Annotated in this window: 81 protein-coding genes and 1 other annotated feature (2 of these 82 cut by a window edge); of the genes, 63 read left to right on the top strand and 18 right to left on the bottom strand. The window is 50.2% G+C overall.

The window, feature by feature from the left end; genetic code table 11:
• Together WFJ73_RS10355 and WFJ73_RS10350 are read left to right on the top strand one after the other, a co-directional pair.
• Positions 1-265: the 3' portion of an Ig-like domain-containing protein gene (locus WFJ73_RS10355; RefSeq protein WP_336772949.1), read on the top strand. Its footprint begins 4,295 nt before the window's first position; 265 of the gene's 4,560 nt are visible here — the last part of the coding sequence; the start codon falls outside the window, past its left edge; its stop codon occupies positions 263-265.
• A gap of 99 nt (positions 266-364) precedes the next feature.
• Positions 365-961 carry a hypothetical protein gene (locus WFJ73_RS10350; RefSeq protein WP_336772948.1) on the top strand — a complete coding sequence of 199 codons (597 nt, stop codon included), beginning with the start codon at positions 365-367 and terminating at the stop codon, positions 959-961.
• 59 nt (positions 962-1,020) lie between these two features.
• Here WFJ73_RS10350 and WFJ73_RS10345 read toward each other — a convergent pair whose 3' ends face one another.
• The 3 genes from WFJ73_RS10345 to WFJ73_RS10335 are packed head-to-tail and all read right to left on the bottom strand — an operon-like array spanning position 1,021 to position 6,665.
• Entirely contained in the window at positions 1,021-2,001 is a 981-nt protein-coding gene (locus tag WFJ73_RS10345) for an alginate lyase family protein (RefSeq protein ID WP_336772947.1), read from the bottom strand.
• 18 nt (positions 2,002-2,019) lie between these two features.
• Positions 2,020-5,997 carry a glycoside hydrolase family 2 protein gene (locus tag WFJ73_RS10340; protein ID WP_336772946.1) on the bottom strand — a complete coding sequence of 1,326 codons (3,978 nt, stop codon included), beginning with the start codon at positions 5,995-5,997 and terminating at the stop codon, positions 2,020-2,022.
• Positions 5,994-6,665: a hypothetical protein gene (locus tag WFJ73_RS10335; protein WP_336772945.1), complete on the bottom strand. Its 672-nt coding sequence runs from the start codon at positions 6,663-6,665 to the stop codon at positions 5,994-5,996. The genes WFJ73_RS10340 and WFJ73_RS10335 overlap by 4 nt, the downstream gene beginning before the upstream one ends.
• Positions 6,666-6,778: 113 nt before the next feature.
• On the opposite strand from WFJ73_RS10335, the gene WFJ73_RS10330 reads away from it, so the two are divergent.
• Entirely contained in the window at positions 6,779-7,651 is an 873-nt protein-coding gene (locus tag WFJ73_RS10330; protein ID WP_336772943.1) for an AraC family transcriptional regulator, read from the top strand.
• A 10-nt stretch (positions 7,652-7,661) separates the two neighbouring features.
• Here WFJ73_RS10330 and WFJ73_RS10325 read toward each other — a convergent pair whose 3' ends face one another.
• A complete protein-coding gene (locus WFJ73_RS10325) occupies positions 7,662-8,531 on the bottom strand; it encodes a helix-turn-helix transcriptional regulator (RefSeq protein ID WP_336772942.1) in 870 nt (289 codons plus the stop codon).
• Positions 8,532-8,688: 157 nt separating this feature from the next.
• Here WFJ73_RS10325 and WFJ73_RS10320 point away from each other — a divergent pair, with 157 nt between their 5' ends.
• From WFJ73_RS10320 to WFJ73_RS10305, 4 genes are all read left to right on the top strand, one after another.
• A complete protein-coding gene (locus WFJ73_RS10320; RefSeq protein WP_336772941.1) occupies positions 8,689-10,662 on the top strand; it encodes a beta-galactosidase trimerization domain-containing protein in 1,974 nt (657 codons plus the stop codon).
• Between the two features lie 30 nt (positions 10,663-10,692).
• Positions 10,693-11,820 (top strand): serine hydrolase domain-containing protein, encoded by a 1,128-nt coding sequence (locus WFJ73_RS10315; protein WP_336772940.1) that lies wholly within the window; start codon positions 10,693-10,695, stop codon positions 11,818-11,820.
• Between the two features lie 129 nt (positions 11,821-11,949).
• On the top strand, positions 11,950-12,990 hold the full coding sequence (locus WFJ73_RS10310; RefSeq protein ID WP_336772939.1) for an NAD(P)-dependent alcohol dehydrogenase: 1,041 nt from the start codon (positions 11,950-11,952) through the stop codon (positions 12,988-12,990).
• Between the two features lie 42 nt (positions 12,991-13,032).
• Positions 13,033-13,446 (top strand): MerR family transcriptional regulator, encoded by a 414-nt coding sequence (locus tag WFJ73_RS10305; protein ID WP_336772938.1) that lies wholly within the window; start codon positions 13,033-13,035, stop codon positions 13,444-13,446.
• Between the two features lie 39 nt (positions 13,447-13,485).
• On the opposite strand, the gene WFJ73_RS10300 is transcribed toward WFJ73_RS10305, so the two are convergent.
• On the bottom strand, positions 13,486-13,827 hold the full coding sequence (locus WFJ73_RS10300; RefSeq protein ID WP_336772937.1) for a hypothetical protein: 342 nt from the start codon (positions 13,825-13,827) through the stop codon (positions 13,486-13,488).
• Entirely contained in the window at positions 13,746-15,119 is a 1,374-nt protein-coding gene (locus tag WFJ73_RS10295; RefSeq protein ID WP_336772936.1) for a glycosyltransferase family 4 protein, read from the bottom strand. The genes WFJ73_RS10300 and WFJ73_RS10295 overlap by 82 nt, the downstream gene beginning before the upstream one ends.
• Positions 15,120-15,407: 288 nt before the next feature.
• Between WFJ73_RS10295 and WFJ73_RS10290 the strand changes: the two genes are divergently transcribed.
• Genes WFJ73_RS10290 through WFJ73_RS10270 form a run of 5 tightly spaced genes read left to right on the top strand, consistent with a single transcriptional unit; the run spans position 15,408 to position 21,536 of the window.
• Positions 15,408-16,682: a nucleotide sugar dehydrogenase gene (locus tag WFJ73_RS10290; protein WP_336772935.1), complete on the top strand. Its 1,275-nt coding sequence runs from the start codon at positions 15,408-15,410 to the stop codon at positions 16,680-16,682.
• 12 nt (positions 16,683-16,694) lie between these two features.
• On the top strand, positions 16,695-17,672 hold the full coding sequence (locus WFJ73_RS10285; RefSeq protein ID WP_336772934.1) for an NAD-dependent epimerase/dehydratase family protein: 978 nt from the start codon (positions 16,695-16,697) through the stop codon (positions 17,670-17,672).
• Positions 17,673-17,690: 18 nt separating this feature from the next.
• A complete protein-coding gene (locus tag WFJ73_RS10280) occupies positions 17,691-18,911 on the top strand; it encodes a glycosyltransferase family 4 protein (RefSeq protein ID WP_336772933.1) in 1,221 nt (406 codons plus the stop codon).
• Positions 18,908-20,272, top strand: a complete 1,365-nt coding sequence (locus WFJ73_RS10275) for a glycosyltransferase family 4 protein (RefSeq protein ID WP_336772932.1) — start codon at positions 18,908-18,910, stop codon at positions 20,270-20,272. Before WFJ73_RS10280 ends, WFJ73_RS10275 begins: the two co-directional genes overlap by 4 nt.
• A gap of 28 nt (positions 20,273-20,300) precedes the next feature.
• Positions 20,301-21,536, top strand: a complete 1,236-nt coding sequence (locus WFJ73_RS10270; protein WP_336772930.1) for a sialidase family protein — start codon at positions 20,301-20,303, stop codon at positions 21,534-21,536.
• 58 nt (positions 21,537-21,594) lie between these two features.
• Here WFJ73_RS10270 and WFJ73_RS10265 read toward each other — a convergent pair whose 3' ends face one another.
• From WFJ73_RS10265 to WFJ73_RS10255, 3 genes are read right to left on the bottom strand one after another with little or no spacing between them, the layout of a single operon-like run.
• A complete protein-coding gene (locus tag WFJ73_RS10265; protein ID WP_336772929.1) occupies positions 21,595-22,053 on the bottom strand; it encodes a hypothetical protein in 459 nt (152 codons plus the stop codon).
• A 30-nt stretch (positions 22,054-22,083) separates the two neighbouring features.
• Positions 22,084-22,530: a hypothetical protein gene (locus WFJ73_RS10260; protein WP_336772928.1), complete on the bottom strand. Its 447-nt coding sequence runs from the start codon at positions 22,528-22,530 to the stop codon at positions 22,084-22,086.
• A gap of 22 nt (positions 22,531-22,552) precedes the next feature.
• On the bottom strand, positions 22,553-23,005 hold the full coding sequence (locus WFJ73_RS10255) for a hypothetical protein (protein ID WP_336772927.1): 453 nt from the start codon (positions 23,003-23,005) through the stop codon (positions 22,553-22,555).
• 134 nt (positions 23,006-23,139) lie between these two features.
• Here WFJ73_RS10255 and WFJ73_RS10250 point away from each other — a divergent pair, with 134 nt between their 5' ends.
• Complete coding sequence (locus WFJ73_RS10250; RefSeq protein ID WP_164775332.1) at positions 23,140-23,778, top strand: class I SAM-dependent methyltransferase; 639 nt, start codon at positions 23,140-23,142, stop codon at positions 23,776-23,778.
• A gap of 57 nt (positions 23,779-23,835) precedes the next feature.
• Here the strand turns inward: WFJ73_RS10250 and WFJ73_RS10245 are convergent, their stop codons facing one another.
• Entirely contained in the window at positions 23,836-24,750 is a 915-nt protein-coding gene (locus WFJ73_RS10245) for an NAD-dependent epimerase/dehydratase family protein (protein WP_336772926.1), read from the bottom strand.
• Between the two features lie 362 nt (positions 24,751-25,112).
• On the opposite strand from WFJ73_RS10245, the gene WFJ73_RS10240 reads away from it, so the two are divergent.
• From WFJ73_RS10240 to mnmH, 3 genes are all read left to right on the top strand, one after another.
• Positions 25,113-28,784, top strand: a complete 3,672-nt coding sequence (locus tag WFJ73_RS10240; protein WP_336772925.1) for a glycoside hydrolase — start codon at positions 25,113-25,115, stop codon at positions 28,782-28,784.
• A 216-nt stretch (positions 28,785-29,000) separates the two neighbouring features.
• Positions 29,001-30,050: a selenide, water dikinase SelD gene (gene selD / locus WFJ73_RS10235; RefSeq protein WP_336772924.1), complete on the top strand. Its 1,050-nt coding sequence runs from the start codon at positions 29,001-29,003 to the stop codon at positions 30,048-30,050.
• A 25-nt stretch (positions 30,051-30,075) separates the two neighbouring features.
• Complete coding sequence (mnmH, locus tag WFJ73_RS10230; protein WP_336772923.1) at positions 30,076-31,110, top strand: tRNA 2-selenouridine(34) synthase MnmH; 1,035 nt, start codon at positions 30,076-30,078, stop codon at positions 31,108-31,110.
• Positions 31,111-31,198: 88 nt separating this feature from the next.
• Here the strand turns inward: mnmH and WFJ73_RS10225 are convergent, their stop codons facing one another.
• On the bottom strand, positions 31,199-31,603 hold the full coding sequence (locus WFJ73_RS10225) for a VOC family protein (protein WP_336772922.1): 405 nt from the start codon (positions 31,601-31,603) through the stop codon (positions 31,199-31,201).
• Positions 31,604-31,827: 224 nt separating this feature from the next.
• Between WFJ73_RS10225 and WFJ73_RS10220 the strand changes: the two genes are divergently transcribed.
• Complete coding sequence (locus WFJ73_RS10220) at positions 31,828-32,304, top strand: hypothetical protein (RefSeq protein ID WP_336772921.1); 477 nt, start codon at positions 31,828-31,830, stop codon at positions 32,302-32,304.
• A 67-nt stretch (positions 32,305-32,371) separates the two neighbouring features.
• On the opposite strand, the gene WFJ73_RS10215 is transcribed toward WFJ73_RS10220, so the two are convergent.
• Complete coding sequence (locus tag WFJ73_RS10215) at positions 32,372-32,866, bottom strand: pyridoxamine 5'-phosphate oxidase family protein (RefSeq protein WP_336772920.1); 495 nt, start codon at positions 32,864-32,866, stop codon at positions 32,372-32,374.
• 221 nt (positions 32,867-33,087) lie between these two features.
• Positions 33,088-33,340, top strand: a binding site (T-box leader).
• 61 nt (positions 33,341-33,401) lie between these two features.
• Here WFJ73_RS10215 and WFJ73_RS10210 point away from each other — a divergent pair.
• On the top strand, positions 33,402-35,078 hold the full coding sequence (locus tag WFJ73_RS10210) for a glutamine--tRNA ligase/YqeY domain fusion protein (protein ID WP_336772919.1): 1,677 nt from the start codon (positions 33,402-33,404) through the stop codon (positions 35,076-35,078).
• Between the two features lie 89 nt (positions 35,079-35,167).
• Here WFJ73_RS10210 and WFJ73_RS10205 read toward each other — a convergent pair whose 3' ends face one another.
• Positions 35,168-35,722 carry a hypothetical protein gene (locus WFJ73_RS10205; RefSeq protein WP_336772918.1) on the bottom strand — a complete coding sequence of 185 codons (555 nt, stop codon included), beginning with the start codon at positions 35,720-35,722 and terminating at the stop codon, positions 35,168-35,170.
• Positions 35,723-36,259: 537 nt separating this feature from the next.
• On the opposite strand from WFJ73_RS10205, the gene WFJ73_RS10200 reads away from it, so the two are divergent.
• Positions 36,260-36,613 carry a hypothetical protein gene (locus WFJ73_RS10200; protein WP_336772916.1) on the top strand — a complete coding sequence of 118 codons (354 nt, stop codon included), beginning with the start codon at positions 36,260-36,262 and terminating at the stop codon, positions 36,611-36,613.
• 65 nt (positions 36,614-36,678) lie between these two features.
• Here WFJ73_RS10200 and WFJ73_RS10195 read toward each other — a convergent pair whose 3' ends face one another.
• On the bottom strand, positions 36,679-37,395 hold the full coding sequence (locus WFJ73_RS10195) for a hypothetical protein (protein ID WP_336772915.1): 717 nt from the start codon (positions 37,393-37,395) through the stop codon (positions 36,679-36,681).
• 570 nt (positions 37,396-37,965) lie between these two features.
• Between WFJ73_RS10195 and WFJ73_RS10190 the strand changes: the two genes are divergently transcribed.
• From WFJ73_RS10190 to WFJ73_RS10100, 19 genes are all read left to right on the top strand, one after another.
• Positions 37,966-38,394 carry a hypothetical protein gene (locus tag WFJ73_RS10190; RefSeq protein WP_336772914.1) on the top strand — a complete coding sequence of 143 codons (429 nt, stop codon included), beginning with the start codon at positions 37,966-37,968 and terminating at the stop codon, positions 38,392-38,394.
• Between the two features lie 93 nt (positions 38,395-38,487).
• A complete protein-coding gene (locus WFJ73_RS10185; protein ID WP_336772913.1) occupies positions 38,488-39,924 on the top strand; it encodes a glycosyl hydrolase family 28 protein in 1,437 nt (478 codons plus the stop codon).
• 310 nt (positions 39,925-40,234) lie between these two features.
• Entirely contained in the window at positions 40,235-41,362 is a 1,128-nt protein-coding gene (locus WFJ73_RS10180; protein WP_336772912.1) for a glycoside hydrolase family 88 protein, read from the top strand.
• Positions 41,363-41,392: 30 nt separating this feature from the next.
• Positions 41,393-42,361 (top strand): ABC transporter permease, encoded by a 969-nt coding sequence (locus WFJ73_RS10175; protein ID WP_336772911.1) that lies wholly within the window; start codon positions 41,393-41,395, stop codon positions 42,359-42,361.
• An 18-nt stretch (positions 42,362-42,379) separates the two neighbouring features.
• Positions 42,380-43,252, top strand: a complete 873-nt coding sequence (locus WFJ73_RS10170; RefSeq protein ID WP_336772910.1) for a carbohydrate ABC transporter permease — start codon at positions 42,380-42,382, stop codon at positions 43,250-43,252.
• A gap of 74 nt (positions 43,253-43,326) precedes the next feature.
• On the top strand, positions 43,327-44,916 hold the full coding sequence (locus WFJ73_RS10165; RefSeq protein WP_336772909.1) for an extracellular solute-binding protein: 1,590 nt from the start codon (positions 43,327-43,329) through the stop codon (positions 44,914-44,916).
• Between the two features lie 94 nt (positions 44,917-45,010).
• On the top strand, positions 45,011-45,904 hold the full coding sequence (locus WFJ73_RS10160; RefSeq protein WP_336772908.1) for a glycoside hydrolase family 43 protein: 894 nt from the start codon (positions 45,011-45,013) through the stop codon (positions 45,902-45,904).
• A 102-nt stretch (positions 45,905-46,006) separates the two neighbouring features.
• Positions 46,007-47,515 (top strand): response regulator, encoded by a 1,509-nt coding sequence (locus WFJ73_RS10155; RefSeq protein WP_336772907.1) that lies wholly within the window; start codon positions 46,007-46,009, stop codon positions 47,513-47,515.
• A 5-nt stretch (positions 47,516-47,520) separates the two neighbouring features.
• A complete protein-coding gene (locus tag WFJ73_RS10150) occupies positions 47,521-49,257 on the top strand; it encodes a sensor histidine kinase (RefSeq protein ID WP_336772906.1) in 1,737 nt (578 codons plus the stop codon).
• Positions 49,258-49,287: 30 nt separating this feature from the next.
• Entirely contained in the window at positions 49,288-50,820 is a 1,533-nt protein-coding gene (locus tag WFJ73_RS10145; protein WP_336772904.1) for a DUF3502 domain-containing protein, read from the top strand.
• A gap of 133 nt (positions 50,821-50,953) precedes the next feature.
• Entirely contained in the window at positions 50,954-51,505 is a 552-nt protein-coding gene (locus WFJ73_RS10140; protein WP_336772903.1) for a VanZ family protein, read from the top strand.
• A gap of 196 nt (positions 51,506-51,701) precedes the next feature.
• Entirely contained in the window at positions 51,702-52,523 is an 822-nt protein-coding gene (locus WFJ73_RS10135) for a hypothetical protein (RefSeq protein WP_336772902.1), read from the top strand.
• Positions 52,520-53,185 (top strand): hypothetical protein, encoded by a 666-nt coding sequence (locus WFJ73_RS10130; RefSeq protein ID WP_336772901.1) that lies wholly within the window; start codon positions 52,520-52,522, stop codon positions 53,183-53,185. Before WFJ73_RS10135 ends, WFJ73_RS10130 begins: the two co-directional genes overlap by 4 nt.
• A gap of 187 nt (positions 53,186-53,372) precedes the next feature.
• Positions 53,373-54,488, top strand: coding sequence for a hypothetical protein (locus WFJ73_RS10125; protein WP_336772900.1), 1,116 nt, complete (start codon positions 53,373-53,375; stop codon positions 54,486-54,488).
• Between the two features lie 211 nt (positions 54,489-54,699).
• Entirely contained in the window at positions 54,700-60,267 is a 5,568-nt protein-coding gene (locus tag WFJ73_RS10120) for a discoidin domain-containing protein (protein WP_336772899.1), read from the top strand.
• A 237-nt stretch (positions 60,268-60,504) separates the two neighbouring features.
• A complete protein-coding gene (locus WFJ73_RS10115) occupies positions 60,505-61,899 on the top strand; it encodes a glycoside hydrolase family 30 protein (protein WP_336772898.1) in 1,395 nt (464 codons plus the stop codon).
• 26 nt (positions 61,900-61,925) lie between these two features.
• On the top strand, positions 61,926-64,685 hold the full coding sequence (locus WFJ73_RS10110) for a beta-galactosidase (protein WP_336772897.1): 2,760 nt from the start codon (positions 61,926-61,928) through the stop codon (positions 64,683-64,685).
• Positions 64,686-64,879: 194 nt separating this feature from the next.
• Positions 64,880-66,721 carry an RICIN domain-containing protein gene (locus tag WFJ73_RS10105; protein WP_336772896.1) on the top strand — a complete coding sequence of 614 codons (1,842 nt, stop codon included), beginning with the start codon at positions 64,880-64,882 and terminating at the stop codon, positions 66,719-66,721.
• Positions 66,722-66,828: 107 nt separating this feature from the next.
• On the top strand, positions 66,829-67,860 hold the full coding sequence (locus WFJ73_RS10100) for a LacI family DNA-binding transcriptional regulator (protein ID WP_336772895.1): 1,032 nt from the start codon (positions 66,829-66,831) through the stop codon (positions 67,858-67,860).
• Positions 67,861-67,920: 60 nt separating this feature from the next.
• On the opposite strand, the gene WFJ73_RS10095 is transcribed toward WFJ73_RS10100, so the two are convergent.
• Positions 67,921-68,517 (bottom strand): TetR/AcrR family transcriptional regulator, encoded by a 597-nt coding sequence (locus tag WFJ73_RS10095; RefSeq protein ID WP_336772894.1) that lies wholly within the window; start codon positions 68,515-68,517, stop codon positions 67,921-67,923.
• Between the two features lie 299 nt (positions 68,518-68,816).
• Between WFJ73_RS10095 and WFJ73_RS10090 the strand changes: the two genes are divergently transcribed.
• The 23 genes from WFJ73_RS10090 (at position 68,817) to WFJ73_RS09980 (ending at position 110,205) form a co-directional block, all read left to right on the top strand.
• Positions 68,817-70,247 (top strand): DHA2 family efflux MFS transporter permease subunit, encoded by a 1,431-nt coding sequence (locus WFJ73_RS10090; RefSeq protein WP_336773095.1) that lies wholly within the window; start codon positions 68,817-68,819, stop codon positions 70,245-70,247.
• 168 nt (positions 70,248-70,415) lie between these two features.
• The gene (locus tag WFJ73_RS10085; protein ID WP_336772893.1) at positions 70,416-72,695 is read left to right on the top strand and encodes an AraC family transcriptional regulator; all 2,280 of its coding nucleotides are present in this window, start codon (positions 70,416-70,418) and stop codon (positions 72,693-72,695) included.
• A gap of 347 nt (positions 72,696-73,042) precedes the next feature.
• Positions 73,043-74,680, top strand: coding sequence for an ABC transporter substrate-binding protein (locus WFJ73_RS10080; protein ID WP_336772892.1), 1,638 nt, complete (start codon positions 73,043-73,045; stop codon positions 74,678-74,680).
• A 73-nt stretch (positions 74,681-74,753) separates the two neighbouring features.
• On the top strand, positions 74,754-75,668 hold the full coding sequence (locus WFJ73_RS10075; RefSeq protein WP_336772891.1) for an ABC transporter permease: 915 nt from the start codon (positions 74,754-74,756) through the stop codon (positions 75,666-75,668).
• 26 nt (positions 75,669-75,694) lie between these two features.
• On the top strand, positions 75,695-76,594 hold the full coding sequence (locus WFJ73_RS10070; RefSeq protein ID WP_336772890.1) for a carbohydrate ABC transporter permease: 900 nt from the start codon (positions 75,695-75,697) through the stop codon (positions 76,592-76,594).
• Positions 76,595-76,614: 20 nt separating this feature from the next.
• The gene (locus tag WFJ73_RS10065; RefSeq protein ID WP_336772889.1) at positions 76,615-79,149 is read left to right on the top strand and encodes a LamG-like jellyroll fold domain-containing protein; all 2,535 of its coding nucleotides are present in this window, start codon (positions 76,615-76,617) and stop codon (positions 79,147-79,149) included.
• A gap of 290 nt (positions 79,150-79,439) precedes the next feature.
• The gene (locus WFJ73_RS10060) at positions 79,440-84,104 is read left to right on the top strand and encodes a X2-like carbohydrate binding domain-containing protein (RefSeq protein ID WP_336772888.1); all 4,665 of its coding nucleotides are present in this window, start codon (positions 79,440-79,442) and stop codon (positions 84,102-84,104) included.
• A gap of 449 nt (positions 84,105-84,553) precedes the next feature.
• Positions 84,554-85,525 (top strand): ABC transporter permease, encoded by a 972-nt coding sequence (locus WFJ73_RS10055; protein WP_442955934.1) that lies wholly within the window; start codon positions 84,554-84,556, stop codon positions 85,523-85,525.
• A gap of 17 nt (positions 85,526-85,542) precedes the next feature.
• A complete protein-coding gene (locus tag WFJ73_RS10050) occupies positions 85,543-86,427 on the top strand; it encodes a carbohydrate ABC transporter permease (RefSeq protein ID WP_336772887.1) in 885 nt (294 codons plus the stop codon).
• Positions 86,428-86,595: 168 nt separating this feature from the next.
• A complete protein-coding gene (locus WFJ73_RS10045; RefSeq protein ID WP_336772886.1) occupies positions 86,596-88,185 on the top strand; it encodes an extracellular solute-binding protein in 1,590 nt (529 codons plus the stop codon).
• Positions 88,186-88,355: 170 nt separating this feature from the next.
• Positions 88,356-90,692 carry an AraC family transcriptional regulator gene (locus tag WFJ73_RS10040; RefSeq protein WP_336772885.1) on the top strand — a complete coding sequence of 779 codons (2,337 nt, stop codon included), beginning with the start codon at positions 88,356-88,358 and terminating at the stop codon, positions 90,690-90,692.
• A gap of 124 nt (positions 90,693-90,816) precedes the next feature.
• The gene (locus tag WFJ73_RS10035) at positions 90,817-93,408 is read left to right on the top strand and encodes an exo-rhamnogalacturonan lyase family protein (protein ID WP_336772884.1); all 2,592 of its coding nucleotides are present in this window, start codon (positions 90,817-90,819) and stop codon (positions 93,406-93,408) included.
• A gap of 2 nt (positions 93,409-93,410) precedes the next feature.
• Positions 93,411-94,097, top strand: coding sequence for a YesU family protein (locus tag WFJ73_RS10030; RefSeq protein WP_336772883.1), 687 nt, complete (start codon positions 93,411-93,413; stop codon positions 94,095-94,097).
• Positions 94,098-94,131: 34 nt separating this feature from the next.
• Positions 94,132-94,938, top strand: a complete 807-nt coding sequence (locus tag WFJ73_RS10025; RefSeq protein ID WP_336772882.1) for a polysaccharide deacetylase family protein — start codon at positions 94,132-94,134, stop codon at positions 94,936-94,938.
• Between the two features lie 90 nt (positions 94,939-95,028).
• The gene (locus WFJ73_RS10020; RefSeq protein ID WP_336772881.1) at positions 95,029-96,297 is read left to right on the top strand and encodes an FG-GAP-like repeat-containing protein; all 1,269 of its coding nucleotides are present in this window, start codon (positions 95,029-95,031) and stop codon (positions 96,295-96,297) included.
• Between the two features lie 16 nt (positions 96,298-96,313).
• Positions 96,314-97,420 carry a rhamnogalacturonan acetylesterase gene (locus tag WFJ73_RS10015; protein WP_336772880.1) on the top strand — a complete coding sequence of 369 codons (1,107 nt, stop codon included), beginning with the start codon at positions 96,314-96,316 and terminating at the stop codon, positions 97,418-97,420.
• A 290-nt stretch (positions 97,421-97,710) separates the two neighbouring features.
• Positions 97,711-103,347 carry an S-layer homology domain-containing protein gene (locus WFJ73_RS10010; RefSeq protein ID WP_336772879.1) on the top strand — a complete coding sequence of 1,879 codons (5,637 nt, stop codon included), beginning with the start codon at positions 97,711-97,713 and terminating at the stop codon, positions 103,345-103,347.
• A 103-nt stretch (positions 103,348-103,450) separates the two neighbouring features.
• Positions 103,451-104,269 carry a helix-turn-helix transcriptional regulator gene (locus tag WFJ73_RS10005; RefSeq protein ID WP_336772878.1) on the top strand — a complete coding sequence of 273 codons (819 nt, stop codon included), beginning with the start codon at positions 103,451-103,453 and terminating at the stop codon, positions 104,267-104,269.
• A gap of 77 nt (positions 104,270-104,346) precedes the next feature.
• Positions 104,347-105,306 (top strand): proline dehydrogenase family protein, encoded by a 960-nt coding sequence (locus WFJ73_RS10000; RefSeq protein ID WP_336772877.1) that lies wholly within the window; start codon positions 104,347-104,349, stop codon positions 105,304-105,306.
• Positions 105,307-105,324: 18 nt separating this feature from the next.
• Positions 105,325-106,233 carry a sugar phosphate isomerase/epimerase family protein gene (locus WFJ73_RS09995; protein WP_336772876.1) on the top strand — a complete coding sequence of 303 codons (909 nt, stop codon included), beginning with the start codon at positions 105,325-105,327 and terminating at the stop codon, positions 106,231-106,233.
• Positions 106,234-106,361: 128 nt separating this feature from the next.
• A complete protein-coding gene (locus tag WFJ73_RS09990; protein ID WP_336772875.1) occupies positions 106,362-107,036 on the top strand; it encodes a DUF2238 domain-containing protein in 675 nt (224 codons plus the stop codon).
• Positions 107,037-107,715: 679 nt separating this feature from the next.
• Entirely contained in the window at positions 107,716-109,419 is a 1,704-nt protein-coding gene (gene ilvB / locus WFJ73_RS09985; protein ID WP_336772874.1) for a biosynthetic-type acetolactate synthase large subunit, read from the top strand.
• 423 nt (positions 109,420-109,842) lie between these two features.
• Positions 109,843-110,205 (top strand): IDEAL domain-containing protein, encoded by a 363-nt coding sequence (locus tag WFJ73_RS09980; RefSeq protein ID WP_201001748.1) that lies wholly within the window; start codon positions 109,843-109,845, stop codon positions 110,203-110,205.
• Positions 110,206-110,236: 31 nt separating this feature from the next.
• On the opposite strand, the gene WFJ73_RS09975 is transcribed toward WFJ73_RS09980, so the two are convergent.
• Positions 110,237-110,665: a hypothetical protein gene (locus WFJ73_RS09975; protein ID WP_336772873.1), complete on the bottom strand. Its 429-nt coding sequence runs from the start codon at positions 110,663-110,665 to the stop codon at positions 110,237-110,239.
• A 348-nt stretch (positions 110,666-111,013) separates the two neighbouring features.
• Positions 111,014-112,366: a uracil/xanthine transporter gene (locus tag WFJ73_RS09970; RefSeq protein ID WP_336772872.1), complete on the bottom strand. Its 1,353-nt coding sequence runs from the start codon at positions 112,364-112,366 to the stop codon at positions 111,014-111,016.
• 160 nt (positions 112,367-112,526) lie between these two features.
• Between WFJ73_RS09970 and WFJ73_RS09965 the strand changes: the two genes are divergently transcribed.
• On the top strand, positions 112,527-113,390 hold the full coding sequence (locus tag WFJ73_RS09965) for a LysR family transcriptional regulator (protein ID WP_336772871.1): 864 nt from the start codon (positions 112,527-112,529) through the stop codon (positions 113,388-113,390).
• Between the two features lie 3 nt (positions 113,391-113,393).
• Here the strand turns inward: WFJ73_RS09965 and WFJ73_RS09960 are convergent, their stop codons facing one another.
• A complete protein-coding gene (locus WFJ73_RS09960; RefSeq protein ID WP_336772870.1) occupies positions 113,394-114,635 on the bottom strand; it encodes a helix-turn-helix transcriptional regulator in 1,242 nt (413 codons plus the stop codon).
• 161 nt (positions 114,636-114,796) lie between these two features.
• Here WFJ73_RS09960 and WFJ73_RS09955 point away from each other — a divergent pair, with 161 nt between their 5' ends.
• Positions 114,797-115,343, top strand: the 5' end (the start) of a protein-coding gene (locus WFJ73_RS09955; RefSeq protein WP_336772869.1) for a glycoside hydrolase family 2 protein. 1,757 nt of this gene lie beyond the right edge of the window; only the first 547 of its 2,304 coding nucleotides appear in the window; its start codon is at positions 114,797-114,799; its stop codon lies off the right edge, out of view.

Raw genomic sequence — 115,343 nt, 5'->3', positions numbered from 1 at the left:
GCGGGAGAGCACGGTAACCTTCAGCACCTATGCCGACATCGGTTCGCTGAAAGAGTTAGTTGTGCAATTCTATGAGCTGAACTGGATTGATAAACAGGGCATCGCAAATAGCTTAACGATGAAGCTGGAAAACGGCAGCCTGGAAGCCTTTATCAATCATGTGGAGGCGCAAAGCGGCAAGCATATTCAGGCGGAAGCAGCTTCCTATTTGTTGCGGGATGCTAATTATGTTTTGCAAGGAATGGAAACGGCAAATGTGGATTGATAGCAGAGTAAATTAGGAAAGCGGTGCAGAGGGTTATCTCTGCACCGCTTAGTTCCGATAATGTAGGAGAGAAGTGTATGAGGGGGAGATACAAGTCTGATGTTTTTATTCTGCATAATTGCTTTTCTTGTTACTCTGGTTATTGGAATAGTAGGAGTTGTACGTAGGAGGAATAAACAATACATTCTTTGGTTTATTTTATCTGCCGTTCTTCTGACTCTTACTGTTCTATCATCTTTTACCTTCAAAAGTGGCTCCGAAATTTCTAATGATTCTCTATCCCAAACAATTACAATGACGACTTTTGATACGGACTGGGCTGAACAAGTAAACGGAATTGCAAACATCGATCTGTCGGAAACAGAAAAATCTGATCAAATATCTAATCTTGCGAAATCCTACAAGCTGGAAGATAGAAACGAACTCAGAGACTATGAGAAATATTTAGTAAATCAATTCAAATCGAAGGAATACTTAAGGGATACTAAAAATGACCATTATATGCTGGTGAACATTTTTATCGCTACAGTAGTGGATATTTATTATAACGATTCAGACAATCGACCAATCAAAGCATTTGCATTCGATTTCCTGCAAAATACAAAATACACCTATCGAGGAGTAAATGCAGTAGACAGTGATGTTGTAAAAGAAAATGAAGAGCAGATGACTAAAGCATTAGAGAAGATAAAATAAAAGAGAAAAACAAAACAGGGCTTCCCAAAATGATTCTGGGAAGCCCTGTTTGTTCATGTTCATAGCAACTCCGGGAAAACCAAGGCGTAGGACTGAAAATAGCCGCTGTTTTTGTTCCGGTTGCCGATGATCGGGCGATGCGGGGAGACGAATCGATCGTATTCGGGATCCTTGTAAATGTTGGACATGGCTTCATAGAGATCAAGAGGCCAAGTCTGGGGAGAGAGAGGATTCGGGACGTTCTGGCCTTTCTCGTATGGCCACTCCCCGGCATTGCCGTCGGCATAATAAAGCAGCGTATCAAGCGCCTTCTTGATGGTATTGCCGCTTGGGGAAGTCCAGCGGAACAAGTCCTCGCCGGTATAATCCAGTACCTGCTTGGCTGCTGCCGTAAGAGGAGCAAGAGCAAAATAGTGGTACCAGATCGAATGGGTTCCTCGTAACGTTTCTTCCGGGATAAAGCCGGCAAGCGATAGGGAGGAGTCGATATGCTCTTTCAGATGAGCGACCTCCTCCGCAAAACCGGCCTGATCATCCAGGAAGCGATAGAGCAGCAGCTGGGCATACAAGCTCCAGCTCCACCAATTGTTCCGAAGCGGGATATCATCCCACTTCGGCAATAGAACAGTTGTGATCCAATGGACAAATGAATCCCGATCCTTTGGACGCCATCCCGGGTAAGCTTTTATCCACTCCGCCGCTTGAAGAAAGCCTGATCCCAAATAGGCGGATACCAGCGGACCGTCTTTATCCGCGAGCTCCCGGTTAATAGAAGCCCAGCCCTGCAGCAGCTCCGCCGCTTTGTCCGCATAGTCCGGCCTGCCGGTAAGCCGGTAAGCCAGAGCTGTCGCGTAAGCAGCTTGCGCATCGGCTTCCATGAGTTTTTTCGCGGCCTGGTGTCCGGCGGTATCGAAATAAAAGCCGGGAATATGCCAGACGGGTATGGCATGACAGCTGACGGACAAGCTCTCCTCCGCTAAACGCAGAAGTTCATCCTTAGCTGCCGCGGCGGTTTTGGAAACGAGTTCCTTTTTGCTCATGAGAACGTTCCTCCTATTCTATTTGGGTTCTACTTCGTCGAGAGTCAGCTTGTATTGCAGATGCTTCATCGGAGTACCGTCCGTATCTTTAAATACCATACCGATCCGTATGTCCTCTTCCGTGCCGTCCACTATGGCAATGAGGCGGTTGATCCCGGCTTGGAGAGAGATCTCTTTCTCCGGATTCGGTACTTGAGCGCCGTTCATATAAATCTCGTAGGAGCTGTTGGTTGTGATTAGGAGCCGTCCGGTTTTTTCGCCAGACGAAGGGTCCAGCAAATAAACAAAGCAGCTGACAAACCAGCGGTCTCCGTTTGGATTAGGAATGCGGAACGTTCCGTCATAACGGCTCCGCTCTTTTTTTTGCATCCAGCCGTAAAGTCCTTCACCTAGATTGTTGAGCGAGAACTCGGGATCGATATAGTAAGCTTTCATGGCTTCGAAATCGACATAAGGCCGGCAAGGCATGGCCATGATATTCTCCACGGCCCATTGACCGCTGCCTTTGACTGCCGACAGGAGACCGTCATCAAACGACGCGCCGAGATTAGCAAGCAATCTCGTATACAAACGAATCGACTTGTCGCTTTCCGTTTCCAGAAGAAACTGAGAGAGCAGAAAGAGTCCTTGGCCAACCTGCATTTGAAGGAGGTAATGCCCGGCTGGTTGTTCTTTCTCCCGATTCAGTTCAACCAGAGCTAATCTGCTGTATTCATCCGTATGCTGGCCGATGAAATAATCGTGCCACGCGGTACCTTCCACGCTCTTGCACAGTACGTCAGCGCCATCCGCCGACAGGCAATGCGAAGCGAAAGGGCGGTTCACGACGTCCCGCGGAGACAAGAACACCTTGTCGTAACCAAACAAATCTACCGGACTGAAGCCTTGTACCGCTGGCTTCGAATAGTCCGCTTCAAGATGATACGTTGCTTTCTCCCGGACAATGACAGTCTGATCAAGCAATGCGGCCAGCACAGCTTCTTGCCCGTCTACAGCAGGAAGGATGACGACCTTACCGCCTTTTGCCGCATATTCCCGTATAACGGATGCCGAATTGGGATCTGCGAGCAGATGCGGCTCGATCAGAATTAGGTCATATTCATCAATCGGCTTGTTCGGAAGCTCCCGCAGCAGATCGAATGAAACGCAAAGCGTACGCAGGAAAGCTTCCGTTTTTCCACTTGGTTCTATGAACGCGCCTGTACGAAGGACGATCGTATCCTCGGCGTTCCCCGCATAAGCAAGCAAATTGCGCAGCAGGAGGCAGGCTTGCGGTACCCGGTGGAAGTGCGCCATCAGCTCCAGCTGATTGGCAACAAACAGACCTTCCTTGCTCCGGTATTCCAGAAGCGGCGACCATAAATCTCCGCCATCCCCGAAATCTCCCGCGCTGCATTCCAGAAGCATAGTGAAAGGGCCTTTAACCGGCTTCTCGAAGGCAGCATGGATAATCGGAAGAGGACCGTCTTCCCGAAGCTCTTCGTGCCAGAATATGAAATCGTCGTTACCTAGTCCTTGAAGAACGGGATGGCTATAATCGCCGGAATGAGCTCTCATAAAGTCTTGCCGCGATATCGCCAAATCTCCGAAGGACAAATGAAGCTGCTCGAGCAGCACAACCCTGCCGCCTTGACTGACGTACCGGTTAAGCGCCTCCTCAAGCCGTCCATCCGGATCTTCGAGTTTGCTTCCCGCCACGAGGAGATGCTCGGGTGACAGCTGCGGGATCTGCTCCGTAGGGATGGGCTTGCAGGCCGGAAGCAATGCACGAATAATAGCATAGTCCTGCTCGCCGCCTATATAAACGACGGGACGGTTGATGACGACGGGCTCCGTCTTATATCGGGATGGATATAGCTTGAAGCTCAAATCCAGCTCATGCATAGGTACGTTATCATGCAGCAATACGGCATGAAATTGAATAGGAGATCGTTCATTAACAAGCTCCGGCATCCATGTCGTTGTTACTGCGGTGCGATCAGCCGGGGCTTGCCGGAACTCGAAAGTCTCCCTATGAATCAGCCGGTCTTCCTGACGGACTTCGCAAATAACGGTCGTCTGACGGGTATAAAGCGTGTCGTTATATACATCAAAGCTTCGGACAATAGGCTCATCATCAAAAAACGATCGGTTATATTCCACCGGAATAAGAGTAGCAGGCTTAAAGGCGGCGGCCAAAATATCAAAAGACGGATTTTTCCGGTACATCGGATACTCCTCCGGAAGGAGGCCGTTGTTAAGGGTTAGGGAGTACCGCGGAATTACCTTCAGCTGCGGACCTTCTGCGTCTGAATCGGACAGCTGAAGCGGGATGTCCCGATCGGGCATCGCACGCATGAAATAATGGGCAAAGTTAAAGGTGGACAAGCCGGATACCCCTTGCCGCCTTGCATATTCGATAAACAAGCGTTCCTTTTCCGCCAGCCCCTTCGTGCACTCCTCCGTATCCTTGTACGCAAGATGACCAACGTACATGCTGCTGTTCTGAGGGCAAATATACCACCAGCCGCCATGCTCACCAAAGACAAGAGGCGCCTTGCGGTCCCAACCGTCAATGGTTCCGTCGATGTTGTAATGCCGGGTCTCTACCTCGGTAAGTTCTTTGGCGAGAAGACGGTTATCGCCTTCCAGAATGATAGGGCGGGTAGAGTCAAGCTCGCGAATGACAGCCATCATAGACGGGATATGCAACTTGAAGCCGTCGCGCCCGTCTACCCAGCGCATCTCGTTCTGAAGGCTCCACAGAATAACGGAAGGATGATTCCTGTCCCGTTCCACCAGTCTTCGGATATGGTCCTTGCAGTTCGTAATAAATTCGGGATGATCGGCCTGCATCGATTTGCTGGAGCCGTAGATCGCGGTTTCGTCCACAATCAGCATGCCTTCTTCGTCGGCAATATCCAAATAATAAGCCGGATGCGGCTCCGCATGAAGGCGAACGCAGTTAACGCCGGCTTCTTTGCACATGCGGTACCAGTTCCTTACGTACTCCTTCGTTTGCTGAATCCCTCCTTGGAAATGCCAGGAATCGCCACGCAGGTTAATAGGAGTTCCGTTTAAGTAAAATTGAGGACCCTCGGAAGTGATCTCGCGAAAACCAAACCGTTCCTCCAGCCGGTCCAGTATACGGTCACCGTCTATTAACACCAGCTCCAGCGTGTAGAGGAAAGGATGATCCGGATTCCACAGCTTGGCATTGGCCCATTCGATAGAGAAAACGGCTTGGCTGGATTGGCCTTCACCCAGGCCTTCGCCCGAAATAGCCTCAGCTGCAATGATAATAGGGGAGGTTGTCTGCGAGCTGCTCTCCCTTACGCGCAGTTCAACTCTAATAGACGAGTCTACCTGTTCCATAGAGGGATGGCTTATCCCGGCATTTACGTCAAGCCGGCCTTCCCGGACCGATGTGCGGACCGTTACATCCGTGAGAGATACAACCGGTCTGCTTTCCAAATAGACATCCGCCCATAAGCCCCTCGCCAGAGCGCCAAACCAGGAGCCGACCAGCCCGGTAACCTTTTGCTGTCCGGAAGGCAGCGTAACTTTGTCAAAGCTGCCGCACACGACATGCAGCTGGTGGCTGCCTCCCGCCTGCATTCGCTCCGTTACCTCCACGAGAAGCGGGAGATAACCGTCCTCCCAGACAGCAATCAGCTGATGATCCAGATAGATGGCGGCTTTTTGCATAATGCCGTCAAACCTGAGAAACAGACGCTCGCTCATCTTTTCCGGCGCCTGAAACACCCGATGGAGCACTCCGGCATCCGCCATGGCCCATTCCTTTGGATAACCATACAAATCATAGGGAGCATACCCGTGCCCCTTTATTTCTCCAAAGCTTTTGCCAGATGCACGCACGTAGGAGGAACGCCAGCTGGACGGGACTTGTACTTTCCGTTCCTCGTAAATGAGTTGCTCGGGAAGTGTATAATCCGCGCCATGCTCATACAGCGGCATAAAATCCCATTCGCCATTTAAGCTATATGTTGTTCTCATCGTACATGCTCCTCGCCATAAGCTTCACCTTTAAGCTGGAGCAGCAGGGGAATCTCCAGCCAGGCCAGAGATTTGCCGGCGTCCTGGTCCCACATGATGAAGTGGGGATCCATTGCGGCTTGCCAATCGGACGGCGTATTTGCGGTGTCAAGCTTACCTGTATAAGGCGGCGGCTCAATGGTATCCGGCGATTCGGAATAGAAAAACAATAGATTCTCATAGAGAGCGATCATGCCGTATTTGTCTCCGTCTCCGGGACGCTCTTCCTGGTATTGATAATGGTAGAAAGTATAGCTTGCCACTTTCTCCGGCTTCAGCCGCGCGATCCGGGCATAAGGCTTTGGCGAAAGCTGACTCCGGTGCCAATGCTCCGCGCTGACAGGCTGCTGATAATGGAAAATGTCCATCATCGGCACCCATCTCCGGGGCGTGTCCGCACCCGGCCATTGCTCAAGTCCGGATTCGCAGCATTCGAAAAGAGTGTGCGGATCCGCATCCTTTAATGAGCTCTCATAGTAGAGAAAAAGCTTGGATCCATCGTGGAACAGGCTGAGATGACGGACTTCGGCGTCTTTCATCCGGTCTTGAAGCTTATGTTCCATATCGCGGAAGCAGTTGAAGGGATCTACGTCATGGCGGCATTGCGCCAAATAATGATATCGCTGCATAAGGCACCTCCGGGTTATTATCAAGATGCCTTCATTATATAGTCGGACGAATTATTCTCTGTTGTGCTAAGATATAACTAAATTGCGATTCTATCTTTGGGGGAGAGATACAATTGGCTTCTCGCATCGAGTACGTAGCACCGGGGCAAAGCGGCTTTTTTCTCGCTTTCCGGGATGAATGGACGGAGGAGCATTTTCTCCGTTTTCATGCCCATCAAGGTTTTGAATTGCTTTTTATTCATGAGGGTCACGGGATTGTGGAGGTGGAGGGCAACAGCTACGAGCTTGAAGGGGGTTCTTTGTTCTGCTTTCAGCCGTATCAGCTGCACAAGCTGGAAATTCCGGGGCGGAAGAGCGCCCGCTATGTCCGAACCAATCTGACCTTTGATCCCCGGTTTCTGGAGCCTTATCTGGCGCCGTTTCCGAAGCTGTTATCCTTTTTCCGTTACTTGACCCGGGGAGTGCTGCCCGCGCCTAAGTTCGCCTTTTCGGAAAATCAACTGATGTCCATTATGGAATGCCAGGTACAAGCGATGAGGGAGAGCGGGGAGGAGCAGGAGGCCCAAATCCTGCTGCTGATTTCCTTGCTGCGTTATCTTCAGCTGTCTGTCATTGCTCAGCCGGAGCTGTCTCCGGAAGAATGGTCCGCTGCGAAAACCGTCCATATTGAAGCGATGATGGATTGGATCGAGCGTCATTTCCGGCAGCCCTTCAGTCTGGAGCTGCTTGCAGAAGAGCTGCATTTGTCCTCTTATTACGTCTCTCATCTATTTAAGCAATATACGGGAGTATCACTGACGGATTATGTGACGGCCAGACGATTGCGCGAGGCATGCGTGCTTCTCGGAAGCTCCGACCTGCCGGTGCAGCAGATCGCTCATGAGGTTGGCCGGCTAAGCGCTCCTTATTTCTGCAAGCTGTTCAAGAAACACAAAGGAATGACGCCTCTGGACTACCGTTCGGCGCTGCATTATGCCGCCAAATAGCCGGACCGGGTCATACCCGGCCGATTCTGACGGAACGGTATTGCCCGGGTGTCATGCCCGCTTGTTTGCGGAACAGCCTTATGAAGTAATTCGCGTTCTCAATCCCGACTTGCTGGCCGATCTCGGATACGGAATGCTCGGTGCTCTCAAGCAGCGTTTTAGCTTTTTTGATCTGCAGGTTATGCAAATATTGCAGCGGGCTCATCCCCGTATATTTCTTCAGGCAGCGGGCGAGATAGTCGAAATGGAAATGCAGGGTCTGCTCCATATGCTTCGCGTCGAACGGGCGGGTCAGATGCTGCTGCAAATAAGCGATCGTCTGATCGCAGAGCAGCCTGGACCGGGGAGCGAATTGGCTGCTTACCGCTGTCTGCAGTTCAACAAACAGACCGGCTAACAGCGTCTGAAGCGGCAAGGAGCTTGCAGGCGACAAGGTGTGGTGGAGCTCCAGCATCTGCTGCAGGAACGGCAGAACATCGGTGGCGCGTATATTCGTGAATTTCGGTAAGTACATGACCTGCCGATGGGGAGTAAGGTCGTCTACGGTCCCTTTGGTGAAAGGAATCGACCAAGAGATCTGCCCGCTGTCCATCGTACGGACCGGGGCGGGATGAGCGAAATGGATCCAGTAGATTTCGGTTATTTCCTCGCACGGGCGATGCCCGATATGCATGCGGTTCGGCTCCAGCACAAGCATGGTGCCTTCCTTAATCTCGTAAGGGACATCGTCTTCGGTCATATACAAGGTTCCCTTCAGAACAAACAGCATGTCGTATACGTTAAACGATCTTGCCACATGCTGCTGTCCCGGCGTCCAGAAGGAATGACCGATCGTTAATAGCTGCGGAAGCGGAGGGATGATAAGTTCCAGGCAATGCATGGCGACGGCTCCTTTGCGTTGTAATCGCTTACCCGATTGTATCACGGCCATTACCCGTTAGGTAGAAAATGTGCTATAAAAAGTCGTTAATGAACCTGTCCGGTCAAACGCGGAACTTATATAGTTAAAGTAAACGAACCGGAAAGGATGACAACTTATGCGTTTTCGCCAGGTCCATCTTGATTTCCATACCTCAGAGGCTATCACCCCCATTGGTCAACGGTTTGACAAAAAACAGTTTCAGGAGATGCTGCAGCTAGGCCATGTCGATTCCATTACCGTATTCTCCAAATGCCATCACGGCTGGGCTTATCATCCTTCGGAAGCAAACGAGATCCACCCGGGTCTTAGCTTTGATCTGCTTGCGGCCCAGATCGAGGCCGCGCATGAGATTGGCGTCAAGACTCCGGTCTACTTGTCTGCCGGACTTGACGAGAAGCTCGCCAGACGGCATCCGGAATGGCTGATCCGCGACGAGAACGATACGACCGGATGGGTAAAAGGCTTTTTGGAGCCGGGTTATCATCAATTTTGCATGAACTCCCCGTATCTCGATATTCTTCTCGCGCAGATTCGCGAGGTAGTGTCGCGGTACGATGCGGATGGCGTATTCCTCGATATTGTAGGCGTACGCAAATGCTATTGCCATAACTGTCTCGAGAGCGCAAGGCGGGAAGGCATGGATCCAAGGGATGAGCAAGCCATGCGGAGTTTATGGGAGAGGACGTATGCCAACTATACGGCAGGGGTGAAGGAAACGGTGGAATCGGTTAAGCCGGGGCTGCCAATCTTCCACAATGGCGGACATATTAAGCGGGGCCGCCGTGACTTGGCCATGATGAACACCCATCTGGAGCTGGAATCGCTGCCGACGGGCGGCTGGGGTTACGATCATTTCCCTCTGTCGGCCAGATACGCCCAAACCCTTGGCGTTGATTTCCTTGGCATGACGGGGAAATTCCATACGTCCTGGGGAGAATTTGGCGGCTATAAGCATCCAAACGCCCTTCGTTACGAAGCGGCGCTCAGCATAGCCAATGGGGCGAAATGCTCCATCGGGGATCAGCTGCATCCGGACGGTTACATGGATAAAGCGACCTATACGCTAATTGGCGCCGCTTATAGCGAGGTCGAAAGCAAAGAAGCCTGGTGCGTGGACACCACAAATGTCGCCGATGTGGCTCTTCTGTCGCTTGAAGCCGTTGGCGTCCATGAGAAAGCGCGGGATGGGCAGTCCAAAGGAGCCTCCGATGCAGGAGCCGTGCGGATGCTGCTTGAAGGGAAAATCCTGTTTGACGTCATCGACAAGGAGCATGATTTTAGCGCCTATAAGGTATTGATATTGCCGGACTACGTAGCGGTTGACGATTCTCTGCGCGGCAAGCTGGAGATGTACCTTCTGCAAGGCGGAAAGCTTCTCGCCACGGGCTGGTCCGGGCTTGATCCGGCAGGAGAAGAGTTTGCCATTGACTTCGGTGCACGGTACCTGGGAGTGAACCCTTACAAACCCGACTACTTCCGTCCGGGCTTTGCGTTAAAGAGCTTAAAGGAGGCCTCCTTCATCTTTTATTCCCAGGGGCAAAAGATTGAGCTTAACGGGGGAACCGAGCTCGGCAGGCGCGAAGACCCGTACTTTAACAGGGATGCGTTTGCGTTCTGCTCCCATCAGCATACGCCAAGCAGCCACAATAACGGAGGCCCCGGCATGGTGGAGAGCGGCAGCGGAATCTACATCGCCTGGAACGTGTTTGAGGATTACGCGAAGAAAGGCAGCCTGATTCTGAAGGAAGCCGTTCTGTACGCGCTGGATCGCCTGCTTCCGGGCAAGACGCTTCAAACCAATCTGCCAGCGCAGGGCATAGTTACCCTTCAGGAGCAGAAGGAAGGGAATCGCCTTGTTAATCATCTCCTGTATGCTTCGCCGGTAAGAAGAGGCGACGGGGTGGAAGTCATCGAGGATATTATTCCGCTCCGCAACGTTCAGGTTGCAATCCGGACTGCCAGTCCGGTGAAGCAGGTCTATCTGGCGCCGCAAATGACTCCGCTGCCGTTCAGCAGCAACGATGGCGCAGTTGCTTATACCGTACCTGAACTGGAATGCCATCAGATGGTTGTTATGGATTACGAATAGAAACTTATTTCATAGAATGGAAGTGCACTCATGAAAGCTTTGACCGAATTTATCGACCGATTGACCTCCTGGCGCATTCCATGGGCGGAGGTAATGGTCATTCACCGCAATGAAACGGTATTCCGTTATCGAAGCGGATTCTCCAATCTGGAGGAAGAGACTCTTATTGAAGAGGGACGTATCATTAACATCTATTCCATGACGAAGATAATGACCTGCGTGGCGGCTCTCCGGCTTGTGGAGCAGGGTAAAATGCTGCTGAACGATCCGCTGTCCGCTTACCTTCCCGAATACGCGGATATGAACCTCCGCAAGCGTCTTCCGGACGGCAAGCTTGAGATCGAAAGAGCAAAGAAACCGATTCTCGTTCGTGATCTGTTTACGATGACGGCCGGCTTTTCTTATGATATTGGTTCTCCTTCCTTGAAGGAAGTTGCAGATCAAACGCAAGGAAAGGTGCCGACTCGCGCTTTTGCGGAGGCCTTAGCCAAGGAACCGCTTCTATTCGAGCCGGGCACCCGCTGGAACTACAGCTTATGCCATGATCTGCTTGCGGCATTGACAGAGGTTGTGGACGGCCGGCGTTTCGGCGCTTACATCCGCGAGGAGATTACGGAACCTTTGGGAATGAAGGATACGGCGTTTGATCTTTCCGAGGAGCAGCAAAGCCGCATCCTTCCGCAATACGAATTCAAGGATGAATTGGGCAGACCGGTCCGCAAAGACGGTAACGGCTACCGGCTTGGCACGGATCACGAAAGCGGCGGCGCGGGGCTGCTCTCTACCGTAAGCGACTACGCGTTATTCTTGAATGCTCTCACCAATAAGGGAACAAGCCCGGATGGCGTACGTATTTTGTCGCCGGCGATGATCGATCTGATGCGGACGGATCATTTGACCGACCGTATGCGCGGGGATTATAACTGGGAACAGTTAAAAGGCTACGGCTACGGATTAGGCGTCAGAACGCATGTGTCCAAAGCGCAAAGCGGATCGCTTAGTCCGCTGGGGGAATTCGGCTGGAGCGGTGCCGCAGGCTGCATGGCGATTATGGATCCGGATTCACAGCTGACCGTTATGTATGCCCAGCATTTGCTGAACAACCAGGAGCCTTATATCCATCCGCGGCTGAGAAATATCGTATACGCCAATTTATAATGAGGGGAGCCGTTCCAAGAGGAACGGCTCTTTTTGCTGTTTAAGTAAAGGTGTTGACTTGGAGCTCACTCCAGCATGTATACTTCGATTGTGTTCTTCATTCCATAGATAAAAGGAGCAGAGAAAATAATGTGTAAATCTCATGTACTTAGTGTTGCAAGCGCAAAAGCACCTTTTGAAAAAACAACGATTGAACGGAGAGACTTACGTCCGGATGATGTTCTCATTGATATTAAATTCAGCGGCATTTGCCACTCTGATATTCATACGGCTTTCGGAGAATGGGGCGAAGCAATCTTCCCGCTTGTTCCCGGTCATGAAATTGCCGGTGTCGTGGAAGCAGTGGGGTCCGAGGTTACGAAATTCGCTGTTGGAGACCGTGTTGGGGTAGGCTGCTTTGTAGATTCCTGCGGCGAATGCGAATATTGCATGCAAGGCGAGGAGCAGTTCTGTACGAGAGGCGTAGTCAGCACTTATAACTCCCTCGACTATGAAGGGCAGCCGACTTATGGCGGTTACAGCCAGAAGATTGTTGTTACGGAGCGATTTGTTGTCCGAGTTCCGGACAGCCTGGAGCTTGACGTTGCAAGTCCGCTTTTATGCGCGGGTATTACAACGTACTCTCCTTTGAAGCATTGGAATGCGGGCCCAGGTAAAAAGATTGCTATCGTTGGCATGGGCGGCCTTGGTCATCTGGCGGTGCAATACGCGCATGCCCTGGGAGCGGAAGTAACCGTTCTGAGCCAATCGATGAACAAAAAGGAAGAAGCCATTGCGTTTGGAGCGGATCATTATTACGCAACAAGCAATCCGAATACGTTCAAAGAGCTGGCTAATCGGTTTGATCTGATCTTGAATACCGTGTCCGCCAATCTGAATGTGGATGCTTATCTCTCCATGCTCCGTGTTGACGGTACGCTGGTTAACGTCGGTGCGCCTTCCGAACCCGATTCTTATCAAGCCTTCTCTCTCATTATGCAGCGCCGCAGCCTTGCCGGCTCGCTTGTGGGCGGCATCCGCGAGACGCAGGAGATGCTCGACTTCTCGGCGGAGCATGGCATTAAGCCGCAAATCGAGCGGATTAACGCCGATCAGGTGGATGAAGCTTACCAACGCGTACTGCGCAGCGATGTCCGTTACCGGTTTGTCATCGATATGTCAACGATGTAAACTATTGTTATATTGATTATTGATAGGAGGGAGACAATCCGTATGAGAATGACCGAAGTAAGCGCCAGGTACGACCTGTCGCAGGATACTCTCCGTTACTATGAACGAATTGGATTAATTCCGACCGTTAACCGTAATAACAATGGCATTCGGGAATATACCGAGGATAATCTCAAATGGGTTGAATTTATAAAATGCATGAGATGTGCCGGTCTTCCTATTGAAGCTTTGATCGAATACGTTAATCTGTTCCAGCAGGGCGATCATACGACGGAGGCGAGGAAAGAGCTGCTTATCGAGCAGCGGGAGCAGCTCCGTCTCCGGATCGAAGAAATGACAAAGACGCTGGAGCGGCTGGACTCCAAGATAGAAAATTACGGACAACACTTGCATCACAAGGAACAGGAATTATACAAGCCGCAGGAGCGGCAGGAGCGGCAGGAGCGGGAACAATAGAAAGAGCGGGTCGTTTGCTTATGAACGGCCCGCTCTTTTTCATTGCGATATCGTTTCCTCTGATTCAGGTGCTATGATCGGCGGAATGAATTGCTTAAGCCTTTGAAAGGTAAAGGTATCAGGGAGGACGTAGTCTTTGGGCTGAGCTTTCAGAATACGTCTCCAAACCTCTTCATCCGTTTTTGAAAGGATAAAGTTTGGATCGAGAGGAGAAGCAAAGAGAGGCGAGAGGTTTAGCGTTTCAATTGCAGCCGGCATATGCTTCCTTCTTCGTTTCTTAAACGGCTTTTTTGCCGTTTTTATCTTTTTAAACCTCTTAATTTTTTTCGATATTTTTTTGTTTTTCGAGCTGTCCGTTTTCTTTTTCTTGATGAAACCCATTTGCGCTCCTCCTCTGGCATTGAGATGGCTTGTTCCCCAGATTGAGCCTCAAAGGCAAGACGCTCCTCCTCATGTTTACTCCGCGCGAACTCATACAGCTCCAGAACCCGTGAGATCATCGTAGACAATGACCAATGATGATGTCCCCACGCTTTCGCTTGTTCGGCCATCACGCTTAACAGCTCCGGCTCCTCCAGGGCTGTTCGAAGGCATGAATAAAGCTGCTCCGGGTCTCCCAAGCGGGATACCAGCCCGTTCTGAAGATGGGTAACCATTTCCGGAATGCCTCCGGCATCAGAGGTGATGACCGGTTTACCCGCAATTTGAGCTTCAATGATCGCAAACGGCTGATTGTCCTGCATGCTGGGCAACACGACAAAGTCAGCTTGCTGCATCATTTCGGGCACGTCCTCCCGGTGTCCCCAGAATAGAATATGATTCGAGAGGCCAAGCTGATTGGTCAGCTCAATTAAATCCTCGCGCAGGAAACCGTCCCCGACCAGCCAGCATACCCAGTCGGAGCGTACTTCCTTTAGCTTGGCTAAGGCATGAATGAGAGTGGAATGTCCTTTGACGATATCGAAGCGGGCGGGGCATATAAATACCTTTTCGGCAAGGGGTTTAACCGTCTTTGGTTCTCTTAGCATTTTATTTTGAAATTCCGCGATATCAAACCCATAATGACTGACCGTCACGCGTTCTTCGGGAACGGCAAAATCATTAACCAGCTCGTTTTTTAACCAAAGCGAAGGAGAAATCGTTACATCGCTAACCGTTGCGCCAAGATACTCCCGCAAGGACGAATAATGCCACAAGGGAGAGTTTATATTTTGGTCGGTCATGCCCATTTCTTTCAATTTAACAAACCATTCCTTTGTCAGACAACCATGAATGGTAGTGACAAGCGGGATATGTGCAGGCTTAACGCGCGCAATCGCGTGTGCGCTTACGATGTCCTGCGCGTGTATGACATCGTATTCGTTTAGCCCAAAATACAAAGCGGCCGCTTCCATGCACAATCTATCAACCTCTGCTTGTTTGATCCAGGGATCGATATCAGGCAGCAGTTGATTCAAATAAAGCTCCGTTTGGTGGGCAATGAGAGGTGCTAGCCTACTCTTCTCTATCAATAAATTTCTGCTTGGAATATAGAAGCCTTGCGCATCCGGTGTTGAGGAAAATATATCAACTTCATGTCCGGCACCTTGTAATCCCTTGACCAGTTGATTGACATAGGTATTAACGCCGCCGGCATGCGGCAGTGCCCACATGCAAGTGATTAAGATTCGCATGTTTTGTCCTCCGATTGGTCCGTCGTCCCATTAGTATATGATTCAACCAAAGTATTGTTAACGTACATGAACCTATTTCACCCGTATTTTCGGACGGGCATTTCCCTATTAAGCAGCTTGTATAAAAGATAGATTTCCAACAATAATCGACAAAGCAAGGCACTTATCTCTTTTAGTCCGAAAATTCGGGATAAACTACTATTTTCATAGCCTTTAGACGTTAATCCAATGCTTCTCTGATTCATTTGCGTATCATGCTAGAAGATGAATCGAAGGAGTTGAAAGAGATTGGAGCTTGCCCATAAATATAAAATTGCCATAATCGGCCTGGGGTATGTCGGATTGCCGCTCGCGAAACTGTTCGTAGAGAAGGGGAATACGGTATACGGAATCGATACCGATATTCGCAAGATTCAAATGCTGCAGAAACGTCAATCCTATTTATCCGACTATAAGAGAAACGATATTCGAGAGCTATTCAGCGGAAAAAACTTTCATGTCAGCCATTCGTTTGAAGTGATAGAGAAGGCGGATGTCATTATTTTGTGCGTTCCGACACCGCTTGACGAGCATATGCAGCCGGACTTGAGATTTGTGATAAACGCTACACGCTGCATACTTCCTCATCTGCGAAGAGGGCAGCTTGTAGCCCTAGAGAGCTCCACCTTCCCGGGAACCAGCGAGGAAATCCTGAAGCCGCTTCTGGAGAGCACGGGACTGGAGGTCGGGAAGGATCTTCTGCTAGCTTATTCGCCGGAACGAATCGATCCCGGATCGCATTGGGAGCTGTCGCAAATTCCGAAGGTAGTAGGCGGAGTGAATCCGGCAAGCACTTCGTACGCCAAGGAAGTCTATGGTACCGCATTTGAGAAGGTGGTGGTCGTCTCTTCCCCTCGCGCCGCGGAGATGACGAAGCTGCTGGAAAACTGCCAGCGATTCCTGAACATTTCTTTTATGAACAGTCTTCTTAAGCTATGCGAGGAGCTGGATATCAATCTCTGGGAAGTTATTGAGGCAGCAGGGACAAAACCGTTCGGATTTACCAAATATTATCCCGGTCCTGGAATTGGCGGACATTGCATACCGGTTGATCCCTTGTATTTGCTCTGGAAGGCGAGAGAGCATCAGATCGACATGCCCTTCATCGAGCTTAGCTCGCATGTGAACGAGAGTATGCCCGCCTATATTGTTGGGCGAGTTTCCAAAATTCTGAAGCCTAAAGAGCTGAAGGGCAGCAGCGTGCTGATTATTGGAGTCACGTATAAAAAAGACGTTAACGATATGCGCGAGTCCATCGCTTTGCCTATTATTGAACAATTGCTGCAAGAAGGCGTCCATGTCGGGTTTTTCGATCCCTACGTTAACGAGCTTCAAGTCGGAGGAACAACCCTCCATTCGCTTCCGCTTACTGCAAGGAATATGAAAAATTACGATTGCACCGTCATTCTGACGGATCATTCTAATATTCCATACGAGCTTATTGTCACTCATACCCCTATTGTCCTAGATACGAGGAATGCAACCGGCAAACTTGCGGACCGGAATAACGTGATCCTAATTTAAGGAGGGAATTTCTTGAAAATATTAGTAACAGGCGGGGCAGGGTTCATTGGCTCTCATCTTGTGGAAAGCTTGTTGGCGGCAGGACACACCGTCACGACATTGGACGATTTCTCGAACGGAAGACGCGAGTTTCTCGCTCACTTATCCAATCATCCTCGTCATAGGCTTATAGAAGGGTCGGTACTGGACCGGAAGCTAGTGAAGAAATGCATGAATCAAGCGGATACGGTCTATCATCTGGCAGCCGTGCTTGGAGTGAAAAATACGGTAGAAGATCCAATCAAGGTCATTGAAGGCAACATTGACGGGACCCGAAATATACTTGAGCTGGCTTATCCAAGCCGCACGAAGGTTATATTTGCGTCGACCTCGGAGATCTACGGAAAAAACGAGAAGCTGCCGTTTAACGAGATGTCGGACCGCGTATACGGTGCGCCTTCGATTCATCGCTGGAGTTACGCAACGGCCAAATCCATTGACGAGCATATGTGCTTTGCGTATGCGGCGAAAGGACTTCCGGTAACGGTGCTCCGTTATTTCAATGCCTACGGACCTAGACAAACAAACTCTCAATATGGAGGGGTCGTAGCCAGATTCATTACCGCCGCATTAAAAGGAGAACCACTTGAAGTATACGGGAGCGGTACGCAGCGGAGATGCTTCACCTTTGTGGACGATACTGTAAGCGGAACGATCGCGGCGCTTAGCCCGGAGGCAGACGGTCTGGCATTTAATGTCGGCTCGACTCATTCCGTGACGATCACTCAGCTTGCGCAGCTGATTATCCAGCTGAGCCGTTCTACGTCGCCGGTTATACTCAAATCCTATGCGGAGGCTTACGGTCCGGGTTACGAGGATATGCCGGCCCGCGAGCCCGACTTGACCCGGGCGGAGACTATACTAGGTTACAGCCCGTCCGTGTCGCTGGAGCAAGGACTTATTAAAACGATTGAATGGTACCGCCAGCGTATCAGCCTAGAGACAGTCTAGCCGGAGGAGGGAAGCGGAATGAAGATTGCCCTTGTTTCTTATTGGTGTATTCCTTATTCCGGTGGAGTTTCCACGTATACGCTGGCATTAAGGAAGGGACTTGAAGACCTTGGGCATGATGTGGATATTATCTCCCACAACGATACGGGAATGAAATACCACATTGTAGACAAGGGGAGAACCATTGACAAACCTTTGGTTTCAGCGGCGGTAAAGCGGCAGATCGGTACGAGATACAATATAAAGATGCCTTCCTTTGACGCTTGGCTGGCTGATATGGAAAGCGAGCGCATCGCTTTCCGTCAAGCGTTATCCCATTTCAGATTGAACGATTACGATCTCATCCACGCGCAGGATGTCATATCCGCGATAGGCGCCCATGAAGTGAAACCGACCCATATCCCGCTGCTGTTAACTCTTCACGGAGACCTGGCCGCGGAATGGATGCATCAGGGTGTTGTCTCGAAGCGCTCCTTATCCTGGGAATGGGCGAAAGCGCTTGATCATTACGGAAGACTAGCAGCTGACCGGGTTATCTTTCCTTCCGGGTGGCTTAAGCGGCAATATGACGTCAAACCCGGCCGAACAAATTCCTCGGCAGCCGTTATTCCTTATGGCTTCGATACGATGAAATTCCTCCATCAATCCGCCCTTTATACGCCTGCCTTAAATAAAAACGGCATGAAATTAATCCTATGTCCCGCGCGTCTCGATCCTGTGAAAGGCCATCAAGTGCTGCTGCAAGCTTTGTCTAAGCTAAAAGAAACCCGTTCGGATTGGATTTGCTGGTTGGCGGGGGACGGTCCCATGCGCAGCCAGCTGGAACAATCGGTAAGCCAATTGGGGTTAGGTCAACAGGTAAGCTTTCTTGGTCACCAAAATAACATGGCGCTGCTGCTGCAAGAAGCGGATGTGATTGTTCTGCCAAGCATTCATGACAATTTGCCGTTTGTCGTAATGGAAGCGCAGGTGGCTGGAAAACCCATCATAGCTTCAGACACAGGGGGAATACCCGAAATGATTGACAATGGAAAGACGGGCGTCCTTTTTCCAAACGGGAAGGCGAATCTGTTATGCAGGGGCTTGAATCAACTGCTAAGTGATGAAGACCAAAGAAAGAAGTTGGCCAATCAAGCGAGATATCATGGTCTTCGCAATTGGTCGTTACAAACGATGATTAACAGGACTATTCTTCTTTACGAGAAAACGATAGCATCGAAGCGTGCTGACAGCCTATGAAAATTCTTATAGCAACGTATTGGCTGATTCCGCATGTAGGCGGGGTATGGGTATATATTCAGGATCTGAAAGCGAGTCTGGAGAAGCTCGGCCATGAAGTAGACATACTAGCGAGACATCCGGACGATAGCAGCTACTATATCGTGAATACCGGCCGCAGAGTTGAGAAAAAATTGTTTAGACCTTTAATTGAAAAAGAAATAAAAGCGGTGTACGCCTCGCAGCCGATTCCGATCGACCCTTGGATCGTGGACCAGGAAATCGAGTTTTGCTCTTATGCGCTGGCGGCTTCGTATTTGGGCCTTCGGGGTTATGATATCATCCACGCGCAAGACGTCATTTCCTCGCGTGCCTTATGGCAAATCAAGCCGAATGGCGTTCCTTTGATCAATACGATACACGGGTGCCTCGCTACCGATTTCTGGGTTTCCCTGGAGGGCCGAGCACCTTCCGATTCAATTTGGAAGTATGCTTGCGCCAGAGAATATTATGGGGCTACCTCGAGCGATTTGGCCGTTGTACCGACCAACTGGCTGCATCGGACGCTTGGCAGTTACTTGGTGCCCGGTGACCATATGGAGGTCGTACCTTACGGAATGAACATCGAGCATTTTTTGCAGCGCACAAAAGAAAGAAATTCTTTCAAGCTACCAAAAGACAACTGCAATATTTTATGTCCAGCCCGCCTGGATAAAGTAAAAGGACACAGCAGCTTGTTGGATGCCCTGCACCTGCTCAAACAATCCAGAAACGATTGGAGATGTCTGTTTGTTGGCGACGGCAATCTCCGGGCAGAGCTGGAGATCAAAGCGCTTGAACTCGGCTTATCGCCTTATGTTGTATTTGCGGGAAGCAGGAATGACGTGCCTTCGTTAATGCGGCAATCGGATATCATCGTCCTTCCGAGCTTGAATGACAACCAGCCGTATGCCGTCATGGAAGCTCAGCTTGCGAGCAAGCCGATACTCGTTTCGGATGCCGGAGGCATTCCGGAGATGGTTCAGCACGGTCAGACCGGTCTGATGGCAAGAGCGGGGGATAGCGGCGAGCTGTCGCGCTGCCTGCAATTGTTGATCGAGAACAAGCCGCTTCGCAACCGTTTAGCCAAGAACGGACACAGCTGGGGCCTCAAGCAATGGTCTCTCCCCGCAATGGCAGAACGAATCGAAGAGCTGTATGAACGGCTTCTGAGCAAACAGCATATCCGCAAGGCTTCCCATCCGCCTAAGTATCCCGGTCACCATGGGGCGAAAATATGCACCTATTTCCGGAATGCATATCAGATGGACATTCCTAAGTCCTTTTCGATCGTAGACGACCATATTGTCGGCTCGATCTTGTTTCAAGCCAACCAATCTTAATTAATTGTGGAAAGGAGTGAGGTTACAGATGGCAAACCAGCAAATTACCCCTTCAGGGCCTCAGCAGGAGCCGTCCATTGCGCTTAATACTCTCGATCAAACCACCATCCTGGTAACGACAAATGATTTGCGTTCGGGCAATAACATGACAACGGTCTACCGTTCGATTAACGCAGGTGTATCGTATGCTCAAACCTTGCTTTCGCCTCCACCGGGATTTGACGCCTCTGGAGACGGCGTAGCCGCTTTTGGTTATGCTCAAACCTTTCTCGTCGCCGCTACCGCGCTCACTGTAAACCCTGTGCAGAACTCGTCGATTATCGTCTATCGTTCAACCGACAACGGAGCTACTTTCTCTCCTCCCGTCATTGTCAATCAGGGCTTCGGGACGGCCGTTTATAATGATAAACCGGCGCTAACCATCGATACGGCAAATGGCAGCCCTTATCTGGGGCAGGCATACATCGCGTACACCCGATACTTTAACAATTTTACACAGTCGGAAACCCTGTTTCAGCGATCCGTGGATCAAGGACTGACCTGGTCGCCGCCAATTCTTCTGACGAATCAGGTGCAAGGCGTAACAAGCTTTGGATCCACGATTGCGATCGGACCGCAAGGCGATGTGTATGTCGGATGGATGCAATACGGACCTGGGACCCCGCAATATTTAATGCGGAGATCGTTGGACGGAGGGGTAACTTTTGGGCCAATCGTAACCGTGTCCACGGTCAGCCTCGTACCGACTCCTCTGCCGGTTCCAACCTTTGGCTTCCGCGTCTTGACCATTGCTTATATGGCGACGGATATTTCGCCGTTTAACGGTCAAGGTATCGTCTATGCCGTCTGGCAAGATAACCGTACGGGCAGCGCGCATATCTTTATGTCGCGTTCGACGGACAGGGGCAATACCTGGTCAGCCGCCAAGCAGATTGATGACAGCCCAGCCGGTACGCAGAACTTTCTGCCCAATGCGACGGTTTCCCGCGACACCGGCGCATTCAAGGCTATGTACTATACGAACCGCGTAACCAATAATCTCCTTGATGTGTATTTGACCGAGTCGAATGATGCCGGCAATACGTTTCTGCCTAACCGCCGGATTACCAGCGTCTCCTTTGATCCAAACGCAGACCCGTCGATTGGCGAACCTACACCGTCGATTGGCGATTATAACGACCTGGAAATCAACGCGGCAGGGACAACTTTCATTGTATGGATGGATACGAGAACCGGATCGCAGAATATTTTCGAGGACCGGTAAATAAAGAAGCGGTTGGTTAGCCGGAATCCAGCTAACCAACCACCTCATTGTTGCCTACTTACAGATAGACAGTTCCGTCAAGATGCACGGGGCCGGTTAAGGTAACCGAGTTTTGTCCAACATGTTCAACGGTGAGGGAATATTGCTGGAAGGTACCAACCAGACCAGCCGATGCCGTTTCCGTATGCTGGAAGGCCGTCGTGAAATCAAGCGCTACCCATGGGCCTTCTTGTACTGTTCCGATAAAGGCAGAATCCATTGTCTGGTACACTACTGGAGCAGGAGCAGCGATGCCGCCGCGCCGGATGCGGAAGAGCAGCTTTGGAACAATATTGAGCAGCAGCAACTGTGCTTCCCAGCCAATTGATGCTTTGATTTCAATCCGGTTATTGATGTTGTTGATTTGGAGGAAAACGGAGGTCAACAAGTATTCGGTACCCGGAGAGATGGTAAACGGAAGAGAACCCGTTCCGGCGGCAACTTCTTGATATTGGTAATCTACAATTGTAACAGTCATGTTATCACCTCCTTTCAAAAAGCAAAATCATCAGGAATATCCGATTGTCGTTCCCTTTAGTACGATCGGCCCCATTACCGTAATTCTGCCGATGCCGGCTGATTCTGCCGTCAGATAATAGGACTGATATAATCCGTCTGTTCCTGGTTCGGGAGATTCCACGTGATAAAAGTCGGTTGTGGCAGAGGTTGGGGATGTGTTGCTGCTCCAGTAGCAGGAATCAGCGATTTGGGAGACTTCGGGGAAAGCCGGAGTAACGCCGCCTCGTCTTAGCCGGAGTATGATCTTCGGCACAATGGGCAGCTGAGACGCTTCGGCTCTCCAGCAGACGGATGCTTCGATAAAGATTTTGCTGTCAGGGCTAGAGCTTTTCAGAAATAGGGATGTGAGCAAGGTTTCTGTACCGAAAGAGATAGGAAGCGGGAGGGAATGAGTGCCCGGCAGTACTCTTATTGAAGCGGAATCTTGAATAGCCATCGTTTTTGTTGCCCTCCTCTTGTTATAGGTTAAACGTTCCGCCGATAAGCGTGACCGGCCCGGAGATTGTTGCCATGCCCGTACCCGCGAGCTCTGCTGTCAGGCAGTATTGTTGATAGGTTCCAATGTTCTCTGAACTTGGCAGATCGGTGAACTGCAAAGATAAAGTCTTATCTATCGTTAATATGGGAACGTCATGGCCTAGGGAGACGGAATCGACGACCCAGCAAATTAACTTATGGGCTGATGTAAACCCGCCTCGGCGAATTCGAAAAATCATGTTGATATGCTGCGTGTTCTGTAATAGAGGAGTTTCCCAGCCGATTGTTGCATAACCGTTAATCCGGGTTTGATGATCCGCAATAGGAAGAAAGATAGAAGTTAGCAAAATCTCGGTACCCGTAGCTATTGACAACGGCAGCGATCCCGTTCCGACAGAAACCTCCTGCGCAGAAAAATCTATCCAGTCGCTCAAGCTGATCTCCTCCTCGTTTCTGCTTTTCATATATTAGATTCATAGATTTAGAAGATTGCAATGTACAGATATCCCCTGGTAAATATCTGTTATGCGGAATCAAGTTTGGTTTTATGGTTACTGGAGGCGAAAAAATGGATGACGAAATTGCCAAGATGGAACGAATGTATGCAACGTCAGTAGACGATGCCATGCCGGATCATTACTATCGCTATCAATATGCGGTACGTTTTATCCGCCCTGGCGATATTTTGCTCGATGCAGCCTGCGGTTCAGGTTTCGGTACGCATTATATGGCCGCTCATTCTGCATGTACATTAGCGGTCGGAGTGGATAAGTCTCAGCACGGTTTAGATTGGGCGGTTCATCACTTCTTCTCCCACAAAACCGTTTATTGCCAGACCGATTTATCCGGCACCTTTCACGAGGAGCTCCCGCTGCCAAGCTACGATATCATCATCTGTTTCGAGACCGTCGAGCATATGAAGGATGACCAGTCATTTATCCGGAAGCTGTATCAATGCTTGAATAAAGGCGGGGTGCTGCTTATATCGGCGCCTAACGAGAACGTTATTCCTTATTTAAAGAACCCTTACTTTTTGCATGGGGTAAACCCTCATCATTTTCGTCATTATCGTCCGAAAGAGCTGCGCAATCTGCTTGTTAAGAATGGCTTTCATATCCAGCAAGCCGTAACGCAAGATAACGAGACGTACGAGATTGTGCCCGGAAGAGACGATGGATTTACCATTATTTATGTGGCCACTAAGTGAAGGGAATGAAGCAGAAAGCTAATATGCCGCTGGCTGCAGCGGCTATTAGCTTTCTTGTTATTTCATTGGCACATGCTGATAGGTTTGGGAGAGTCCTTCAAACAGACTGCTTGCAGGCCGCCAGCCTAGAAGTTGATTGGCTTTTGTATTATCCAGGCAGCTGTCCATAATATCGCCCGGCCGCTGCGGACCGTAATGGATGTCGACATTTTGACCATGGATAAGCTTTATCATATGAATCAGATTGTTAATGGAAGTGCGCAGTCCCGTGCTGATATTGACCGTTTCCTGGTCTCCATGATGGATAGCTGCCAAGTTCGCTTGCACAACATCCCGCACATAGATGAAATCCCTGGTTTGATTGCCGCTTCCGTTTACGTGAAGGGGGAGGCCTTGTTTTAACTTGTTCATAAAAATGGAAACGACGCCGCCTTCCCCGGTAGCGTTCTGCCGCGGGCCATACACGTTGCTGTAGCGCAATATCGTATAGGGGAGACCGTACATTTTGTGAAACAGCCGGATATAGTTTTCTCCAGCAAGCTTGGACAGTCCATAATAGGAGATGGGGGCTGTAACGGCATCCTCCAAATTTCTTTCTTTATTGGCATCGCCGTAAACAGCGGAGGTGGAAGAGAAAACAAGCTTACCGACTTCAGCCTGCCGGCATGCCATCATCAGGCGAATCGTTCCGACAATATTGACCGAAGCATCAAAAGCCGGGTCAGCTACCGAACGCTGGACATCGACTTGCGCGGCCATATGAAATACGATATCCGGCCTGACTTGCTTAATGATCCGCAAAGCATCATCACTATTCATATCCAGCTCATGGAGAACGGCTTCAGGATGTACGTTGTGCTTGAAGCCTGTAGATAAATTATCAATGACATGGACAACGGCACCGCTTTGAACGAGCGCATCTGTCAGGTGGGAACCGATAAAGCCGGCGCCTCCAGTAACTAAAGCTTTCATAATTCAACTCCTCAATTGACGATATGCTTCATAGTACGTGCAAGCTGCGAGCTTGGAATAATGTATATATCTCATAGACAAGAGCCAATTTATTCGCAGCGGTCTCAACGACGAATGGATAGCGGCTGCGTATTCCGTTTGTTAATTCAACAAAAAAAGCTAGGATTAGACAAAAATAGCGGCTGAAAGATGGAATTTTTAGGAGTCAAGTAGGATGTGGAGCGAAGGGGCAGGAAGTAAAATCGAGAGCGTGGAGCCCTTCATAAGATGACGTGCTCCACCTTTTTGGAGCTTTAAGAAACCGGTTTCATGAAACCGTTTTCTTAATTGGCCCGACCATTTCAACTTAAGGGGGAAGACGATTGAAACCGTTCAAGCTTAAGAAAAGAACCGCGGCAGCGATGCTGGGTACCGTCATCAGCCTTACCTCGCTGGGGAGCCCAACTTATGCGGCAGAGACTGTAAAGACACCGGTCACGTATGATGCCGTCGTAAAAGTGGATGCCTCAACCACCTTCCAGACCATCGATAACTTCGGAGCGTCCGATGCCTGGAGCATGGAGCAGCTCGGGAAGAACTGGACGGAGGAGAATAAGAACAAGGTGGCGGATCTGCTCTTCTCAAGGGACAAGGGGATTGGCCTTACCGCTTGGCGTTTCAATATCGGGGCGGGCTCAACCGAGACGGACAAAACGATCATTACCGATCCTTGGCGCCGCGTCGAATCGTTCAAGTCCTCGGAGAATGGCAATTACGACTGGAGCAAGCAAGCCGGTCAACAATGGTTCCTGCAGGCAGCCAAAGACCGCGGCGTAGATACGCTTATCGGCTTCGTCAACAGCCCTCCGGTATGGATGACGAAGAACGGCCATGCCCAGCCGGATTCCACGGTTGGATCCACAAACCTGAAGGAGGGGTATGAAGACGAGTTCGCGTCCTTCCTGACGGATGTCATTGAACATTTCAAGGAACAAGGCATTAATCTGAACTATATCAGCCCGATTAACGAACCGACCTGGGACTGGAACAAAGCTGGCCAGGAAGGCAACCGATATAACAACGACGATATTAAGCGGGTCATTCTCGAGCTGTATAAGCAGCTGCAAGCCAAAGGGCTGCAGACGCAGATCAGCGCGCCGGATGGCGTAGAGATTACGGCACTGCTGGATGACGAAGTATTCAAATCCTTCTCGGGCCAAGAGAAGTATAGTGGCGGCTCCAACAGCCTTGGCGTTGGCAAATACCGCGAATATATTAAAGACCTGCTCGGCGATCCGGAGCTTCAGGAAGCGGTTGGCCATCACATCGCTTCTCACTCCTACTGGTCGGATTACAGCAAGACGGGAGATGACCGTTACGGTACGTTAAGAGATTTGCTGTTCTCCAATTTGAACAAATACGACCGTGAAGCGGTTTATTGGATGAGCGAATATTGCATTCTCGGAGACTACGGTCCCGGCCGCGACCTTGGCATTGATCCGGCGCTTTATATCGCGAAGACGATCCATTTCGACCTGGCGAGAGCAAATGCTTCCGCATGGCAGTGGTGGACGGCGGTATCCGCGGGAGATTACAAGGACGGCCTGATCTATACAGACTTCCATAACCCGGGCGATGAACAAAATATCCTTACTTCCAAAATGTTCTGGACGCTTGGCAACTACAGTAAATTTATCCGTCCTGGCGCGGAGCGTATCGCACTCACCGGCCTTGATGATAACGCGCGTAACGGCGCGCTGCTCGGATCGGCTTACAAGCATGACGGGGAGAATACCGTTACGACGGTGTTCGTCAACGACAGCGCGAAGGAGCAGCACATCAAGGTTGAAGTCAGCGGCATCGATAAGCATGAAGCGGTAAATGTATTGAAACCATATGTCACATCGGCAGACAAGGATCTGGAGAGAGGCGTGGACATTCCGGCATCGGCTGACGGCTCGTTTGATGCGGTTATCCCGGCCCGTTCAATCGTGACGCTTAATGGCGATGTCGTAAAAGAAAACAAAAAGCCGGATGCTCCTCAAATCGTAAAGGTAGAGCCTCTCAACAAAGGGCTTAAAGTCGACTTCCAAGCTCCAAAAGGCGCATACCAATACGAAGTGGAATACGGCAGCAAAAATGACAAGAAGGTATTGAAGCTGTCGAATATGTCCACAGATACGGTTATTCTGCAAGGTCTAAAGAATGATCAGCAGTATGATGTAACTATTCGGGCAGGCAACGATAAAGGCTTTGGCCCAACATCCAAGAAAGCTTATGGCACGCCTCAGCTGCTTGCGCCATCCGGCGTAAAAGCAGCAGGCACGGATGGAGGTTTTATTCTGGCTTACAATACTCAGATTGGCGTGCCTTCTTATCGCGTTCGATACGGCACCGTGTCAGGGAAATACGATAAGCAATATGTGACCCAGGTACCTAACGGCCAGATTCAGATCGACGGACTTGCGAACGGAACGGCGTATTACGGCGTTGTGGAAGCCGTAGACGGCAACAGCTCCAGCAAGCCTACGGCCGAGTTTACCGTAAAGCCGGACATTGCCGCACCGGGCAAGCTGGTTGCGATTCCGGGCAACAGGGAAGCTTTGCTTACGTTTGGTGCTGTTGAAGGGGCTGCCGGCTATACGGTTCAAACCTCGCTGAACAATAATGTCCAGCAGATCAGCAGCAACAAGACCGTATTAACCGGTCTAACGAACGGAGAAGCGGTAACCGTCCGCGTCTCGACGATTGGCAAAGGCGGTAAAGGAACCGGCTATACCGAAACCACGGTAACGCCTGCGAATGGGGAAATCCGGTTTAAGGACGATTTTACAAGCGGTAATCTGGCAGGCTACACGCTGGACGTCAGCAAATGGGTGATGGAAGACGGGCTTCTGAAGCATGTTTCCGGGGGCAATAACCGTGGCGAGATTGGCGTAAACAATCTTTCGATCATTGACGGTACCATTACGGCAGTAGCGAAGCATGCGCTCGGCGAAGCGGATTGGGGAATTACGTTCCGCGGCAGCAGCTATTCGAAGGGTTACGTGTTTGGCTTTGAGAACGGTATTCTGTTCCTTCGCAGAGACGGACAAAACCTGGCCGAAGCCGTACCTTTCTCGCCTAAATTAGGCGAGTACTACAAGCTCGAGGTTCAGCTCGACGGTCAACATATTCAAGCCTTTCTGGACGGCAATCTCATCTTTGACGTAAAAGATTCCACGTACACAAGCGGACGCGTTGGACTGCATAGCTGGGCGGACGCGCAATTCGCTTACCTGCAGGTTGCCCGTAAGCCTGAAAACCTGACAGCGGATCCGGAAATCTATCAGATCAAAGAGGGCGACGGGCAGGTTGTGCTTCAATACAGAGAAGTAGACGGAGCGGACAGCTACTTGATCCGTTACGCGCCAAAGAATGGCGGAACAGGAACAGAGGTTGCAGCAACGCCAGGCTCATCGGTTGTAACTGGCCTTCAGAACGGTACGGCTTATTCGTTTAAGGTCGTTGCCGTTCGCGGCGGAGCTCTTTCGGAATCCGCTCCAATGGACGCAACGCCTAATTCGAATAACAAAGTCGTCTATTATGCGGATGCCGGGGACGGAACGCCTGGCACGCTGGAAGACGGCGAAGTGCTCGGCATATTCCAATCGCAAGAGGAGCAGGAATACGGCCTTGATCCCATTACGGGCATGAAGTGGGGCTATGTGGCCGATGACGGAAAGACATGGGCACAAACCTCGCCGGTAGACGCTTATGAGACGATCCGCCAATACGACGGCAACGAGAACGGCAAGGGAATCGCTTACCGCTTCCAACTGCCGGAAGGTACGTATAAAGTAACCGTTGGCTTCTATGATCCTTGGAAGGCTAGCGACCGGAATATGAACCTGACCATTAACGGCGAGACCAAGCTGAGCAATTACGTCATTGGCTCGAGCCGCGAAGCGAAGGTCTTCGAGAATATTGCGGCAGTAAACGGTGAAATTGTTGTAAAAGCGGTTAAGGCCGGCAACTCCAAGCCGATGATTGCCTGGATTAAAATCGAGAAGTAACTCTTGTTGTGAGTAAAAAGCGTGCGTTTCCACTGATGGAAGCGCGCGCTTTTTGGGTATTACGCAATCATATCCGAAAGGGAGATACGTACGAGGATTTAAGATACTACGGGCTGCTTAGGTCGGACAATTAGATTTTATCCGCATAATCCTTTATCATGAAACTATATGGTTAGCTTTATAAAACATTTCTTTATATAGAGAGGATACGAGCCAATGCCCGATACCGAAAAAATCAAACTGACTTCCTACTCCACGAAAGGCGGCTGCGGCTGCAAGATTGGTCCCGGCGATCTGTCGCAAGTCATCCGTTCCCTGCCGGTACCCGTCGCCGATCCGAATCTTCTGGTCGGCATCGATACGAGCGACGATGCGGGCGTATACAAATTAAGCGACGATCTTGCGCTGGTGCAAACCGTCGATTTCTTTACTCCTATCGTTGACGATCCGTATTCGTTCGGACAGGTAGCCGCTGCGAATGCGATCAGCGATATTTACGCCATGGGCGGCAGACCGCTGACCGCGCTGAACATCGTTGCATTCCCGATCAAGACGCTGGATAAACAAGTACTGGCGGATATTTTGCGCGGTGCGGGCGATAAGATGAAGGAAGCGGGCATTACCCTTGTTGGCGGCCATTCCATCGACGATAACGAGCCGAAGTTTGGTCTTGCCGTTACCGGCCTAATCCACCCGGATAAAGTGAGAACCAATGCGGGTTCGGTCCCGGGGGACAAGCTTATTCTGACCAAACCGATTGGCGTAGGCATTCTTACGACCTCCATCAAGAAAGACAAGCTGTCGGAGGAAGAGGTTCAGCGCGTGACGGATGTGATGGCTACGCTGAACAAGACGGCGGCAGAAACCATGGAGCCGTATAATGTGCATGCGTGCACGGACGTCACCGGTTTTGGGCTGATTGGTCACTCGCTTGAGATGGCCAAAGGCAGCGGCGTCGGAATCCGAATCCATGCAAGTGAAGTACCGGTGCTGCCGCGCGTAAGAGAGCTGGCCGAAGAAGGTTTTGTACCGGGAGGCACCAAGAACAACTTTGCCCATGTGCAGGATTCGATTACCTTCCCGGATACGCTGGATCAGATCGGCCAATGGATCTTATGCGATGCGGTAACGTCCGGAGGATTGCTTATCTCCGTGGAAGGCAGCCAAGCGGAGGAGCTTCTGGGCAAGCTGAAGCAATCCGGCGTGGAAGCGGCCATTATCGGAGAGACGGTTGCCGACCATCCGGGATGTATCGTTGTACTGTAGCTTGATCGAATAAGGAGCGGTTAACTTGTTTCAAGATATCACCATAGAGGAATTGCTGGCTTTACGGGATAAAAAAGAAATCGTTATGATCGACGTGCGTTCTCCTTCGGAGTACGGCGATTCCACCATTCCGGGCAGCCTGAATATTCCGCTCTTCGACGATTCCGAGCGGGCGGAAGTGGGCACGATCTACAAGCAGGTCAGCGTTCAGGCCGCCAAAGACCGGGGACTTGAATTATTTTCGGCCAAGCTGCCGGCGTTCATCAAATCCTTCGAGCAGATTAAAGACTCCAAAGCCGTATTCTGCTGGCGCGGCGGCATGCGAAGCAGGACGACGGCTACGGTGCTGTCGCTGATGGGAATCCGGGCTTACCGGCTGACCGGAGGCTTCCGGACCTACCGGAAATGGATTGTGGATACGCTGGAGCATCTCGAGCTCAAGCCGCAGGCGATTGTGCTGCAGGGCCATACGGGAACCGGAAAAACGGCGATTTTGCGCGAGCTTCAAGGGGAAGGTTATCCTGTTCTTGATCTGGAAGGCATGGCGGGGCATCGAGGCTCGATCTTTGGTCAGGTCGGGCAGAAGGCCAATAATCAGAAGACGTTCGAAGCTTTGCTCGTAACGGATCTGCTGAAGCTGCAAGAAGCTCCATACGTGCTGATGGAGGGAGAGAGCAAAAGGATCGGCAAAGCCGTGCTTCCTCCATTCCTGATCGAGAAGAAAGAAGCCGGGAAGCAGCTCTTTATCCGGCTACCGCTAGAAGAGCGGGTCCGCCATATCGTGGAGGACTACAAGCCGTATGAGAACAAACAGGAACTGATTGCCGCGTTTAAGCAGATCGAGAAGAGGATTCATACGCCGATTGCTGCTCATATTATGCAGGCTCTCACGGAAGACCAGTTCGAGCTGGCAGTCCGTTTGCTGCTGGAGCATTACTACGATCCGCGTTACGAGCATTCGATGAAGCAATATGAACAGGATAGAGTCGAGATTGAAGCAGGTACGATAGCGGAAGCGGTGCAAAAGGTGAAGGCTTACCTTGCTGCCTCCTCAAAATAAGGTTTAAATGCGGAGTTTGCTGTTTAACCCCAATAAAAGGGGCTATCCCATCGTCAATTAAATGACTTATGGGATAGCCCCTTTTTCATTAAGCTTGAGGCGTTGTTGTTGTAATCATCCATCTAATGCCGAATTTGTCCTCGATGTGTCCAAATAACGCTCCCCAGAAAGCCGGCTCCAACGGACAAATCACTTTGCCGTTTACCGCGAGCTTTTCGAAGGCACCACGGGCTTCAGCTTCATCAGAATATTCCAGACTCAGATTAATCGCATTTCCTTGCCTAAGCGGCTCAAACACGGAGTCGGACATGAGAAAGTTAATGCCTGCTGCAGTCATGCTAAGATTTACAACCATGTCCTTCAGCTCTTCATGCGACTCTGGAAGCTGACCGTGAGTGACAACGGACAAAATTTCCCCGCCGAGTGCCTGAACATAAAAAGCTGCCTGTGCTTTTGCGTCTTCTGACAGGATATAAGCCGTAAGATTTGCCATTTAAATAACATCCTTCCATCGCTTGGTTTAGACTGTCTTCTTCAGCCTCTATGAGGACAACGAACGAGGGATGCCCAAATCGACAAGGGTTACAAATTTTTTTTGATAAAGTTTTTCCGAGCCGGGTACTACAAAAGTTAGAACTTACTGTCGCTTTGCTACTAAGGTATGATTCTGGTAATTTCATACTGTTTTTATACGCCAGGAAAAGGGGAGAAGGAACGATGCATCCAGCTTGGGGCCAGGTATTCATGAGGAAAATGATAAGCGCCGGCATAGCTACTTTCTTATTTACCGTTATATTCGCCATATTGGAGCCGGATTTATTTCGCATTCACAATAACCTTTCATTAGGAGCGAGATTGCATGAGGCTGCAGGAATGGTTTGCATATATATGATGTACGCCGGGCCCGTCATTTACGTTTACGGATCGATGACCTCCCTGCTCAGCGATATCATTGCGCATTATGTTGCTCCAAGGCGTTGGGTTCGATTAACGGTATCCGCCGTGTTTCATTGCGTCTTTGGACTTATTCTTTATCAGGTCAGCTTATTGGCGGCCGCTCTCTTTTACTTGTCGGATACGATCTTTTCAGTTGTTCGGAGGAAGCCGTTGACTCCCAATATAACGGTGGTGAGCGTACTCCTTCCTCTGGGCTTGTGGCTCGCGAGTTGGATTTATATTCGCATAACGGGCTAAGAAAAAAACCTCATGCTTCAAGCCTGCTTCGTTTGAAATCCGAAGCGCACTTAAGCATGAGGCCGTATCAATTCATTTCCACCGTTTGATTGAGCTCGGTTCCTTCCGTATTTTTACCCATCAACCGATTGAACAGAAACTTCACCATCTTGAACTTATTGCCGGAATCCCAATACTCGGCGGCTTCGGCATCCACCTTGATTAGAACAAGGTTGGGATCGTCATAAGTCGTCTCCAATATTTCCTCGTAGGCTTTATTCCAGAACTCCTTTATTTTGTCGGTGCTTTCCACAAGCTCCGCCACGCCGCGGATGGAGACAAAGGATTTGTCCGCATAAGCAACGTTCACTTGCTTGTTCCGAAGCAGTTCATGAAATTTGTCCGTATCCTTCTTCGTCAGGAACCATAAGCTCCCGTCGAATTCGACATCCTGCGTTTTCATCGGGCGTGACACCAGGCCTTCCTCGGACACCGTTGTCAGCATTGCGATTTTGATGTCTTTGATCAGTTCCCTTACCTTCTCGATAGCTTCCTGGTTATTTGAATTTGCATGCATGCCCATCACCCCGTCCTAAAATTTATGTATCGATATAGTATTACACAAGGAACGGTCCAGTTAATCAGTTATTCATCCCGAAAAGCACGATAGGTCAGTTTTTGGCTGCGATCCTTTATTGTTAGCGCGATGAGCGGATGATGCATTACGATGGAGAAGTACAACCGGATAAAAAACGGATTATCGTTTACAAAATAGGGAATTATTCGTATTATAATAAACAATTATGAAACGCGATGACGAGAAGAGTAAGGGAATAACGTTCTTGAACAGAGAGCTTCGGAAGCTGAGAAGGAGCGGAGAACCATTCCACGAAACAAGCCTCTGAGCAGCATGACGGATCCTTATTGGGTGATGGCATGACGGGAGCTCCCGTTACAGAGCTAGGGTATAAGCATTGCATGCAATGCCGTACTTGAAGAGGTTAATATGGCGACATATTAACAAACTGGGGTGGCACCGCGGAACTTCGTCCCCAAGACTTAACGTCTTGGGGGTGGAGTTTTTTTTGTTTCACAATTCATTTTAGGAGGGTTACGAAATGGAGAATTCGAGGGAACATTTAGCGGAGCATCACATGTTTAGACTTATTAGCGAGGAGCTTGAACGGAAGCCGTTCAGCAGGGAAATGTGCACGAGATTCCCTCCCGAACCTAACGGCTATCTCCATATCGGGAGTGCTTACGCGATTCTTACAAACGCTATGATTGCGCAAAATTTCGGCGGTACCTTTCATCTGCGGTTCGACGATACCAATCCGTTAAAGGAAGATATCGAATATGTTAACGCGATCATCGAGGATATGAAGTGGCTTGGCGTAGATCCGAAAGAACACATCTATTACGGTTCCGATTATGCGGAGAAAATCTTCGATGCCGCCATTGCCCTTATTAAGAAAGGCAAAGCATTCGTGTGCGATCTGACGCCTGAAGAATTAACGGAGTACCGCGGAACTTTAACGGAGCCGGGAAGAAACAGTCCTTACCGGGAACGCTCGGTGGAGGAAAACCTGGAGCTTTTCGCAAAGATGAAAAACGGAGCATTTCCGGCCGGCTCCAAAGTATTGCGCGCGAAAATAGATATGGCATCCCCTAATATCAATCTGCGCGACCCCGTCCTTTACCGTATTATTTACGCTGAGCATTATCGGACAAAATACGACTGGTGCATCTATCCGATGTACGATTTTGCGCACCCGATACAAGACGCGATTGAAGGGATTACCTACTCGCTCTGCTCGATTGAATTCAAGGATCATCGGCCGTTGTACGAATGGGTCCTGAATGAGCTGGAGATTGCTGAACCTCCGCGGCAAAGAGAATTTGGAAGACTAAGCTTAACCGGGGTGGTCACAAGCAAGCGGTTCTTAAGACAGCTGGTGGAAGGCGGCTTCGTGGACGGATGGGATGATCCCAGACTGCCTACCATTCGCGGCTTAAGACGCCGGGGTTATACGCCGGAGAGCATCCATTATTTTATTAAAGAAATCGGAAGTATACGAAATCAAAGCACCGTAGACATTTCACTTCTGGATCATTTTGTCCGGCAGCACCTTAAGGAGAAAGCGGCAAGCGTTATGGCCGTTATGGAGCCTTTAAAGGTTACCATCACGAACTACCCGGAAGAGTCGGAGGAAATGCTGCTGATCGAAAATAACGGTGAAAACGAAGCGCTGGGTAAACGAGAGGTCTCGTTCTCCAGAACCATTTATATCGAGCGGGAAGACTTTATGGAGGAGCCGCCAAAAGGCTATCACCGGTTTCGTCCGGGCGGGGAAGTAAGGCTAAAGGGAGCTTATTTTATCCGGTGCGAAGAGGTTGTTAAGGATCCTGCTTCCGGTGAAATCATGGAATTGCGATGCACGTACGATCCGCTTACGAAGAGCGGTTCAGGCTTTACCGGGCGCAAGGTGAAAGGGACGATTCATTGGGTCTCGGCAGCGCATTGCATCCGGGCGGATGTGAACTTGTACGATACATTGCTTCTGGACGAAGAGCTGCCGAAGGACAGCGAGGATTGGACATCCAAAATAAATCGGGATTCCTTGGTTCGGAAACAGGTTCTCATTGAATCACATGTTAAGAATGCCGATCCCGAGCAAAAATTTCAGTTTCTGCGCCATGGATATTTTTCCGTTGACATAAATCTTCGTACGGAGGATCAATTGGTGTTTAACCGGGTTGTACCGCTCAAGGACAGCTGGAAAAAACCGAACTAACAAAGGGAAGGAGGCCAATTGTGATTGGCTTCCTTTAAAAAAAGCCACTCAACAATGTGAGTGACTTTTTGCAGTTCGAAAAACAAATTTTATTTATGAGGCTCAAACCAATTATCATCTTTGATTTTCTGTCTCATCTGATTTTGCACTTCAATTGCTTGATCATAACTATTGGCTGTCACTATATACAAATTACTTGAGAATTCTTCAGGTGTAGTCTTCCAAGTAATATTAATATTTTTGAAATCATCATCATAAAAAATTACTCCAAGGTTAGTAGTATCATACGGTTTCTGTTTCATATGATAACCTAGCATTCCTCTATTTATCCCCTGTTTTCTATCAACTATATACATTCTATTAAGTGGATTCTGGGTGAAATCATATCCATCAATGACTATTGATCCCTCAAAATAATGATCTTTAAACAAAGGTCTATAAATTTTACCCTTAATGAAAATTAGTGTTGGTTTAGCAGAAGAAGGATCATTTAATACAATGCTTACTGCTTCTTTTTTAACATTGATGACTTTTGTGGAGCTAATCTTATTTAGGTAAACAATACATCCAATAGCAATAACAACTATACAGACAACAGAAATTATTAATGACTTCTTAATAATATTTACCTCCATTCCAAGCATGACAAAAGATTTACATCCTATAATTACTACTGTAGAATAACCAATTTACTTCCGCAACAAAAACGAAACTTCTCGAGTCTATACAGGTACTGGGTCAGCAAAGAAATGTTTTCCACCTCTATAACAATATGTGGGACATGAATTATGTTCTTGGTGAAGAGAAGCAAATTACACGCCGAAAAAGACGGCAACAGCAGATGGTTTAAGTGGAAGGTATGAGGAGGTGCCATGAAACGATTTAGCTTAATGCAGTGGATCGGAGTCGCATTGTTTGCGTTGTCGGCTTTGTGGGCCGGATCGTATTTTGTTTTAATATACGGAATCAATTATTTAGTTAATAAGATTGGTTGTTTCTAACAGGTTCACAGCAAAGTTACCCCCAAAATAGGAGACAACGGCGAATACTATATTATGCTCGACAGCTGTAGAATAATCGCTTATTTTGTTCCCTACTAGTACTAGAAGGGCCATCTTAGAAGATGGTCCTTTTCATTTATGCGGTGGAGTATATATTAATAATAAGGAGGCTGTCCGAAGATGAAATATACGGCTGATCGAATACAGAGTTTTTATCAGAAACAGCACAAGCTCTGCTACATACAATCCTTTAATCTGGTTCGCTGCGAGCATGAAGCGGGGATGTTGACAGACAATTTGATCATAACGCTTAGTTCGCTTCCGCTTGACCAGGATGGTCCCAAATTAATCATTACGTTTGAGGATGTTAAAGATCTGAAAATAGGCAGCTTCCAGGGAGCTTTCCGTTTGGATATCAAAATCCAGGATATTTCATCCGATCAGCTTGAGAATATTAACTTCCGGGTAAAAGAACAAGAGTATGAAGCCTTTGCTTTTGTATGCAGATGCTTTGAATGGGTAAGGACTTATTAAAAGCACCTGTGGTATGGAGTCCCGTCCATACTACCGGTGCTTTTTCCATGCTAAGCTTTCCAACCTTATCCGGACAAACCAACTAAAAAGGCGGTCAGGGGTGCAATTGCTCCTTGTGTATTTGCTACAACCATTACCATCAATAACAGAGAAAGGGCAACCGTGGCTATTCCGGATATAAAGTACGTTTTTTCTATGTATCTCCACTTGGAACCCATAGCTTTGGACCTTTTTATTAAGGAGTACCAAAGGAATAGGCCAAGTGCAACAAAGATGATTAACAAAGCCCCGCAAACTAATGCTTTTGCAGCGTGAAACTCGATACGTGCATTTATTTTCTGCTGAATCATGGCGGGGATATTTTCATTACCTGACCTTATCCACTCCATAAAAGCAAAACGCCATTCATCCTTGTAGGATTCTTCATCCGAGATTACAAATGAATCAATAAACAAGGAAAACCCATGCAGCGGATAAAAGGTATTTGTTGCGTTTGCCACAACAATCAAAGCCATTAAAAAAGTGATAAACGAGCTTATTATTCCAAAAGAAAAGTATACCTTTTTCTCGAAACTCCATTTGGACTTGTTTATCATAGAGTTTCGTTTGAAATTTGCCCAAAATCTGATGCTAAGCCATGCAAAGATTATGACCAACAGTCCGCCAAAAATAACGAGTACCGCATGATACTTTGCATAGTTATGGATGACTGCACTCAAAGCAGGATTAGCTTGCGAGCCTGATTCAATAACCTCAGACAGCGCATTTTGCAACTCATTCACAATCAATTTCTCCTTTTTAATATGTATATGGACGTTTAACAACTGCTTCTCAAGATTACCCAATGTTGTGCCGATCCACTTCCGACATTTGTCGCTACTTTTACTGGACTTAGGTCGGAAAGAAGCCGCTTTGCACTATATGATTATCCATTTTATTAAAACCGAAACTATTCGTCCGCTTCCATCGTCTAACAACTAGAATTAATTCCTTATAATGGAATTGACGAAATTAGAGGTGATCGATTATTCAGCTTCAGAAGCTTCAGAAAAGAACGATAGTCAAGCTTGCCGTTATTGTTGTAGTAGCCTTATGGATCATTAGCTTCTTGTCCCCGCAGTTAACGACCCGGAGGTATATGTTGACCAGCTTCCATCTTGGAAGCGTATTTACGTCTAAAATTACCGACAAACATTTCTATGATCATCAATATGGGCATTTATACGATGTGACGAACTTCACAGACAGAGTTACCGGCGGCGGAATGAGTGTATTTTATTTAAAAAAGTTTGGACCGTTTTGGATCGTTTCTAGCGTTGGAACAGCACCTTAATGAAAGGGAGGGGCTTGTCATGAACATAAGCCTAAAGAGCTGGAAGACACGGCTTATTGCTGCGCTAATTCTCGTGTTAGCAATGTATATTGGTTTCTATGTCTGGATCCTGCAAAGCGTTAAACATACCGTAACTTCGATCTATATGGAAGGAAAAAACGGAATAACGTTAGACGAATCCTCTGTATCGGATACGGTTAGAGGCAAGTTTTTGAAGTTTGTTGATTTCCCGAACCATAAGCCTGATGACAACATTCAAGTTCAATTAAGCACTGGACATGTCTTTCATACCTTTACCAGAGGGACAGTATGGGTTCAGTACACGTACGAAGGCGTTGGTCAAGATGACCATGCAGCTATGTATGGGGCATCCAGAATTCCAATCAAGATTAAAACCAAGCTTGACCACGGTACATGGGTGATCGTCGATAAGGAGGAGCAGCCGTAGGAATTTTACAAGGAATCTAGCGTAATTACGATTGTTTGGCGGAAAGCCGGCTAAGTAAAATGAATGGAACAACAGATTAGGAGAGTGTTCCGTTTGGCAAAGGCAGCCGTTAACTCAATATCCGTTTATCCGATTCCTAGAGCATTGCCCGTCAATCAAGATTTTGACGTATTTGTACGTGTACCTGGCGGGGAGTGGGTGGAGGTTGGGGTCCTGCTCGTTAAAGTCGATATGCATCACGTTAGGGAAGCTTCTCTGGTGAAGTTCGATTTCAGCGGAGAGGTTGAAGTGAGAGTTATTTGTAATCGGGAGCCCGTGAAGAATGCAGTCATCCGGCCGCTCTCCACCGGCATACATGCCGACATCATTGACGAACGCACCATACAGTTCCGTTTATCGGAGCCCCAGAAGCTGTCGGTTGAATTAAACGGCGACCGGTTCCATAACCTTCATTTGTTTGCAAAAGAGCCCGATGATCAGCGTCCCGATTCGTCGGATCCCGGCGTTGCCTGTATTTATCCCGGTATTCACCGGATCGATGTATTGCAAGAGAAGTTGGCGGATAAAAGCTATCATACGCTTTATTTCATGGCTGGTCTTCACCATATTGAACAGGTTGTTGTGAACGTCCCCTCGGGCAAGAGGATTTACATCGAGGGAGGAGCCTATGTAGCCGGGTCTTTTGTCTGCGACAAGGTGGAACATGTGCAAATCTCAGGCCACGGTATTCTTTACTTGGCGGAGTTCGGCCGCTTCTCATCCTTCAGAGGTGTCCGGATCATGTACTCTGGAAATATTTCCGTGTCCGGCATTACCGTTGTAGATCCGCCGCATTACAGCATTTATTTGGGACAGTCGCAGCACATTCGCATTGCCGACTTCGAATCATTCAGCACACGCGGTTGGTCCGACGGCATTGATATGATGTCCTGCTGCGACGTTGAGATCGATCATGTCTTTATGCGGAATTCCGACGACTGTATTGCCATTTACGGACACCGCTGGGGATACTACGGCGATACGCGCAACATTACCGTGAAGAATTCAACGCTATGGGCAGACGTGGCGCATCCGACCAATATGGGTACCCACGGCGATATTGAAGAAGACGGCACGCTGATCGAGAATATTACCTTCGAAAATATAGATATCCTGGAGCATCATGAACCCCAGGATAATTACCAAGGCTGCTTGTCTATTAATGCCGGTGACAAAAATACGGTGCGCAACGTGATCTATCGCAATATCCGGATCGAACCGTTTGAGCTCGGCAGAATTATCGATATCCGGGTAGTCTGGAACCCGGATTACAATCCGTTCCCGGGCAACCGGATCGAGCAAATCACGTTTGACGGCATCTACTACAACGGCAGCGACGATGCCATCTCCCGTATCAGCGGCTTTGATGACTCTCGTTGTGTCGACGGAGTAACCTTCCATAGTCTCTACATCAACGACCGTAAGGTCACCGATGCCTCCTCAGGTAATTTCGAGTTAGGAGACCACGTTCATCGACTAACCTTTAATTAATCCAGGGCTGCGTTACAAGTTATTAATTTTAACTTGTAACGCAGTTTTTTTGTGCTTCGAAGAGGTAATGTGTCTCCTGGAGTAGCGCAGCGCTCGCCTTTGCTTAACCTTTTTAACTAAATAAATTTAATTCAGAAAAAGGGTAAGCAACAGTGAACGGAAGGAGACCCATTTCCTCCAATGAGATACCAACAAAAGGACTTCTTACAGTAAAAATTACAAGGAATCTTGTAATTTTATGATATTTTCGTTTTTTTAACGCGCTTACAATTTAATTAGCAAGTCAACGACAGAGAGTAGGAGAATGAACATGGCGAAAGACGAGATTCAGCAGTGGATCAACAGCACATGGGACAAAATCGAGCGTAAAATGTCCGTTCAATGCGACCGGATCGGCGAGCGGATTCCATATGTGCCGGAAGACGGCGTATACCGCGAGGATATGGGCGAGAGCGATATTTTCTGGTGGACGAACGGGTTCTGGCCCGGCATGCTGTGGCACATGTACCAAGCGACGAAGGAAGACAAATATAAAGCCGCTGCCGAAGGCGTGGAACGCAGACTGGACGCGGCGTTTGACGGTTTTAACGGCTTGCATCACGATGTAGGCTTTATGTGGCTGCATTCCGCAGTCGCGAACTACCGGCTTACCGGAAGCGAGAGGTCGAAGACTCGCGGCATGCATGCGGCGAACCTGTTGGCTGGAAGATACAATCCGCGCGGCAAATTCATCCGGGCCTGGAATGAAGACTGCACGGGCTGGATCATTATCGACAGCATGATGAACATTCCGCTGCTCTATTGGGCAAGTGAGGAAACCAATGATCCGCGATTCTCTTATATCGCAATGGATCACGCCGATACGGTGCTCCGGCAGGCGGTTCGGGAAGACGGTTCCTGCAATCATATTGCGATTCTGGATCCGGAGAATGGCGAGTTAATCGAAGCGCCGGGCGGTCAAGGTTTTGCAAGCGGTTCCTCTTGGTCGCGAGGCCAATCCTGGGCTCTTTACGGTTTTGCCTTAAGCTACCGTTACACCAAGGATGAACGCTACCTGCATGCGGCGAAGCTGATCGCGCATTATTTCATGGCCAACGTATCCACAACCGGTTTTGTTCCGCTCGTAGACTTTCGGTCCCCGAAGGAGCCGGTGAAGTGGGATACAACGGCAGGGGTGTGCGCGGCATGCGGACTACTGGAACTGGCGGATGCACTACCCGAATACGAACAGGAATTATACCGGAATGCCGCGATCAACATTTTGCGAGCGACCGATGAACGCTTCTGCAATTGGAACGTTACCGAGGATTCGATCGTGAACGGCGGAACGGCTGCTTATCACGGACAGCGGCATGCGGAGGTTCCGATCATTTACGGCGATTATTTCTTTATTGAGGCTTTGCTTCGCTTGAACAATAAGCATGTGCTCCTATGGTAGAGAGAAGAGGAGAGAAAGGAGCAAGTGAGGATGGAAAAAGCACATGCCGCTCGTTTTGAAAGCGTCAACATCCCTGGAAAGCAATCCGCCATAAAACGCACCTGGAAAGAGTACAAAAAAAGCAGATATCTTCTTCTTATGCTGCTTCCGGTGCTGGTCTGGTACGCCATCTTTTGCTACGGACCGATGTACGGCATTCTGATTGCGTTTAAGGATTATAGTCCGGTGCTTGGAACCTGGGATAGTCCTTGGAACCATTTTGCCTACTTTGATTACTTGTTTAACCAGTCGCCCGAGTTTCCGAGAATTCTTAAAAACACGGTTATCATCAGCGGGCTGAATATTATTTGCGGATTTCCGGCGCCTATTATTCTTGCGCTCTTGCTTAACGAGCTGCGGATCAGCTGGTTTAAGAAAATCGCGCAATCGATTTCGTATTTGCCGCATTTCTTCTCGTGGGTTGTTTTGTCCGGTATCGTTTTCCTGATGCTGTCGCCTTCGACAGGGCCGGTTAATTACATCCTTGGCTGGTTCGGAATCGATCCGATCTACTTCCTCGGGGACACCAGGTACTTCCGTTTCAGCCTTGTGATCACGAACATCTGGAAGGAAGTAGGCTGGGGAACCATCGTCTACCTTGCGGCGTTGTCGGGGATTGATCAGACCTTGTACGAAGCAGCGCGAATGGATGGAGCGAACCGCTGGAAGCAGACCTGGCATGTGACGCTGCCTTCCATGCTTCCAATCATATCGATCATGTTTATCCTCTCGCTTGGCGGCATTCTGAATGCGGGTTTTGATCAGATCTATAACCTGTATAGCCCGGCCGTATTCGAGGTTGGGGATGTCATCGACACCTATGTTTACCGTCAGGGAATCGTGAACTTCCAGATGGGATTAACAACGGCGGTGGGCTTATTCAAAAATATCGTCGGGATTACGCTGGTTCTCGGAACGAACTATATCGTGAAAAAAATGGGACAGGAAGGCGTTCTGTAAGGAGGGGAGAATATCGGTATGAAAATGACTGCCGGAGAGAAAGTGTTTCAAGCGTTACTGCTTCTGTTTATCCTATTGCTTTGCGTAATCGCCATTTATCCTTTCATTCATATTGCATCGGTCTCCTTCAGCGCGCCTAAGGAAGCCGGCCGGTTCGGATTCCACTGGTTCCCGAGAGATGTCGATCTGTTCTCCTGGAAGCAGCTGCTAACGCAAAAGAAAATCTGGATCGGCATGCGCAATACAACGCTGCGTACGGTCCTTGGCACGGTGCTTACGCTTATTGCAATGGCACTGGCAGCGTATCCGCTGTCCCGCAAGCATCTGCCTCACCGCAGCTTTTATACGATGATCATCGTCTTTACGATGTTTTTCAGCGGAGGACTCATTCCGACTTATCTATTGATCAAGGATTTGCATCTACTAAATAACTTCTGGGTATACATTTTGCCGGGACTTATCCCAACCTTCTCCATGCTCATTATGCGCAACTTCTTTATGACCATACCGGTTGAAGTCGAAGAGTCGGCCAAAATCGACGGTGCCAACGACATGCGGATACTCTGGAGCATCATTCTACCGCTGTCTAAGCCGGTTCTTGCAACATTGGGGTTATGGGCAGCCGTAGCGAACTGGAACGCTTGGTTTGATGCCATTATCTATGTCACGGATACGGATTTGAAGACGATTCAGTTCTTCCTGAGGGAGGTTGTTGTCACCAGCGCGGACGCCGAAATTTTCGGCCGGGTTACGGGGGCGGCTAATCTTCAGTACGAGACTTCGATCAAAGCGGCAACCGTCATCTTTGCGGTTGTGCCCATCCTTATCGTCTATCCGTTCCTGCAGAAGTATTTCGTCAAAGGAACGATGGTTGGTTCTCTGAAAGGTTAATAGAGCTTGGTTTATCCGGGGTGCATTCCCCGTTTAAATAATCGTTTATTCCATGTAAAGGGGAGCAAGAAAAGATGAAGCATGGCAAAAAGGTGATTCTGGCATCCGTATTGGCAATGTCCCTTACGGCGGCAGGCTGCAGCGGCAATTCCAATAACAACCCGAATAGCAGCGCAACAAATGCATCCCAAACCAACGATGCAAAAGGAAACAATGGCGCAGAAAAAGAAGCGCCAATCGAAATCTCGATCGGCTCGACCTGGAATACGCCGTCGGCAGACGGGAATCCGACTCAGAAGTACCTGGAAGAGAAATACAACGTGAAATTCATCAACATGAATCTGACGGATGAGAGCTTTAAGCTCAAGCTTGCTTCCAACGAGATTCCGGATATTTTCCCGGGTACGCTGCAGGAAGCGGACATGGCGAATTACGCAAAGCAAGGCATCATCGCAAGTATCTCGACTGACGAGATCAAGCAATATATGCCCAAATATTCGGCAGACATCGATCAGGTCGATACGGCGGCATGGGGAATTGCCATGGTTGACGGCAAGAATTACGGGGTGCCGAGAATTTGGCTGAACGGACGTTATGGCTTTATTCCTACTTATAACGGGGCATGGCTGAACAAGATTGGTTATACCGAAGCTCCAAAAACGCTGGAAGAATACGAGGACGTGCTGACGAAGTTCCGTAACGACGATCCGGACGGCAACGGCAAGAAGGATACGTACGGCATGACGGGCCGCGGCAAATCCGCAAGAAACCAGCTGTTTAACGAAGTATTCGCCGCGTATGGCGTTAACCCTTATCAGTTCATGGCGGCGGCAGACGGTACGGTAACCTGGGGCGGGATCACCGATCAGGCGAAGGAAGCCGTGAAGAAGATCAATCAATGGTACAAATCGGATCTGATTGATCCGGAATTCCTTACGGATGATCAGGATCAGATTAACACCAAATGGAACAGCCAGAAAATCGGCATTAAAGACAACTACATGTACCACCATCTGTTCGGCCAGCTGGAGCAGGACAAAGCGAACGGCTTCCCCGTCGTATACGGTAAAGGTTTGATTGGTCCTGCAGGCAAGTCTTATGTCATGTCCAACGGCCCGCTGCAGACTCCACTCATGTTCGGCAAGCAGCTGGAGAAAGATGACAAGAAGCGGATCAAGATTCTGCAAATGCTTGAAGATCTTGCGACCAATGACGAAGTATACCTCAGAACGACATATGGAGAAGAAGGCAAATCGTACGATTTGGTAGACGGCGTTCCGGTATGGAAAAAAGAATATCTGGATACGCCGCAGCTTCAGAACGACCTTGGCACGGGCGGATTTTATAACCCGTTCGTAGACCGTTCGCTCTCCAATGCGAAATTCCAGATGCCTGCCGACAAGCAGGCGTTCTCGGATAAGCTGAATGCAGGCAACGAAAAAATTTCCGACCTGCTTGGACCAACTCCGCTGGAGTCGAAGACCAAATATTTGGCGAACCTGAATACGCTTGAGGATTCGTTCTATTCCAAGGTCATGGTTACGAAAGGCGATGTGGAGAAGGAATTTGAATCTTTCAAATCGGAATGGCTGAAGGCAGGCGGTCAGGAAATGCTGGATGAGGCAACGAAGGTGTATCAAGAGCGTCAAGCCGCATTGAAATAATAAGGCAAGGAAGGCTTCTGAACGAATTCAGAGGTCTTCCTTTTTTGGCAGCTGGCATGATGCGACAAATCTCTGAAGATAGAAGGTTGATCAAGTGGCGGATAACTATGCGGGTTATTTGTTTGCCTATTTCAAAGGCAATGAGACAGCAGAAGAAGAGCAGGTATACTTTGCGCTTAGCAAAGGAAACGATCCGCTTCATTGGCATGAGCTTAACGGAGGCCGGCCCGTCCTGACCTCGTATCTCGGGGAAGGCGGAGTACGGGATCCGTATTTGGCCAGATCGCCGCAAGGAGATAAGTTTTACCTTGTTGCAACCGATTTGAGTATTTACCGGAATCCGGGCTGGAACCGGGCAATTACCTCAGGCAGCCGGTCGATTATGGTCTGGCATTCGTATGATCTTATGAATTGGTCGGATCAGCGGATGGCTGAGGTTGCACCCGATGACGCAGGCTGCGCCTGGGCGCCTGAAATTTTCTATGACGCAGGCTGTCGGCAATATAAAATATTCTGGGCGTCAAGCGGAAGCGGAAGGTATCACCGGATGATGGTTGCCGCAACAAAAGACTTTATCCATTTCAGTAAGCCCAAAGTGTATATGGATTACGGCTATTCCGTACTTGATGCAACATTAATCGAGCATAACGGATTGATTTACCGGTTTGCGAAAGGCAAGAATATCATCCAGGAAGTAGGAACAGGTTTCGAGCATGACAAGTATAAGATGATTCATCAGCAGGTTGAGCAGGATTTTATGGTCCGCGGGGAAGGTCCTATCATTTTCAAATCCAATCTCGAAGAGAAGTGGTATCTCTTTATTGACGAGTTCGGCTTTCGGGGATATATCCCGCTTGTTACGTCCGATCTCGGCTCCGGCAAGTGGCAAGTACCCGCTCATTATACGCTGCCCGGGCAGGCGCGGCATGGCTCGGTTATCCCTGTCACGTTAATGGAGTACGATAGACTGCTGCAAGCATATGGATAGAAGCAAGGAGTTTCCTTCTATTTATCTTTGCCTTGATATCAGATAAAATTTAATAGAATTGCAAGCGTTATCATTACGGGGGAAAGTGGGGCGGGATAAGTCATGCGGATCTTGATTGCAGATGACGATGATTACACCCGGGAGGGCTTAAGCGAGACGATCGATTTCGAGAAATTTGGCATACGGGAAGTGTTTCTCGCAAGCGACGGGGCTGAGGCATTACGGCTCGCTTCGCTGAAGAAGCCGGATATCGTCCTGACGGATATTCGTATGCCCAAGCTGAACGGGATCGAATTTGCCGAGAAGCTCGCCGAGACTTCTCCGGGATGCCAGTTATTATTTATGAGCGGGTACATGGACGTGGAATATCTCAGAAGCGCGATTAAGCTGTCCGCGGTTGAATATATCGAGAAGCCTCTTAAGCTTGGCGAAGTGGAGCAGGCAATCATGAAATCGGTCCGCACCATTCAGAGCAAGCAGAAGCAAACGGCCGTTCTGAATCAGAAGAACGAATTAGAGCGGCAAAGATTGGCCGGCCTGCTGCGGGAGAATGGCGCCAATCAAGAAACGGTTATGGAGTTATGCCAGGAAACGGGTTTTCCGCTCGGCAAACGTTATATCGGAATGATCGTGTCATGCCGGAAGGAAGAAGAGGGCAGCAGAGCCGATCTTGACCTCATTCATCGTTATTGGAGCAGCAATGGCGTGATGGCCATCGGGGAGCAGCTGGACCGTTACCGCTGCTTTGTTGTTGCGGCCTGCGACAGGCAGGACTATAAGCGGATTCATTATTTGGCGGACTTATTTGTGAGAAAACATGAGGCGTACAGCCTTGGAATAGGTGAACCGGCAAACGGATTGGAGCTGGTTCCCGCAAGTTATCAATCCGCTTACCGAGCAGCAGAACGATCCTTCTACGATCCGCAGCGCAGATTCTATCAGCCGCAGGAGGAGAAGGGGCAGAGCCATGCGGCATTAGCCAACCTGCTGCCGGAATTTTATAAGCAGAGAGAAGAAAATCCGGAGCAGCTGCCGAAGTGGGTGGAAGCCTCGTGCAAGCTATTAAGAGAGCAGGAATACGCGGACCGCGCCCGGATTATCGCATTATTCGAGACGGCGGCGTTAGCCTTGGTCGGGAGCAGCCAGAAGCTGCTTATCGGACTGGAGAATGAATACGGCATCCACCGTGTCGAAGAAGCATTGCGGGATTGCCGAACGCTGGAACAAGTAAAACTGACGATGAGCATCATCTGCTCGGCCTATTTGGAAGAGGTGCAGGAGATCTCGCCTTATTCGCGGCTTGTGCAGGATGTGCTTCAATATATTGCGGGGCATTATCAGAATCCGGATCTGGATCTTCGAATGGTCGCCGACCATATGCATCTGTCCACCGCGCATTTGGGGATGCTGTTCAAGCAGGAGACTGGCGTATCGATCAAGCAATATATCAGTGATTACCGCATTGGATTGGCGAAAAGGCTGGTTATGAGCGAGCATTACAAAATGAATACCATTGCCGAGCTATGCGGCTACGCCAGCGCGAGCTACTTCGCCAAAGTATTTAAGGCTTCAACCGATTTGTCGCCACTTGAATACAGAAAGAAGACCTGATTCGGATGAACCTAATTCATTCTGTCAACGACATGCCTTTACGCAAAAAGATTATCATTTTATTCGCCTTAATCGGGATTGTCCCGCTTATTATTACGTTCTTTATCTCTTACGGGGAGATCCGCAAGCTGGTTGTGAACGGACAAAATTACGCCGAGAACCAGAGCTACGAGCAGACGCTGACTACCTTAACCCGCAAGCTGGAGCATATTGAGGAATTGTCATCCATGCTGATCGTTAACAAAGATATGGAGGCGATTCTCGCCAAGGGCTCGGCCCGGATGAGCGTCGCCGATCAGATCGAAGTCTACGGCAATATCGTGGATTATACGCAGATCATGGTGTCCAGCTCGGACATTGACAACATCGTATATTATGTGGATGATAACTATGCTTTTACGGGCGTAGATACGTTATTCCGGCGGATGAACAGCATTCGGGAGCTGGATTGGGCACGGAAGGTCATCGAGAATAAAGGCGGTCCTACCTGGACGTTAAACAAAGATATCGATACCCGGACGGGCCAGCCCTATCTTTCCTTGAACAAGCTGCTCTGGAATCCGGAAGACTATACCTCCGCGATTGGAATAGTCTCGCTCAACCTGGAGCTGAAGCAGATTGAGCAAAGCTTGACCAAATCCAACCCGGAGCAGCTTGTTTATGTAGAGACGGCAGCAGGTGAGCTTGTGGCCCACAGCGGCGAGAAGGAGTTGGAGACAATGCGGCTGGATAAGCCGTTTGACAGCAAGGGCTCTTATGTGAATGTCTCGCTGGCACACGGGTCTTATATGGCGAGAGGCCAGGAGATCGGGGATACCGATCTGTATCTGATGTCCGTTATTTCGCACCGCGCCGCCACGGAGAGCATTAATCAAATCAAATATCAGATGGTGATGGTTTACGTAATCATCTGTCTCATTCTGCTTATGTTTATTTTTCCGGTGGCCAAATCGATTACCCGCAGAATTTATCTGCTGATGAACAAGATGAGCCAGGTTCGGCAGGGCCGCCTGAACGAACTGGATATCCGGCCAAGCAAAGACGAGGTCGGCCAGCTGATTTTAAGCTACAATTACATGATTAACAGCGTGCAGGAGCTTATGGTCGAGCAGTACAAATTAGGCCAGGAAAAGACGCAGGCCGAGCTGAAGGCGCTCCAGTCCCAGATCAATCCTCATTTTTTGTACAACACGCTGGATATGCTGAACTGGATGGCGCAGAAGGAAGAACGGGACAACATTCAACAGATCATTTATGCTTTGTCCGATTATTACAAGCTGATTCTGAACAAAGGGAATGATTTTGTTACCGTTAAGGATGAGCTAAGGTTAAGCTCGATCTATATGGAGATTCAAAAGAAGCGGTTCAAGAACCGGATCCAGCTTGAAGTAGAGGTTGAGGAATCGGTGATGGATTGCATGCTCCCGAAAATTACGATTCAGCCGCTAGTGGAGAACGCAATCCTTCACGGGATATCAGAAAACCCCGGCGGCCGGGGCACGATCCGGATTACAGGCAATATCGATCAGGATCGGCTGATGATCAAAATCTGCGACGATGGCGTTGGTATGCCGGAAGAGGGGCATCGCGAGGAGCGAAGGCATCGCGGGAGCGGCTATGGCTTGAGCAATATTAGGAAGCGGCTGGATTTATATTTTGGCCAAACGGCAGAGCTGCAGCTTCATAGTACACCAGGCGAGGGAACTTGCGTAACGATTAATGTTCCGGTTATTGACCGTTAGTGAAGCAATGGTTGTAAGGGGGATGAAAAGATGCGGTTGTTTCGAATAGCGCCGGCTCTGCTGACGATCCCCGTGGTACTCAGCGGATGTATGGGGCAGGGCGAGAAGACCCCCGATGCGGCAGAAGTAACGGAAGCAGCAAAGCCGGTTATTCAGTTAAACGCGATCACGATGGGGAATCCGCCGGCAAGCGGCATGGATTCCTTTTACAAGCAGCTTGATGAATTAACGATCCGGGATTTCGGGGCTACGGTTCGGTTTGATTTTATTCCCTGGGATGAGGAGAAAAGCAATATCGGCATGGCGATTGCCTCGAAGAAATACGATTTCTACGTAGGTGGTCCGTGGTCCGATTTCAAATCCTTTGCGGCCAAAAACGCGTTTGTTGATCTGACTCCGTTATTAGGCGAGGTGCCGGCACTGGTTGAGCATTACAAAGGGATGCTGGAGCAAATGAAGATCGACGGCAAGCTGTATGGCATTCCGCAGCTGAACGTACCGGGGGCCGGCCGGGAAGGGATGTTCTATCGGGAGGATCTGCGGAAGAAGTGGCAGCTGCCCGAGATTAAAGATTTTTCTGCCATGGAGCAGTATTTGTATAAGGCCAAAGAGGAATTTCCGGATACTCCTATGATTATAGACAAGCGTTACAGCGATAACCTATGGCTTGCTCTGACGGGGGACAAGTATTATTCCGTTGCCGAGTTTGCGGTAGCGCCGATTAATGATCCGTACAAGGTCATCAGCATGTTTGATACGCAGGAATATAAGCAAATGGCTGCAAAGGCAAAAGAGTGGTACGACGCCGGTATTGTGGATCACGACATTCTTGGCGCGCAAGAAAACGAAACGACCAAAACATTGGCTTTAATGAAGGAAAACAAGAAGCCGCTGGAGTTTAATAACCATTTTGGCGCGATTAGCAATTCGTATATCTCGGCGTTAAAAGCGGCATATCCGGAGCAGGAATACGGCTGGATGGATTACCAGTTTGATATGTTCCCGAACTCGTTGTTTTTACCGAATACCTCGGCAAATACGACAACGCAGATTTCGATTGGATCCAACTCTCTGCATCCTGATATCGCGCTCAAAATATTGGAGAAGGCCCATACGGATCAAACGTACTATAACCTTTTGGTGTACGGCGTAGAAGGCGAGAATTACAAGCTGCAGGGCGGCAGGATCTCTTACGACGGGATTAAGGAGGAGAATAAGAAGCAGGCTTGGACGGGTGTTATAGACGGCTATATGAATGTTCCGGTCCGCTATCCACAGGAGTGGCAGACGATCGTAGACAAGCTAACCGTTACGAAAGGCCCTAAGCTTGCCGAAAAGAACGGTGTTGACCCGTACCAGAATTTCTTGTTTGATACGTCATCCTTATTCGATGAGCTGTCCAGTCTGGAGACGGTTCAGGAGCAATACATCCAGCCGCTGAATCTAGGAATCAGCAAGGACATAGACAGCGACCTGGCCACGCTGAAGCAGAAGCTGAAGGAAGCGGGCATTGACCGTTATATGAAGGAGTTGCAGGAACAGTTGGATCAGATCGCGAGGTAGGGAAGAAGCAGCCGGCAACCGGCTGCTTTTTTAGTTGAAAGGATCGGAATATGTAACTTTTATGTCTAGTAATCGTTTAGGAGAATGTGGAAAAAATTAGGCGTCAAAAATGAATTAATGAGGAGATCTATTCATGAGATTAGGATTTGATATTCTTATCATTGCTGTTCCTGCAACGCTGCTTTACCTCATAATAAGAATAGGTTTATGGAAAGTGTTTAGAATCAACTTGATTCGAGAGGTTCTTCATGTATCTTTTGTTTTGTATGCGTCCTCTGTCGTATTTATGGTGTGGCTTTATTATGCGGCTCAAACCGAATATATTTTGTATAATTATATTCCTTTTAAGACCATCATCGAGTACCTCCGGGATATTCCTTCCAGCACGGCGATAAAAAATATAATAGGAAATATCGTCATTTGCATGCCGTTTGGTTTTTACTATTCCTTTAAAATCAGGGTCATTCCTAAAATCAACATAGCCGTTTATGCTGTCGCTATTCCGCTCATTATTGAATCCGGACAACTGGTCATGTATTTCATTAATCTAGGAATGAGAGCGGTTGATATTGACGACGTAATCTTAAATAGTTCAGGCATTCTATTAGGATATTACATAACGAGAAGTCTTTTTCAGAAGAAGATGCGCTCAGCTAAATCTACTCAAATATTATTTAACAAATAATAGAACAGTCTGCCAGCTGGCAGACTGTTCTATTTACTTCTGAGTGATAAAATTTATGCTACAATCGTACCGTGGAGGAAACAAATAGAGAAGGTCTTCTCATTCTTTAGTTTCTTGCAAGTAAGCAGGAATACTTATCCAACTGTCGAATAGGAGACATTCGACCTACATTTGAACATATAGGATGGTTGAGAAGTTGAAAGATATAACTCAAATGACAAGCAACGAAAGTCAAAAGTCATATCGCCACTGGATCATAGGCATACTATTGCTCCTCATTCCCTTTACGGTTGCCATCTATGCTTATTGGCCCCAGTACTATAGCTTCACGACTACGGGCGAGATCGTTCCGATGGAAGAAATCGATGTCAACGGCAGCGTTAACTTCGTGTATGTCCAAGAGGGCGTCACGCGTAATCGCTATGAAAAGTATTCCGTTGGCCTTCGCGATTCGGAAGCCGAATTTACGAAAGTCGATTCTTCGGCTGAAGACGATCTAAGCGCGATGCTGGATTTTGAAGAAGACATGCGTAATGAGACGATCCATTATGCCATAGATTCGGCTTCCGAAGTAATCCCCGCCCCGATCGAGCAAGATCGGCGAGATGAACGGCTTCAGCAGTTAATTGAAGAAACCTCGAATTATTACGGGGATTCTATCGGCCTTATGCTGGGGATTGGCCTGGTGGAAGAAGCGATGCAGGAAGATTTCTCTCAAGAGAATACGATTATTATCGCGGGTACGGGAACGCTTGAAGAGGATCATTCCGTTGGCTCCGTTGGCGCTGTCCGGGATAAGCTGCGAACGGCCGAAGCGGCGGGTACGGATATTTTCTTTGTCCCTAAGGATAAAGAGACGTTTATGTATCCCGGACTCAGCAACGAGGAAGAAGCCGAGTTAACCTCGAAAAAACTGCATTTGAAGCTACAGATTGTCCCGGTTGCGACATTAGAAGAAGCTATTTCCTATTTGCGGCAGTTACCTAAACCTTATCTCCGGAGCGTGATCCAACCTTGAAATTAAAGTCAGAGACTTTGTCGAACGTATTGAAAATACTGCTGTGGGTGCTCGTCGGATTAGCCTGTGCCGATTTGGTGAGCTCCATTATGTATACGGCAAGTCTGGAAGCTTTCACCGCTTATATTTATGATTACTACGGCTTCATTGAGATTGTATCCTCTGTTCTGTATTATATTGCTGCGGTTATCTATCTTATCTGGATTTATTGCGTACATCTCGATTTGAAGGCGCTTTTTCCCAGCTTCGCCCGTACACCCGGAAAATCGCTCGCGTGCATCCTAATCCCCGTCTACAACTTGTTCGGTATTCCTTCTATCTACCGAATGATTGGACGATGGTATCTGGACGATACGAACGGCGCTAAGAAGGAAGGGCGCTGGAATTGCAGCTTGGCATTGCCGCTTCTTCTATTCATGATGCTCTCAAACGGTCTTGGCCGAATGGTTAACCAAGCCGACGAGCTGAGCGGATCCATGATTCTTATTCTGAGTTTTGTCACGCTAATCCTTTACGTGATTTTTTTGATCCTCTGCATCCAAGTATCGCGCGGTTTGCATATTGCCCGTCTAGAGGTTTTCTCAAGGCAATCCACCGATGTTAATGCGGATAACTTTGAAGCAAGCCTAGCAGGGCAGCCGAACGTAACTCATCCGCTTTAATCTTAAACAGCAAATAACAAGCCAAGTACCTCGGGTATTTGGCTTTATTTGTTGATGAGGCAATTACAGTACACTCATGCTGGTATATGTAAGAATTCATTTATATGTTTTATACCCGAAAAGGGGTTCCTGGATTTGGTAGTATAGGATTGTAAGCTGAATTAAGACAGACTAGGAGGGGATCTTTATGGTTGATGTTTTTGCTGTAGCTGATATTATCGTTAAACATATTAAAACTCATTACTCCGAAGATATTTCGATTGTCGGATATTACGGATCTTATTTGCAGGGGCGAGCCACGGAACGTTCCGATTTGGATTTCTTCTTTATTCCTGCAACGGACAAAGGGAGACAGGTTGAGTGTCAGTTTATAATCGAAGATATAAGCTTTGATTTCTGGCCAATCGGATGGGATCGCGCTGAACGAATGGCAGCATCGGAGGAGTGGAACACAACGATTATAGCGGACTGCCAGCTATTGTATGTTCGATCAGAGGACGATCTTGCTAGATTCACGACACTTCGAGACAAGATATCCGGCATGGGAAGCGAATCCAACGCTTCATTTATGGTTAATAAAGCAGAATCCGTGATAAAGGAATGCCTTGTCAGTTTGGCTAATATGCGGATTTTCGCAGATTCCAAAGATCTGTCCTACTCCCGGATTCAAGCCCAGGAGATAACGGGAAACATTTTCAAGTCTCTTGGTTTCTTGAACCAAATCTATTATAAGCGAAGCTGGGGCCATTATCGCGAGCAAGTCAGAGATCTTAAGTTAAAGCCGGAACAACTAGATCCATACCTGGATACGATTATGTTTAGCCATAGCCCGGATGAAATCTTATTGGCGTGCGAGAAATTGACTGTAGATACGATGCGTCTTATTTCGGAGAAAAGAAACAGCCTGGAAGAGAATCGCTCTTACAAAGAACGTATGAAGGGATACTATGAAGAGGAAAGGGGGATGATGAACAAGCTGTTGACCGCATGCGAAAAAGGGCATTACGAAACGGCCTTTTTTGTTGCTGCCGGTTTGCAAGACGGACTAGCCCGAATATTGTACGCGGCGGAAAAAGGACGTTGGCCTGGACTTGTTGACATGGGGGACTATCGGGAGTACTACGTTCGTTATGGATATCCGGATCTTGTCTCTTTGCTGGATCCAACTCATTTCGAACCGTTACGGTTAGCCGTGTTGCAGCTTATCGGCAAGCTGGAGAAGCATCTCATTGCGGAGGGTGTAGCCTTAAACCTCTTTGACTCTACTGCTGGATTCGAAGCATTTTATATAAATAAAATATAAAAATAAGATTTAATAAGCTCCGGACAATCGTCCGGAGCGTTTTTATGCATGCGCAAAAGTTACAGGAATCTTGCAAAATTGCGATAGGAGCGGCTGAGGCCTCGCTCTATAGTTAAAGTAGATTGGACGGAGGGAGGAAGAATGCTCAATCAAAGTATTTATGACGGGTTAATTGTAAGCGGTGTCATCTTACTTGAGGAGGGGTTCATTAGTGGGGCAATTATCTTTCAGCAGGGTATGGATGAGGCTATTGTCCATTATCGTTACCGTAAGCATGGCAGCATCGTTGCTGCCTCAAGGGACAGCTGCAGCGGCAGAAGATTCCGGTGACGGGATCAGCTCCGGTTATACCGTTACCGTTCAGGAAAGCATCAGCAGCAACGGCTTTACGCATCCTGGGGTTGGATTAACAAAGGATATTCTCGAGAACATGCGGGCTCAAGTTCTGGCGCATAAGGAGCCTTGGTATTCCTATTACACGGCCATGACAACCTCGGCACAAGCTTCCAAGACCGTGTCGATCAAAAATCAAAGCACGACTGAGCCAACGAAACCGTTGTCCAATTTTTTTAACAGCCAAGGCATTCAATCGAGATTTATAAGCGATGCCCTGATGGCGTACACGCAATCCATTATGTATTTCGTAACCGGCGATGTGGCCTACCGGGCAAACGCGATGAAGGCTATCCGGATCTGGTCCCAAATGGATCCATCTCAATACGCGTATTATACGGATGCTCATATTCATACCGGGATTCCGCTTAACCGAATGGTAACGGCAGCGGAGATTTTGAGATATACAAGCAGCCCTTTGCCGGAATGGGAGTGGACGGAGCAGGATACAACGAATTTTTCAAACAACCTGATTAATCCGGTCATTGAAACGTTCCAGCACAGCAACAATTATTTCATGAACCAGCATACGTATCCGCTGATGGGAGCGATGGCCGGTTATATTTTTACGAACAATAAGGAGAGGTACAAAGAAGCCGTCGAATGGTTCACCGTTAATAAGTCGGCAAATGACCAGGGCTTTAACGGATCCATTAAACAGATGTTCCGCATGGTGAATACGAATGACCTGACGGGAGAACCGGTAACGCCGCATGTCCAGCATTTGGAGATGGGACGGGACCAGGCTCATGGCGGTGGAGATATAACGAATGCGGCCATCATTTCGCGGATGATGCTGGCGCAGGGAACCAAGGTAGACCCGGTTGACGGTGCCGTCTCCGAGAGCGCGAATGCCGTCGGTCCATTCGAGTTTTTGGATGACCGCATTCTCGCAACCGCCAATTACTTCTGGCAATATATGCTTGGCTATGATACCCCTTGGACGCCGGTGGCTTACGCGATTTCGCCTGACGGCACGATCCGGGACACGTATAACCATATTGCTGCCGGGTACAGAGGAAGATACAATACGGCAAACTTCTGGGATCTCTATTACTACTATACATACGTGAGAGGGATCGATGTTGCCGAGAAGGCTCCGTATTATTACGAGGCCTTTAACAAGAGAACTCCGCTTACTTTCTATTACGGCGGCGGACTTAACAACAACTGGGATAACGTCGACGGAGGAGGCGACTTCTGGCTGTATATCCCGAAGAAGGCGGAGGCTGAAGGAGCGTCCCATCTCCCGAAACAGCAAGCAAGCGCATCGATTATGGAAGTGGAAGACCGTTACACTTCATTGGATGATCGTTCCGAGACGAAGGAAGAGGGAGATACCTCTTTTGTCCGTATGAAGGCGACGGAAGCGGGAACAACGTTGGCTTATTTAAGCTCCGGTTACGGATCGCAGACGTTTGGTTTGAAAATCCGGACCAATGGCACAGCTGATCTGGATATGCTAGGCGCGACCTGGACCTTGCCGGATACGAACGGGCAGTGGACGTATGTGACGGTCTCCGGTTTAATGGGGGACATGACTTATTTAACGGTAAAAGGATCGGCCGGCACGATCGTCGACATCGATCATATTAACGCTCTGGCAGCAACGCAATTAACGTCGCCGGCATTTAAATCCGGAAGCTCGGATTTGAATGTATATACGTATGTTGGCTCATCCCTTCACCTCGATCTCTCTGCGGAGGATGCCAATAGCGCCGATGTAATTGCCTATTCGTTGGCTAATCAGCCGGAAGGCTCAACGTTAAATAACTCCACGGGAGCATTTACCTGGCAGCCACCAGAGGCTGGAGAGGCAGCTTTTGTTGCCGCAACTTCCGACGGAACTTCCGTTTCGGCGAAAAAGATTACAATCTTTACGGCTCCGGACCGGGCCTCCGCGGTAAAAGCAGCTATTGCGCCATACGATCCATCCGTCGTTTATGTGTCTAATTCGCTCGATCAGTACAAGGCTGTTTATGATGTGACGATGGGGATGTTAAATACGGCATCCGATGAAGCGTTTAATCAGCAGCTGAGCAAGCTTAGGCAAGCCGCGGAAGGTCTTGCATTAACGACGCCTCTCCGGGCGGATGGCAGCATCCATTATTCCGATTCTATTTTCTGGTCCAGCTGGGGAGCCGATGTCACGAAGATGGACGATTTGAGCTATGATACGGGAGGCTATTATGGCCTTGCGCTTGGAGCGGCTCCAAACCTGTACCATATTCTTGATTTTGGACCGGATTACAAGGTATCTGCGACCAAGTTTGGTTTCCAAAGCAATATTTTCGCGGACCGTCTTGCCAACTCAACCGTCTATGGCTCGAATGACGGGGAGAGCTGGACACGGCTTACACCCGGTGTTACGCGTATGACGCAGGAATATCAGATTCTGGATGTGGATTCCGCGCACCTGGATGAGAAATACCGGTATATTAAGCTGGAAATGATCAAACCTCTGCCTGATGTGCTGTATGGCATCGTCCGGAATTTCCTGGAGCTCACCGAGTTCAGAATTTACGGTACCCGGTATGAGACCGGCAATAAATTGGAGTCCGTATCCATGAGCTCGGATCAAAGCGTGAACGGAAAGATCTCAACGGGGGATACGGTCAAAATTTCCATTAAAGCACGCGAAGCCATTCAGAACGTGAAAGTTCGCATTCAAGGCCAGGCAGGAGCGGTAAGCACAACCGATCAGAAAACCTGGACAGTGGAGGCGAAGATGCCAGCGGCTGCTCCAACCGGACCGGTTAAGTTCACCATCGATTATGAGAAGAGTGACGGTTCAAGCGGCGACACGGTTTATTCGACAACGGATAACTCGGCCCTTTTCCTTGTTGACGGAACGACGTATCTTGACGTTGCCAAGCTGGCCAAGGTGACAGCTTCCGATCCGCAATGGCCGGGTACTGGCTTATCCGCCGAGCAAGTGGGCTATTTATTGTTTGACGGTGATCCCAATACGTACGGGGATTTGACGAATAGTACGGGTACTTATACGGTTGATTTTGGCGAAGGGGCGTCAGTGGAGTTGAGCGAAATCGTGCTGCTGCCAAGAGCCAGCCATCCCGCCCGAATGAACGGATTTATTATTCAAGGCTCCAACGATAAGGAGAACTGGACCAATCTGACCAAAGCCGTAGCCTCGTCCCAGGCCAACAAATGGCTGGATATCAACAGCGATCAGCTGCTCCAGCACCAAGCTTACCGGTACTTCCGGCTGTATAATCCAACGGCCTGGAGCGGGAATGTGGCCGAGGTAGAGCTGCATGGCAAATATACGGCATCTGCCGAAGTAATAGCTTCTACAATAACGAGTATAGCTGTCCCGGCGAATGGCGCGGCAGGATTAACTATGCCGAAAGTTCCGGGCGGTTACTCCGTCTCGGTTGCGTCTGCGGTACCCGAAGGAGTGATTGGCACGGACGGCACCATTACGCAGCCTGTTATGGACACTATTGTCTCCGTTGTGCTTAAGGTGACTAATGAAGCGGACGGAACTACAGCGAATACTAGCGCCATTCAAGTTGTCGTGCCAGGAAAATCAACGCCGGTTAAAATCGATGTAACCAAGCTTGCGACCGTTACGGCTTCCGACAACCAGCATGTGAAATCGGGAAGCGGCCTCACGAAGGAGCAGGTCGGTTATCTGCTGTTTGACGGCAATACATCGACTTACGGTGATCTGATCACTGGTCCGGGATCCTATTACACGATTGATCTCGGCACCAATTCTTCCATTAACCTGACCCAGCTCAAGCTTTTCCCAAGAGCGACGCTGGCCGGCAGGTTGAACGGACTTGTTGTCCAAGGCTCCAACGACAACACGAGCTGGAGGAATCTGACGAATCCGGTCTCGGGGGCGCTGTCCAACACTTGGACGGACATCAGGCTGGATAAAATCATTGATCATGGAGCTTACCGGTATCTCAGACTGTATAATCCGGAGAACTGGTACGGGAATATAGCGGAGGTAGAAATCTACGGTTATTACGATTATGAGCTTACTTCCAAGATCGTTCAGCCAGATGGCTATACGAAGGCAAGCTACTATACCTATATGAAGGAAATGGATCGAATCAAGGAAGCCTATAATCAGCCGGGAGCCGATAAAATGGAAATTCTAGACCAGCTGCTTGACGCAAGAACTCTTCTTGTCTCCTTGGCTGATCTCTATCCGAAAATTTCGGTTACAGCGGACATGTCGCTTGCTTCTTCTGTTTCCTGGGATGGCACGGCCGATGCCGCCACTAACGGCTGGCGCGCCTTTGACGGCGATACGGCTACTTCTCCGGATACCAAAACCGCTTCCGGCTGGGCTCGCATCGATTTGGGAGCTGGCAATGATAAGATTGTCGGCAGCATACGGTTTATCGGCAGAAACGGGAATATCGCAAGGATTAACGGAGCTCAAGTTCAAGGCTCGAACGATGAGACGAATTACGACACCTTGTTCACGATTAATGGCATATCGGATTTCAAATGGTATTCGCAGCTGCTGGACAACAGCAAGTCTTACCGGTATTTGCGATATTACACGCCAAGCGGATACGCCAATATCGGAGAGATCGAATTCCATGAAAAAACCGTAGACCAAACGCTGCTCGAGCTGTTTATTAAAGAAGCAAAAGCGGTAGGACTAGACTCGTACACAGCGGAAAGCGTTACAGCCTTTCAGGCGGAACTAGCGGCTGCGCAAGAATTATTTACTAATGCGGCGGCTACACAGGCCGAGATTGATTCGGAAGCCACCAAGCTTCGGCAGGCGCAAGATAACCTGAAGGTTCAGGTTCCTCTTGCTGCGGGAATGCCGGGGAAAGCCGTATTGTCGGACAACAACGGTCATGACAGCGGCTTAAAAGACGGAAGCTATACCGTTACGATGAATCTCTGGTGGGGCAATAACGGTACCGTATTTAAGCTGTACGAGAATGGCGAGTTGATTCATACGCAGAAGCTGGCGGACAAATCGCCTGAAGCGCAAACCGTGAAGACCGATATTACGGGCAAAGCTAACGGAACGTATACGTACACCTGCGAGCTCACGAATTCATTTGGCACTACGGCATGCGCTCCGCTTGTTGTCGCCGTAACGGACGCTAATCCGGGTAAGCCGTTATTGTCGAATGACAATTGGGATAACAACGGCGAATTCAAAATCACCATGAATATGTGGTGGGGAACGAACGCAAGCGAATACCGGCTATATGAAAACGGGCAATTAATAGATACGCAAGCCCTTATAGCCGGTACGCCAAATGCGCAAGCTGCGGTAACGGCTATTTCGGACAGGACACCTGGCCAATACGTGTATGAGGCCGTACTCGTTAATACGGCAGGAGAGACCAGGAGCGAGAAAATGAGCGTAACGGTAAAATAGCGGGTAAACCCAAGCAAAGAGACTGTCCAAAAGGGCAGTCTCTTTGCTTCCGAACGAGCCAATAAACAAGTATTGACAGTTTCCAGATGCCGGGAATATAATTAAAACCAGATTAATGTAAGCCTTTTCAATTGAGCTCCATAATTACCAATACCCGTCAAAGGGTATTCATTTTTCAGCTATTATGAAACCCGTTTCATGAAATAGGTTTCAGAATAAGCTGGAACAGGAGGACTTATGAGCGGCACTAACGGACACGATAACGGACTTACTAACGAGGATACCTTTATTCAGATCAAGCCGGAGAAGGGTTATGACGGCTTTGAAGGCTGGGGCACTTCCCTTGCCTGGTGGGGGCATATTGTCGGCCAGTGGAGCGACCCGGATAAGCGGGACGAGATCATGGATCTTATCTTTGATGCGGACAAAGGTCTTGGCATCAACATCATCCGGTACAACATCGGCGGCGGGGAAAATCCGGCAATCCAGCCTAACACGCTGCGCCCAGGCGGCGATGTTCCGGGTTTTCAACCGGCGAAGGGGATATGGAACTGGAGTGCCGACGAAGGCCAGCGGAACGTCTTGCTGGCAGCGATGAAACGCGGGGCTGATATTGCTGAAGCCTTTTCGAATTCGCCGCCGTATTGGATGACGATAAGCGGTTCCGTTACGGGTGCGGAAGACGGCGGCAATAATCTGCGTGAAGAATGTTATGAACAATTTGCGGACTATTTGACGGAAGTGGTTAAGCATTACAAGGAAGTGTACGGCGTTGCCTTCCGGACGCTTAATCCGTTGAATGAACCGATCTCAAACTGGTGGAAGAAGGGCAATATTCAGGAAGGGGCTCATTTTTCGCTCGATAAACAAATGGACATCATTAAGCAAACGGCCCGATCCCTTCAATTAAAAGGCTTAACCGAAACGACAGTCAGCGCGCCCGATGAGAACAGTGTGGATGAAACGCTGGAAATGCTGCACGGCTATGACGAAGAAACGTATAACAGCTTCTCGCAAATCAATACCCATTCTTATAATGGCGTTCAGCTGGAGGAGATTCGAAGGCTGGCGCAGGAGAAGGGGAAGAAGCTGTGGATGTCCGAGTACGGAACCGGGGGTACCGGACCGCATGACCATGGGGATATGAGCAGCGTGATGGAGCTGGCTGAGAGGATCATTGCGGATCTGCGGCTGCTGCAGCCGGCAGCTTGGGTATATTGGCAGGCCGTTGAGGACGAAAGCGCTCAGAATAACTGGGGATTCATCCACTCCGATTTCAGACATGGCGAAGGTCAATACGAAATGACGAAGCAATATTACGCGATGGCTCAATTTAGCAAGTTTATTCGTCCGGGCAGTCGTATTTTATGGCTGGATGATCGCGATTCCATTGCTGCTTACGATGAAGTTCGCAAACAGTTGACAGTGGTTGCGCATAACCGGGAAGGGCGAAGACAGATCCGTTATGATCTCGGCCCGTTTGTCCTAAACGGTACATCAGCCAAGCTATATCGTACATCGCAGCTGGAAAACCTGGTTGAAACGGAGCTGTTTATGGACAGCAGCAAATTGACAATTACCCTTGAGGCACAGTCCGTGACGACTGTGGTCATAGCGAATATAACTCTTTAAATGAGAAATAGGGAGGAGCACTTCAGATGCAGGAAACCATCGTACAAACAAATGGACTGCCGCATAAAAATACGGCGGTTCAATATAACTCATTCAGCTACAACATTAACGGAGAGCAAGTGTTCCTGAACAGCGCGGCCATTCATTATTTCCGGATGCCGAAGGAAGAATGGCGCGAGGTGCTTGTGAAGGCGAAGCTGGCCGGCATGAATTGCGTCGATACTTATTTTGCGTGGAACGTTCACGAGCCGGAAGAAGGAGAGTGGAGCTTCGAAGGCGATAACGACTGCGGCGCGTTTCTTGATCTTTGCCATGAATTGGGCCTGTGGGTCATTGCCCGTCCCGGTCCTTTTATTTGCGCGGAATGGGATTTTGGCGGATTCCCTTACTGGCTGAATACCAAGAAGGATATGAAATTCCGGGCCTTCGATAAGCAGTATCTGACCTATGTGGACCTCTACATGGACCGGATTATTCCGATTATCCGGGAGCGCGAGATTAACGCCGGCGGCTCGGTTATTCTTGTGCAGGTGGAGAACGAATACGGTTATCTGGCAAGCGACGAGGTAGCGCGTGACTATATGCTTCATCTAAGAGATTCCATGCTGGACCGGGGCGTAACGGTACCGCTTATCACTTGCGTCGGCGGCGCGGAAGGCACGGTTGAAGGAGCGAACTTCTGGTCGGGAGCGGATCATCATTATAACAATCTGGTGCAAAAGCAGCCGGATACGCCAAAGATCGTAACCGAGTTCTGGACCGGCTGGTTCGAGCATTGGGGTGCTCCTGCGGCAACGCAGAAGACGGCAGCCTTGTACGAGAAAAGAATGCTAGAATCGCTGCGGGCCGGTTTTACCGGCATCAGCCATTACATGTTCTTTGGCGGCACGAACTTTGGCGGCTACGGCGGCCGTACGGTTGGCGCCAGCGATATTTTTATGGTGACCTCTTACGACTATGATGCACCGCTTAGCGAATACGTGCGCGTGACGGATAAATATAATACCGCCAAACGGATGTCCTACTTTGTCCAAGCAACGGAAAGCCTCCTGTTAAACGCGGTTGAAGGCGCCGCGGCGCTGGCTGCTCTTCCGCAAGGCTTTTCGGCACGGGTTCGAGAGAAAGGCAATGAGCGGATCTGGTTTGTGGAGAGCTCGAAGGATGAGCGGGAAACAACCAGCATGACGCTGCCGGACGGCCGGACTATTCCGGTAACGGTTGGACCTCATGCCGTTGTACCCGTAATCGACAGACTCCAGCTTGAGCCGGGCGTTTATTTGACCTGCAATACGTATCTGATAGCCAATGAGCTGATCGATGGTCAGCATACGCTTATTGTCTATGCGGAGAACGGACAACGTTCGTATATCGAGCTGGAATCCGATCAGCCGATTCTGGTTCAGGATGACGGTGTCAGAAGACAACAGCTGGATGGCGACACAAGAGTTGCTTTTGATCTTTGCCACTTCCAGGAGGCGCAATTCGTTCAACTGACCGTTGGCGGCAAGCCTTATCGGATTGTGGTCATCAACAAAGACAGCGCGGACCGGGCTTGGCGGATTGCCGGCAAGAACGGAGTAAGCTGGGCGATTGGCTACGCCGACTTCGACCTGCTGGCGGACGGTACATTCCGAGCAGCACTTCAGGAAAGCGATGCGGAGCCGATTCATCTAGGCGACTGGGGAGCTCTTCCTGGCGGACAGCTTGCGCCATACGTGTATTTGCAAGCGCCGGTCCTGGAGGGCTGGAGCTCAGAGGCCTGCGAGCTGTCAGCGGCGCAAGGCCAGGAAGCTTCGCAGCCGAAAGCCTTCTCCGAGCTTGGTCAGCCTTATGGCCATTTGCTTTATGAATGCGACATCGATGCCGGTAATGAGAACGCAACGAATCTAGTGATCTCGAGGCTGGAAGATACGGCCAGAGTGTACGTTAACGGCAAGCAGCAGGCGCTTGTGCAAAAGGTAGGCGCAGCGGCGGTAGAAGTGCAGCTTACGCCTAATAGCAAGAACCAACTGCAAATTCTGGTGCAGAATATGGGCCGTCTCAATTTCTCGCCTTATTTGGGCGAAGCGAAGGGGATCGCCGGAGCGGTCTATGCGGACGGACAATCGGTTGACCTGCTTAGCGGCTGGAAACATGAAGACGCAACGGTCCATCTGAATGAAGTCAATTCTATTGCCGGTGGCAGTGTGATCCGCAGAACCTTTACCGTGGAAGCCGGGTTTGACCGCGCGGTTCTGGTAGGGGCGATCAGCGGACGCCTTAGCATTAACGGCAAGGAAATTACGCTGGAAGGCTATCAGGACTGGTTCCTGCATCACACGCTGGATATCTCGGAATACATTCAGGAAGGTTCCAATCTGATTGAAATGGCTTACGTAAAATCGCCGTTGCAGCGTCTGGAACTTCTCGTGTCTTCCTCGAAGAACGAGTTAAACAGATGGCGCATTGCCGATGTCCGGAAGCTTAACCGTAAGACGTTTGCGGGAGAATCCGGCGTTCCTGTATGGCATACCGTGCAATTCGATAAGCCGGTGCTTCCGGCGGATGTTAACGCCAAGCTGAAGCTGCGTTTAACCGGAATGAGCAAAGGAACGTTGTGGCTGAACGGCATCGACCTTGGTCGTTACTGGCAAGTTGGTCCTCAGGAGGATTATAAAATTCCGATGGCATGGCTGAAGGACCGCAACGAGCTTGTCCTCTTTGACGAGAATGGCGCAAGCCCGTCCAAGGTACGCCTGCTTTATGATCAAGCGTCCAGTAAGCGTTGGATTTCTATTCAATCCTAGTATTCGCGCAAAATAAATAGGTTATGAGTAACCGCTGCTTAGATGATGTGTTCAATTTTTGAATCAATCATATCGGGCAGCGGTTTTTTTTGAATTATTGTAACCGTTTGCATGAAAGGAGGTGATGCAGAAGCGTCCGTCTCACCTGAGAATCGTCAGAAGTGATGAGCAATCTCAAATAAGGAGAGGAAAACATGAAAAGGATTAAACGAATTTTGACCGGGGTCGTTGCAGGCGGTATGCTTGCGGGAAGCTTCGGAATGACTGCCTCGGCGGCAGGCTCTTACACGGCCGTTGCAGACCCGTCTTTGCAGTATCAAACGATTGAGGGCTGGGGTACCTCTTTGGCCTGGTGGGGCAAGGTAGTAGGCGGTTATTCCAACAAGGATGAATATGCGGACAAAATGTTCAGCACAACAAGCGGGATTGGCCTAAACGTTCTCCGGTACAATATCGGAGGCGGCGAGAATCCAAGCTTGAATTACCTGGAATACCGGAAGGCCGTCCCCGGCTTCCAACCGACTCAAGGCGTATACGATTGGACAGCCGATGCCAATCAGAGATATATGCTCCAAGCTGCGAAAACAAGAGGCGCCAACGTTTTTGAAGCCTTCTCCAATTCCGCTCCTTACTGGATGACCAATAGCGGCAGCGTTACCGGCGCATCGGGCGGGGCCAACAATTTAAAGACTGACTATTACGATGATTTTGCCGACTATCTGACAGAGGTCGTTAAGCATTTCCGAGACAGCTGGGGCATTACCTTCAAGACCTTAACGCCGCTGAACGAGCCGGTATCCACCTGGTGGTCGCTAGGCAACAATCAGGAAGGCATGCACTTCGACAGGGCCAATCAGGATACGATTCTGAGCCAGGTGAATGCATCCCTTGTCGCGAAAGGTCTCACGGGAACCAAGCTGAGCGCTCCGGAAGAATACAGCATAGACGATTCCGTAACCTCGTATAACAGCTACTCCAACGCGGTTAAATCGTCTCTGGCGCAGATCAACACGCATTCCTACGGCGGAGCCAACAGAGCGGCCTTCCGCAATATTGCAGCATCAAACGGGAAGACGCCTTGGGTGTCGGAGTATGGAGACGGAGATGCCAGCGGCCTGACGATGTCCCGCACGATCTTGAAGGACATCCGCAACATGGGCGTGACGGCATGGGTTTATTGGCAGGCGGTAGACAGCGCGGATGGCTGGGGCTTTTTCAAAAACGTGCTTAACAGCTCGCAGACAACAAGCTATACGGTTAACAAGAAATATTACGTCATGGGCAATTACAGCAAATTTATCCGCCCGGGCTACAAGATTATCGGGATGAGCGATGCCAATACGCTGGCCGCTTATGATTCGGCCTCGAGCAAGCTTGTGCTAGTCACAACCAACAGCGCTGCAACGGATACCTCCGTCACTTATGATCTTAGCAAATTTACGGCAACCGGTAGCTCAGCTGTTGTTTACCGGACTTCCTCTACGGAGGATTTGGCCCAGCTTTCGAATGCGGCCGTCTCGAACAAGACGTTTACCGCTACGGCCAAAGCAAGCTCGGTAACGACATACGTCATCTCGAATGTCACCTACACCGGAACAACAGGTTATCCGTCTACCGCGATCTATAAGATTGTTAACAAGAATAGCGGTATGGTGATGGATGTGAACGGAGCTTCGACGGCAAATGGCGCATCCGTCATCCAATATACGGATAACGGCGGCAACAATCAGCGCTGGAAGCTGGTCTCCGCAGGCAACGGTTATTACAAGATCCAGAATGTGAACAGCGGGCTGCTGCTGGACGTTAATCAGGGCTCTACGACAGGAGGCACCGCATTGATCCAATATCAGGATAACAACGGAAATAATCAGCAGTGGCTCCCTGTAGATGCCGGCGGATCGGTTATCCTCGTGAACCGGAACAGCGGAATGACCGCGGATGTGAATCAGGCCTCGACGGCAAGCGGGGCATCCGTTATCCAATGGTCCGATAACAACGGGACAAACCAGCAATGGACGCTGGTTAAGGTCAATTGAGATTATAGGAAGATTGGCGGATAGAGGCTGCTTAAATCCGTTTCTTTAGTAACCTAACTTTGGTATAATTTCAACTATATTAGATGTTCCAGAGGAGAACCTATCAGATGAAGCAAGTGACAGTATACGATATAGCGAAGGAAGCCAAGGTGTCCGTTGCGACCGTTTCGCGCGTACTTAACGACACCGCTCCCGTACGCGCCTCAACGCGGGAAAAGATCGAAGCGATCATGCAAAAATATCAGTTCCAGCCAAATGCAAACGCAAGGAGTCTGTTGAAGAAAGAGACGGGAATTATTGGCGTTATTTTACCGGATATTACGAACCCGTTTTTTCCTGAAGTATTCTCAGGCGCGGAGCAGGAGGGAAGGGAGTCCGGCCATACCTTTTTCCTCTGCAATACGATAGGGCTTCACGACAAGGAATCGGAGTTCCTGACCATGATGCAGGAGAAGCGGGTGGACGGCATTATGTTTATGGGCGGGCGGATTAACCTGAAGGATTGCAGCCCCGCTTTGATTCAAGAGGTCGTTGAGCATTCGCAGAAAATTCCAATGGTGCTCGTGAACGGCAATTTGAAGGATTCCGGCATTACGCGCGTCGTAACGGATGAGTATGCGGGCACTGTCCTTGCGGTTAAGCATTTAATGGAGATCGGCCATCGGAAAATCGGTTTTATAGGCGGGCAAAGCCATATGTCGACTACAGCGGTCAAGATCCGGGCCTATAAGAAGACTTTGAAGGATGCCGGCCTTGCCGTGCGGGAAGACTGGATTCTGCCGGACAGCTTCTCCGTTGATTCCGGACGGACGCAAATGGAGGCTTTATTGCAATTGAAAGACCGTCCGACGGCGGTATGCTGCGTCAATGATTTTACGGCAATCGGCGCGATCAAGGCGGCAGTTGAGCAGGGACTTCGCGTGCCGGAGGATATCTCGATCGTTGGATTCGACGATATTCCGCTGGCCCATCACGTTATTCCCGAGCTGACAACCGTATCGCAGCAGGCGAATAGCCTAGGACGGACGGCGGTGCGGGTGCTCCGCGATCTGATGAATAAGGAAAAAGTGAAAAAAGTATACTCCCTTGAGCCGGAGCTTATTGTCAGACAAAGCACTAAGCCTTATGGGGATAAATAAACCGTGAAAAAAAATCGCCTTCACCTGTGTGTAACGTTTCCAGGGTGAGGGCGATTTATTTTATTCTTTCGGATCCTGCAGCGTACGGAGCAGGAAGAACTGCTTGGCGAGAAACACCGGGGTATAAGGCATGTCCGCGCGCAGCCACGATACTATGGTGCCGATTAAGGCAGCGGAGCTGTACCATACCGCAATATCCTTCTGAATATTGGCTTTCGCCACAAAAGAATCATTTCCCCGTTTGTCGATGCCGTCCGAGATCAGCTTGGTCAACAGCCGCAATAACCGCTCGGTAAAGATCGTCGTACGGTGAGAGGCTAGAATGATTTTGTAAAATTTCGCATGCTCCGCGATATGCTCAAGCAGCTTTACAAGCATCGTTGTATTGATGACCTCCGGCGAGTCTGATTTTACAGTCGAGCGGTCTAGCACCTGGTTAATATCTTCGATCATGTCATCCGCCATTTTTTCCAGCATATCCGGGATGTCTTTATAATGAAGGTAAAAGGTGACGCGGTTGATCGTAGCGCGCTCCGCAAGCTTGTTAACGGAAATTTTCTCGATATCCATTTCCTCAAGCAGATCGATAAAGGCATCTCGCAGCAGCTGGCGTGTCCGCAAAATACGCGGATCCGTCCGGGTGGTTGTTTTGTCCATCCTTTTTCTCCTTTCTTTTCTTTAGTAATAAATGTCCTAGTAATAAACTACAATTTCGTTTTTGATTGTATTATTTTCTTTACAAATGCTACATAAAATCAATTTCTGTAAACTAATTTACACTTTTGACTGGAATCGTCGCTTGTAAAAGGGGCGGCTCGAGCTATAATTTAATTTATACAATGTTCACTATACGACACATTGTAAATTTAGTCTAGAGACAAGAAAGAAGGATGGAGTGGTTGAGTAAAGGTTTACAAGCAGACAGTTCTGTCAAAAAGGGGCCAATTCTATTTGTTATGATTTTGGGCGCCTTTATTGCGACGCTGAATCAGACGATTATGAGCGTAGCAGGCCCTGAGTTAATGAAAGATTTTAGCATCTCGGCTACTACGGTCCAATGGCTGACGACCGGCTACATGCTGGTTAACGGTATTTTAATTCCGATTACCGCCTTTTTGATGCAAAGATTTACGACGCGGGAGCTGTTCCAGACGTCGATGATTTTATTCCTGGCGGGTACGATTGTATCTGCGCTTGCATCGGATTTTAACGTATTGCTTATCGGACGCTTGATTCAAGCGGCTGGTGCCGGTATTATTATGCCGCTTCTAATGACCGTTATTTTGACCTTGTTCCCGCCCGAGAAGCGGGGCGGCGCAATGGGGATGGTTGGTTTCGCCATTATTTTCGCACCGGCGATTGGTCCTACGCTTGCCGGCTGGGTGCTCGAGAACTTTAAATGGGAAATGATGTTTTACGGCATGATTCCACTTGCTGTTATTGTTATCATTTGCGGATTTGTCTTCCTTACGAATGTTTCGGAACGTTCGTATCCTAAAATCGATGTGATTAGCGTTATCTTGTCCACGGTCGGTTTTGGCGCTTTGCTGTACGGCTTCAGCCGCGCGGGCAGCGCGGGATGGGAAAGCGCGGAAGTACTTATTACGATTATCTGCGGTTTTATCGCTCTGGTGCTGTTCGTATGGCGTCAGCTCATTTCCGAGAATCCGCTGCTTGATCTGCGTGCCTTCAAGTACAATATGTACAGCTTAACGACGTTTATCAACATTGCGATCACGATGATTATGTATGCGGATATGATGCTGCTTCCGCTTTATCTGCAAAACGCACGCGGTTATACCGCGATGGAATCGGGTCTGCTTCTTCTTCCCGGCGCGCTTATCATGGGCTTCCTGATGCCTGTTACAGGCAGACTGTTTGATAAATTCGGCGCCAAATGGCTGTCCATTGCCGGTATGGTTATTGTTATCGTGACAACTCTCGGTTTCATTAATCTGACGGATACGACCAGCTACACTTATCTGGTTCTGATGTCGACCGGCCGCCGTATCGGTATGGCCCTTCTGATGATGCCTGTCCAGACAGCAGGCCTTAATCAATTGCCTAACCGTCTGAACGCTCACGGCACGGCGATTTCCAATACGATTAGACAGGTAGCTGGTGCGGTTGGTACATCGCTTCTCGTTACGATTCTGACTACGCAAACCAAGTCTCATCTGCAGGATGCGATGGCATCCGGAGCTACCGGGGATCAACAGCAGATGATTACGAATGCGACAATCAGCGGGATGAACGATGCTTATCTGGTTATCGTCGGAATCGGCGTCATTGGTCTCATTCTGACCTTCTTCATTAAACGCGTTGCGCAGGCGTCTGACGAGAAACAGACCAGCGCGGCAGCCAAGAAAGTAGCCGTTGAAGGCTAATACGCAATAACAAGGAGAGCTGCCGGAAGGCAGCTCTTTTTATATGTAAAATCACGACATTTTGCTGCTTAGGGCTGTAGTCTGCCATTGCCTCGGGTGGTATAATAAAGCAGTTATTGAGACTTTTCCCATCCGTTGAGGTTGGCAAGGGCGAAAGGTGGCATTGCGATGAAAAGAAGCCGTATGAATCTGCTGATCCAGCATCTCGTCTCCTACTTTCTGGTGCTGCTGTTCCCGCTGCTGATTATTCTGGTCTACTACTATCCGAACTCGACGGCGGTCGTCAAGCAGAAGGAGATGGACTGGAATACGCATCTTACGGAGCAGGTAAAGACATCGATGGATACGTTTACCCGATATGTGTACAATTTGCCGTTCGAGCTGCTGAAGAACCGGGAAATCAAATTGTACAACGCCGAAGACATGGATTATCAACGCGTGCAAATTGCAAACGAAATGCGGAAATATAACGCCACAGACGGCTTTATCGACAACACCCTGCTTTATATTGAAAGTATGGGTTATTTATTCGCCAAAACAGGAAGCGCTTACAGTGAAGGCGACTTCGGCAAACCGGGCATCGGGTATTACTACAAAGATTGGCCAAATATGTTTAATGAACTGAACCATTTGAAGGGGACGTTAGTGCGACCGGTAGAGGATGTCGTTATTCCGGGCAGCAATCATGTCCGCATGCTTACCTTTGCCCTGCCGCTTCCGATTGGCGGCTACGAAACCCCGGGTGCGGTGCTTATTATGGTCCGCGAGGATACGATTATCCGGATGCTGAACTCGATGTCGGAGATGTACAGCGGAGACTTTTTTATTTTGGATGGAGAGGGCCGTCCTCTGCTCACTTCCAGCAAAGGCTCGTATATTCCAATGAACGAAGTGCAGAGCTTCCTGACCGGTCTTGATAAGAGTGGCAAGGGAGCAGGCTTTTACGAGAAAGGCGGCAGCTCCTATATTATCTCGCATACCGTTTCGGACAAGAACGGATGGCAGTATGTCAGCGTCCTGCCTGTAACCGAGATGCTGCAGGGTATTCAGACGATCCAGCGCAATACGGTTCTTTTGATAGGGATAATGCTGCTGCTCGAATTTCTTATTATTTATGTGGCTATCCGCCGGAACTATCAGCCCATCAAGCGGATTGTGGATTTTGCCTCCAATCTGTTCGAGCCTGGCGGCAGGAAGCCTATGAATGAATTCGAGATGATCCGCTTCGCCCTTGGCGAGCTGGTATCGGTGAACAGCTCCCTTGATGCCAGAGTGAAGCAGACGATGCCGGTTCTTCGGGATCATATGCTGCTGGAACTCGTAACCGGGAAAACAGGCAATGACGAGGCCTTTATGGGGCAGGCCGCTGCTTACGGCATTGCTTTTCCGCATGAAGCGGTGGCCGTTGCCGTTCTGTCGATCGAATCCCCGAAGAGCGATGAAGGGACGGATTGCCGGGCAGCGGAGTACTTAAGAGCAATAGAAGCTTCGCAGCCAAGCGAAAGCACAGGGTATTTTCTGAAGAGCATCTACAGTCACGAAATGATTTACGTCTGCTCTCATGAGGCGGGCTTTGCGATTAAGCCATTTCTGGCGGATACCGGAAGGGAGCTGGAAGAGCGGACAGGAGCGAAGGTCTGTATCGGCATAGGAACCTCAAGCAAGCCTGACCGGGCAGAAGCTATTCATGTTGCCTACCTGCAGGCGGTCCGGGCAACGGAGCATCTTCAGCTGCGCGGGGGCAGTCCGGTTATCGTATTCGATGAGCTGGAAGTGCCCAAATCCGGTTCCGTTTCCTATTACGCGGAGCTGCTGCAATCACTGGAGCTGGCTATTCTGAAAAATGATTCCGGAGCCGTACGTTCCATTACGGACCGTATTATCTGCCAGATGAGCAGCGCGGGAATGCCGCCTCATATGGTCCGAAGCGTCTATATTAACACGGTTAGCGCCTTGCTTAACGGGCTGCAGCGATTCAGTCCGGAGGACGATGTCCTGCTCCGGCTTACGGATACGGCTTACCAGTTCCGGTATACGGTGGAGCAGATGGCCCATATTATCCGGGATAGCTGCGAGCGGCTATGCCTCATGATCCAGAACACCTTGCCGCCTGTCCGAAATGCTTCCCAGGACGAGATTACGCGGTTTATCGAGCAAAGGGGGCTTAACCCCGATTTTTCTCTTCAGCTGATTGCGGACCATTTTGCCATGTCGGGGTCCAACTTCAGCCATCACTTCAAGAAAACAATGGGCCAGAACTTTAAAGAATACATCGATTTATTCCGCATTCAAACCTCTATTCAGCTGCTGAGAACGACGAACCAGACCTTGGACGGCGTTGCCCAGCAAACGGGCTTCTCCAACACATCAAGCTTTATCCGCTGCTTCAAAAAAATCGTAGGCACGACACCCGGTCAATACCGGGAGACGCATAAGCTCATTTCCTAAAATGCTGCATATGCATCGCGGGCAAGCCTGCCGAATCGTTCGGCAGGCTTTGTTGTTGCTCTGGAAATAAAACGGCCTCTCTTTTAGCCACGGATCACCCTTTTGCGCATGGCAAGCGGCATTTTTTGAACATCCACAATAATTGAATAGGCAAAAATTGAAGCGTTTTCAGAGAAAGATAGTTAAACGCTTTCAAAAAATGCCAACCGTTCGAAAACTGTCCGTATACGGCATATCGCCATACCGATTAGTGTGGATGTACCGGGCGACGGCGCCTCGGTGCGGCGCATCGGCTTCTGTTCTGATGCGGCTGCCATCTAAATTAATTGAATTGAGGGGGCAATTACATGCGGAAAAAAGTAGTCAGCATCATCACCGTCATGCTTGCTGCAACGACCATTATGTCAGCGTGCAGCAGCTCGAATTCGGGCGGAAACAGTGGCGGAAGCAATACGGGGAGCAGTCCTTCGGTAGACAGCTCCGCCGGCAGCGGCGGCAATAGCGGCAAGAAAGTAAAGCTTACGGCGATTATGACCAAGCACGCTCTGACGAAACCGCTTAAGGATATGGAATGGCTGCAGCAGGTGGAGGAAAAGGCCGGCGTTGAGATTGACTGGCAGGAAATTACGGCCGACTGGGATCAGAAGAAAGGAACGTTGCTGGCAAGCGGAGATGTTCCCGATCTCTTTATTGGTCCTAATGTCATTACGGATGCGGATATGGCGCAATTCCAAGGACTGTTCCAGGATCTGTCGGGCATGCTGGATCAGCTGCCTAACGTTCAGGCGATGTTTGATGCGAAGCCGGAGACGAAGAAAATCGCCGAGCAGCAGGATGGCAAAATTTACGGCCTTCCGAAATATCAGCGGTACTGGCCTTCCACGGCTACCCGCCAATACATTAATCAGAAATGGCTGGATAACCTGGGCCTCCAAATGCCAACAACGTGGGATGAGCTGTACGATGTGCTCGTAGCGTTCAAAGAAAAAGACGCTAACGGCAACGGAGATCCAAACGATGAAATCCCCATGGACTGGCCGGGCGGAATCGGCGGCTATTTCAATCCGGCTTATATGCTCGGCGGAGAAGGCATAACGCTGACGGACGGCAGCCCGCAAGGTTATTTCGTCGAGGACGGCGTCGTGAAGAACTATTTGATCGATGATCGATACAAACAGCTGGTTGTTTTCTTGAACAAGCTTTATAAAGCCGGCCTTATTAATCCGGAAGTATTCACGCACGATTATACGAAATACCAGTCCGTTGCCCGCGGCGAAGGGGATACGGCGAAGGTTGGCTTTACGATGGGCTGGGTCGCTTCCGACCGCTTTGGCGAGCAGCTTGCGCCACAGTATATCTCGATGTCGCCGCTTAAGGCTACGCCTGGCAGCAATGTGTCATGGAGCTATGATTACAACTCCTTGAACTACGGGGTTAATCAGCTTGTCGTATCGGCCAAATCGAAAAACAAAGACGCGGTCATGCGTTTTATTAACGAGCTGTATGCGCCGGATATGGGCATGCAGGTTCTGTTCGGATCCCTTGGACCAAACATTAAGGATAACGGCGACGGAAGCTACAGCGTGCTGCCGCCGGCAGATTCCAAGATGGACCCCGGCACTTGGAAATGGACGTCCACCATGGCGGATAACGGAGCGTTCTATATTCCGGATTCGCTTCAGCTGACGCTAGGCAAGGATATGCAGGAGGTCCTGGAGCAATCGAAGCCGATTGACGCGATTCAAATCGACGTGGATAACGATGTGTTCCCTACCTTTCTTAAATATTCGAGCGCCGATAACAGCACAATGGGCCTAAACAACACCAATGTCATGAACCTGGCCAACACGAATTTCGCGAAATGGGTAACAAAAGGCGGCGTTGAAGGAGAATGGGACAGCTATGTGAAGGAAAGCGAAAAAGCAGGTTTGAAGCAAAATCTTGAAATTATGCAGAAATACTACGACGAATATAAGAAGCAATAACTAGCTGCGGAAGCCGGCATGCGGCGCTTGATGCGGTATGCCGGCTTCCGGATGGCAAAGGAGGTTATCGCCGATGCGATTATTGGGAGGGGGACTTCAGGCCCTAAGGCGGGATTATCAGCTGTGGATTATGATTGCGCCCGCTATTGCCGTTGTCCTGATCTTTAACTATATACCGATGTATGGCATTCAGCTTGCTTTCAAGGATTTCGATTTTACGAAAGGCTTGACCGGCGGCGCGTGGAGGGGCATCGATTATTTCAAGCAGTTCATTGACAGCTATCTGTTCACCGATCTGATGCGCAACACGTTCCTCATCAGCTTGGCGACTATTATCGTCGGGTTTCCGGCGCCTATTATTCTAGCATTAATTCTGAACCAGATCCGTCGCAAGCGGTTTAAAAATGTGATGCAGACGACGGTTTATCTGCCGCATTTTATATCGATTATCGTTCTTGTCGGCATGATGAACGTCTTGATGTCGCCGGAGACCGGCGTTGTTGGCCATATGATGAAGGGGCTAGGGCTTGGCCATATCAATCTGATTGCCTCTACGAATACCTTTATCCCTGTCTATGTCCTGTCGGATATTTGGCAGCATTGCGGCTGGAACAGCATTATTTATTTGGCTGCCCTGTCTACCGTTGACCCGCAGCTCTACGATTCCGCCAAGATTGACGGGGCGAGCAGAATGAAGATGGTCCGGTATGTCGATCTTCCGGCGCTTGTTCCTACGATTATTATTTTGTTCATTCTTAGCATGGGCAACATCCTAAGCACGGGCTTCGAGAAAATTTTTCTGATGCAAAACTCTCTGAACCTGCCGGTCTCGGAGGTTATCGCTACTTACGTCTACAAAATCGGCATTGTGTCCAACCAGTTCAGTTATGCTTCCGCGATAGGATTGTTTAATACGCTGATCAACTTTGTATTCCTGTTTGCGATGAATGCCGCTTCCAAGAAAATGTCCAATACAAGCCTGTATTAATCCGGAAAAGGAAGGAGGATGGTTATATGGCGCTCAAGGGCATGAAAGGGAGTGAACTCGCCTTTCATATTGCGCTTTATACGTTATGCGCGGTTATATTTGTCATTATCTTATATCCGCTCTATTTCATCGTGATTGCCTCGTTTAGCGATTCAACGCTTGTGTCGACGGGGAAGGTGCTTTTTTTTCCGAAGGGCACCAGCCTATTTGGATATAAGGAGATTTTCCAGGACAGCCGGGTTTGGACCGGATACCGGAATACGTTGTTCTACACCTTGTTCGGAACACTGGTCAACATGCTGTTTACAATGCCGGCCGCTTACGTGCTGTCTCGGAAGGAGTTTAAAGCGAGACGGCCGATTATGTTCCTCTTTGTCGTCACGATGTTTTTTAACGGCGGTCTGATCCCGACCTACCTGCTCATGAAGGATCTTCATATTACGAACACGTTCTGGGTATTTATTCTGCCGTTTTGCGTGAATATCTTCTATCTCATTATTGCCCGTACGTTCTTTGAGACCGCGCTGCCCGCGGAGCTTTACGAGGCGGCGGTGATGGACGGCTGCTCGCATTTTATGTATTTCGCCAAGGTTGCTCTGCCGCTCTCCAAAGCTCTGATTTCGGTGATCGGGTTATATTACCTGGTCGGACACTGGAATGATTTCTTTACCGGTCTGATCTATATCCGGGACAACAATCTTCAGCCGCTGCAAATCGTGCTAAGGGATATTTTGCTGTCCAACCAGGTATTCCAGAACGGAGCGGGTACGGGCGGCGGCGCGGCTTCGGGCGGTTATGCCCAGCGTTATGCCGACCAGATCAAATACGGCGTTATTATCGTTTCGTCTCTGCCGATTCTGATGCTGTACCCGTTCCTGCAAAAATATTTCGAGAAAGGGGTCATGATCGGTTCCGTAAAAGGATGATTCCATAAGGGGAGAGGAGCATGTATGAATCTATGAAATGGAAAAAGCTTGTTATGCTTATGCTGGTTTTGACATTAACCATGCCGCTTACCGCAATGGGAAGCGGAGAGGGTGGCAATAAGCCAGGCTCCGGCGCTGTGCCGGCGGATCCGGCTTTCACCAATGTGTCCGTACACGACCCTTCCATCGTCCGGGACGGAGATACGTATTATGTGTTTGGCTCCCATATCGAAGCGGCCAAGTCTACCGATCTGATGAGATGGAAGACCTTTACCAACGGATATACAACACCTAATAACGTCTTATACGGTAATCTCTCGCAAAATCTTGCCGCTTCCTTCAAATGGGCGGGCGAGAATGACTCCGACAGCAAAGGCGGCTTTTCCGTCTGGGCGCCGGATGTATTCTGGAATGCCGGCTACCGCAACGGGGACGGTACAACAGGCGCTTATATGCTCTATTATTGCACGTCTTCGACGTATATCCGTTCGGCGATCGGCTTTGCCGTTTCCCAAAATATCGAGGGTCCGTATACGTATGTGGATACGCTTGTGTATTCCGGCTTCACGGCCAATGAAGCTTATGATACCAACAGCGTCATAAACAAAAAGTGGACCAATACCAACATTCCGCAGTTAATCTCGGCAGGCAAGCTGAGCGGCGAGAGCGATAAGTGGTTCAATACGGACGGAACGTTCGCCAATATCGACTACCCGAATGCCATTGACCCGCAGCTGATGTTCGACAAGAGCGGTAAGCTATGGATGTCCTATGGCTCTTGGTCAGGCGGCATCTTCACCCTGCAGATTGATCCGGCGACCGGCAAAGCCATTTATCCGGGCAAGGATTCGGTAACGAAGGACGGCCGGCCGGTAGACCGTTATTTCGGCACCAAGATCGCGGGCGGTTATTACAAATCCGGCGAGGGGCCTTACATGGTCTATAACAAAGATACGGACTACTACTATTTGTTTGAAACCATTGGCTGGCTGGGCGCGGACGGCGGTTATAACATGAGGCTGTACCGTTCGAAAAATCCACTGGGCCCATTCGTGGATGCGGCGGGCAAAAGCGCGGTGCTTGCGGAAGATACCGACAACTCGGCAGTTGGCAATAAGTTGATGGGCAACTTCCTGTTCAAGCGCGAAGTAGGAGACCCGGGAACCGGGATCGGTTACGGCTATGTATCGCCGGGACATAATTCCTTCTACCAGGATCCGAAGACAGGCAAAATGTTTCTCGTCTTCCATTCCAGATTCCCGCAAAAAGGCGAGGTCCACGAGGTTCGAGTCCATCAAATGTTTATGAACAAGGACGGCTGGCTCGTAACCGCGCCATACCGTTATTCGGGAGAATCTCTGGAGAAGGTGAACCGCCAGGATCTGATCGGCGAATATAAGTTTATTAACCACGGCAAAGGAACAACGGCCGATATGGTAGAGTCGAGCTATATTACGCTAAGCAAGAATAACAAAGTATCGGGTGATGAGGACGGTACATGGAAAACTACCGGCCATAACGATGTCGAGCTGACCTTGGACGGCAAGACGTACAAAGGCGTATTCGTTAAGGGCTGGGATCCGATGTCCGAATCGTTTGTAATGACTTTTACGGCGATGTCGAGTGACGGGGTTGCGATCTGGGGCAGCAAGCAGGAGGAGAAGACGGACTCGCGGATTGTTCAGGATGTGCTGGCGGATTTAACTGTGGGAGATACAAGCCGCGTGATTGCGAATTTGAATCTTCCTTTGGAAGGGGCACGCCATGCCTCCATTGCTTGGACGTCCAGTAATCCGGCCGTGGTATCTTCCGAGGGCGTTGTAACCCGGCCGCCTTCCGGCTCGCTTGCGGCGACGGTAACTTTAACGGCGGTTGTTACGAAGGGGACGGTATCGGAAGCAAAAAGCTTCGCTTTAACGGTCCTTCCTTACACGGACGCATCGATGGTTGCGAAGTACTCGTTCGAAAACAATGTAAGCGACTCGACCGGCAGCTTTGGTGCCGGGTCGGTTACCGGGAACCGGATCGATAATACGGGAGGTACGTTGTCTTATTCGGCAGGCGTGGTTGGCCAGGCCGCCGTGTTCGATGGCAATTCCGGCGTACGGCTGCCTAACAAGTTGATCGACAGCAATCAATATTCGGTATCGCTTTGGGTGAAGCCCGATCAGCTGACGACGTATACGACAACCTTTTTTGGTGCCAAGGATGGCTTTAACTGGGTGAGTCTGGTGCCAAAAGGTCCGGTCCGCGACAATACGATGGTATGGTCCGGAAGCGGCGTCTGGTACGACGGTATTGCGGGACTGACGATTCCAACCGGTGAATGGACGCATCTGGCGTATTCCGTCGATAACGGTACCTTGACCGTCTATGTGAATGGCGTACAGAAATTCAGCGGCTCGAACTTCCCGGACATTTTTACCGGAACGGACTCGGTCTTCAGCCTTGGCGTGAACTGGTGGGATGCACCGTTCAAAGGTCAGCTCGATGAGCTGCAGGTGTTTGAAGGGGCTTTAAATCCGGTTCAAGCAGCGGAATTGGCGAATCGATAAAACAATTGCAAACGGGACGATGCGGGTTTGGGCTCCGCGCCGTCCCGTTTGCGTTATTTTCCCCTAATCGACCGGCGTACAGGAGGAATTGTCCATTAAAAGGCGATTTGTACCCCCGAAATCGGGAATAAGGTACGCTAAACGACCAAGATGTACCTACCTTCCCAAGCGGGGGACCGCTACAATCGGTTGTACGGTAAGCGTTTTCATAATAGGACCGCATTGGAGAGCAACTCTACATAACATGCGGGCAGCGCTGCCGAATAACTTGGGTAAAGGGGATGCAAAGATTGAGCGTTAACGCAAAACGCCGGAACAGGGCGTGGATGGGGATACTGCTGGTAGTCGCCGTCCTGGCGCAAATCGGATTCATTCCACCGCGGACGAACGTCGCGGAGGCAGCCGACAACGGTTTGGCGCAGAAGCCTTACATGGGCTGGAGCAGCTACAGCATGCAGGTGTACGACGGACCGTCGGGCAACTGGATCTCGGAAGATAAAATCAAGCTGATGTCCGATACCATGCACGAGAAGCTGCAGGCACATGGCTATGAATACATTAATATCGACGCGGGCTGGAACGGCAGCATGGACGAATACGGGCGGCCGATTCCGAGCACGGAGAAATATCCGAACGGATTCAAGAACCTTATCGACTACGTACATGCCAATGGACAGAAGGTCGGCATCTATATGATCCCGGGGATATCGCCGGATGCGGTTGAACGCGACCTGCCTATCTATGGAGCTCCGGGATGCACAATCGGCGACATCGTCGTCAGGCCTTTCAAATACGGCGATTATTGGAATCTTGGCTACAAGATCGATTTCAGTAATCCATGCGCGCAAAAATGGGTCGACTCCGTTGCCGATCTGGTCGCGTCGTGGGGCGTCGACTTCGTGAAGTTCGACAGCGTGACGCCGGGCTCCGGCCATAACGACGAGAGCATCGATGCGCGCGGAGACGTTAAAGCGTGGTCCGAGGCGTTAAGCAAGCATGGCATCTGGCTGGAGCTGAGCTGGGCGCTTGATCACAACTACGTCGATTATTGGAAGAAATACGCCAACGGCTGGCGTATCGATTGGGACGTCGAGGCGTACGATCCGAATATCGGCATGACGCAATGGGCCAACATCGCGAGGCTGTTCCCTGGCGCGGCGCTTTGGTGGCGCGACGCCGGACCTGGCGGCTGGAACGACTTCGATTCCCTGAACGTCGGCAACGGCGAAACGTCGGGCTTGACGAAGGACGAACGACAGACGGCAGCTACACTGTGGGCCGCTTCGGCAGCGCAATTTTATACCGGGGACGATTTGACCAATCTGGATGATTACGGCTTATCCCTCTACACGAACGATGAGGTAATCGCCGTCAACCAAGCGGGTCATCCGATTCATCCGGTATCGATGGATACCGATCAGCAAGCCTGGTACGCCAATAACGGTGACGGCACGTATACGGTGGCGTTGTTTAATCTTGGCAGTAAAGGCGCCAAGGTTGGCGTAAAGTGGAGCGATATCGGCCTAAGCGGCACCGGTTCGATTCGCGATCTGTGGAGCCATAAGGAAATGGGCAGCTCGGCGACCGGCATTGATCCGTTATTCCTCGAGCCGCACGCATCGCGCCTGTTTAAGGTGACGGTGCAAAACGGTACCTCGATCGTTAACGATGACGATACCGGCATGAAATATACGGGGGAATGGACGCGTAACGGCGGCAACGAGCTTGTGCGCGACGCACAGGACTTGTCCGTTGTCATCACGGACTCTTCGGGTTCGGCTGGTAGCTCCGGCGGGGACTCGGATACTGGCTCGGGCGGCGCTTCTGGTGCCGGCGACGGTTCATCGGGTTCGGGAGACGCTGCGTCTTCTTCCTATACGGTTACGATCAACGATGATGACCCGGCAATAGCTTACGCCAATAAATGGGGCCACAGCACCGGCCGATCCTTCGGCGATTACATGGGCGACGTGCATTACGGCGAGCCGGATGGCTCGGAGCCGGAGTTAACGTACACGTTCCAGGGTACGGGAATTGAGCTGTTGTCGGAGCAAAGCACCAGCAGCGGCAAGATTGATATCTATATCGACGGAGTATTCCAATCGACGGTTGATTCCTACGGCAACGACCAGGTCGGTCAGCATTCCGTATTCAACGTGGCGGATTTGCCGCAAGGCACGCATACGCTGAAGGCAGTCAGGAATGCCGGCGGCCAATATTACTTCCTTTTTGATGCGTTCAAAGTCACGGCGGATACGCTGCTCGGCAGCCCTTCGGCGACAAGCTTCAATAAGGATGCGCCGGCTGACATTACGGTTCCGCTGCAACTAGGCAAGAGCTCGTTGACTGGCGTAAGAAACGGTGCATCGGCCCTGCAGCAAGGGACTGACTATACGGTGTCTGACGGCGCCGTGACGATCAAATCGTCCTATCTGGCGCAGCAGGCTTCCGGTCAAGCTGCGGCACTCAGCTTCCAATTTGCGGGAGGAGCCGCACAGACGTTATCCATTGCCGTTAGCGGCACTTCGATCAGCCCGGTATCGGCTTCGTTCGATAAGCGTCCAGGCGCTCAAGCAGATCTTGCGGTTACGCTGACGCTTGGCGACTCTAACGAGCTGACCGGCGTTAAGAACGGCGCAAATGCCTTGACCGAAGGAACGGATTATACGGTTGACGGCAACGTTGTCCGCATCGCTAAATCCTATTTGGCATCGCTGCCGGTCGGGGACGCAAGCTTGTCGTTCGAATTCTCGAGCAGCGACCCAAGAACGCTTGCGCTTACCGTTATTAATTCGGCTTCGCCTGGCCGTTACGTCTTCGTAAACAACGACGACCCGGGCATCCGTTATACGGGCAGCTGGAACCGCAGCAGCGGCCGCGGTCTCGGCGACTACAAGGATGACGTTCAATGGACGGAGAACAACGATTCCTTCTTCACGTATACGTTCCAAGGTACAGGGATCGACTATATTACCGAGGTTGACGAAGGCCAAGGCAATGTCGAAATCTTCATCGATGGGGTCAGCCAGGGCAATGTAAGCACGTACGAAGCGGGTGCGCACAACGCTCCGCAGCGGACCGTGTACACGGTTCGCGGCTTGACGAACGGCTTCCATACAATTAAAGCCGTAAAGAAATCAGGAAAATTCATGCTGCTCGACGCGCTGCGCGTACAGCTGCCGGACCTGATCGATGTCTCCTCGACGGACTTCGCGAAGAATGCACCGGCTGACGTTAGCGTTAATCTGCTGGCAAGTCCGGACAGTCTGAATGGCATATATAACGGGGGAGCGGCACTTGTTCGCGGCACCGATTATACGGTTGAAGATGATGTGCTGACGATCAAGCAGCAGTACCTGGCCGCTCAGCCCGTTGGCACAACGAAGCTGACGCTCCGCTTCCGGGGTGATTATGGCGACGACGCGCATGCGTCCGCGGCGGAAGGAGCAGCCTTCTCCTATACGTTTAAAGGCACCGGCATCGAGCTGCTGTCGCCGGTTGGACCAAAGCAAGGCGAGATGGAAGTCTATATTGACGGCGAGCTGAAGAAGACGGTTAATGCTTATGCGGACAGCCGCGACTCGCAAGTAAGCCTGTACAGCATCTCGGGCTTGACCGCTGGTTTGCATACGATCCGCGTCGTTAATAAGTCCGGTGAGCTGATGCTTGCTGACGCCCTGCGGTTTACCGCAGCGGAAGCAAGCGTGCCGCCGGTATCCGGAGGTGGAGGTAATGTAACTCCGCCGGTAGAGCCTGCTTCGCCAAAAGTGGTTCGCACGACACAGCCTGACGGCACGGTGCGGGATGAGCTGACGCTTGCCGCCACGGAAGCGAAGGCGCTGATTGATGCACGTAAAGCATCGGGAGCAAGCGCCTTGAAGCTGGTGGTACCGGATTCGAAAGGCAAAGCGGCAGAGACCGGCGTGAAGCTGGATGCGGAAGCGGTCAAACAGCTCGCAGCTAGCGGACTTGATCTGGATATTGACGTATCCGGCGCGAAGATCCATGTGCCTAATGCCGTATTGAAAAACGCAAATACGGAAGTACACTTCGTCATTGCGCCGGTTAACGAACAGAAGGGCCAGCTCGAACGCCGCGCCAATCTGTCGACGGTTGTTTCCTCAGCCGTCAAGGACAGCAAAATAACACTGATCGGCATTCCGGCGGATATTGACACAAATCTGCCGGAAGGTGAGACAACGCTTGTGCTGCCGCTTCCTGCGGGAGACTGGAGCTCCGAAGCGCTCTCGCATATCGGCGTCTACATCGAGCATAGCGATGGTACGGTCGAATACAAGCAAGGCACTGTTGTTGATATGAACGGCGGCAAGGGGATTGAGTTCAAGAACTCGAAGTTCAGTACGTTTGCACTTGTGAAGCTGGGCGAGACTTCGGGATCCGCTCCGGCAGCGTACATGAATGGCTTCGAAGGCAATCTGTTTAAGCCGGAGAAGGCGATTACCCGCGCGGAGATGGCGACCATTCTGTCGCGTATTGCGAAGGACGCCTCGGTAGGAGAAGATAGCCGCGCTTATAGCGACGTCAAGCAAGGGTACTGGGCAGCGGATGCAATCCGCAAAGCTACGGCAGCCGGTTTGATGAACGGTTATACGGACGGTACGTTCCGTCCGGAGAAGGCGATTACGCGTGCCGAGATGGCACAGCTCGCCGTACGTCTGGCCGGTGGCGGCTCCAAGCTAGGGGCCGGCTTCGCGGATACGACCGGTCACTGGGCGGAGCAAGCGGTGAAAGCCGCCGAAGGAGCCGGTTACATGAAAGGTTACGCCGACGGCACGTTCCGGCCGGATCGCACGCTGTCTCGCGCCGAAGCCGTTGTGGTAATCAATCGCTCTCTGGGCATTAGCCCATCCAGCAGCGGAGCTTCATCCTGGAAGGACGTCCCGGCAAGCTATTGGGCATCCGGCGACATTGAAGCGGCATCTATCCAAAAATAAATTATAAAAGCAAAAGAAGAAGCATCGCTATCCGTTTACCGGAAGGCGATGCTTTTTTCGCGTAGGAGCTGGCATAGCGTAACACGGTTGTTTGTTGTTGTTCGAATTCGCTTAACGGGTCCCTTTTTGAGATTACGTTTGATTCAATCCATTAGAATTGCCGGTTTAGAAGCTGTATCCATGATACAGCTTCTTTCCCATAAGCTCACCTCAACTCGACTGGAATAACACGCAGTTCCACTATAGGTGCCCGAAAAGGGGAGAAGAATCGTACAATTTTGCCCGTTTTGACGGGACCTTCTACTATTTTGACGGGTTTGCATTATCTTGATTTACGCTTGCGGCAAGGCTTTGTAAGGGCTTTCTCAAAAATGTCCGATTGGCGGAAAGGCGAGGGAGGTTTAATAATGAGGTCATGCGATGCAACCAATACTTGGAGGTGACCTCAAATGAAGCAGGCGGCTGCTCCCAGCCAAGCAGAACGGATGCAGGCGACAACCATTCATGCAAAAACACGACCTAACGTGCTGGCGAGACTCAAGAAAGACAAGTGGCTGTACTTGCTTTTAACTCCAGGCCTGTTATATTTCATTATTTTCAAATACGTACCCATGTGGGGCGTACTGCTGGCGTTCAAAAACTATCAGCCTTTCCTTGGCTTCTGGAAGAGCGATTGGGTAGGACTGGAGCATTTCCGGGTGTTCTTCACGAATCCCGAATTTTTCATGTTGCTGCGAAACACTTTAGTACTTTCCTTGTACAATCTGGTGTTTTACTTCCCGGCACCTATTATATTAGCTCTTCTATTAAACGAGCTGAGGCTGGCTTTCTTCAAAAGAATCGTACAAACCTTGATCTACATCCCGCATTTTATATCGCTTGTTATCGTAGCCAGCTTGACGTATGTCTTTCTGACGACCGAAGGCGGTGTGATTAACGAGTTCCTATTCAAGTATACGGGTGCCAAAATCGATTTTCTCGCCAGTCCGGACTGGTTCAGGCCTATGATTATTATGCAGACGATCTGGAAGGAAACCGGATTCGGTACGATTATTTTTCTGGCGGCGCTTGCAGGAGTAGATGTCGAGCAATACGAAGCGGCGATTACGGACGGGGCGAACCGGTGGCGGCAACTGTGGCATATTACGCTTCCGTCGATCCGGAGCACGATTATTATTTTGCTGATTCTGCGGATGGGCGATGTGCTGGATAACGGCTTCGAGCAGATCTTCCTGATGCTGAACCCGCTCAACCGGGAGTCTGCCGAAGTGTTCGATACCTATGTCTATATGATGGGGATCACGCAAGGGGCGTTCAGCTATAGTACGGCCGTAGGCTTGTTCAAGGCGGTTATTGGCGTCACGCTTGTGCTTGGAGCGAACTGGCTGGCTAAACGGTTTGGACAATCCGGTATCTATTAGGAGAGGAGGAATCACGCGTGGCAAAACAATATAGAAGCGCGTCCGGGACCGCATTCGATATAACGAACGTGATTCTGCTCAGCGTCATCAGCCTGCTGGCCGTGCTGCCTTTTATCTACATCATAGCGGGATCCTTCGCATCGGATGCGGAATTAACGAAGAGAGCCGTGTTCCTCATTCCGAAGACGTTCACCACCGCGGCTTACCAATTTATTTTCTCAACCGATACGATTCTGCAAAGCATTAAGGTATCTCTCTATGTAACGGTAGTGGGCACGGCAGTAAATCTGTTCTTTACGGTGACGATGGCTTATGCCTTGTCCAAGCGTAATCTGATGGGGCGAAATACGGTGCTTAACCTGATCGTATTCTCGATGCTGTTCGGCGGAGGACTTATTCCGACTTACCTGGTTGTCCGCGATCTTCATTTGCTAGATTCCTTTTGGGCCTTGATGCTTCCCGGCGCGATCAGCGCTTTTAACTTGATAATCGTGAAAAACTTCTTCCAGGAGCTGCCCGCCGAGCTGGAGGAAGCGGCTAGGATTGACGGCTGCACCGAGCTCGGGCTGCTGTGGAAAATCGTCCTGCCGCTTTCGATGCCGGTGCTTGCGACCTTTACGCTGTTTTACGCGGTTGGGCATTGGAACAATTTCTATTCCGCCCTGCTGTACATCAACGATCCGCAGAAATGGCCGCTGCAGGTTATGCTCAGACAAATCGTGCTGCTCTCGCAGACGGCCGCCGGCGACCTGAATTCGATGGATCCAAACTTTGTCGCACCGCCGGATCAATCGATCAAGATGGCCGTTATCGTCATTGGCACCATTCCGATTCTGCTCGTCTATCCGTTCCTTCAGAAGCATTTCGCCAAAGGGGTCTTGATCGGCTCGGTCAAGGGGTAATACGGATTGCGATATAGTATTTAATTAAGCCAATGCTTACGAAGTAAAATTTGTTTCACAAATTTTTAAGCTGTTCCTTACGAAGTAAAATTTGTTTCACAAATTTTTAAGCTGTTTCTTACGAAGTAAAATTTGTTTCACAAATTTTTTGAGGAGGCATCAGTAAAGATGAACAAAAAGACGCAGAAATGGGTAGCAACGGCAGCTCTCGGAACATTGGCCATGACAGCGATTGCCGGCTGCAGCGGCAACAAAGAAGAACCTTCCAAGCCGGAAGAATCGGCAGGCGCGACGGCAACTGCCGCAGCCACAACCGAGGCAGCCGCCGAGAAGCCGCTGGACATCAGCATCATGCTGCCCATCTTCAAGACGAACTTTCCTAAAGACGACGGACCCGTTGTGACGGAGATCGAGAAGAAGACCAATACGAACATTCATCTCGAATGGGTGCCTAACGCCTCCTACGGAGATAAATTCAACATTACTCTTGCTTCAACGAAGCTTCCCGAAATTATATACGTACCAAGCTCGAAGGATCCCAGCTTTGTTAATGCCGTGCGTTCAGGCGCTTTCTGGGAGCTTGGCCCTTATCTGAAGGACTATCCGAACCTTAGCCAAGCGAATGAGGTTATCATGAACAACTCCTCGATCGATGGCAAAAACTACGGCATCTACCGCGGACGCGCCCTTGGCCGCAACGGGATTGTCTACCGCAAGGATTGGCTGGAAGCGGTTGGCCTTCAGCAGCCGAAGACGGTCGATGATTTCTATAACATGCTGAAGGCGTTTAAGGAGAAGGATCCGGACAAGAACGGCAAGGACGATACGTACGGCATGGTGCTTGTAAAATGGACCGGCGGCTGGGCAAGCGCCTTCGATACAATCAAGCTGTGGTTCGGCGCGCCAAACAAATGGGGCATTGCAGACGGCAAGCTGGTGCCGGAGCATCAGACGCCTGAATATTTGGAAGCTCTTAAATTTATGAAAAAGCTGTACGACGAGAAGCTGATCAACCAGGATTTTGCGGTATTCGATTCCGCGAAATGGGTAGATCCGATCGTTAACGGCCAGGCCGGCGTTATTGTTGACGTAACGGACACGGCCGGACGAATTGAAGATAAGATTCACGCGGCGCTTGCCAAGGAAAACAAAGATAATCCGGATGCCCAATACATGGACAATATGATTGGCGTAACGGGAGCGGACGGCAAGCTGAAGGCGCTGCCGACATCGGGCTTCGCAGGCTTGCTGGCGATTCCGAAAGGGACGGTCAAGACGGAAGAAGAGCTGAAGCGCGTGCTTAAATTCCTGGATCAAATGAACGATGACGATCTGACGACACTGGCCGGATTCGGTATTGAGGGCAAGCATTATACGCTGGACGGAGAATTTATCGTGCCTACCAAGGATGCTGCCCTGCTGGAATCCGAGGTGGAAGGCCTTAACCAGATGCTGCCGTTCATCCCGGCAGGCCGCGGCCGCGTCGTGCAGCAAACGCCGCTTCGTCTGCAAACGACGGAAATTCAGAAGGAAGCCGAGCAATACATTGTTGCCAACCCGGCTGAGCCGTTTATCTCCGACGTTTACTCGCAGAAGGGCCAGCAGCTGGATAACATTATCAACGATGCGCGCATCAAGTTTATCGTCGGGCAAACCGATGAAGCGGGGCTGATGGCGGCCTTCGAGACATGGAAGAAATCCGGCGGCGACGATCTGGTGAAAGAAATGAACGAGCTGTACGCAGCCTCCGCGAAATAGAGTAAGCAGGCCATTAGCACCCATCAAAAATTCCTTCGGGAGGATGGGTGCTTTGGCATGACCGGAAAAAAACTCTGAATTTCGCACAAAATAGTCTGATTTTCATGCTTCCCTTTTATTGGAATCTATTATAAGGTCAAATTTATAACCGAAAGGAATGGGGGAATAGGATGCTCCAAGGAAAGAAAATTTGGCGGAGCCGCACGGATTCCGGCAAAGGACGCTTTTTTAGAAAAAGCTTAATTATGATTTTCATCGTTTCCGGCATTCCCGGACTTATTATCGGAGGACTTATCTATTGGATGGCCGGCGGCCGAGTAGAAAGCGAGCTGCTGCAGCTTCACTACCAGCAGATTGAACAACGTTCCGAGCAAATGGATGATCAGTTAAGCAACCTGGAGCTTCTGCTTTCCCACTGGGCATTTGACAACAAATTCGACTATAGCTTAAACGGACTTGATTTTGTCCGCGATTTCAAGAGAACCGACGATATAACAAAGACGCTGATCGCCATGCAAGGCTCGAATGCTTTGGTCAAGAAAGCCGAGCTCTTTGTTGGCGGGAAGAGTCAGATCTTGTTTAATCCCGAATATACGCCGCTGCAGGATCAGCAGGATTTAAACCTATACAGCAAGCTGATACACGGTAAAAACCTGACTTATTGGACCCAGTGGGCGTTTGATTCCGATCATCCGGATCAGAAGGACTTGACGCTCGTCCACCATATTCCTGGCGGAAGTCCGAATCCGTTTGGCGTGCTGGTCTTCCGGTTTGACAGCGACAAGATTGCCAGTCTGCTTCAAACGATGACCCCGTATTACGAAGGCGAAGCGTTCCTGCAGCAGAAATCGGGCGACCTTTTCGTTTCCGCAAGCGGAAGCGCTTCCAACGATACGTTTGTGGAGGCGCTGCGCGAGAAGATCAATGGGATGAAGACGGAGAAAGGCTCCTTTTTCTTCGACTGGAAGGGTTCGACCTACACCGTGTCTTACGGCAGCCTGTCGCGAATCTCGGATGAATGGCTGTACGTCTCGGCCTCTCCGATCAACAGCATCATCGCGCCGGTGATGTTTATCTCCAAGCTTGTTATTACGGTAAGTCTAATCGCCTTGCTGCTGGCGGCTTTGTTATCCTGGCTTGCTTCCCACCGGATCTATTCGCCGGTGAAGCGGCTTGCGAATCTGCTTGGAGGTTATTCGGGCGGAGCGGCATGGACGGGCAAGGAGGATGAGTTTGCGCTTATCGAGCAGCAATATCAGCATCTTCATAAGGAGCGGCTTGAGCTGAATTCGAAGCTGGCGGAGCAGCTTCCGCATGTGAAGGAAAGCTTCCTGCATCAGCTGCTGCAGGGTTATCTCTATGCGTATTCGGAGGAAGATTTGCTGCGCCGCATGGAAAAGTTCAAATGGGAGGTGGGCGGCCGTCATTTTGCCGTCTTGTTTATCCAGTTGAACGGAATCGCGAACATGGACGAGAAGTTCCGAAGCGGAGACGAAGGGCTGATCACGTTTGCGGCAGTTAATATGATGAAGGAGCTGGCGTCCAAGCATTTCGAGCAAAGCGACACGCTGAACTTTCATGATTTAACGGCAGGAATTATGCTTTTTCTTCCGGAAGGCGGCTCGTATAAGCAGGCGGTTGAAGCCTTCAGCGAGGAGCTGACGACTTCGGTGAACCGGATTCTGCGGATGAGGGTAACTCTGGCGGTTAGCCGCCAGACTGCGTATATTTCCGATCTGCCGAACGAGTTCGAGCGGGTCAAGCAGGCGGTCAGCTACCGCAATTGCGATAATGCCAACCAAATTATCGATATGGAGCAGGGCGTGTTAGGCGGCGAGGCTTGGGCGGAGCCGCAGTATCCTTTTACCTTGGAGCGGGAGCTAATTCAGGCACTTCGTACGGGCAAGGAAGAGGAAGCAAGCGAGCTGCTTAGCGCGTTTGTTGGAGCATTATCCTGCGCCGGTGCCAAGGAAATCGACGTGCAGCAGGGGATGCTTCATCTGCTCGGCAATATCCAGCATGTCATCATGGTATCCGGGGTTAATCCTAACAGGCTGTTCAAGGGCGTTAATCTGTATGAGCAGCTGTCCCAAATCCGGGAGCCGAAGCGGATGCTGACCTGGTTCGGGGATAAAGTGCTTGCTCCTTACCAGAAGGAGCTGTCCTGCCGGGCGGGCTCCGAGGTTAAGCGGCTGATTGAAGCGGCGATGATCTATATGCAGCAGCATTACAGGCAGGATATTTCGCTGGATAACTGCGCGGAGCATATCGGGACTAATCCGTTTTACCTGAGCAAGTCGTTTAAAGTGGTGACCGGAAAAAACTTCATCGACTATCTGACCGAGCTTAGAATCGAGAAAGCCAAGGAGCTGCTGCGGGAATCGGAATTAAAAATCAATGACGTAGCCGAGCAGGTCGGTTATCAGCACAGCTATTTCAACCGGATTTTCAAGAAGCTGGAGGGCATGACGCCAACCAGCTACAGAGAGCAAAGCCAGCACCTGTAAGCAAGATCGTGCAAACGGAGCAATAATGTGCAAACCGTCGTGTGGCCCTTTCGCAATATTGTCTCATTGAGCGTTAATCCTCCAGCTTCTACAATAGGGCCAAACGACGAAGGAGATGAGGATAATGGCTGCTACGATTCCATTGCACAGCTTATCGCCAGATCAGAATACAATGCTGGTCGGGATGACTTGGGGAATTCCGTGGAGGGAAGGCGAGCTTAGGCGGGACGAGGCGTTACGGCTGACAACCAGCTTAGGCGAGCCCGTGCCGATGCAGCACTGGGCGACCGCCTATTGGCCGGACGGAAGCGTAAAATGGTCCGCTCACGCAGCGGTAAGCGCTGACGGCGGCGCGGAAGCTTACACCTTGATGAAAGGGGAAGCAGCAGCTGCCCCTTTAACGGTTAGAGTGACGGAGACGGATGATGAGGTTCGACTAGATACCGGTGTCATCGTCTGTAAGCTTGGCAAGCAGGGAAGCAGCTGGCTGCGCGGCATTACCCGGAATGGGGTAGAGTTATGCAGCGGGGGAGAGCTTGTCTGCATAAGAGAGAGCGCAAGCGAGGTGTCCGGCGTCCGAACGGTCCGGCAGGAACCGTTTGAAAGCCGGGTCCACCGGTTAACTATTGAGCAGGAGGGTCCGGTTCGCGCGGTTGTGAAAATCGACGGCAGGCACCGCGCAGCCGCCGGTGCGCGGGAATGGCTTCCTTTTTCCATGAGGCTCTATCTGTATGCTGGACTTGAGACGATCCGGATTGTGCATACGTTTTTTTACGACGGCAACCCGAACGAGGATTTTATTAAGGGACTTGGCATTCGCTTTGCCGTCCCCATGAGAGGCGAGCACTATAACCGTCATATCCGTTTCTCGGGAGACAACGGACTTTTCGCGGAATCTCCGAAGACTCTTCATACCCGGAGAACAAAAGGGAAGTACCGGGAGCTGTTCGCGGAGCAAACAACAGGCACCAAAGTCAGCTTTGACGCTGCGGAGGATGCGTATTTCCTTGGGTTGCTGGATGATTCGGCGATATGGGACGGCTTCAAGCTTATGCAGCAGTCGTCCGAGCATTACCGAATCTGGAAAAGAACCGGCGAAGGCTGCAGCTGGGTAAAAGCGACGGATGGCCACCGGGCGAGAGGGCTTGCTTATGTTGGCGGCGAAGGGGGCGGACTTGCGTGCGGGCTGCGACATTTCTGGAAAAAGCATCCATCGGGCTTTGAGATTCATGGGGCATCAGGAGACAAGGCTTCTTTTACCGCATGGTTATGGACGCCGGAAGGCGAGCCGATGGACATGAGGCATTACGACACGAAGACCCATGTGGAATCGTCCTATGAAGGGGCGGAGGAGCTGCGCGCAACCCCATACGGCATCGCCAATACGAATGAACTGACGCTCTGGTGCACGGAGGAAACGCCGGGGCCGGAGCTGCTGGAGCTGATGCGGCGGGAAACGGACAATCCGTCTCTGCTTGTATGCGAGCCGTCCTATTACCATGAAGCCGGAGCTTTCGGAATTTGGAGTCTGCCGGATTATTCGACCGAAGAGAAGCGGCAGCTTGAAGCAAGGCTGGACGGCATTATTGCTTTTTACCAGCAGGAAGTCGAGCAGCGCAAATGGTATGGATTATGGGATTACGGCGATTACATGCACAGCTACGATCCGGTCCGGCATGTCTGGAACTATGATCTGGGGGGCTGCGCCTGGCAAAACACGGAGCTTGCGCCCAACATGTGGCTGTGGATTATGTTCCTGCGTTCGGGCCGGGAAGACATCTTCCGGATGGCGGAAGCGATGACCCGGCATACAAGCGAGGTAGACGTCTATCATTTCGGCGAATATGCCGGTCTTGGCTCTCGCCATAACGTCGTCCATTGGGGCTGCGGCTGCAAGGAAGCAAGAATCGGCATGGCCGGCTTGCACCGTTACTATTATTATCTGACGGCGGATGAGCGGATTGGCGATATGATGAACGAAACGAAGGATTCGGATTTTACAACCGTCAACCTTGACCCGATGCGGTACTATTTCCCGAAAGACGAGCATCCGACCCATATCCGGGTTGGCCCGGACTGGGCAGCCTTCAGCTCGAACTGGATGACGCAATGGGAGCGTTACGAGAGTGAGGCTTACCGGGACAAAATTCTGGTCGGCATTAATAGTATCAAAGGAGCCAATTACCGTCTGATATCCGGTCCGACCTACGGTTATGATCCCAAGACGGGGATTTTAACGCCGATGGGCGACGATAACTGGGGCAGGCATCTCGCGATTTGCATGGGCGGACCGCAGGTATGGTTCGAGCTGGCCGGCATGCTGAAGGATCCGGAATGGGAAGAGATGCTGGCGGAGCTTGGCGTTTATTACAACAAGACGCAGGAAGAGAAGGATAAGCTGACGAAGGGTCATATCAGTACAACGCGTTTCGAGCATCCGGTGCTCAGCGCGGCGATTGTTGCTTACGGAGCTTATTACAGAAAGGATGAAGCAACGGCCCGGCAATGCTGGGACATTTTGCTTGGCAATCCGTTTGCGGCCGTGAATCTTCAGGAGGAGGCCATTACGGTTGCTCACATCGACGTTCTGCAGGAAATCGACTGGATGAATACGAATGAGGCAGCCCAATGGTCGCTGAATACGATTATCGCCTTGGAGCTGATCGCAGATCAATTGCCGAAGCTTCAGGAGAAACCTCTACAGGAGTTGACTTGACGATGACAAACAGCATGCTGATACCAGCCGGATGGAGAATGGTTTATAATAACCCGCTGAGTTCGGCTGAGGACGTATCGGATTTCCGGATGGAAGGGGACGCGTCCGTCACTTTCCCGATGGGGCGCATGCGTCTTGAAAGCACGCGTGACCCCGAAGAAGGACAGGCAGCCAATCTGGTGTTCTGGTGCCCGGAGCAGTTCCCGCCGGATCTTGTTATCACTTGGGATTTCTGGCCGGTCCGCGAGCCGGGGCTGGCTATTCTATTCTTCTGCGCGGCGGGAATGGAAGGGCAGGATCTGTTTGATTCCGGGTTAGCCAGCCGAAGCGGAATTTACGACCAGTATCATCATGGGGACCTCAACGCGTTCCATGTGTCCTATTTCCGCAGGCGCCACGCGGAGGAAAGACGGTTTCATACGTGCAATTTGCGGAAAAGCTACGGCTTTCACCTTGTTGCCCAAGGGGCCGATCCTATCCCGGATGCGGCGGATGGGGAGGGGCCATACCGGATGCAGCTGCTAAAGCAAGGGCCGTACGTGCAATTTGCCGTTAATGATCTATTGCTGTTCAGTTGGAAGGATGACGGATCCACCTGGGGGCCGCTGCTGGGGAAAGGCAAGCTGGGCTTTCGCCAGATGGCCCCGCTTATTGCGGAATACGGTAATTTGCAGGTGTATGCCCCGTGAGGGATGCACGCGATAGTAACTGGAGGTTAAAGCAATGTCGATTGTAATGTGTTTCCCGGAAGGTAGGCATAAGGCGTTGACGCTTAGCTACGATGACGGCAGGTTCGCCGACCGGCGGCTGGTCGATATTTTTAACCGGTACGGGCTGAAAGGTACATTCCATCTCAATTCCGGTCTGCTGGGAACAGACGACCGGATTGGTGCCGATGAAGTCAAGACGTTATACGCCGGGCATGAAGTATCGGCTCATACGCTGACTCATCCGACGATTGCCCGCTGCCCGAATGAGCAGATCGTCTATGAGATCATGGAGGATCGGCGCAATCTGGAGCGGATTGTCGGCTGCACGGTCCGTGGAATGTCTTACCCGAACGGGTCCTATAACAAAAGAATCAAGGAGCTGCTGCCCGGTCTTGGCATCGAGTATGCGCGGGTTGTTCCCAGCACGGGACATTACGGCATGCCGGATGACTGGCACGAATGGCAGCCGACCTGCCATCATAACCGGGATCTGATGAAGCATGCGGAGGAATTCGCCGGACTTCAAAAATCGCAGTATTTGTACCTGATGTACGTGTGGGGGCACAGCTACGAATTTGACAGCGACAACAATTGGGAGCTAATGGAACAGTTCGGACAATTCATCGGCGGTAATCCGGCGATCTGGTACTGCACGAATATGGAGCTTGTGGATTACTCGAAAGCTTTCGAGGGGCTTAAGTTTGCGGCTGACCTCAGCTTTGTCTACAATCCTTCCGCCCTCAGCGTGTGGCTGAAGGTTGACGGCGAGACGGTGGAAGTGAATGGCGGACAGCAGATCAGCCTGAATAAGTTTGCGTGACCATTCTTTAAGCTCAAGCTTACGCAGCAAGAATCATCACAGACAGCCCTCAGGCTGTTTGGGTGATCATTCTTTTTAGGAGGGACAAGGATGTCTTCTGTATCCACAACGGAGCCTTATCTTCTAGGAACCATAGATCTGCAAGCTGCGGGGGCAAACTGCAAAGTGCTGCTCGGCGATCTGAACGGCGACGGCCGGATGGAGCTGCTGCTGGTGCAGCCGGATAACCGTCAGGATGTCCGTTATATTCCCCATCAGGCGCAATGTCTGACCGCTTATGATCTCGAGGGCAATCTGCTATGGCAGACTGGCAAGCCCGATCCCGGAGCGGGACGCCATGGCTCGGATTATCCGGCGCAGATTGCGGATATCGACGGGGATGGCAGGCTTGAAGTGCTTTGCGTCATGGATGATCGGCTGCATATCCTTAACGGGCATGACGGCTCGGTTCGAACGACCCACGAGCTGCCCGATCCGCATGCCCATGACTGCATTATTGTCGCAAACCTGACAGGTGGCGCGCATGCCGGAGACGTTATTTTGAAGGACCGCTATCACCGGCTGTGGGCGCTGGACCGTGATTTCAAGCTGTTATGGACGCATGAGGGGAATCCGGGCCACTTCCCGTGGGTCTACGATTTGGATGGCGATGGAAGGGATGAAGTCATGGCCGGCTACGATCTGCTTGATCATGACGGCAAGCTGCTGTGGAGCTGTCATGATCTGGACGATCATGCCGACTGCATCTGGGTAGGCGATGTGAATGGAGACGGAGAGCCCGAGCTTGTTATCGGCGGCAGCGTAACGGTTATGTATGACCGGCATGGCAAGGAGCTGTGGCGATATGAGGGTTCCGTTGAATCGCAGCATATCGCGCTGGGCCGGTTCCGGACCGATCTTCCGGGATTGCAGATCGCCGGGCTGGACCGGCTCGTCCGGGAGGATGACGGCAAAGGTCTGGTCGGCAAGGACGCCTTGTTCCTGCTTGACAGCGAAGGCAAGGAGCTGTGGAAGGAAGACCGGAAGACGCCGGGCTGGCTGACCATAATTGAACCGTTAAGAGGCTGGACGGAGGATGCGCCGGACTATATTCTGGCTTACCGGCGCGGAGGAGGCGTATTCCCAACCTTGTACGACGGCTTTATGAATCCGGTGATAGAATTTCCTTCCGAAGGGTATGCCGTACACGCCGACTTATGGGGGAGCGGCACGGAGCAGGTTATTATTTATTCGAATGATACGGCCTCCATTTATTCCAGCAAGCAAGTGAAGCTGAGCGAATGCGTAACCGATTCTCCGCTGCCGCAGCCCAAACGGCTGTCCAGCTCAACCTTGTATCCCGGCGGAGAAATAAAGTAGAGGAGCTAGAAACGAAATGACGCGAAGCTATCGATTTGATTTTGGCACAGGAACCCCGGCCGAGGGCTATACGAAGATCACGCCGCAATCCGTCTATGATTCTTTTACGGGATACGGCTTTACCCGGACGGACCGGATTAATGCGAAGGACCGCGGTGAGCCGGGAGCCTTGCGCAGAGATTTCTGCATCCCGCTTGATACGGCTTTTTTACTCGATGCGGAGGACGGTATCTACCGCGTCTCTGTCCTGCTGGGCGATGAAATTGCCGAGACCGAAACAACAATCAAGGCCGGTCAGGGACGCCTGTTCGTGCATAAGCAGCGGACAGCTGCGGGCAGCTTCTCGCGGATCAGCTTTTCGGTATGGGTAACCGGCGGGCAGCTAAAGCTCTCTTTCTCCGGGCTTGCGCCTCGCATTAACGCGATGGAGGTGGAGCCGGCGCCGCAAGCCTGTACGATCTTTCTGGCGGGAGATTCGACGGTCACGGACCAGCCGGATGACGGTTATCCGTACGCGGGCTGGGGTCAGATGCTTCCGATGTTCGTGAAGCAGGACGCGGCTGTCGCGAATTATGCTTTATCCGGCCGAAGCTCCAAAAGCTTCATCAGCGAAGGCGTGCTGGATCAAATCTGGAGCCGCATAAAGCCTTACGATTATTTGCTTATCCAGTTCGGCCATAACGATCAGAAGTTTGACGAAGAGCGGCACACGGAGCCTTTTACCACTTACAAGCAGACCCTGAAGGCCTATATCGACGGGGCGAGGGAGCGGAAGGCGATTCCGGTTCTTGTCACTTCCGTGCAGCGCCGCTTCTTTGAGGAGGACGGATCGCTCCGGGATACTCACGGGGATTATTTGACGGCGGTCAGGGAGCTGGCAGCCGAAGAGGAAGTGCCGTTAATCGACTTGGCGAAGGCAAGCAAAGCCTTTTTTGAAGCATTAGGTCCGGAAGAGACCAAGAAGCTGTTCATGTGGCTGGCCCCTGGGGAATTCATGAACTTCCCGGATGGCACGGAGGATAATACCCATTTCCAGCAGCTTGGCGGGATCGAGATCGCTAGATTGGTCTACGAGGAATTAAAGGCACTGAAGCTGCAGCCTCTTATGCTTTATTTGCGTTAATAGGATTTGAAATTTTTGAAATTCAACAAGTTTTGACAAAAATATCGCATAAAACGGGATGAGTTGAGAAGAAAGTTGGTTGCCAATTGATGGGGAAAACAGTACAATTGGTGCAATGAAACCGCTTTCTTCTTTTTTTGGAGAAGTTCCGCAGGATTTCATATTTTTATGCCTATCATGAAACGGGTTTCATGAAACCGGTTTCCGAAACAAAGGGGGGAGCTCGCAGGTTTTGCCAGTACTATCCGCGTTTGATCGTACTCTAATCTATTTAAAGGAGCGAAAAGAAAGTGCGGAAAAAACCGATTGTTTGGCTTTTACTGCTGTCATTAGGTGTTTCCTTGTTCAACTTTACGCCGATTCCCAAGGTGTCGGCAGCTTCGGCTATTGATTTTCAAGATCATTTTACAGATGGGAATTATTCGGCTGATCCGGAGTGGACGGTTACTTCCGGTACATGGACGGTAGCAGCCGATCCGGCTGATGCAAGCAATAAAGTGCTTAGCCAGACCGATGCAGGCGAAGGCATTATTACGACGGGAGATAACTGGACGGATTCCACGGTTTCCATGCGGTTCTATACGGGAGCCGGCGGCGCTTATCCGGGCATTCTGGCCCGCGTCCAAGACTATAAAAACTTTTACTATTTCCAGATGCAGGCGGCAACCGGGCTTACCCTGACCAAACGGGTCAATAATACGGATGCAACGATTAAAGGCGCCACTGCTTATGCGCTCAGCAAGAATACCTGGTATACGCTGAAGCTTGTGCTTATTGGCAGCTCAATCAAAGCTTATATCGTGGAGAACGGAAAGGATAAGCTTCTGTTTGACGCAGTCGATACAACGTTTGCGAGCGGGAAGATCGGCATCCGCAATAAATGGCAGTCGGTTCAAGTGGATGACGTTACGGTTACGGATATCCCGGCAGCTAATCAGGCCGTCATTCAATCGGATGCGAAGACCAATTCCTCCGTTTCCTTGAAATGGGATGCGGTTGAAGGAGCGAGCAGCTACAATGTATACCGTTCCACAACTTCTGGAAGCGGTTACAGTTATGTGGGTAACACTACCGCAGCCAGCTATACGGATACAGGTTTGAGCTCGGATACGGATTATTATTACAAGATCGCATATTTGTACGGGGGACCTACCGAGTCCCAATGGTCGCCGGAATTTAACGTGAAGACAATTGGCGTAGCACCGGCTGCACCAACCAGTCAGACAGCGACAGCGGTCAACTCGTCGAAAATCAATCTGAGCTGGTCGGCCGTTGCCAAGGCAACCGGCTACAAGGTGTACCAGTCTTCGAACGGCGGCACATCTTATGAGAACATTTACGACGGAACCTCTTTAAGCTTCCAGGCTACGGGCCTGACAGCCAACAAGGCATACAAGTACCAGATTACAGCGTACAATGCCTATGGCGAATCACCGGCTGCAACCGTTCAAGCAACAACCTATGCGTTTGACGCGCCGGCTAACTTCAAGGCCGCGTCCACAACGGACTCTTCGGTCACGATGACCTGGGATGAATTACCGGGAACGGCCGTTACTTATTCCGTCAAGAGAGCTGCGAGTGCAACGGGAACCTTTACCGAAGTGTACAACGGTACGGATGCAACCTTCACCAATACCGGATTAACGCAAGGTACGGGTTACTTCTATACCATTAGCGCATTAGTAGACGGCGTTTCCTCCGCCGTATCCGATTTGCTTGGGGTGAGTGCGGTGCGTACATCCTTAACACCGGGCGCTTTATGGGCAGATACAACGGGCAATCCGATTGACGCTCACGGTGCAGGCATGATGTACGACGAGAAAACGAAGAAGTATTACTGGTATGGGGAATACCACAAAGGCGGTTGGCCGGCTGCAGGCGTCCGAGTGTATTCTTCTACGGACCTCATGAACTGGAAAGACGAGGGTATGGCTCTTACGTTAATCAACTCGATGGATGATTTTACGAATGACCCTCTTATCTCTAAGCTGTATGAAGGCAGAACGGATACCGTTAACATCTGGGCGGATATTCGCAAGGGACGAATTGTTGAACGTCCGAAAGTCATATACAACGATGAAACGAAGAAATATGTCATGTGGGCTCATATCGACGGCGATAAGGATCCTTACAACAACAACGCCAATTACGGCAAAGCTCAAGCGGGCGTGGCCATAAGCGATTCGCCAACCGGACCGTTCGTCTACCAGCGAAGCTACCGGATGGATCAGGCTCCTGCCGGCGAGATCGATTACCAGCCGGGCAACCCGGGTATGGCGAGGGACATGAACCTCTTCAAGGATGATGACGGGACCGCGTACCTGATTTATTCGAGCGAAGAGAACCTGACCATTTACATCTCCAAGCTGATGCCGGATTATCTCGATGTAACCGGCTGGCACAAAGACGGCAACGTAGACGAGAACGGAAACGCCGTACGCGATGCTTCGTACAAAGCCGTAAACGGCGTTGACTATGTGCGGGTATTCCCGGGAGCCCAACGCGAAGCACCGGCCATGTTCAAATATAACGGCCATTATTACTTAATTACTTCCGGTGCAACAGGCTGGTCTGCCAACCAGAACAAATATACGGTAGCTGATCATATCTTTGGTCCATGGGCTCCGATGCAGGATCCGTTCGTCCGTACGTCGGCCAGCGACCCGGACCCGACGAAAGCCTTTAATACGCAATCGACGTATGTTATTCCGGTTGACCCGGAGAACGGCAAATTTATCTACGTAGGCGATATTTGGAACGGCGGCAACTTTGCCAATGACGGCGCCAAATACGTATTCCTGCCAATCGAGTTCGGAATGGGAACGGATATTGCGATTAAATGGTATGCGAGCTGGACTCCGGACCTGCTGAATGCAATGGGTCAAGTAAACGTGACCACCAAGTTCCCCGAAGCGGTTAAGCTTGGAGAAGTGCCTAGCTTGCCAAGCCAGGTTGACGTCTTGGGCAAATCGGGAACCGTATCGACTCCCGTAACCTGGTCCATTAACTCGCATGCTCTTACGGCAGCGGACTTTGCCAAGCCGGGCCCAATTACGGTTCAAATGACGCTGCCGGAGTATTACAACAAGGTGCAGAGCGTCAAAATGTACGTTGTGCCGGACAATGCGCTGTATTTCGTAAACGCAGGCGGTTATGCAACTTCCGATTACAAGCTGCTCGCTTCTTACATGCAGGACACTCTGGCGAACAAAACGGTAATCGAACAGGCCTACAATGCAGCCGATGCTTCGCCTTGGGGTTATCTTGGCGCAGATTCGATGCCATCCGGTTCTGCTGACGGGGATATTTTCTCAACGGTCCGTTACTTGAACGGCGGCAACGTAACCAATTCTCCGAAGGGGACGGACCTTGCTTATCAGTTCTCCCTGGAGAACGGTTCGTATGATGTGTATCTGGGCTTTAACGATCCGTGGACGAATACGAGCAGAAAAGCAAACCTGCTCCTGAATGACGAGAATAAAGGCGCCGTTACGTTTACGCCAAGCAATACGATGGCATTTACCGGCGTGAATATTACGAGCGGCTCGCTGAAAATAACGGTAAGAAATACGGCTGCGCAAGATCCGATGATCAGCTGGATAATGATCGTAAATCCGGATTTGACGCCAGCTCCGGATTCAACAATGGGCCTTACGGCAACAGCGGCATCTTCGACCAGCGTGAAGCTTGCCTGGAACAAAACGACCGGTGCGCTTGGTTATAACCTGTACCGTTCGGACAGCGAAGAAGGCATTTTCACGAAAGTGTACAGCGGTACGGCCGGCACTTACACCGACAGCGGCCTTCCTTCCGAGCATACCTATTTCTACAAGGTTGGCGTGATTGACGGAATGGGCACGGAGTCGGCATTGTCCATTGCGCAAAATGTCACGATTGCCCGTACGGCGAAAGAAATCGCTGACAGTATTACGGCGATTACGGCTCCGGGCAAGGATGCTGCAACGCTGACTCTGCCGGGAGTACCTACCGGTTATTCTGTTTCCATTCTGTCCTCGGACAACGAAGTGATCGGAACTGACGGCGTTATTACGCCGCCGGCAGCAGAAACAACGGTTCATCTGGTGCTTCGCGTAACGAGAACGTCGGATAACACGACAGCGGATACGGCTTCTATTGCAGTGGTTGTACCGGCGAAATCGGAAGAAGGGCCAATCGAAAGCACGGCGCAGGAAGTAGCAGACGGCATTACCTCCATTACGGCTCCTGCGAAGGATGTTACAACGCTGACGCTGCCGGAAGTGCCCGCAGGGTTCGCGATTGCCATTCAGTCTTCGGACAACGAAGTGATCGGAACAGACGGCGTTATTACGCCGCCGGCATCAGAAACAACGGTTCATCTGGTGCTTCGCGTAACAAGAACGTCGGATAACACGACAGCGGACACGGCTTCCCTTACAGTGGTTGTACCGGCGAAATCGGAAGAAGGGCCAGTCGAAAGCTCGGCACAGCAAGTAGCGGACGGCATTACCTCCATTACGGCACCGGCGAAGGATGCTATAGCGCTGACGCTGCCGGGAGTACCGTCAGGGTTCACGATTGCCATCCAGTCTTCGGACAACGAAGTGATCGGAACAGACGGCGTTATTACGCCGCCGTCTGCAGAAACAACGGTTCATCTGGTGCTTCGCGTAACAAGAACGTCGGATAATACGACAGCGGATACGGCTTCCATTGCAGTGGTTGTTCCTGCGAAATCGAGCCAAAGCAATTCCGGCAGCGGCAGTAATTCCAGCTCCTCAACGGGTCTGACACCAGTCGTTACATCGGATCTGGCAAGACTTACGGTGAACGGAGTTTTGGATTCGTCTACCAAAGTTGCGAAAGGTTCCGTAACAAGCGCCGACCTGACGAAAGCATTAACGCTTGCCCCGGTACTGCGGGACGGCAGAAAAGTAGTAGAGATTGAACTGCCGCAAGTGGCGGGAGCGGAAGCGTATGAACAGCAAATTCCGGCCAGCTTGCTCGGACAACTCGAAGAATCGCAGGAGATTCGAGTAAAAACGCCATTTGGCACCGTAACGCTTCCGGCAGGCATGTTTACGTCCGCGGAGCTTGGTTCCGCCCAAAACGTCACCCTTCATATTGGGCCTTCAAGCTCTCTGACGGAAGGAAAACCGGCTGTTGATATTTACTTGCTTGCAGACAACAAGCCGCTTGGCTTCCATAATGACAATGTTCAAGTCCTTGTAACCATTCCATATACGCCTGCCGCAGGCGAAAATCTGGATCATCTCGTCATCCTGTACGTGAAGGAAGACGGCACGACAGAGCCTGTACCAAGCGGTTATTATGATCAGGCAGCTGGCGTAATGGTGTTTACAACGACGCATTTCAGCAAGTATGCTGTCGCGTTAGTGCACAAGACCTTTAATGACCTGGCTGCCGTACCTTGGGCCAAAGCACAGATTGAAGCTTTGGCGTCCAGAGGAATCATTAAAGGCACTTCGGCCCAAACTTATTCGCCAATTGCGGCGATTACGAGAGCTGATTTCATTCAGCTTCTTGTATCCACGCTTGGATTGACAGCCGAAGTAGATTCGAACTTCTCGGATGTCAAATCTACCGATTATTACTATCAGTCAGTAGGCATTGCGAAGAAGCTTGGCATTACGAACGGCATTAGCGAGAACCGCTTTGATCCGCGCGCAAGCATCAGCAGACAGGATATGATGACGTTGACAGCCAAGGCGCTGGTTACGGCTAAAAAGCTGTCTGCGATGAACGGTACCGCAGTTGATATGAACGGTTATGCGGACGCCGATCAAGTAAGCTCTTACGCGGCAGACAGCATTGCAACCCTTGTTAAGAACGGCATCGTACAAGGCTCGGGAAGCAAACTGTCCCCTCTGGCGACAACATCAAGAGCGGAAGTTGCCGTCATGCTGTACAACATCTACAAGAATTAGAGTTTGAGCGAGGACAATCCGGAAGCAGGCGTTCTTCCGGATTGTCCTTTTCTATGCAATGGCTGATATAATAACGCTAGATTAAAGGAGGTGTTCGATACGCATGCCGGATGTCGTCTTTTATCGCGACCAAGCGCTTCCGTTTCTTGAGGCTAAGCGATGCCGGAAGAGTGATTTTGCCTATCAGAAGCATTTCCATGAAGAGTATTCCATAGGGCTGATCGATATCGGGGAGACCCACGCATGGTGTGACGGAACGCTGCATAGGGTGGAGGAAGGCCGCATAATCAGCTTTCCGCCAATGATGCTTCATGCCTGCCATCCGGAAGAAGGAGCGGACTGGAGCTATAAAATGCTGTTTATCAAGCAGGATTGGCTTCAAGGGCTGAAGCAGCAGGAGCTTGAACGGCTGCATATTCCTTTTCTGCTGGAAGAGGGCAAGAACAAGGCATGCCGGATCCGTATCAACCGGACTATGGAAGCTTTATCGGGGGAAACTTCACCGCTTGAGATCGAAACCTCGCTGATCGAGCTTATCGAAGCGGTAGTCAGCCGGAATGATTCCGACTTTGCGCATCAGCGCCGCAGAACCAGACAAGACCGTAAATACGTCAACCTGGTCAAAGAATACTTGCATGAGAATTATACCGAAAAGATTACTCTGGACGAACTGGAGAAGATGACGGATATCAGCAGATTTCATCTGATCCGGTTGTTTAAGCAATCGAGCCATTTGCCGCCCCATGCTTATCAGAATCTGCTTCGGATCAATCACGCCAAGACGGAGCTGATGAAGAACCGGAAGGCGATAGCGGATATCGCGGCGGAAGCGGGATTTTATGACCAAAGCCATTTCTCCCGCACATTCAGCAAGATCGTAGGAGCTACACCGCAGAAATACGCGTTATCGATGCAGCGATAGAGCAATTTTATACAATACGGTCACTCCCTTATCTCTTACAATAAACGCAATTCGGGAAAAGGGAGTGGCATCGCCGCATGAATCATCATTTGGAATTGGAACAACAGTTAACTGCAGCCTTGAAATCTATTGCGCGCCGTTCGGATTTGAAAGCTTATGTGGAGCAGAATCCGCTTATAAATCGGCTTTTGCGTCAGGCAGCGTTAAGGTATGTGGCGGGAGATAGTCTTCCGGAAGGATTGGGAGCCGGAAAAGAGATTTTGAGAAGGGGTTATTCTCTTTCCATCGAATACATTGGTGAGAATACATCGGATGCCGAGGAGTGCGAACAAGCCGCGGCAGAGATGAAAGCGCTTATTCAGCAGTTGAAGCAGTCGGAACTGCCGGGGCGGGTGTCGTTTGATCTGTCGCATATCGGGTTAATGATAAGCCCAACGCTTGCGTATGCCAACTTGACCGAGCTGGCCAGACAGGCGGAAGGAACGCAGATTGAGCTGTTCATCAGCATGGAAGAGTCCGGGAAAACGGATGATATTTTATCCGTCTATAAGCAGGCTGCGAATGAGTACCCCGGCATCGGCATTACCTTGCAGGCGCATCTCAACCGAACGCCGGCGGATTTGGCGGCGCTGACTTCGCCCGGCCGGATCCGTATCGTAAAAGGAGCTTATCAAGAACCGGATCATCTGTCGCTCGCACGGTCGCCCGAGCTGAATGAGCGTTATTTGAATCTAGTCGAATTGGCAATCCGTCAAGGCCATCAGGTATCCATCGCTACCCATGACGACGCGATTATTAATGCCGTACGGGAAAAAGGCTGGTTAACAAGCGCTCAAGCGGAGCTTGAAATGCTGTACGGCATTCGTCCGGAACTAGCTAACCGCCTCCGGAGCGAAGGGAATCCGATACGGGTTTATGTTCCGTACGGACTCGAGTGGTACTTGTATTTATGTCACCGGATTGCGGAATATCCGCCTAACCTGTATCAGGCTGTCATTGATATGGTAAGCGGACAAGGAGTGAACAACAACTACTAGAATTGGAGTGTGTTCGTTATGGCATCTAACTTTCATCTGAACGACGGTTCTTCGCGTCCGCCAAGAATGGAAATTCAGCAGTCCTGGTGGGCGATGATTGGTCTTGGCGAGAACGGCCGAGAATGGACGATGGAAGAGAAGTTCGAGAAGATTGCCGAAGCCGGCTTTACCGGCATTAGCGCCACGATGCCGTCTGAACAGGAATATGAGCAGTGGCATCGTCTGCTGGACAAGCACCAGTTCAGCTTCAGCACGATTGCTTTTCCGGCGAATGTAAAGGACATTCTGGATACGCTTGAAGCCGCCAAACAATTCGGCCGGGTTCAATACATCAACTCGCAGGTCATGGATGCCTTTGTTGTTGGCGATGAAGCCGTGCAATTGCTGGAGGGACTCCTGGAAGCGTCTTCGGAAGCGGGTATACCGCAATTTATCGAAACCCACCGGGGTAGAATCACGCAGGATCTGCTTCGGACAACCGATTATGTAAGAGCTTTGCCGCAGCTACAGCTCATTATCGATTTGTCTCATTACGTTGTTGGCGGTGAGCTGGACGGCACGCATAACCGCTCGGAAGCCGAGTTTGACGTGCTGCTTCAGCGGACTGCCGGAATCCACGGCCGTATCTCCAATGGAGAGCAGGTTCAAGTGGATATGGTTAACGGCGACCATCCGATGGTTAAGCATTTCAAACGCTGGTGGCGCAAAGGGATGCAGAATTGGTATGCGAATGCCGTACCTGGCGATATTCTCTCTTTTATCCCGGAGCTTGGTCCCCCAGGTTACGCGATTACGAGAGTGGTTGAGAACGGCCGCGAGGTCGAGACAACCGACCGCTGGCAGGAAGCTTTGCTGCTGAAGCAAATCGCCGAGGAATTATGGGAAGAAGTTGTAGCCGAGGCTTCCAATTCGCAAGCCATACGATAAAAGACAAAAGCTGCCCGCTATTCGGGTTTTTGCAAGAGGAGAGGGATGCCCCTCTCCTTTTTGCTATATAACCTGTGCCATTTGGGGAAAGATAATCCTCAACATGACGAAAAAGAGGTTGCATCCGTATGACAGACAAGTCCAAATGGCTGCGAAGCCATCTGATTCCGTTCAAACAGAATAGAGTACTGCAGATAACGATAGCCGTATTTACGGTGTTCTGGATCATCATGGCGATCCGTCCGTCTGACTGGAAAATATGGGCGGTCGAAAATTCACTCCTGGTTGCTTTTGTCATTATTCTGATTGTGGTGTACCGGAAGTTTCCGCTTAGCAATTTATCGTATTTGCTTATCGCAATCTTCCTCGCGATGCATGCTTACGCCGCGCATTACACGTATCAGGATACACCGATCGATGATTGGCTGAAGCAGCTTTTTCATATCAAAAGAGGGTTCTACGACCGTATTGTCCATTTCGCCTTTGGCCTAATGATCGCCTTTCCCGTACGGGAGTCGGTTCAATATTTTCTGAAGCTGCACAGGAAATGGCCAGCTTATATCGTGACCTTTACGATGATTATGACGGCAAGCGCATTATACGAACTGCTCGAAATGTGGTCGGCCTATTTGTTTAACAAGAAGATGGCGGCCAAGTATATCGGGCTTGAGGGAGACGTGTTTGATTCGCAGAAGGATATGACTTCGGCGCTTGGCGGAGTAGTGATTGCTGTCGTTATATTTCTAATTTTGCATAAAACGTTAAACCGCAGGAATAACGCGACTGGGAAAAATACGGATTGAAAAGCCGATTTTGATATGCTATGATGTGCAAAAGCAAAAGCGCAGAAGAGAATAACATGCAGGCGGCTTATGTCCAGAGAGCAGAGGGAATGCTGAAACCTTTGCCTTAAGCGTTGCATGAGGTCATCTCGGAGCTGTTGACTGAAGGCTGAAGTTCAGCTGTGTAGGCTCAACCGGATTGGCACACGTTATTGTGCAGCAGGTAAGCAGAAGCTTATCTCATGAGACCGGATTTGCAAGAACGCCGGTGAACCAGGGTGGTACCGCGAAGATAACCCCTTTCGTCCCTAGGCAAGTTCAGCTGTATGCTGACGCCTGTGGAAGAAAGGGGTTTTATGATTTTCATAAAAGAAGCGTGGAAGAGAAATAGCGGCATGCGGCTTATGCACAGAGAGCAGAGGGATTGGTGGAACCTTTGCCGTAAGCGATGGACGTGGTCATCTCGGAGCTGTTGACCGAAAGCTGGAGTTTCAGCCAAGTAGGCTCGACCGGAATTGCACACGTTAACGTGCAGCAGGCAGGAGTATTCCTGCCTCTTGAGACCGGATTCGCGAGAATGTCGGTGAACCAGGGTGGTACCGCGAAGACTAAACCCCTTTCGTCCCTTATGGCCTTGCAGCATTGCTGTGATTAGCCGGGGAAGAAAGGGGTTATTTTTTATTACGGGAGGCTGCCCATTATGGAACAATCGACAAAAACCTGGATGACTGGCTCGGAAGCATTGCTGCAAGGATTATTGGATGAAGGCGTGGATACGGTATTTGGTTATCCGGGCGGGAGTGCTTTATATATTTACGATGCGATGACGCAAAATAAAGCGTTCAAGCATATCCTTACCCGCCATGAGCAAGGTGCGGTTCATGCAGCCGACGGCTACGCCCGTTCCACCGGCAAAGTTGGCGTATGCATCGCAACCTCGGGACCGGGAGCGACGAACCTGGTAACCGGCATTGCAACTGCTCATATGGATTCCATCCCGATGGTCATCATTACCGCTAATGTCCCAACGTTTATGATTGGAACGGATGCTTTCCAGGAGGCCGACATTATCAGCATCACGATGCCGATTACGAAGCACAGCTTTTCGGTACGCGATGCGGCAGATATTCCGCGAATTTTGCATGAAGCCTTTTATCTGGCGAGCACGGGGAGAAAAGGTCCGGTTCTGATCGACATTCCGAAGGATATCTCGAATGCGAAGCTGCTCTATGAGCCGTACACGGCGGAGGTTAAACTTCGCGGTTATGAGCCTGACCCGGCGATTGATACAGAGCGTGTAGATGAATGGCTGACGGCGATGGCGGAAGCGGAAAGACCCGTTATCATTGCCGGAGGGGGAATCGTTCATGCGAATGCTTCCGAAGAATTTATCCGGTTTATTGAGCGGACGCAGATCCCGGTCGTTACAACCCTGCACGGACTAAGCGGATTTCCGAGCGGACATTATTATGCGCTAGGCATGGCAGGGCATCACGGCAATTACGCGGCAAATATGGCCATTCAACAGGCGGACCTGATTATCTCTCTTGGTTCCCGGTTTGACGACCGGCTGACGATGAAGGTAGGGGGCTTTGCGCCGCAGGCCAGAAAGATTGTCCACGTTGATATCGATCCGGCCGAGATCGATAAGATTATTAAAGCGGATATCAGCATCGTAGGCGATTTAAAGGGGATTCTTGCTTACGCCTGTACGTTGGCCGCACCTGCCAAAACCGAAGGCTGGATGGAGCAGATCAAGCAGTATCAGTCCCGGCATCCGTTGCGCTACAACGATTCGGATAACGAGCTGAAGCCGCAATATGTGCTCGAGATGATTCATCAGACTTCCCATGGCGACGCGATTATTTCAACAGACGTAGGCCAGCATCAAATGTGGACGGCGCAGTTTTACAAGTTTAATCAGCCGCGCTCGCTCCTGTCCTCCGGAGGACTTGGCACGATGGGCTTTGGTTTTCCCGCTGCGGTTGGTGCCCAGATCGGCAATCCCGACCGGCTGGTTATCTCGATCAACGGCGATGGCGGAATGCAGATGTGCGCCCAGGAAATGGCGATTTGCGCGGTGCAGCAAATTCCGGTGAAGATCGTTGTTCTGAATAACCGGGTGCTTGGCATGGTTAGACAGCAGCAGGAGCTTATGTACGAGAATCGGCTGAGCCAGATTGATCTGGCGGGAAGTCCGGATTTTGTAAAGCTTGCGGAAGCTTACGGGTTAAAAGGCTTGCGCGCTTCGAGCAAAGCGGAAGCCGACGCTGCCTGGAAGGAAGCGTTGGAAACGCCGGGTCCGGTGCTCGTAGAGTTCGTTATTCCGATGGACGAGAACGTATACCCGATGGTTCTTGGCGGCACAGCCTTGGATGAGATGATTTTAGGGGATTTCGAGTAAAACTTCTCCCTTGCACTTATGTATAATGGGTATCACATACTTGCAGGAGGAGAGAATGAACAGACCTTGAATCGTTTCTGTGCTGCTGGCAGCGGTATTGCTGTTTCTTTCGTTAACGGGCTGCAGCACGAATCCTTCGAAAGAGGATGTATGAAATGAGCTGAAACCTGCCAACAATGAACAATACGCTCTTCATTTGTTTTACAAGAACAGCCTCCCGGATAGTGAAACAACGGAACTGAACCGGTTCCAGAACTCAGACAATCGGATCACCGATGCGCTGATTAAAGTTCAGTTCTGGGATCATGATCAGGAGCATGAGTAATCTTTCCATTAGCCTGTTGACATCATTAACTGTATACATTATTATAACAGTAACAACTTAAGTTACAGTTACTCACTTCAATTAAGGCGGTGATGACCATGAGTATTGCAGTCAGCGATTGGGTGCAAGGTCAAACGATCAGCGGTGAATTTGTTTTCGGCTATGTCGAGCATATCGACGTGGAACAAAATGTTGCAAAGGTTCATGTTGTAAAATCGGATAACGAGGATTCGGCCGGGCGTATGGCGCTTGCTAAGGTTCATCATTTGAGACAGCAGGCGGAGTGGGCTCCCGACGAGGAGGATATCCGCAGCTTGATCGATCTCGCTCTTGAGGCGCAGGATCAAGCCTGGTTCATGGAACTCAGCGGCCAGCTGAAGGACACGGCGCAAGGCGATTCGAAATCCCGCAAGTGGTTGTGGAACAATAACGGATCCCGTTTATCCCATATATTTGAGTGAAAATGAAAGGGTTCAAGCTAGCCGATTCGGCTTACTTGAACCCTTTCATTAATTTGAGCAACGGATGATTTTTGCCGATATTGCCGAAAGGCAGGTTAGGCAAGGAAGTCACGGCTGGTGCTGACGTTTTTTTCGCAGCAGTCGTTTTGCCGGTTGGCTTGCTTTTGCTTTTGCTTGTACCTTTGCTTTTGCTAGTACCTTTGCTTCTTCCGTTAGTGACTTTCTCTTTATTGCCTTTATTGCCGCTATTGCCATTAGTACTGCTGTTGCCGCTATTGCTGTCTTCCCCATTAGCTTGGTTTTCGGTTTCTCTCCCCGTTTCCTCCAAATCCGCTTCAGATGTCGTTGAGCCGTTGCCGTTGCCGACTTGAATGGATTCGGGAGCGATTTGTTTGACAAATCCAAAATGGATAATGCCGCTGTTATTTACGATAACGACTTTACCGATACAGTTAAACATGCAAGACTCGCATCCCCTCGCCGCGGCAGCTTATCTCATAGTTTATGGACAAAATGCCGAATCCGAATGGGTGTTTTAATAGGGGATAGAGCCTTTTTATGGCTCATGCATAGTCTGGTATATTTTAATGATAGGTTAAAGGCAAACGGAGTATTTTGATGATTCTGGAGAAGCGTTAGCGTTCGCTTTTGTGAAGGGATTCCAACCTTACCAACTTATTTCAAGGAATCCCTGAGCAATGGCGATCGGAAGAACATTAAAATACGCAGGTTGCTGTATAACCAGAAAATAAAAATGGACTGTGCCATCGTCATTTTTATGACTTATGGACAGTCCTTATTGATTTCATTATTGACGCTGTAAAACGATTTGTTGTGTAGGAGATTCCTTTTCCGCAATTAAAGGTTTCCCTTCGAATTTATTCCATTGGATGACGTTCTCCAAAATGATGACGAGAATAACTCCGATAATAAGTCCGTTGGAGAGAATTGGCGTCAGGAGCGGAGGGAACTCCGCGAAGGCAGAAGCCGGAATGTTCATTATGCTGATACCGGTCAGAACCGGAAGCGCAACCCGGTAAATGGTCTTGGCATTAAACGTTGTTCCCTGGAAGGAACGGATCGCGGTGCCGAACATCTGCAGGTAAGCGACGAACAATACCGCATTCCCGACGGACAACGGCAGCTTAGCCAGCCAGCCGCCTAATGCCGGGAAGATTCCGACGATAATAAACATCATTGCTCCTGCAATAAGCGCGGCACGGCGCAGTACCTTCGTATTTTCGAGAAACCCGATCGACGATGCAAATGTTCCGAACGGAATTAAGCCTAGACACCCGGCCAGAATCGAGAAGCCGTTCGTAAACAGGATCGAGCGGACGAACTGCTTGTTGGTCGCTTCCCGTTTGAAAAGCCTTCCCGCCGCCGTCAAGCTCGTAAGCGTGTTGGTCATATTGACGAGCCCTGCAAGCAGGCCTACCATAATAATGCCCGGCTCAAAGCCCGGGGCTCCCCAAGGGAGCCAGTGCCAGATGCCGGTGCCTCCGCTTGCCGTTTCCATGCGGCTCTGACTTCCGAAAAAGACAGCGTAAGCAATCCAGCCCACAATAATCCCGCCCAGCAGGGAGAATTGTCCCCATTTCCCTTTGCCCTTCAAATGAATAAATGCAACAACGATAATAATAAACAGGGATAAGCCAGCCAGCTTCAAATCCCATTTGCCGCCTTGATCGTATCCAATCATCCCTTTGAAAAACGTGTTGGCAAGCTGGAAGGTGAGGAGCAGCAGGAACACGCCCATAACCATCGGCGTAAAGATGCGCCGCAGTACGTTCAGGAAGCCGCATAACGCAAGCATAATGACTACGCTGCTTGAGATAATAAAGCCGCTGCTAAGGCTTGCCGCCACCGTGCCGATATCCAGTCCCATCGCGGGTGCGGAAGCACAGATGCTGAGCACAAGCCCCCACCAGACGCCAGCCGGACCATCCATTAGCGCGTAACGGTGCCCCCATACCGCCTGAACGATACAGAGCAGTCCGGTCAATATAAAGGAGCGCTGCATCGAAGCCGCAATATCCTCCGGCGCAAGTCCAAGCGCGTGGCCGATCGAGAGCGGCACCATAACCGTATTCGTAAATATAAAGAACAGCCACTGCATGCCGGCAAGCAGTACGGTGAAGCTATCTTTTGTTTTTAACATTACTATTCCCAGCTTTCTTCAAAATTTCCGTTCACTTCGAGCTTCGTTTTTCTCCCGAATGCTTCGTATATGGTATCATGAGCATAACTATATTAAAAATATTAAATAAATTGCGGAAGCATATGAAAATCATATAGCAGACATACGGGTGGGAACGAAAATGGATATTAAACAATTGCGTTACTTCATTGCCCTTGCGGAAGAGCTTCAGGTGACATCGGCGGCGCAACGTCTGCATATGTCGCAGCCTCCGCTCAGCCAACAGCTGAAGCTGATGGAGGAGGAGCTTGGCGTGTCGTTATTTATCCGCAGCGGCCGCCATCTGGAGCTGACGGCGCCGGGCAAAACGTTGTACGAGCATGCGCTTACCATTACAAGGCTGCTGGAGGAAGCGAAGGAAGAAGTGAAGGAATCGGGTCTTGGACTTCGGGGGAAGCTGTCGATCGGAATCAATACGTTGTCGGATGAACGGCTTCCGGTCGTGCTTAGCGTCTTTCGCCAGTTGTATCCGAAGGTTACGTTCAAGATTCAGCAGAATGAGACGAATACGCTGACGAGGCTGATCAAGGACAAAGCCTTGGATTTGGCGATCGTCCGGCTTCCGGTCAGTCTGGAGGAATTCGATCACGTCATTCTTGGCGCCGAGCCTTTGTTTTTCGTGACGGGAGCAGGGGACGAGGAATTTGATAAGGTTACGTACGATTGTATTGCCAAGCACCCGCTTGTTCTCCCGAGTACCGAGGGGTTAGGGCTTTATCATCTGATCCTCGACCAATTCCACTCGCGCGGACTTTCGCCTGCGATTATAGGAGAATGCTCGGATATCGGCATGCTTGTGGAGCTTATCGCTTCGGGCTTTGGCGCTTCGATTCTGCCGCGTACCTCGGTGAACCGCTATCAGAATCACCGCATCCGGGTTGTGCCAATCGACGGGCCGGACGTTACTTCAAGCTCGGCGATTATTTGGCTGAAGCAGCATTATTTGAGTAAAGCCGCACAGAAGCTTATTGATTTGATTACTTGATCTTTATTTAAATAAGGAATGAACGTATTGCGAGGGAGTCCTGTCGGTATATTTCTTAAACACTCGGCCAAAATAATTCAAATCGTTAAATCCGACAAGGAGAGCAATATCTGTTATGGGAAGAGTACCGCTTTGCAAATAGAGCTTGGACTCCTCAATCCGTTTCCAATTGACATAATCCGTAAACCCCATGCCGGTTTCCAGCTTGAACTGTCTTGATAGATGAGAGGCGCTTACTTCTATGGTCTTGGCAAGACCGGATAGCGTCAATGGCTGGTCCAGATGCAATGAAATGTAGTCTACGGCTTTCTTAATGGAAATGCTGTATTGTTTGGTGGAGTCCTCCTTCACCGCTTCACAATATTCGATCATTATCCTTTCGCCGATTTTTTTGATATGGGGCAGGTTGGATGCCCTTTCAATCATAATCGCAAACCTCTCCGAAAGCGTATGAAGCTGCATCGGCTTCATGCCGCCTCGCTCCGCTGCGATTCTGCAAATCGTATTACTGACAATCAGTAAATTTTTGGCCGACCGGATCGGGCTTTCCGGAAACCGGTCGGGTAATTCGAATAGGCCCGCGGCTTCTTTCACCAGTTTCTGTACCGCTGAAGTATCTCCCTTCGTAATGGCGTTCATCACGGTTTTCTCATACCGGTACCTGATATCAATAATATTGTAGTTATCCGCGATGTCCGATCGTTGCCGTTCCTTGTCCACTGGCGGAAGAGTTTGAATGTCCGTTGTAATGAGGCGGGCATCAACGGGTTCATGCGCGCATAATTGGACAAGCAGGTCGCCTAAGGAGGTTCCTTCGTTGCTGCTGATCATCCTTAAGGATCGATAAAATTCCTGAAGAACCTTGCGTTCTCCGATAGGCAGACGGTTCAGGTAGATGATGCCGCTTATAAAGTCGCTATCCGGATTACTGGACAGAAAAGGCCCAAGCAGTACATAGCTTGTCTTTAAATCGCCGCTTTCCGTTGCTGCTGCCGCAATAAATTCGAGACCGCATGTATTGACGTAATAAAAATAGCTGCCTGGAGGATTGTTATCCAAATAAGCAAGGATCGTCTCGTACTGGGCGGATAAATCCGTCATGCACGCCGGAAGCTGGTGCGACACCCACTCCAGCCGGTTATGGCCATTCCGGTCGATAACCCGAACGTCCAGCTTGGTTACTTGATGAACAATCGTCGCAATTTTATTAACTTTAATCCAGTGATGTCGTTCCATTTCCAACATCGCTTGGTTCACTTCCTTCTATATCTTAGTCATATTTTTATCGTACATCAATATTGTGCGAAGTCAAACATAATTGTGCGATCATTATTGGAGTGAATCGCTTACAATCACAAATGTAACCGCTATCATTGTGGACAGATGACTGGAAGGGAGCAAGTACGATGAGGAGATGTATTAGTCTTAACGGAAATTGGCTATTCACGAAGCAGGAGGTCTCGGACGCTGCAGCTCGCCTAATGGATGCGGACGGATGGGAATCGGTGAAGGTTCCTCATACTTGGAACGCAATCGACGGCGCGAACGGCTTTGATTTTTATAAAGGCGCTTGCTGGTATAAAAGAGAATTTTCGATAGACCGTTCCGCTTCAGGTAATCGTGTGTTTATCGAGTTCAAGGGCTCGAACAGCATCACGGATGTGTATATTAACGGTACTTACTTGGGTCAGCATCGCGGGGGTTATTCGACTTTCCGGTTCGATATTACGGAGCATGTATGCTTCGGGGAAGCGAATCTGGTGTCTGTTAAGGTAGACAATACGGTTGTTGACGATGTGTACCCTCAGATGGCCGATTTCACCTTCTTCGGAGGCATTTATCGGGATGTCAACCTCGTGATCGTGAATCCCGTTCATATTGACATGATGGATTATGGTTCGCAGGGCGTATATGTAATTCAAGAACAAGTTAGCCGGGAGCAAGCGGTACTCA

Origin of the sequence: Paenibacillus sp. MMO-58, assembly GCF_037146255.1 — a bacterium.
Taxonomy (GTDB): domain Bacteria; phylum Bacillota; class Bacilli; order Paenibacillales; family Paenibacillaceae; genus Pristimantibacillus.
Note: the sequence above shows the minus strand (reverse complement) of the source record. Positions and strands in the feature narration are given on the sequence as shown.

What these genes read in the sequence shown, in the direction of transcription:
- WFJ73_RS10350 (WP_336772948.1), top strand. Translation starts at nt 365, where the DNA reads ATGTTTTTATTCTGCATAATTGCTTTTCTTGTTACTCTGGTTATTGGA.
- WFJ73_RS10345 (WP_336772947.1), bottom strand. Translation starts at nt 2,001, where the DNA reads ATGAGCAAAAAGGAACTCGTTTCCAAAACCGCCGCGGCAGCTAAGGAT.
- WFJ73_RS10340 (WP_336772946.1), bottom strand. Translation starts at nt 5,997, where the DNA reads ATGAGAACAACATATAGCTTAAATGGCGAATGGGATTTTATGCCGCTG.
- WFJ73_RS10335 (WP_336772945.1), bottom strand. Translation starts at nt 6,665, where the DNA reads ATGCAGCGATATCATTATTTGGCGCAATGCCGCCATGACGTAGATCCC.
- WFJ73_RS10325 (WP_336772942.1), bottom strand. Translation starts at nt 8,531, where the DNA reads ATGCATTGCCTGGAACTTATCATCCCTCCGCTTCCGCAGCTATTAACG.
- WFJ73_RS10320 (WP_336772941.1), top strand. Translation starts at nt 8,689, where the DNA reads ATGCGTTTTCGCCAGGTCCATCTTGATTTCCATACCTCAGAGGCTATC.
- WFJ73_RS10315 (WP_336772940.1), top strand. Translation starts at nt 10,693, where the DNA reads ATGAAAGCTTTGACCGAATTTATCGACCGATTGACCTCCTGGCGCATT.
- WFJ73_RS10310 (WP_336772939.1), top strand. Translation starts at nt 11,950, where the DNA reads ATGTGTAAATCTCATGTACTTAGTGTTGCAAGCGCAAAAGCACCTTTT.
- WFJ73_RS10305 (WP_336772938.1), top strand. Translation starts at nt 13,033, where the DNA reads ATGAGAATGACCGAAGTAAGCGCCAGGTACGACCTGTCGCAGGATACT.
- WFJ73_RS10300 (WP_336772937.1), bottom strand. Translation starts at nt 13,827, where the DNA reads ATGGGTTTCATCAAGAAAAAGAAAACGGACAGCTCGAAAAACAAAAAA.
- WFJ73_RS10295 (WP_336772936.1), bottom strand. Translation starts at nt 15,119, where the DNA reads ATGCGAATCTTAATCACTTGCATGTGGGCACTGCCGCATGCCGGCGGC.
- WFJ73_RS10280 (WP_336772933.1), top strand. Translation starts at nt 17,691, where the DNA reads ATGAAGATTGCCCTTGTTTCTTATTGGTGTATTCCTTATTCCGGTGGA.
- WFJ73_RS10275 (WP_336772932.1), top strand. Translation starts at nt 18,908, where the DNA reads ATGAAAATTCTTATAGCAACGTATTGGCTGATTCCGCATGTAGGCGGG.
- WFJ73_RS10270 (WP_336772930.1), top strand. Translation starts at nt 20,301, where the DNA reads ATGGCAAACCAGCAAATTACCCCTTCAGGGCCTCAGCAGGAGCCGTCC.
- WFJ73_RS10265 (WP_336772929.1), bottom strand. Translation starts at nt 22,053, where the DNA reads ATGACTGTTACAATTGTAGATTACCAATATCAAGAAGTTGCCGCCGGA.
- WFJ73_RS10260 (WP_336772928.1), bottom strand. Translation starts at nt 22,530, where the DNA reads ATGGCTATTCAAGATTCCGCTTCAATAAGAGTACTGCCGGGCACTCAT.
- WFJ73_RS10250 (WP_164775332.1), top strand. Translation starts at nt 23,140, where the DNA reads ATGGATGACGAAATTGCCAAGATGGAACGAATGTATGCAACGTCAGTA.
- WFJ73_RS10245 (WP_336772926.1), bottom strand. Translation starts at nt 24,750, where the DNA reads ATGAAAGCTTTAGTTACTGGAGGCGCCGGCTTTATCGGTTCCCACCTG.
- selD (WP_336772924.1), top strand. Translation starts at nt 29,001, where the DNA reads ATGCCCGATACCGAAAAAATCAAACTGACTTCCTACTCCACGAAAGGC.
- WFJ73_RS10225 (WP_336772922.1), bottom strand. Translation starts at nt 31,603, where the DNA reads ATGGCAAATCTTACGGCTTATATCCTGTCAGAAGACGCAAAAGCACAG.
- WFJ73_RS10220 (WP_336772921.1), top strand. Translation starts at nt 31,828, where the DNA reads ATGCATCCAGCTTGGGGCCAGGTATTCATGAGGAAAATGATAAGCGCC.
- WFJ73_RS10215 (WP_336772920.1), bottom strand. Translation starts at nt 32,866, where the DNA reads ATGGGCATGCATGCAAATTCAAATAACCAGGAAGCTATCGAGAAGGTA.
- WFJ73_RS10210 (WP_336772919.1), top strand. Translation starts at nt 33,402, where the DNA reads ATGGAGAATTCGAGGGAACATTTAGCGGAGCATCACATGTTTAGACTT.
- WFJ73_RS10205 (WP_336772918.1), bottom strand. Translation starts at nt 35,722, where the DNA reads ATGCTTGGAATGGAGGTAAATATTATTAAGAAGTCATTAATAATTTCT.
- WFJ73_RS10200 (WP_336772916.1), top strand. Translation starts at nt 36,260, where the DNA reads ATGAAATATACGGCTGATCGAATACAGAGTTTTTATCAGAAACAGCAC.
- WFJ73_RS10190 (WP_336772914.1), top strand. Translation starts at nt 37,966, where the DNA reads ATGAACATAAGCCTAAAGAGCTGGAAGACACGGCTTATTGCTGCGCTA.
- WFJ73_RS10180 (WP_336772912.1), top strand. Translation starts at nt 40,235, where the DNA reads ATGGCGAAAGACGAGATTCAGCAGTGGATCAACAGCACATGGGACAAA.
- WFJ73_RS10175 (WP_336772911.1), top strand. Translation starts at nt 41,393, where the DNA reads ATGGAAAAAGCACATGCCGCTCGTTTTGAAAGCGTCAACATCCCTGGA.
- WFJ73_RS10170 (WP_336772910.1), top strand. Translation starts at nt 42,380, where the DNA reads ATGAAAATGACTGCCGGAGAGAAAGTGTTTCAAGCGTTACTGCTTCTG.
- WFJ73_RS10165 (WP_336772909.1), top strand. Translation starts at nt 43,327, where the DNA reads ATGAAGCATGGCAAAAAGGTGATTCTGGCATCCGTATTGGCAATGTCC.
- WFJ73_RS10155 (WP_336772907.1), top strand. Translation starts at nt 46,007, where the DNA reads ATGCGGATCTTGATTGCAGATGACGATGATTACACCCGGGAGGGCTTA.
- WFJ73_RS10150 (WP_336772906.1), top strand. Translation starts at nt 47,521, where the DNA reads ATGAACCTAATTCATTCTGTCAACGACATGCCTTTACGCAAAAAGATT.
- WFJ73_RS10145 (WP_336772904.1), top strand. Translation starts at nt 49,288, where the DNA reads ATGCGGTTGTTTCGAATAGCGCCGGCTCTGCTGACGATCCCCGTGGTA.
- WFJ73_RS10140 (WP_336772903.1), top strand. Translation starts at nt 50,954, where the DNA reads ATGAGATTAGGATTTGATATTCTTATCATTGCTGTTCCTGCAACGCTG.
- WFJ73_RS10125 (WP_336772900.1), top strand. Translation starts at nt 53,373, where the DNA reads ATGGTTGATGTTTTTGCTGTAGCTGATATTATCGTTAAACATATTAAA.
- WFJ73_RS10115 (WP_336772898.1), top strand. Translation starts at nt 60,505, where the DNA reads ATGAGCGGCACTAACGGACACGATAACGGACTTACTAACGAGGATACC.
- WFJ73_RS10110 (WP_336772897.1), top strand. Translation starts at nt 61,926, where the DNA reads ATGCAGGAAACCATCGTACAAACAAATGGACTGCCGCATAAAAATACG.
- WFJ73_RS10105 (WP_336772896.1), top strand. Translation starts at nt 64,880, where the DNA reads ATGAAAAGGATTAAACGAATTTTGACCGGGGTCGTTGCAGGCGGTATG.
- WFJ73_RS10100 (WP_336772895.1), top strand. Translation starts at nt 66,829, where the DNA reads ATGAAGCAAGTGACAGTATACGATATAGCGAAGGAAGCCAAGGTGTCC.
- WFJ73_RS10095 (WP_336772894.1), bottom strand. Translation starts at nt 68,517, where the DNA reads ATGGACAAAACAACCACCCGGACGGATCCGCGTATTTTGCGGACACGC.
- WFJ73_RS10090 (WP_336773095.1), top strand. Translation starts at nt 68,817, where the DNA reads ATGATTTTGGGCGCCTTTATTGCGACGCTGAATCAGACGATTATGAGC.
- WFJ73_RS10085 (WP_336772893.1), top strand. Translation starts at nt 70,416, where the DNA reads ATGAAAAGAAGCCGTATGAATCTGCTGATCCAGCATCTCGTCTCCTAC.
- WFJ73_RS10080 (WP_336772892.1), top strand. Translation starts at nt 73,043, where the DNA reads ATGCGGAAAAAAGTAGTCAGCATCATCACCGTCATGCTTGCTGCAACG.
- WFJ73_RS10075 (WP_336772891.1), top strand. Translation starts at nt 74,754, where the DNA reads ATGCGATTATTGGGAGGGGGACTTCAGGCCCTAAGGCGGGATTATCAG.
- WFJ73_RS10070 (WP_336772890.1), top strand. Translation starts at nt 75,695, where the DNA reads ATGGCGCTCAAGGGCATGAAAGGGAGTGAACTCGCCTTTCATATTGCG.
- WFJ73_RS10065 (WP_336772889.1), top strand. Translation starts at nt 76,615, where the DNA reads ATGTATGAATCTATGAAATGGAAAAAGCTTGTTATGCTTATGCTGGTT.
- WFJ73_RS10055 (WP_442955934.1), top strand. Translation starts at nt 84,554, where the DNA reads ATGAAGCAGGCGGCTGCTCCCAGCCAAGCAGAACGGATGCAGGCGACA.
- WFJ73_RS10045 (WP_336772886.1), top strand. Translation starts at nt 86,596, where the DNA reads ATGAACAAAAAGACGCAGAAATGGGTAGCAACGGCAGCTCTCGGAACA.
- WFJ73_RS10040 (WP_336772885.1), top strand. Translation starts at nt 88,356, where the DNA reads ATGCTCCAAGGAAAGAAAATTTGGCGGAGCCGCACGGATTCCGGCAAA.
- WFJ73_RS10035 (WP_336772884.1), top strand. Translation starts at nt 90,817, where the DNA reads ATGGCTGCTACGATTCCATTGCACAGCTTATCGCCAGATCAGAATACA.
- WFJ73_RS10030 (WP_336772883.1), top strand. Translation starts at nt 93,411, where the DNA reads ATGACAAACAGCATGCTGATACCAGCCGGATGGAGAATGGTTTATAAT.
- WFJ73_RS10025 (WP_336772882.1), top strand. Translation starts at nt 94,132, where the DNA reads ATGTCGATTGTAATGTGTTTCCCGGAAGGTAGGCATAAGGCGTTGACG.
- WFJ73_RS10020 (WP_336772881.1), top strand. Translation starts at nt 95,029, where the DNA reads ATGTCTTCTGTATCCACAACGGAGCCTTATCTTCTAGGAACCATAGAT.
- WFJ73_RS10015 (WP_336772880.1), top strand. Translation starts at nt 96,314, where the DNA reads ATGACGCGAAGCTATCGATTTGATTTTGGCACAGGAACCCCGGCCGAG.
- WFJ73_RS10005 (WP_336772878.1), top strand. Translation starts at nt 103,451, where the DNA reads ATGCCGGATGTCGTCTTTTATCGCGACCAAGCGCTTCCGTTTCTTGAG.
- WFJ73_RS10000 (WP_336772877.1), top strand. Translation starts at nt 104,347, where the DNA reads ATGAATCATCATTTGGAATTGGAACAACAGTTAACTGCAGCCTTGAAA.
- WFJ73_RS09995 (WP_336772876.1), top strand. Translation starts at nt 105,325, where the DNA reads ATGGCATCTAACTTTCATCTGAACGACGGTTCTTCGCGTCCGCCAAGA.
- WFJ73_RS09990 (WP_336772875.1), top strand. Translation starts at nt 106,362, where the DNA reads ATGACAGACAAGTCCAAATGGCTGCGAAGCCATCTGATTCCGTTCAAA.
- ilvB (WP_336772874.1), top strand. Translation starts at nt 107,716, where the DNA reads ATGGAACAATCGACAAAAACCTGGATGACTGGCTCGGAAGCATTGCTG.
- WFJ73_RS09980 (WP_201001748.1), top strand. Translation starts at nt 109,843, where the DNA reads ATGAGTATTGCAGTCAGCGATTGGGTGCAAGGTCAAACGATCAGCGGT.
- WFJ73_RS09975 (WP_336772873.1), bottom strand. Translation starts at nt 110,665, where the DNA reads ATGTTTAACTGTATCGGTAAAGTCGTTATCGTAAATAACAGCGGCATT.
- WFJ73_RS09970 (WP_336772872.1), bottom strand. Translation starts at nt 112,366, where the DNA reads ATGTTAAAAACAAAAGATAGCTTCACCGTACTGCTTGCCGGCATGCAG.
- WFJ73_RS09965 (WP_336772871.1), top strand. Translation starts at nt 112,527, where the DNA reads ATGGATATTAAACAATTGCGTTACTTCATTGCCCTTGCGGAAGAGCTT.
- WFJ73_RS09960 (WP_336772870.1), bottom strand. Translation starts at nt 114,635, where the DNA reads ATGTTGGAAATGGAACGACATCACTGGATTAAAGTTAATAAAATTGCG.